A 115,343-nucleotide genomic window follows, 5' to 3' on the forward strand; every position below is an offset into this window, starting at 1 on the left:
CATCTGCTGTGAGCTTTTCATATAATTCGACGAATTGACCGATCGCAGGTTGAGACGTTTTCGGCAATTCCTCAGCGGCCTCCATTTTTTCAATAAATTCATCTGGCTGTATATTCACTCGGTCAATATAATCAACCCCAGAAATGGAGATATTGAGCGGAATCACGTGAATGGAAAGATCATTGATTTTTTCTTGCGGAATGTCCACAGTTGAATCTGTTACAATTTTAATTTGTTTCACTATCGTCTCATCCTTGCTGTCTTAGTCTTTACTTATGATATTACCTTATTTCGTGCATACTTGAAAACAACTGTCATGACGTTTTTAAAATTGTCACATTTTCTTCTTTTTATGAAAAAAATCTTTGCCAAGCTGAGCAGCTGTCATTTCAAAACGACCGCTCACTCCACTTGACAAAGATTTCTATTTACGCATTGTGTTTCAGTGTAGGCTCCTGATAGATCTGCTCATATGTGCTCCACTTGACGTTACGTTTCACATCCTCTCTGAAAGAGTATACAGCTCTCTTTCCTTTAGATACATAGACTTTTTTCAAGAAAGCTTCAAGTCTAAAGGTGAGCATGAAACCATACGTCTCATCTCCCTTTAGTACAGGGACTTCTGTTACCTTGATCTGAGCTCCATCCATCCGTCTAAAACATATTGTTTTGAGCAGCACAAACGATCAATCCTCTTTTCCAATGTTCTTTTACGCCTAAATAAATAGGTGGAATAAATCTTGATCTTTATTCACTTCAACATAATGGAAGCCTTTTTTATTCATCCGTTCAATCAGTGCCGCATAGTCATCTCTTTCTTTCAATTCGATGCCAACAAGCGCCGGGCCTTTGCTTCGGTTATTCTTTTTCATATATTCAAAGCGTGAGATATCATCATTTGGTCCTAATACTTCATCTAAAAATTCCCGAAGCGCTCCTGCTCTTTGCGGAAAATTGACGATGAAATAATGTTGAAGCCCTTCATAGATCATCGACCGTTCTTTGATTTCCTGCATTCTGCCAATGTCATTATTTCCTCCACTGACAATACAGACAACATTTTTCCCTTTAATCTCCTCGCGATGGGCATCCAGCGCTGCGATCGGCAGTGCGCCTGCCGGCTCTGCTACAATCGCACATTGATTATACAGCTCTAAAATGGTTGTACATACTTTTCCTTCAGGTACAAGACTGATTTTATCAACAACGGACTGAAGCGATGTAAACGTCTTTTCGCCAATCCGCTGAACCGCTGCTCCGTCTACAAACTTATCAATTGAATCAAGTGTCACAACCTTGCCCTTTTCATGGGAAGCATGGAGTGAAGCTGCGCCAAGCGGTTCGACTGCAATGATTTCGGTTTCTGGGGCGATATTTTTGATATATGTACCAACTCCAGATAACAGACCTCCACCTCCAACACTTGCAAATAAAAAGTGAGGCTCCACTTCGATATCATTTAATATTTCTACAGCAGTCGTTCCTTGTCCTGCCATCACATCCAAATCATCAAACGGATGGATAAACTCGCGCTTCTCTTCATCTCCGCATTTTACTGCTTCATGATATGAATCATCAAACGTATCTCCGGTTAAAATAATTTCAACATATTCTTTTCCGAAAAGCTCGACTTGAGATACTTTTTGCCTTGGTGTCGTGGCAGGCATAAAGATTTTCCCGTGGATCCCTAAATATTTACAAGAATAGGCAACACCCTGTGCGTGATTTCCTGCACTTGCACAGACAATGCCGTTTTCTAGTTTATCTTTTGGAAGCTGGCTCATTTTATTAAAAGCGCCTCTTAATTTAAAGGAACGAACTACTTGAAGATCCTCTCTTTTTAAGTAGACATTACATTCATATCGTTCAGAAAGTCGCTCATTTTTTTGAAGAGGTGTATGAATCACTACATCCTTCAAATTTTGATGGGCCTTTAAAATGTCTTTCACTTGAATTAGCGTGTTTTCTTTGAGCAACGGTTTCATGTACAAGATCCTTTCTCTTTAACCTTATTTAATTTGTCATTATAACATGAATATTCAAAAAATAAACCAATAGATCATGGATCAAGCATAAATTTCATAAACTTTTTCGTTTTTCTGTACATTTGGTTTTATTGGGTGTTACAATTGAACCAATTAGAACCACAAAGAAAGGAATCACCCGATGACCACACATTCGTTTACGTCTATATATGGAGAGCATCAAGAAATGAAGCGTGCCATTCATCTGGCAAAGCAATTCACAAAACACGAGCAGCCGGTCTTGATAACAGGAGAAATTGGCACAGGCAAAACACTATTTGCCCAGGAAATTGCAAATGCAGCTGCTCCAAACGCTTCACTGACACATCTATATTGCCCCGTCTTAGATGAAGATACCTTACAGAAAGCCTTCACGGAAAAGACCCGTCAAATTCTTTATTTAGACGAAATCGCCGCATTAAGTATTCCTATGCAGCATCAGGTCATTCGTTTTCTAGAAACATCTTTTGCAACAAAAATCATTGCCACTTCGTCTTTATCAATAGAGGCATTGAGGGTGTCATCTACCTTTTTACCTGAGCTGTTTTATCGTTTAAATGTTTTTCATTTGCCCCTGCCGTCATTAGCAGATCGAAAAACAGACATTCCTGTGTTAACAACTGCTTTCTTTCAGGAGCTGAGCATGACGCCTGATATTGATCCAAGTGTTTGGGAAACCTTGCAGGAGTATCCGTTTGAAGGAAACGTACAGGAACTCAAAAATATCGTTCATTATGCTGCAGTCATTCTCGAGGGGCAAACGGTGTTTTTACACCACCTGCCGCCTTTTGTGTTAACACCTCTTTCGCCGGACGTAAAAGGAAAAAAGGAAGAACACCAGCTCACACTAATGGAAAAACAAGAGTTTGTTTTCCTGCTGGAAGCCATTAAGTCTCTCAATGAGAAAGGTGAAGCAGCCAGCAGACGCATCTTGTCTGAATTAAGCAAACAAGGCGACATTCCGCTGACTCCTCAGCAGGTGAGGAGCCGATTAGATGATCTTGAGAAAAAAGCTTACGTGACGAAAGGAAAAGGCAGGGCTGGCACGAAGATTACACTTGAAGGTCTTTCATTCCTGAAGTCACTTGATGGTTATATACCGGTTCAATAAAAGGAGGCTATTCATTGTTTACTGTAAAAGAAGAAATTGCAAACGCCATTACACATGGCATTGGCGTTATTTTATCCATACCAGCCATTGTTTTTCTCGTGTTATTCGCTGTTCAATACGGCACTGTCACAGACATCATCAGCTTTTCGATATTTGGCGCATCCATGCTGCTGCTCTATTTAAGCTCGACCTTGCTTCATAGCATTCGGCACAAAAAAACAAAAGATGTATTTGAAATCCTCGACCACTCGGCTATTTATGTATTGATTGCTGGTACATATACGCCCTTTTTACTAGGACCATTAAAAGGCGCACTAGGCTATACGCTTCTTGCGATTGTATGGGCGCTTGCTGCTGGCGGAATTGTCTTTAAAATCTTTTTCGTCAAACGGTTTATCATTGTGTCCACGCTCGTTTATTTATTAATGGGCTGGATGATTATCATTGCCATCAAACCACTTTACATTGGGTTAACGGGCGCAGGATTTGGCCTCTTACTGTTAGGCGGTCTATTGTATTCAGTCGGAACCATCTTTTATATTTGGCGGAAAATCCCCTATCATCATGCCATTTGGCACAGCTTTGTACTCGGCGGCAGTGCATCGATGTTCTTCTGCATTCTCTTCTATTGTGTGAACATTCCTGCTGCATGAAAAAAACCAGCATCCACTTTCGGATGCTGGTTTTTCTATGCGCGCTTTTGGGCGTAATCACTCATCATGACAGGTGCTTTAATATGAATATCAACATTAACAGGGCGCAGCCTTTTCACGACTTTCCCAGTTAATAGACGATCCGTTCCACTTGTTTCAATCGGTACAAGCGGACAATCACAATCTTCAGCAAGTGCCTCTGCCATGTGACGCTGTGCTTCTGAAAGCAATACGCTCTGCCCAGATAAGATTCTTTCCTTTGCTTCTTCTAATAAGGCATCATCAGATTGATTCTGATGAATAACCGCCATCTTCTTCAGCCATTGTTTTAAAATGGGATATCGAAAAAGATTCGGCTTTGCCATGAAAGCAAATGGCTTCTCAAGGTGACCAATCAATAATGTCGTCGTGACTGGATTCAGTGCCTGTGTGATATAAATAACGGGTCCATCTGGCAGCTTCTTTTGCTGGTGAATGGTCATGACTGATCCTGACTGATCAATACAGCCCCGTGCAAAGCTTTTTGCATGCTCATGAATGAGATGCATTCGTTTCGTATAGGAAATGCGCGGATCAGTTAATTCATGAGCATGCAAATGCCTCATACTTTTAAAAATGGATAGGGCAACATAAATCGTTAAAAACCAATAACGAAACAACCGTACTCCTCCTACTCATTTATCCTTTTTTGTCATATACGACAAATTCATAATTGTAGGGGTTCTTTTCGTCACGATGGCCTTTTTCGCGTGATACAACCGTCCATTCGTTTTCATTGTAATCAGGAAAGTAGCGGTCTCCTTCAAACGCATGGTGAATATGCGTGATATATAGACGATCCGCATATGGCATCATTTCTTCATACAGCTTAGACCCGCCGATGATAAATAACTCTGTCTCGTTCTCTCCGATTGCCAAAATATCAGCAATGGAATGGACAACCTCGCATCCTTCTGCTTCAAAAGAAGAACTTGTTGTCAAAACGATATTTCGGCGGTTAGGCAGCGCTCTTCCAATTGATTCAAACGTTTTTCTGCCCATGACAATCGTATGCCCGCCTGTGACTTTCTTAAAATACGCTAAATCAGCTGGTAAATGCCAAGGCATTTGATTATCTTGACCAATGACTCTGTCTTTTCCTGTCGCCACAATCATTGAAATCATACACTGACTTCTCCTTTGATATGCGGATGTGGATCATAGTTCTCAAGTACAAAATCATCGAACGTGAAATCAAAAATGCTCTTCACATCTCTTGTAATGCGAAGCTGCGGAAGCGTGCGTTCCTCGCGCTCTAGCTGCATTTTCACCTGCGGAAGATGATTCTGATAAATATGAGCATCTCCTAGCGTATGAATAAACTCTCCTGGCTCAAGATTTGTGACTTTGGCAATCATCATCGTGAGAAGGGCATATGAAGCAATATTAAATGGCACGCCTAAAAAGATATCTGCCGATCTTTGATAAAGCTGGCAGGAAAGCTTCCCGTTTGATACGTAAAATTGAAACAGACAATGACATGGAGGCAGCGCCATTTGATCAATTTCACCCGGGTTCCAAGCGCTGACGATCAGTCTTCTTGAATTCGGATTATGCTCGATATCGTGGATCAGCTTTGTGATCTGATCCACAGTCTCACCGTCCCCACTAGCCCAAGATCGCCACTGCGCTCCGTACACACGGCCCAGTTCGCCATTTTCATCTGCCCATTCGTTCCAAATCCGGACGCCATTTTCCTGAAGATATTTGACATTTGTATCACCTTTTAAAAACCACAGTAACTCATGAATAATTGATTTCAGGTGCAATTTCTTTGTTGTTAAAAGCGGAAATCCTTCCTGCAAATCAAATCTCATCTGGTAACCGAACGTGCTGATTGTGCCTGTTCCCGTTCTGTCACCTTTTTCATCCCCGTGCTGTAATACATGACGGCATAACTCTTTGTATTGTTTCATTTTTTTCATCCTTTATTTATGTTCTTGTTGTAGTTTACCTTATTTCTGCTTTTGTTTAAACCAAAAAAACATGCCTGCATGATGAGCAGACATGTTTTTCTTTTTATACTTGATTCACTCGATCCTGCTCTTCGTCCTTAATATCTTGGTGTGAGTGAGCAATACGGCTAGCTGCTGCTGCGGCAAGCGCGGCGACAAGGTCATCAAGGAAGGTATGCACTTCACCTGGACGACCTTCATCTAATTCCCTGATAATACCAAATTTCTCTTTATCTAAATAACCGAAGTTGGTCAAACCGATTGATCCATATACATTGACAATGGAAAGCGGAATAATTTCATCAATACCATATAGCGGCTCGTCTGTTTCTACTAAGTGCTGCAATGGTTCTGGCAATAGCTTTTTTTCAGCCAGCTGATCAAGGGCAAGTCCTGTTAAAACCGCATGGACAATTTCCCTTTTATTCAACACTTTTTCAACATTTTCAATACAGACACTAAGTGGAAGGTTTGGATGATATTTTTCTTGAAGCTTTAGCACAATATGTGCAATATCTTCAATTTTCACTCCACGTTCGTTTAACATTTGTTTTGTAATCTGCACCATTTCGTTCATTGTATACTTTTTCAATTGGCATGACATCTCCTTCTAGTGGCTCATCCAGCTCGGTGGGGTGTTTTTGTCCCAGTAAATATTACCGAGTTCATGATGCGTCTGGAATCCATCTTCTGCTGTATGGTAGTGAAAGTTAAACCAATATCCGCTGTGTGGCGGCTGATCTCTTCTCACATGAAAACGGAGCAAATCTTCTCCAGTCTTTCGGTTGTAGATGTGGAAGATTTTTTCGCCATTTCCGCTTGAAGGCTGATCAGTTAACACAACATCTTGAAATTTTTCGTCATCTTTGAAATTTGTTAAAACATCTGTTAACACTTGTTCAATTTTCGGTTGAATCTCTTCTCTGTACTCGTCTTCAATGACAGGTGTGATTTTACGGCCGAATTTGAGAAAGGATTGATTTTCTGCACTTGATAGAACCTCCTCCTTATATTGCTCAAAGGGGTCTACCTGCTCTTCGTTGTCCTCTTGCGATAGTTCCCAGCTGCGCAATTCATCTGATGTATCATAAACCGCTGTATAAGGCGTTTTATCAGATGAAGAAAGTTCAGATGGCTTGTCTGTCATCAAAGCCGACGGAGGAGAGATTAAACCAAAAGTTGCAATTGTAAAGAGCGCAACAAGCGTTTTTCTCATCCACATCTTCATGATATCTAATTCCTTCCATAAGTTATCATACTGCTATTCTAGCATATAATGAATTTTCAGTCATTCAATTTGGTCACTGATTTGAGACTTTCTTTTTCATAATAAAACGTTTACAATGACAGTAATGACGACTAAAATTTGGGAGGAATGGGTATGCTTGAAGGGTTTTTCATCACAGCTTCCTTGCTGACACTGTTTTATTTTGTCTATATGGAGATTACGGATTAAAAGCCCTTAGAAAGGGCTTTTTCAGATTGTTGACAAAGGGCTAAAATAATCTTGATTTTAGTCCTTTGTCTTCTATTCAGCGTGATAGAAAACCTTTGAAGTCTAGGAAGGACGAGCACTGGAATGGAGCGAATTTGATATTCGTAAGTACCGGAGCGCGGGACTGACAACGAATGCAAGGGTTTGTCTACACGCTGTAAAAGTCCTTAGTGAGGGCTTTTTTCTTTCTCAATATAACCATAATGAAATTGGGCTGTTTTTCGTTTTATGACGTGAAATTGATAGGATTCCGCTGTAAATCGTGTACTTTTCCAATGATCTTTTAAAACCACTCTTTTTCTTGCCACTCTTAACGCCTCTTGCACGGCTATTTCGTGATCAAAGTGATGCTCTGCCGCATGACGTAGCGGCGCTATACTTGTAGATTCTTGAATCGTTTCCTCAAACATCGGATCAAAATAGACAATATCAAATGAACGGTCAGGACACTGCTTTAGCTGCTCGATACTGTCTCCACTGATCACAGATATCCGTTTCATCGCTTCATCTGCTTCTTCTATCCCTGTCTCCCATGTGTTCAGTCCTTCTCGCACTAGTAACGCCGTAATGGGATTCTTTTCTATACCGATGGCCCTTCCATTCCTGCCTATCGCACAGCTTGCAGTAATAGCATCTGACCCTAAGCCAAGTGTGCAATCTAAAAAGGAATCTCCCGGCTTTAGCTGTGCTGCTTCAATTAAAGGATCCTTTTCTCCGCGCAAGAGCCGCTTCACCCTGAACATCGCTGAGCTTGGATGAAAAAAGAACTTTTCACCATTAGGCTGATACCATTCGAATCTTTCTTTCCCGACAACAAGTACATCTCCTCGTTTCATCGCAAGCTGCTTGACGGATTGTTTGCGTCTTTCTACATACTCACCATGTAAATCCTCTGCAAGAGCCTTCGCTGTTTCAATCGTTTGTTCATTTGCTCTAAAGCTTGTTGTAATGAGCATATTGTTCCTCCATCATGATCAAGAAAAAATGCCCTGATCTGATCACAGGGCATTTCAACACTTGTATTAGCAATGTTTTTCGAATGCAGTTAAGACATTTTTCATGATATCTTCCATTTCATGACCTTCAATTTCGTCACGCGGGATAAAATGAACGAGTTCATTTCCTTTTAAAAGGGCCATAGAAGGAGATGATGGCTCTTCACCCGTGAAGTATTCTCTCATTTTTGCCGTTGCTTCCCGATCCTGCCCAGCAAATACTGTGACGATTCTGTCTGGAGCTTTTTCTGCCTTCATCACAGCTTGAGTCGCTGCTGGACGTGCTAATCCGGCAGCACATCCGCATACAGAATTAATGACAACAAATGTTGTTCCTTCAGCTTCTTGCATGGTTTGTTCTACTTCTTCTTCCGTCTTAAGTTCTTGAAATCCTGCACTTGTCAGCTCTTGGCGCATTGGCACAACGAGCTGGCGCATATATTCTTCATATGCCATTGACATAAAAAAGCCCCCTCTAAAAATCCTTATGTTGTGAATAAAGGATACTATAGAGAGAGCCAATTTTCAAATGTTCCATATCAGATTAAATTTTCATGATTCCGCCTGTATTGGCTGATGTCACAAGTTTTGAATATCTAGCAAGATAGCCAGTTTTCACTTTTGGCTCAAAGCCTTTCCAGTTTGCTTTTCTTTTTTCCCATTCTTCCTCTGGAACATCGACGCTTAAAATGCGTTGTTCAATATCAACCACGACATGGTCACCATTTTCAACAAAGGCGAGCGGGCCGCCTTCAGCTGCCTCTGGAGAGACGTGTCCAATGGACAAACCACGAGAAGCGCCGGAAAAACGTCCGTCAGTAATTAAAGCAACCTTTGGCCCAAGTCCCATACCGACAATTTGTGAAGTTGGTGCAAGCATTTCTGGCATACCAGGTCCGCCTTTAGGTCCTTCATAGCGAATAATGACAACATGTCCTGCTTCTACTTTTCTATTAATGATGCCTTCAAGAGCTTCTTCTTGGGATTCAAATACGATCGCAGGTCCTTCGTGACGTGTGATCCCATCTTGTACCCCGCCCGTTTTAATGATGGCTCCATCTGGCGCAAGGTTTCCAAATAAAACGGCTAAGCCGCCCTTTTCAGTAAATGGCTTATCGATTGGATAAATGACGTTATAGTCTTTTACCTCATGTCCTGCAATGTTCTCACCAAGCGTTTTCGCTGTGACGGTCATTGTATCTAAATGAAGTGCGCCTTCTTTTTTGGACAATTCATTTAGCGCAGCTGTGACGCCGCCTGCTTCATGTAAATCCTCAATATAAACATCCGAAGCTGGAGCAAGTTTTGATAAATGAGGCACACGCTCTGCTACTTCATTGATACGTTCAAGTGAATATTCAACACCTGCTTCATTTGCGATCGCCAGTGTGTGAAGAACGGTATTGGTTGAACCACCAAGTGCCATATCTAATGCAAATGCGTTATCAATTGCTTTTTCAGTCACAATATCACGTGGTTTAATATCCTTTTTAATGAGCTCCATCAGTTGTTTTGCTGACTTTTTCGCAAATTCTCTTCGCTCTGGTGATGTCGCCAAAATCGTTCCATTTCCAGGAAGAGCAATTCCAAGCGCCTCTGCTAAACAGTTCATTGAGTTTGCTGTAAACATACCTGAACAAGAACCGCAGGTTGGACAGCCAAACTGTTCTAATTCATTTAATTCCTCTTCGTTAATTTTACCTGACTGGTATGCACCAACGCCTTCAAATACAGAAGAAAGAGAAATCTTTCTGCCATCACTTGTTCTACCCGCTTCCATCGGTCCACCGCTGACAAAGACAGTCGGAATATTGACACGCATCGCTGCCATCATCATCCCTGGTGTAATTTTATCGCAGTTAGGAATACAAACCATTCCATCAAACCAGTGAGCAGATACAACGGTTTCTACAGAGTCAGCAATGATTTCACGGCTTGGTAATGAATATCTCATCCCGATATGACCCATCGCAATTCCATCATCGACCCCAATCGTATTGAATTCAAATGGGACCCCGCCAGCTTCACGAATGGCTTCTTTCACAATTTTCCCGAATTCCTGAAGATGGACATGTCCTGGGACAATATCAATATAGGAATTACATACGGCAATAAATGGCTTGCCGAAGTCCTCATCCTTTACCCCCGCCGCTCTTAGTAAGCTTCGGTGAGGTGCTCTGTCAATTCCTTGTTTAATCATATTACTGCGTAGTTCTGCCATCTGTTTAAAAAGCCTCCTATACTACAAGTCTTGTTGACTGCATGATTTTGAGTTGATTTTATTTTACAAATTTTCTGTTTATTTAGCCACCGATGAATGACTGATGACCAACATGTCTGCTGAAACTAGCGCTCAGCAAGGTTCGTGTCATAAAATCTGACCTCCAATATTCTATATTGGTACTACTATATAGAGTTTTTTCGCATATTTCAACAATATTCAAAATAATTTTTCTAAAAAAATTTTTCTGTCTATCACTTTAAGAAAAACAAGCTGCCTTTCATTGGCAGCTTGCTCATATTTCTCATCATTCTGATGCATTTTTTCTACTTTCTGTCATTTGCTTCCATACAGAGCCTTTCGCTTCTTCTCCGTGCTCAATGCGCTCAATCGCCATTTTCACTTGAAGGCTGACTTCAAATTCAGGGTCTTGCTCAGCTTCTTTTAATGCGTCAAGTGCTGTTTCGTCACCTTCTTCATAGAGGAACATAGCTGCTCGCCAGCGGACAAGTTTACTCGGATCCTTTAATGCTTCGATCATTGCTTCCATAGCGCTAGGATCACCAAGGTCTGAAATACAGTCTCCAGCGGTTCTGCGGACCGTCACAGTTTTGTCTTTAAGTCCCTTATATAATATAGGCAGTATAGCAGGATCTTCAATCATTCCAGCATTCACAACGGCTTGTCTGCGAATGGATGTTTTTGGGTCCTCCATCGCTTTCATTAAAACAGGTATATCCTTTTGCTCTGGCTGCATTTGCTCTAAATGGGCAAAACGCTTTTTCCAATCTTCCTCGCGCAGCATGTCTTCTGTTACATCATATGCCTTTCGGTTCACCTGTCTATCTACGGCTTCTTGCCCTTCTTTGACCGCCTCTGTTAAGCGGGCTAAACACTCGTCATCATAGGCTGCTTGCAGCTCTTCTGTGACTTCCTGGCCGATATCAGCAAAGTCACCAAAACGAACGCCATGTTCTTTCCACACACGTTCAAATACGACATTGTCTGAACTGCTTCTGAGCTTTAAAATGGCTGCTTGGAAGCGTTCAGGCATTCCGAACCGCTCTTCTCTTTCGCCGTCAGTTAATTTGACTTGCATCGGAATCCCATTAAACATTTGGACAAACACTTTGACTTCGCCAAATGTGTCACCGCCTGACTGCGGTCCTTCCTGAAGGCCTTCTGTTTCTTGACCAAAGGCTTCTCTCACCTGTTGTAAAATGCCCTGCCAGTCAAACTTTGCATTACGCTCGACCGCTAAGAAATCTGCGACATGATAAACACCTTTTACACCTTCAATGTTCAAAATGCGCTTGATCATTTCTGGCGCTTCGTCTTTTTGATCCTTTTTGTAGTTGTTGCTTTTACCGCCGGCAAGTGCTTCTGTCAAAATGACCTTCATGGTATTTGGACTTGGCGTCGGTTCTATCGCTGTTATTTTCATCTATACATCCTCCTTACACACATAAAGACCCTACTCATCTGTAAGGCCGCATTCTTCTTTCCACGTCTTGATAAATAAGCTCATCAATTCATGCCGCTCCTCAGCAAGCTGCTTTCCTGCAGAGGTGTTCATCAAGTCTTTTAATTTGAGCAATTTTTCTTCCATATGCTTTAGCACGGAACCCTGCTGCGTGTTATTTGTATAGTGGGGCTCCCCTCTTGCGCCTGCATAAGTAAACACTCTTGCAATACCGCTTGCCCCTATCGCATCGAGTCTATCTGCGTCTTGAACAATGGCCCCTTCTAACGTCATAGGCCTATTCTGCTTATGTCGATGACGAAAAGACATCGTGGTAATGATATCCATGATATAACGAATATCCCGCGTATTAACTTCCCAAGAAAGGAGCTGAAGCTCAAGTTGTTGCGGTGAAAGCTTCCATTCACTCGACAGCTTTTCATCAATGACATCATGAACAATCGCTGCCATTTCGATCATAAAAAGAGAGCCGCCTTCCTGATTAGCAATCTGGCGGGCAAGCTGGCGCACACGATCAATATGAGCCGCATCGTGTCCAGTCGGTTCATATTTCAGCTGATCTGAAACAAAGGAGGCAGCTGCCTCCAATTGTTTTTTCTGCATGACTGTGAGCACCTTATTTGTCCAAAAGAGCGATGATGGAGCTTTCTAATTCTTTTGGTGATGTTTTCGGAGAGAACCGCTCAGTGACTTCTCCGTTTTGATCCACGATAAATTTTGTGAAATTCCATTTCACTGTTTTCGTTCCAAGTACACCTTTTGCATGACTTGTTAAATGTTTGAAAAGCGGATGCGCATTGTCACCATTGACATCTACTTTCGCAAACATAGGGAAGGTTACGCCATAATTCAAAGAACAGAATTCCTGAATCGCTTCTTCCCCTTCTGGCTCCTGGTTCATAAATTGGTTGCACGGAAATCCTAAAATTTCAAGGCCCTTTTCATGATATTGATCATATAGCTCTTGCAATTGTTTGAATTGAGGAGTCAGTCCACATTTGCTTGCTGTGTTGACAATAATGAGTACTTTTCCTTTGTAATCTGCCATTGATTTTTCCTGACCGTTAATGGTCTTGACCTGAATATCATAAATTGACATCTCATAGCCTCCTAGGATTCACTTTTTCCTATCGTAACATGCTTCTTTTATAAAATCGCTTTTTATGCCTCCTGTTAAAAGAGCCCTGTCACACTGCCGTCTTCTAATAAATCCATCTCGAGCGCCGCAGGTTTTTTAGGTAATCCAGGCATTGTCAGAATGCTTCCGGTTAAAGCAACAATAAATCCTGCTCCTACAGATGGTTTTAACTCACGAATCGTAATGGTAAAGCCCTTAGGTCTCCCAATTAAAGCTGGATCATCCGAAAGTGAATATTGCGTTTTTGCCATACAAACCGGTAAATGACCCCAGTCGTTTTTCTCGATGGCTGCCAGCTGCTTTCTTGCTTTTGAAGTGAGTGTGACCCCGTCTGCTCCATAAACCACTTGGGCAACTTTAGATAACTTTTCTTCGATAGAATCATTTTCTTCATACAAATAGGAAAAGTGGTTCTTCTTCTTTTCAATAAGTGTCGCGAGTTCCTCGGCAAGTGCTGTCCCGCCTTCGCCTCCTTCTTCCCATACATTCACAGCTTTGACTGGATGGCCATGTGCGTGGCACCAATCTTCTATCGATTGAATCTCTTCTTTTGTATCAGTGATAAACCTGTTTACTGCGACGATGTATGGAAGACCGAAGGCTTGCACAGTTTCAATATGCTTTTCTAAATTATGTATACCTTCTAATACGGCATGTGCATTCTCTTCTTTGAGTTCAGTTTTCTTCATTCCGCCATGCATCTTTAATGCTCTGACAGTCGCCACAATGACCACTGCACCAGGCTTGAAATCACCAGCTCTTGTTTTAATGTGCAGGAACTTTTCTGCTCCAAGATCTGCTCCGAATCCAGCTTCTGTTACCACATAATCGGCTAATTTCGCCGCCATTTTGGTTGCAATCAAACTATTACATCCATGCGCAATATTGGCAAAAGGACCACCATGTACTAGGGCCGGAGTTCCTTCAATCGTTTGAACAAGATTCGGTTTGAGCGCGTCTTTTAAAAGTAACGTAAGAACACCTTCATATCCAAGTGCTCCAACTGTGACTGGCTCGCCATCTTGATTATAGGCAACAACAATAGAAGAAAGACGTTTTTTTAAATCGGTTAAGTCTTCTGCTAAACAAAGGATGGCCATCATTTCGGAGGCAACTGTGATGTCAAATCCGTCTTCTCTAGGATACCCATTTAACTGACCGCCAAGTCCGACAACGACCTGTCTTAATGCACGATCGTTTAAATCAAGCACTCGCTTCCATACAATGCGGCGCGAGTCGATGCCGAGTTCATTTCCGTGATGGATATGGTTATCAATGAACGCAGATAAGGCATTATGTGCAGAAGTAATGGCATGAAAATCTCCTGTAAAATGAAGATTGATTTCTTCCATTGGCAGCACTTGTGAATATCCTCCACCCGCTGCACCGCCTTTTATGCCCATTGTAGGACCTAATGAAGGCTCGCGCATCGCAATGATTGCTTTTTTCCCAATTTTTTCGAAGGCTTGACCGAGGCCGACTGTTACGGTAGACTTCCCCTCACCTGCTGGCGTTGGATTGATCGATGTGACAAGAATCACATGTCCTTCTTTTTGTTCTTTTAAACGGTCAAAAATAGTCAAAGATATTTTCGCTTTTGTGAAACCATAGCATTCTAATTCTTCGTCATGTATTTGCAGCTTTGCTGCGATGTCTTGAATAGGACTCAGCTTTGCCTTTTGGGCGATGTCAATATCTGATAAATGCTTTGTGATCATAAATAAACGGCCTCCTTTTTTTCCAGAAACAGCTTTGTTTTTGCTCTGTTTTTCATTGTAACATAATTGAAACATTGAAATATCGCCAGAAAGTTCCTATAATGAAGTGAAATTAGCTTTGGTTCAGGGGGTGGCGAGTTGCCTATTAACATACCAGTTCATCTGCCGGCAAAACAAATACTAGAGAGCGAAAACATTTTCGTCATGGATGAGACAAGGGCATTCAAGCAAGATATCCGTCCTTTGAATATCGTGATCTTAAATTTAATGCCAAAAAAAATACAAACTGAAACGCAGCTGCTAAGAATGCTCGGAAATTCTCCTTTGCAAGTGTACTTTACGTTTTTGATTCCAAGTACGCATACACCGAAGAATACGTCGAGAGAGCATCTAGATGAATTTTATACGACCTTTGAATCGATTCGCCATAAGAAATTTGATGGAATGATCATCACCGGCGCACCAATTGAGCATTTAGCTTTTGAAGAAGTGTCCTATTGGAAAGAGCTTCAGGACATCTTGGACTGGAGTAAAACCAATGTGACGTCTACCCTTCATATTTGCTGGGGTGCACAGGCAGGCCTATATCACCATTATGGGATTGAAAAAATCAAGCTCCCCGAGAAAAAATTTGGTGTATTTGAGCATCTTGTGAAAGAGAAAAAAGAAAGATTAGTCAGAGGTTTCGATGAAGTATACTATGTCCCACATTCGAGGCATACAGATATTAATACAGAACAATTAAAAAACACGCCGAATTTGAAAGTATTGAGTATCTCTGAAGAAGCGGGTGTTTGTTTAATTGTTTCAGATGATGATAAACAAGTATTTTTAACTGGACATCCTGAATATGATACGGACACATTGAAGCAGGAATATGAAAGAGATTTGTTGAAGCATGATACAGTCCAAAAACCTGTCCACTATTTTATAGAAGATGGTGACACATTAGTCCCAGTGAATCGCTGGAAAGCCCATGCCACTTTACTGTTTATGAATTGGCTCAATTATTATGTTTATCAAGAAACACCATACGTTTGGGAATAAAATAGACTGTGGTCTGATGATAAATGATCAAAATGTGTTAAAATACAAATGGCTCTGTCTTCCATTATCAATTTAGTCTCGTTGTTTTTTAAAATTAGTTTAATTCTTTCGTAACGAATGATATGCTCTGGCTGTTTATATGTTATCTTTATGTATATGTAGACCTATGAGATTAATAGTTTTCGTACGAAGTTTTGTTGTTGTTGATTACATTTGAGGTGAATATTCTTGAATACCAATAAAAAAATATTAATCTTGACCGCAAATTATGGAAATGGACATATGCAGGTGGCTAAAACACTGTATGATGAATGCAAATCCCAAGGGTTTGAACATGTTGTAGTTTCTAATTTGTATCAAGAATCAAATCCCATTGTGTCAGAAGTGACTCAATATTTATACTTGAAGAGCTTTTCCATTGGGAAACAATTTTATCGCTTGTTTTATTACGGTGTAGATAAAATTTACAATAAACGCAAATTTAACATTTATTTAAAAATGGGAAATAAGCGTCTTGATGAACTCATTCAATTACACAATCCGGATATCATTATTATTACATTCCCGATGATTGTTGTTCCAGAATACCGGAACAAAACAGGCAAAGTCATCCCGACATTTAATGTCATGACAGATTTCTGTCTTCATAAGATTTGGGTACATGAAAACATCGACCGATACTATGTTGCAACCGATTATGTGAAACAAAAATTAGTGGAAATCGGCACACATCCAAGCGATGTCAAAGTGACAGGCATTCCTATTAGACCACAATTTGAAGCAGACGTGCCAAAATCGAAGATTTATAAAAAATATGGATTATCATCAAACAAAAAAGTTCTTCTGATTATGGCTGGTGCTCATGGTGTACTGAAAAATGTCAAGGAATTATGTGAAGCGCTGCTTCTCGACAGTGAAGTACAAATTGTTGTTGTATGCGGAAAGAACGCAGCGCTAAAACAATCACTGAGCGATCTTGAACAAGCACATCCAGATCAATTGAAGGCGCTTGGATATGTGGAACAAATTGATGAATTGTTCAGAGTAACAGATTGTATGATCACAAAACCAGGCGGTATTACTTTAACAGAAGCAACAGCAATCGGTGTCCCGGTCATTCTTTACAAGCCTGTCCCTGGACAAGAAAAGGAAAATGCTCATTTCTTTGAAGATTATGGTGCGGCCATCGTCATCAACAGACATGAAGACATTTTAGAATCTGTGACCAACTTGCTGCAAGATGAAGAAAAGTTAGAAGTCATGAAACAAAACATTAAAAAACTGCACTTAAAGCATTCTTCTCAAACCATTTTGGAAGATATCGTTGAGCAATCAGATCTCATCACGAATAACAAAACGTATGCTCGTGCATTATCATAAAAAGGTGTCCGTCATTGACGGACACCTTTTTCTTTATCCTTGATTTCCATTTGTTGTGTACACTTCTTCAAACGGCTGCACGACAACAAAACCGCTTCCGCTAAATTTCATTTGAATAGACTCTCCGCTTCCTCTGCCAATAAAGGTTTTGAATGAAACATCTGTCACAAATTCAGTTTTTAAATCCCCTGACCATGCAACTGTCGCGTTCGGATCTGTATAGACAGAGTCACCCGGCTGAACAATCAATGTGAGCGGCTCATAATGACTCGTAATCGCAACAAGGCCTGGTCCTTCTAATTTGACATTAAATAAACCGCCTGCAAGCATGCCCGACACTTTTTTCATCAATTTGATATCCCAGCGCACTGACGGTTCAAATGCGAGCAGATCATTCCCATTCACAAAAATGGAATCCCCTTGAGCCAAACGAAGAATTGAGATTTTTTTGCCTTGATCTGCCACATATAATTTCCCATCACCTGTTGCCTTCATGAGTGAAGTGCCTTCTCCTGACAGCATTTTTTTGAACATCTTTGAGACGCCATGTTCAAAAACGCCCTCGCGTTCAAACTTGATTTTGCCTCGGTACGAAACCATGGAACCTGTTTTTGCCCAAATGGTATCAGTCAAATTAATTTCTAAAAGTCTTGATGTTTCAAGTTCGAAGACCCCTTCTCCTTTATCTTCCTGCTGCGTATTCTGAACAAATTCTTCAAGTGTATAACGATTCATGATAGCACCTCTTCCTGTATTTTTTTATATACGGACAAGGTGTGCATAAAGTTTCAGAAAATGGGGACGGTTTATCTATTATTATTATTCGCCAAAAAAAATCAAACATTCTGCTCAAAATTTGGCTTTCACGCTTGACGCTTTACTTTTGATGGTGTATAGTGAAACCATCATTTAACAACTGCAAAGTCGTTAGGTGATGAAAATTTTTTTTAGTATGCCAAAAGGTATGCTACAGTACTAGGAGGAAAAAGCAATATGCAAAACGGTAAAGTAAAATGGTTCAATAATGAAAAAGGTTTCGGCTTCATTGAAGTTGAAGGCGGAGACGATGTATTCGTTCACTTCACAGCTATCGAAGGTGACGGCTACAAGTCTTTAGAAGAAGGACAAGAAGTTTCTTTTGAAATCGTTGAAGGTAATCGTGGACCTCAAGCTGCAAACGTAACAAAAATCTAATCAACTAAATCAATGATGTAAAGACAAAATAAAGAGAGGCCTATGCCTCTCTTATTTGATTTTCAGCTGAATTTCAATCGCTAAAATATTTTGCTTCAGTCGTTGTTCAATTTCAGAGATATCTTTTTCGAGAAAAGGTCTTCCCTTCTTTGCTACATCTACTAGTTGCTCTAGATCGCTGTACACCTCTTGAAATGTTCGATGTAATACCGTTTCGAACTCCTTATTATTCATACCGGCCTTCCCCTTTTCCTCTAATATCCGTCACTTAGTCAAAAAGTAACTCAACCAAAACTTTCTATAGTTATATCGGCTCATTTTTCAGAATATGTTCTTTTTTTACACATTCTATCCGTTTTTTTTCATGAACGGATGTTTGAGCAGGGAAAACCGGTGCGTCCGCTTACTTTTTGAGCAGCGTCTGTCCATATTCTTTTATTTTCTCTCCAACGGTGCATTGCTGTATACAAAAGGAATGGGCATACTTTTTGCCAAATTCTTTCCGAAAATGCTTCTTAATCAAACAATCTGAACAATACGTGTCTTGAAGATCGGTCAATTCTTGTACTGCTGTTTTTTTATCCACATTATTCAGCTCCGTCTGCTTCTAATTTCAATGTACTTTCGATTGGGACGTCTGCAAGAATCTGTCTTGCAAGCTGATCCGCTTCTGCATTTTGTTTCCGATCGATGACTTCATAGGTTGGCGTCAGCTTCAGCTCTTTTAAAGCCGCTTCAATTCGGTCAAGCCATTTGTTATGTACATCATCATAACAAGGCCATTCTCCTTTTAACTGATTCATGACAACAAGTGAATCTCCTCTAATCGTGACAGAATTTCTGCTTGCCCCTAGGTCTTTTAAAGCTTTTACTGCCTCAAATAAAGCCGCATACTCTGCTTCATTATTGGTGCTCCCTTGGAAAGGCTGATTTTTTCTCAATCGATAAGCGTCTTTTCCCAGCTTATAGTAGACGACAACTCCAAGACCAGAGTCGCCTGTTTCTTTATGAAAACTTGCATCAAAATAGACTTGAAGCTGATCAGGTTCAAGCTTTAGTTCTTCATTTAGCTTTTCAAGCTCTTTTATGGACCACATGGCCCCTTTTTCATCTTCAAATGACAGGAGTGACTGTGGTTCTTTTTTGTCGATATGTTTTGCTAAAATCAAGGCCTCTTTTAGCTCCAACCAATCTTCTTGGTAAAAAGCAATGGACCCAATTGATTTCACTTTCATTGTGTAGTGTGCTCTTAATTTCATTGATCACATCGCCTTCCCGTGCTTTTAAGGTAAACATACGTTATGCTATAATCAAAAAGTTACATTTTACAATGAGAAAGGAAGTTCATGTCACTTGTTTAATGAAGGTATTTGGATCTTATTTGCGATCATTAATTTTATCATTGTTCTTCTATTTTATAAAGGATTTGGCAAGATGGGCCTTTTTGTCTGGATTGGCTTTGCGACGGCTGCCGCAAATTTACAAGTTGTCAAAACCGTTGAATTATTTGGCTTAACGGCAACACTTGGAAATATTTTGTACGGCAGTGTGTTCTTTGCAACGGACGTATTAAATGAAAAATATGGACAAAATGAAGCGAGAAAAGCTGTCTGGATTGGCTTTGCCACCCTTTTAACACTAACTGTTGTCATGCAGGAGGCTTTGCTTTTCCATCCCGCTCCATCTGATATCTCACAATCATCGCTGGAAACGATATTTGGCTTTATGCCAAGGGTTGCACTTGGCAGTCTCGCTGCTTATATGATCAGTCAAATGCTAGATGTTTATGTATATTCGTTTATTCGCCGGATATTTCCTTCCGATGGTGCGCTCTGGGTGCGCAACGCCGGAAGTACGATGATTAGCCAGCTTCTTGATACACTGATTTTCACGACCATTGCCTTTCTTGGCACGTATCCATTTCATGTATGGATTGAAATCTTCATCACGACATATGTCATTAAATTTATCGTAGCTGCGATTGCGACACCTTACGCGTATGCAGCGAAAAAAATGGTTCCGCTTGATGAAAGGGTGAAATAATGTGCCAGCTGAAATATACATTGATGGTGCAAGTGCAGGTAATCCAGGTCCCTCTGGCATCGGCATTTTCATTAAATATGATGGAAAGGCTGAATCCTTCTCCATTCCTCTTAGATCAATGAGCAATCACGAAGCAGAATTTTCCGCTCTGATCGAGGGGATGAAAATATGCGCGGAAAAAGGATTGCGTACCGTTTCATTTCGAACAGATTCACAAGTAGTTGACCGCGCAGCCAATGCAGGATTTGCTAAAAATCCAGCCTTTCAGCATTTTATCAAAGAGATGATCGAACTTCAAAGCCAGTTTGATTTATTTTTCATTAAATGGATTCCGAGTAAGGAAAATCAAATAGCGGATCAGCTCGCTAGAAAAGCGATTCACCTTTCTAAAGGATGAATCGCTTTTTTTCGGTTATGCTAATGTGTGTGAGGTGATACTGATTGGATAAAGAAAATAAAGGTCGTGTCACAAATGGGACAACCCCACAAGGTGATGCGCAAACAAAAGATAAACAGCCACTATCTCAGCTGGAAAATAGAGCGAAGAAAAGCAATACAAAAAGATGAACCTGAGAGATCGGCTTTAGCTGATCTCTATTTTACTTAAACGATTCATCATCGGTTCGATTCCTTTGATTTGATGGTACCTCAGCATAGCAGCAGCACGTTCTTGATTGATGTTCATTTTCGTCTCATCAATTGGACAGCTGAGCGGGACATCACATTTGATCTCTGCCAATAGACGAGAAAGCTTCAGATCTTCTAATCCTGCTTGCATTTTCTTTTGCTGTGCAGCCGTTAGTTCATGGACATTTTCTAGCAAACCGTCAATCGTTTCATATGTTTGGATAAATTTTAATGCGGTTTTTTCTCCGATTCCTTTGACACCTGGATAATTATCACTTGCATCACCCATGAGTGCTTTCATATCGATCAGCGCCTTTGGAGAGATTCCCATTTCCTCTTCGAATAAGGCTTTTGTATAATGCTTATAATTGCCAATTCCTTTTTGCATCAAGGCAACAGTGACTTGTTCATTCAAAATTTGCAGCAAATCTTTGTCTCCAGTTAGGACAGTCACCCGTGCTTCTTTTTGGTAGAGCGCAGCAAGAGTACCGATACAATCATCTGCTTCAAAGCCCTTTAAACCAATGTTTACAATTCCCAGTTCTTCTGTAGCTTCTTTTGCTAAATCGAATTGCGGAATGAGCTCGACAGGCGCCTCTCCCCGATTTGCTTTATAATCTTGAAACAATTCGTTTCGGTATGTTTGGCTTCCCATATCCCAGCAGCAAACAATATGCGTTGGCTCAAATGTCTGTACAGCCGTTAATAAGTGCTTCAAATAGCCATTGACTCCATTTGTCGGCACACCGTGATCATTTATCATAAAATTGCGATGTACAGCCGTTGCATAAAACGATCTGAACAAAAGCGCCATTCCATCTACAAGCAGTACGTGTTTATTCATTCTTATAAACTCCCTTTTTCAAAACAATACTCCTATTCTATCACAGAACACAAAACTCGACATAAAAAAGGCGCCTTCTTCTTTTAGAAAAGAAGAGGCACCCTGTTTACTTTTGACCGTATTGCATTTTTTTCGACTCTGCTTCTGCATAGGACGGCATGTCTTTTTGTTTAGGGTCACGCTCATCCTGCTGCTTTGTCTGTTGCTTTTTTTTCATGATCATTCCCCTTTCTCGGTACATTCATTAAGATGACCAAAAAAGAGAAAGTTACTCTTTACTTCTGTTTCCGCTTGACATACTCCCTGACCATATCATTCGTCACATGCTTACGCAGCGGAACAATACCGCCTCGTGCAAGCTCATTCATCTTCGACGTAATGGCATTGATGTCGTCTGTTGTAAATGGCTCGTTTTGCTCACATTTGAATACAGCAGTCTCTATTGCTTGTTCTCTTTTCTGTTCAAGCTCAAGAAAGGACTGAATATGAGCATGCTGCTTTTGTGAGTGAGCGGAAATCTCTTCGTGTACGCTCGTCATTTTCTATCAACTGCTTTCTTTTTTATTTAGTCTACCATGAATCAAATGGTTTTCAACTGGTTCTTCCATTCGTTTGTTTGTTCATATACTTGTTCAATTACCGCCTGTTCTTTGGCATCTGTCGTTAGGCTCGTGATAAATGTTTGTTTTTGTTCACTTAGCTGCTCGAGCGCTTCTGTTTCATATCTTTCAGTAAAGGTCTTCACCATTGTGTCGTACCTGCTCAGTAATTCTTCTTTTTCTTTATCTGCCCATTTCGTGGTTAACTGATGAAGAATATCTCGAATCGCTTCAATGAACGCAGCCTTTCCATTCTGTTCAAAGAAAACTTTCGCTGATTTTTGCTTCTTTAAGAGCGGTTCGAATGGTGTCAGTTCAGATTCGACTTCAATTTGTTTCAGCTCAGCATTTTTCTCTTCTGGCGGCGACAGTGAGAGAGAAAAGTAAGGGTCTTCTGCACATGCCGCCTGCAATCCTTTTTCCCATTCCTCTTGGAAGTATTGATGAATAAACGATTCCATTCGGATATCAAGCGCCTTTAACTCCTGTACAAATTCAAATTCATAATCCTTCAGTGCCTGTTCAAGCGCTTTTTTCAACTGCTGCCTGAAGTCTCCTTGAGATATTCCAGGGTAAAAGGCTGTCTTTAACAGATCATTCGCAAATAGTGATAGGCGCTGGACAATATGATAGAGCTGTTCATGTAAGTCCTTTTTCACACTTTCTGTCACTAGCTTAGATTGTTTGATATGACTCATTTGATCAAGAATCGCTTCATAGGATGTGTCTATCTTTTTCTTTTCCGCTTGCTTCTCATCTTCTGACTGATGCAGTGTCGCATGCAGCTTGTCGACTGTGCTACATAACATGCCGGCTTCAAAATACAAAAGCTCGATCGCATCTTTCGTTAATTCTTCCTCAATAAAATAGTCGAGCTGTTTTCTAAGCTTTGCATATTGATTATAAGCTGTCTCTCCCTTTCCTTCGATTTCTTCCTTACTGGACACATGATGAAGGTTTGGGTTTCGGATGCCTTCTTTTGTGAGCTCATTATTCACATAGTCAAAGACGGTGTCAAGCTCTGCTTGATCCTTTGCGAGGTCAGCTGCATTGATAATAAAGAACATTTTATCCATGCTAAATGAATCTTTTACAAGCCCAAGCTTACGTAAAAATGACCGATCTGCCTTCGAGAAAGAGTGCTGGTAGTAAGTTAAATAAAGAAGAGCATCTGCGTCCTTCATATATTGAAAGGCAATCTCTGTATGGCGCTTATTCATACTGCTGGCGCCTGGCGTATCAACAATAGTCAGCCCTTTATCTGTTAAAGGTGTACTCAAATACACCGTCACTTCCTTCACCACACAAGAAACAGCTTCTTCCGCCACATATGGCCTCAGTTCTTGAAGAGTGACATGAAGCGGCGTTTGCTTCGTAATGTGATGAAGGAAACGTGTATGCGCTTGTAAAAAATGTTCAACAATGATGCGGTGATCTTGTTCAAGCTGTCTTTTTTTCAGCGTTCGTTCGAGCTTGGATGTAAACGTCTCTCCCTTTTCTTCTGAGATCGAAAATCCGAGGATCTGATTGAGCTCCTCTAATATATCCTGTTCTGTTTTGAACACCACTTTTACACTTTCATGCGGGTGATCTTCCGTCGGCCGCGTCAGCTTATTAATCGTTGCCGTTGTTGGCGTGGGAGAGGATGGCAGTACCTTTCTCCCAACAAGGGCATTTGCAAAGGAAGATTTCCCCGAACTAAAAGCCCCAAATAAAGCGAGTGTGAATTCTTTCGCTTGCAGCCGCTTTGTTCGTTTTTCAAAGGACTTTCTTTGAGATTTGAGAGCGTCTAATGGCAATAAAATCTGAGAAAGCTGTTCAAACTGGTCAATTGACTGTGCCGTCGTGACATGCTGTGACTGACGCATTTGATGTTGCTCTGTCTGCTTCTGCGGTTTTTCTTGCTCGCTCTCTTCGGGATGAATGGGCGCGTGATCCTGCTTTAGCTGGTCATGCTGCATCCGCCTCTTTTTCGCATAAAACCAATCTTCTTCGATCTGTTCATCCGTTCCGTTTTGCCATATATCCCATACATGTTGAATATCACGCTTCATTTGTTCATTTTTTCCGATGCACTGCTCAAGCGTTTGGAGTTCTTTTGCAGACTGGTCCCATTTTTCTTGATGTTTTGCTTTATCTTTCATAAGCTGGGCTTTCAGCGACTCAGACATTTGTTCAATCAGTGTCATCGCTTTCTGTTTTGCCTGTCTTCTCAAGGCTTCGCCAGCATCTTTTGCATATTGTAGTACGTATTCATTGGAGAACGTCGCACCATGATGAATCACACTTTCAAGGAGTGCTTCTTGCACAGGTGTTTCAAATGCCATCACTTGATTTAATAACTCTTCACCAAGCTGATGCTTCTTGACTTCTTTTTTAAGCAGCTCAGCAATATGCCAGTCCACTTCAGCTTTCATCCTCGCTTTGACATCTGTTAAGAAGTCGGTTGCCCGTTTTTCTTTTTCTTGCTCAGTTTTATTTTTAGCAAAAAGCAGTCCCACTTTAAAGCCAGGTGCTTTTGATTCAATATAGTCGCTTGCGAGTTCCCTCATTTTAAATGGAGTGAGGTTGGCATTCTTTAAAATGCTCTCGACTTCAGAAGATACTTCATCTTCTAACTGTTTGGCTCCATTTTCAATGAAGTAGTTTTTCGCTTCAAACTCCTTTACTTCTTTTCTTTTTTCTTGAAGCTGTGAATCAAGCTCTTCACCTTGCAGCTCTTCTTTTAACGAGTCAATGTGTTCTTTTAAAACATGCTCAATTTTTTGCTCAGTATAAGCACGAAGTGATGCTTTCGGCAACGTCTGTAATTCTTGTAGTTTTTCGATTAAACGAATCATTTCATTTCTTGGATGCGTCTCATCGGTTACAGATGTAAAGTATAGATGATCTTCTTCAATGCCCTCTTTAAGGAGCATGTCAATCACTTGATTTTTGTAGTCTTCAAATGCAGTCTCATGCTCATCATGCCGGTCCACTTGATTCACGATGAAATAAAGATTTGGTACTTTCTCTTTAATGGAGCGAATAAAACGAATGTTTTCTTCAGAATGAACATGGTTGTAGTGAACAACATAAAAAAGAGCATCTGCTTGATGAAGAATAGAGGCAGCAGACAAAAAGTGTGCATGATCCGTTGAATCAATTCCTGGCGTATCAATCAGTGCCACCTTTTCTTCCAGTCCTCTATAGTCACCGCTAATTTCCACCATCTCAATCTGTTCTCCATCCTTACAGAAACGCTGTACTGCTTCTTTATCATAAGAGCCGCTCATTTTTGCAAAACGGCCATCAGAGGTGTGAAGCTGCACTTCACTTTCTCCTTTCCTCACGACGACCAAGTTTGCACTTGTTGGGATTGGGCTCGTTGGCAAAATGTGATCATGAAGCAGATGATTCACAAGTGATGACTTTCCAGCAGAATAGTGGCCGGTAAATGCGATATACACTTCTTCTTCTGCTTCCTTTTTGATAATCGATGCAAGTTTGGCTGCGCGCTCATGATCATCCCTTTTGAGAAAGCTTTGATATAAAGCTCCTGTAGTTTGAACGAGAGAATCTCGAATAGACAAGTCTTTCATGACGATAAACCCCTTTGTTTTTAGAAAAGTCAGTTATGTATGTGATACCATTTTACACAAAATAAAGAGATTTTTCTTCTGATATGAGGAAATAAAAAAAATCTGCTGCCCGATCAGTCGCAATTGACTGAGATCAGGAAGCAGATTTTTTGGAGACACCTTTTAATACGAAGCCAATTAATAGGCTGTATACACACACCGTACCGAGTAAGAAAATCATTGTCATGTGATCACCGTCCATCCTTCATGATTGAGAATGTTTATCATTAATGAAAGTGTAGCACAATTGATAATGATTTTCAATATTAATTTAGCAAATACTGATTTAACGCTTTCTCCTCTGTTTGAATTCTTACAGCCATCATCCATGCATTTAAACACGTAAACAAAATGGCAGTGACATACGCCTCAAACAATAGAGGGATCAGCAAAAGCTCAATCGCCACGACTACATAGTTAGGGTGTTTCAACCAGCGATACGGCCCTTTTTTTACAATCATTGCGTTTGGCACGACTAAAATCTTCGTATTCCAGTACGTCCCAAGGGAGCATAATGCCCAGTATCGAATGACCTGTGTAGCCATCAGGAAAAGGAGCAGCACAAGAAAATACCGGGACGACCCCTTGTGTAAAAGCCCTGTCTCAACTATAAGTGAGAGAAAAAAGGCCGTATGCATAGCGACCATATAGGGATAATGACTAGCACCAAATTCAATGGCACCCATCGCTTTTACTTTTCTTTCATTTCTTTTGGCCACAAGCATTTCAATGAGCCGCTGACAAACGAAGAAACCGATAACAAGCCAAATGATCATGACAAGACCTCCTCCCATTTCATAAGCAGCAGTTCTGAGGAAAAGCCTGGACCAAGCGCCCCGCAAAGGCCAATATCCCCCGCTTCAGCTGATTGATGTTCAAGGAAATGCTTGATGACATACAAAACTGTGGCAGAGGACATATTTCCGTGTTGTTTGAGTACTTCTTTTGAAGAAAATAGCTGATCCTCTCGTAAAGATAGACTTTCAACATAGGCATCAATCACTTTTTTTCCTCCAGGATGGGCAAGAAAAACGGATAAGTCTTTAGTTGAACATCCAAGCTCCTCTAAAAATCGATCCACCTGCTCTTTTAACCAGCCTGAAATCATAGACGGAATGTCACGGGAGAAAATAACCCGAAAGCCGTCACTTGTAAATTCCCAGCCCATCACATCCTCAGAATCCTTCATCGTGACGGATTGTGTACTTAGTACTTTAGGGACTGTTTTTAAATGAGCATATTCTAGTGCAGCCGTTTCTCCAGCTAAAAGAGCCGCAGCCGTCCCGTCTCCAAATAAGGAGGTGCCGATTAAATTGCTTTTTGATTGATCTTGCGGCTGAAAGGTTAAACTGCACAGCTCACAGGCAACGACGAGCACCTTTGCTTCTGGATATGCCCTTATGTATTCATAAGCCCGAGACAGCCCTGCCGCACCACCCCCGCACCCTAGCCCCCAGATCGGTACTCGTTTCGTATAAGGAGAAAAAGGAAGTACGTTCATCAGCTTTGCATCAAGACTTGGGGTCGATAAGCCGGTACTTGAAATAAAAAACAGTGCATCGATCTCTTCAACCGGGATCGGCTTTTTCAGAAACGCCTGCTCTTGAAGACAATGTATGATTGCTTCTTTTGCATGAGCCAGTGCCTTCTCCAAATAGATATTGTTTTTCTCTTCAAAAGAGTGGTGCGTCTGATACCATTCAATGGGCTGTACAAATTGCCTGCTCTGAATTTCTCCATTCTGAAAAGCTCTCAGCAGCCGATCAATATCTTTAAACGATCGTTTAAATTGAGACCTAGCAAATTCAGCAGTTGTTTTCTGATCCACGTGATGCTTGGGGAGACTCGTTCCAACTGAAAGAATGTACGCCATCGGCTTCACCTCTTTTTTCGGTTAATATCCCCTATCGAAAAAAGGATATACATGCCAAATCGTCACAATTCAGTCAAAACATTTTCCTCCGTCTAACTTTTTGTCTTGACGACAATTGATAAATATTGGATAATATAGTTGAAAACATGATGTAGTTTTCCTCCTTCACAGGTTCGTTCCAAGCCAAGCGAACCTGCTTTTTTTATGCAAAAAAAACACCTCTAAAAGAGAAGTGCAGACCGTAGACAAACCCCACCTTTAATTCAAGTAAAAGTGGGGTTTTCACATAATTATAAAGGGTTACGCTGGACATTCAGCATCTACCGTGTCTACATTTAGTTTTCCGATTTTCTCTGTCACCTGTTTTACGAGTGAATCTAACATACGAGTATCATGAACATTGCCACCTGTGACCAGTGATCCAAAAATAAATCCTTTTGAATCACAAGCTGTATGAAAGGAAGAAGCAAATGACTTTTCACGTTCACCTTTTACATAGTAGCCAATCTCTGATTCAGTTGTACTGACTTTGATCTCTTTTGTTTCTTCTTTATTTTGTAGGGGTAAGAGCTTTTCTCCATGTTTTTCGCGATTGATAGCCTCTATCTCCAATATCCACATGAGCATCCTTTTTTTCAATGAAATCGTCTTTATACAACACTTTCATACGGAATCTCCCTTCGCTTCGCATTAATGGTTAAATCTGATGCTATCTTAGCGTATAAATATCAACGTTTCGATCATTATTCAGAATTATTTCATTTAAACATGAATGGATCACCTTTTTTTCTGATCAATACAAATCAATAACCATAAAATGCTAATTTATTTGATTATTATATATAAAAAGGTGTTTTTTTCCTGTATACTTAATCAATATGAACACCATGAAAAACAGTGAAAAAAGATAGAATCTACTACATGATTCGGCACAAAATTTAATTGACTGGAGTGATTGTAATGAAAAATGTGTCCAAAAAACAGACACCCTACAACACGATACTTCTCTCGAAGATAATTGGTTTAGTGCTTCTTACACTGTTTCTCTTTTTTATCTGGGATATGTCTAAACCCCATTTGCAGGCGACACATGGGCAAGCAAAAATTGTTGCCAACAGTGACTTCCGAGACACAAGCATCAGTCTGAAAGCAAAAGATCATTCTACAAGAACATTGGATACACATTTTAAGACCAATCCAAACCAACAGACAACGAATAAAACGGTCTTTTTAACATTTGATGATGGTCCTTCTGCTACATCAAATCAGCTGTTAAATGTATTAAAAGCACATCACGTGAAGGCGACATTCTTCATGCTTGGACCACAAATCCAAGCACACCAAGCAGCTGTGAAAAGACTTTATCAAGAAGGACATCAATTAGGGCTTCATGGCATGACGCATGATATAAACCGCTTTTATCAGAACAGTGAGTCTCCCGCAAATGAAATGAGAGAAGCTCAGCGCATTCTTGCTTCTGTTACAGGCGTTTACACCCGTCTTGTGAGAACACCCTATGGCAGTGTTCCAAATTTAACATATCATCAAAAAGTACGTTTAAACCAAAATGGCTTTATTTACTGGGATTGGACGATTGATAGCCTTGACTGGAGATATAAAAACTCACAATATGTTCCAGAGGTATTGAATCAACTGCAAATGTTTGAGAAAAATAAACCATGGGAACCAAAAGTTATTTTAATGCATGATCAACCCTCTACCACAAACTATTTAGATAGCCTGATTACACAGCTAAAAGCAAGGGGCTATACATTTGCAGTCATTAACGAAACAATGCTGCCGGTACAACATTAATAGCGCTAATCACAACAAGCCCGTATCCAAAAGATGCGGGTTTTCAACGTGTAGACAAACCCTCACACGCTCCGCTCCTTCCTAGGACTTCAAAGGTTTTCTATCAAGCTGAAAAGAAGACAAATAGCTAAAATAGAGATCATTTTAGCCCTTTGTCAACAATCTGAACACCTCTCCAAGAGAGGTGTTTACATAACAGATTGCTTAGGTTCTTCTATCAGATCCTGCCCTGTTTCTTTTTTAAATGGAATCATGTGATAAATAATATGAAGCAAAATAGCGGTAATGCTACCGGCCACGATTCCGTTACTTGTTAATAATTTCATTGATTCTGGCAAATGCTCAAACATTTGCGGCACGACGGTGACACCTAAGCCGATCCCAACTGAGCAAGCAACAATTAGTAGGTTTTCCTGTTTGGCAAAATCTACGCGCGAGAGCATTTTAATACCGTAGGCAATGACCATCCCAAACATGGCGACCATTGCGCCGCCAAGAACTGACTTTGGAATAATCGTCGTAAATGCAGCAATTTTAGGAAAAAGTCCAAATAACATGAGCAATGCTCCTGTCACAACGATGACTTGATTTTTCTTGACTCCTGTCAACTGGATCAACCCCACGTTTTGCGAGTAGGCTGTGTAAGGAAAGGCATTGAAGATACCGCCTAATAAAACAGCAATCCCCTCTGCGCGATAGCCTTTCGCTAAATCCTTCTCTTTTAATGACCGGTTTGTTAAATCACCTAATGCGAAATAAACACCTGTTGATTCGACTAATGACACAATGGCTACTAACGTCATGGTCATGATGGGTGCAAATTCAAAGGTAGGCATGCCGAAATAAAATGGTTCAATCATGCGGAAAACTTGAGCGTTCGCCACCTCAGCTGTTTCCACTTTCCCCATAAATGCAGCGACTGCTGTCCCAAGGAGAATACCGATTAAAATAGCGATCGCCTTCATAAAACCTTTTGTGAATCGATAGAGCAGCACAATGATAAACAGCACAAGGAAAGCGAGGCCTAGATTTTCAAAAGAACCATAATCTGCACTTCCTTCTCCACCTGCCATATTGTTCATCGCTACCGGAATAAGGGTAATGCCAATAATGGTGACGACAGACCCTGTCACAACAGGCGGGAAAAATTTCACAAGCTTCCCAAAGAAAAAGGAAAGAAGAATGATGATACATCCAGAAGCGATAATACTTCCATAGATAGACGAAATTCCATATTTAGAGCCAATCGCAATCATAGGAGAAACCGCAGTAAATGTACAGCCTAATACAACAGGCAGACCGATACCAAAGAAACGGTTTTTCCAAACTTGAAGGAGCGTGGCAGCCCCGCACATGAAAATATCTGCCGAGATTAAGTAAGTCAGCTGTGCAGGGGTGAGGCCGAGCGCATCTCCCACAATGAGCGGCACAAGAACGGCACCTGCATACATCGCCAGCACATGCTGAATCCCTAGCGAGAGCGTTTTGGCTTTTTTAGCGGCACTCATGATTGTACCTCCCGTACAAACGTGACTTTCCCTTCCTCAAGTGATTCAATACGTGCAAGGGACTCGACGCGGTAGCCCATTTGAACAAGCGCATTCCTTCCGGGCTGAAATGACTTTTCAATGACAATGCCAAATCCGGCTACTTTCGCCTTCGCCTGCTTTGCGATTGCGGCAAGCCCTTTAGCGGCTTCACCGTTCGCTAAAAAGTCATCAATGATTAATACACAATCTTTTTCACTGAGATGCGTATTTGAAACAGCGATCGTGCTTTCTACTTTTTTCGTAAAAGAGTACACACTCGCTGTTAATAGGTTATCTGTTAGTGTTAGTGATTGACGTTTTCGAGCAAAGACAACTGGTACTTGAAGAGCTAGTCCAGCCATCACAGCAGGTGCAATGCCAGAAGATTCGATTGTGACAATTTTTGTAATACCATCATGCTTGAATAATCTAGCAAACTCTTGCCCGATCTCATGCATTAACACAGGATCAATTTGATGATTTAAAAAGGCATCTACCTTTAACACTTGATTTGACAGAACGATTCCTTCGTTCTCAATTTTTTGACGTAACAATTCCATCATTCTTCCTCCCAGCATATTGGCAAACATTTTCATTTTTTGCATAAAAAAAGCATTGCTGTCCATGAGGAGCAAGCAATGCGAAAACGATCCACGGATCTTCAGCTCAAACAAGAGCTGTTTCATTTTGCTCACTCATAGTCGGACTGTATCGGTGTCCGGTAGAAACTTGCGTGCCATCATCACGCGATTATATGAGTGTTATAGTGTTCAAATTATAACAAGATTTCAGACGCTTGGAAAGCACTTTTCCAGAAAAATACCGAACTTAAATAATAGATCAGATCAAAACGTTCGTTTTTAGAATATTCAAGCATCAAAAAAGCACCCTTCTGAGCAAAGGGTGCCTTTTATTTAAGATAAATACAATTTCGTATATTTATCTGTTAAATAATCGATTAAATATTGCACATTTAATTCCTCACCAGTCGCATCTTGAATGATTTCAGATGGTTTTTTGCGTTTTCCATGCTGGTGAACATGTTCTGTGAGCCATTCTTTTATCGGTGCAAAAGACCCGTTTTGAATCAGCTCATCAAAATTCGGTAAATCTTTGATCATTTGGTGCTTTAGTTGCGCCGCATACATATAACCAAGCGCATATGAAGGGAAATATCCAAAGCTTCCATCAGACCAGTGAACATCCTGCAAAATGCCGAGTGCATCATTAGGAGGCGTAATGCCAAGATACGCTTTATATTTTTCATTCCACAGTGCAGGCAGGTCTTCAACTGCTACTTCTTCATTAAAAATCGCTTTTTCAATTTCATAGCGGATGATAATGTGAAGCGGATACGTCAGTTCATCTGCCTCAATTCGAATGTAAGTCGGCTTCGATTCATTCACTGCATGCACAAAGTCTTCTAAAGAGACATCTTTAAATTGCTCAGGAGACGCTTCTTGCAGCTTATGATAATACGTTTTCCAGAAATCTTCATGTCTGCCGATAAAATTCTCAAAGAAAAGAGACTGTGATTCATGGATCCCCATTGATGTGCCATCACATAATAGCGTTCCGCTCAGTGCCTCATCAATGTTTTGCTCGTAGATGGCATGACCACACTCATGAATCGTGCCAAAGATCGCCATCCGAAAATCATGCTCATCATAACGGGTCGTCACACGAACGTCCCCTCTGCTCAATGTCACAGCAAACGGATGAACCGTTGTATCCAGACGTCCTGCGTCAAAGTCATACCCCAATTCTTTTAAGAAGAAGAGACTCAGTTCCTTTTGTTTGTCGATCGGAAAACTTTTCGATAAAAATGAAGTATCCGGCTTATGAGGAGAGGCTTCGATTTTTTTCACGAGAGGAACAATGGCATCACGAAGTGCACCAAACTTTTGATCGAGCTGTTCAACTGTCATATCTGGCTCATAGTTATTGAGCAGCACATCGTATGGCGTTTGTTTCACGCCCCAATATTGAATAAAGCGCTTGTTAAAATCAATGAGCTGTTTTAAGTATGGTGCAAAGAGTGAAAAGTCTGATTTCTCCCTTGCTTCTACCCAGACATGCTCTGCTTTTGATTGCAAAATCGAGTATTCTTTAAATTCTTCTTTCGGAATTTTGCTGTTTTCATCATACTCTTTTTGTGATAATTCGAGCGCCTTTTGTGTATCTTTTGACAGCTCATCTCGATGTTTGTTTAATGCGTGAAGAAGATCTCTCATTTCATCAGAAGTCTTCATATTAAAAATATCACTTGATAATTGACCGATGGTTTCAGCTCTGAAATCGGCGCTTTTTTTAGGCGCCTGTGTTCTAGAGTCCCAATAAAGTAAATGGAGCGCCTCCGTATAATGGGCGATTTTTCCTAGTAATTGATAAAACGCTTTCTCTTTTGCTTCAAGACTCATACGTTTGTTCCCCCAATCAATAAAATATGTATGTACGTTTCAAGGCTACTTCAAGGAATGTTCTTTTGTCAATGAAAAAGGAGGATACTCAGATGGTATCCTCCTCTTTTCCTCGTTCGGGCGTTATTTAGATGATTGGCTTGACTGGCAGAACGGATTCAATTTTACTTTGAAGCTCTGTATCTTCCTTACGGTCAAAATAAATATGAATGGTTCCTGCATCTTGGCTTGTCCGAATCAGCCTTCCAATACCTTGTCGCAAGCGCAGCAGCATATACGGAAGGTCAACTTCAGCACGAGCATCCTTTGCTTCATTCCGTTTTGCCTCAAATACCGGATCATGAGGCGGGTAAGGAAGTCCCCAGATGATCACATTTGTTAGTGATTGTCCTGGAATATCCAGCCCTTCCCAAAGGTGAACAGAGCATAACACGGATGTCTCATCTGCTTGGAACTTTTGAACAATCGTGCTGATTTCCTCGTCTCCCTCAAAATACACGTGGAAAGGCAGTGATTCATCCGATGCCTCAAGCTGCTTTCTAAAGAAATGAAGTTCATCAAATGAAGGGAACAAAATCAGAGATCGTCCTCCGTTTTCTTTCAGCTGAGTGATCACTTGCTGTCCTTTTGCCTCTTGCTCTTGAAGCTGCTGAATCCCGTGGAAATAAATCTTCATTTGCTCATCGTAATCATACGGAGAAGCGACACTCATTGATAAATAATCTTTGATCCCAAGACTTTCAGCTAAATAATCAAAGGATTGATTTTCAGACAATGTAGCAGAAGAGAAAATGTATGGTCTTTTTTGCGAGAATACTTTTTCACCAAGCACCTCTGCGACTGTCTTTGGCATCACAACAAATGTCGTATCTAACTCCTGCTTTTCAAGCCAGCTAATCGCATTTTTTTGATATAGCGACAGAGAATACGCCATTTGTTCAATGTACTCTTCCACAACAGACAATTCGTATTGATCGATTGTATACATCTCTGATTCAAACACGAGTGCTTCTCCGATTTTTTCAAGCAAATCACACAATTCACTTGCAGACCGCTTCACTTCATCCACACGTCCAATTTCAAGTCGATGCGAGCCCTTGATTTCTTTGGCATGTGTTTTTAAGAGATAGAAGAACTCATCGTTTGTGGCAAGTGCATCTTCAACGAGCTCGGCAAACTCTTCACGTATATCGTTTTGCAACAGGCGCTCTAAAAATGTTTCGAGCATTGATTGCTTCACTCGGTACGTCAGTGCTTTTTGTGCGGCAAATTCAAGAAGGTGCCCTTCATCAAATACGACGGAGCTATGTTCTGGAAGCAGCGGAAGCTGGCCCTCGCGTTTGCGGGATTCCTTCGTCCACACATGCTCCATGTAAAAATCATGAGAACAGATGATGAGATCGGTTGCTTTCCGGTAATGATCTCTTGATAAATTCAGACCGCAGCGATGACGCATATCGCACGTCAAGCAGTCTTGAAACGAGTCATAGCCAATGCGTGACCATTCATCATTTGATAGTTCTGGATACTCTTTTCGATCACCATACGGATAAAAGTTTTGCATGCCATGTGATTCATGAACAAATGAAGGAAGCGATTCATAAATATCGAGCCACTTCTCATCATCTTCACGCTGCATGGTTTTCTCTAGTTTCTTTAAGCATAAATATTGGTCATGCGATTTACTTAATCTCGCATCTATTTGAATATCAAGGTGATTGGCAATTTTATAGATATCACCCTCTTGTTTCACCAGCTGTTCAATTAACGTTTCGTCTGCACATGCAATAATCGCAGGTTTCCCTGTATACCTTGCATATGTGACCGCAAATAATAGATAGACGATGGTTTTGCCTGTGCCTACCCCAGCTTCGGCAAACATCACACTTTTTTCTTTAAAGGCTCTTTCTAGTTGAAAAGCCATAAATATTTGTTCATCTCGAAGATCAAAGCCCTTTTCTGGCAAAATGTCATAGAACACATCACCAATCCAGTTGCCCAGTTCTTCGTAAAAATTATGTTCTTTTGATAATGAAAAAGGCAAACGAGATGCTGTCACCTGCTTCAACCCCCAACTTTTGAATCATTCAGACATTCAATAGTAACATTTATGCTGGGGAATGACAATCTTTTTTACGACCGCAAACGATGTTGATAGGTTTCTTTCATTAAAAATGCATGCTCTGAACGCTCTATGTAAGCCTGAGCAAGCGCTAAATCTTCGATGGCTGCTGTCAACTGAGCAGATTGTCCACCTTCTTGCCCTTCAATTTTTTGAGCAGTCGAAGCAAGTGCTTTTTGGATTAACTGAAATTGATCATATTGTATCATGGAGACACCTCTTTTTTTAAAATCAAGTTCAGTTTATTCCGTCCCGTGAAGGTTTATACCTTTCTGCGATAAAAAAAGCCACACCTTCTGTAGGTGTGACCATTTTTTTATGATTCAGTTGTCTGTTTTCTAGGCGGGCGTTTTCCCCAATATTGGTAATAGTCTGTTTTAATAAAACCATTAAACAGTTTTCTCTTTTTCGTTGCTTTTCTGCCGAAGCACTCTTCGAACTTTTCGTGTGACGTTAAGATGTAAATGGACCAAGTATCTAGGCTCTTAAATGCTTCGCCCATTCCTTGATACATTTTTTCAACAGCTGGTTTATCACTGAGTCGTTCTCCGTAAGGCGGATTTCCGACAATCACACCATACTCTTCTTTCGTTTGAAAGTCTTTCACTTGCATTTGTTTAAATTGAATCAATTCACTTAGACCAGCTTCTTCAGCATTCATTTGTGCAATGTCTACCATCCGATGGTCGATATCACTTGCAATAATGTGGAGCGGCTGATCATAGTTTGCTTTTTCTTCCACTTCGTGACGCGCTTTGTTCCAAACGTCTTCACCAATCCATTCCCATGACTCGGACGCAAATTCCCGGTTAAATCCTGGGGCAATGTTTTGTCCTATCATGGCCGCTTCAATAGCGATTGTTCCTGACCCGCAGAAAGGGTCAACAAACGGACGGTCAGGTGTCCAGTTTGTTAATAGCACGAGTGCAGCCGCAAGGGTTTCTTTAATAGGTGCTCCGCCTTGATCCATGCGGTACCCTCGTTTATGAAGACCCACACCAGATGTATCAAGCGTGAGCACAGCTTTATCTTTTAAAAGGGCAACCTCAATTTTATACTCAGGTCCTGTTTCTTCAAGCCATTCAGACTGTATGTTGTAAGAGGAAATGAGCTTTTGCGCGATCGCCTTTTTGACGATACGCTGACAATCCGGCACACTGGCAAGCTGTGATTTCACAGATTTACCGATGACAGGGAACGTGCTGTTTTTCGGTAAAAAAGCGGACCAGTCAATCGCCTTCGTCCGTTCAAACAGCTCATCGAATGTTTTTGCCGAAAATTCAGCTACTTGTACCTTAATCCGGTCTGCTGTACGCAGCCAAAGGTTCGCACGGCAAATCGCAAGAGCATCCCCCTCGAAAATCACTTTTCCATTGTCTACTGTGCAGTCATAGCCAAGGTCTCTTACTTCTTTTGCAACAATCGCTTCAATTCCCATTGGAGCTGTTGCGATGAGTGTATAGGTTTTCATTGTTTTATCACCTGTTTTCTCGTCCTTTTATGTATTCAAGATAAAAGCTCTCCATATGTTGAAATAGGAGAGCTTTGTTTTCATCATGTTTATAATAACGGATATAACGTTCTGTAAGCCATGTTTTGTTCCATCGTACTGCAAACGGCAAATGCCTCGTACTCAGGTGGTAATCATCTATCTACAGAATACTCTGTCCTTCTCTCCGTTTGGTTCCTTTGAGAAAGTTCCCCTACCAAGTTTGGGTTTCTCGCTCGAGGGGTTTACCGCGTTCCACTCTCACCATTTCTAGTGAGACTTCGTCACTGTGGCACTTTCAAGGATACTTTGCCATATCCTAAAAGGACGTAGGCATTTTTCCTGCCGTCAGCCTTTCCCAGGCTGCCCTGGCTTATTTTTTCGCCAGGCACGAACACTACGGGCATCTCAGCACCGTGCGAGCATGGACTTTCCTCTGCAATGTCTAAAAGCATTGCAGCGATTACCCGAACGTTAATCAATAATCGTTATTATAAACGACAATGACATCAGGCACAAGCTTTTTTCAGCAAGGCTCAATCATAAAGTTTGCTGCCGAAAACGTGTTTCTCAAGGTTAGATAGTCTTTTTAAAATATCAAAGTTTGTTGTATTAGACTGTGCAGGCTGTCTTTTTCCTTGCTCAACGGCTTCTTCAAGCTGTTTAGACAAATGGAGGTTTTCTTGTTGAAGCTTTTCGATTTCTTGGTTGAATGTCTCATAGTCTTTAATGACCATATCTAAAAATTTATCGACTTCTTCTTGTTTGTATCCTCTGACACCTGTTTTAAATTCTTTTTCTAAAATTTCTTTCGCAGAAAGCTTTACTTTATCAGCAAGCATCTTTTTCACCTCATATCGTGAATTCATAGTATATTTTTTCAGAAATACGTGACGTTGTCAAATTTTCTCTTGCTTTTAGTCAAAAAACGGATCTTCTGCCTCAACTTGCGCTCTCAAATCATCCATTGTGATGTACATAATGGGGTAATCGGTATAGGTTTCCGCTTCTTTGATCATGTACTTTGGCGAGCCATCATGCTCAGGATCATAAAGGACGAGAAGGCCATCTGTTTTTTCAATAAAAAAACGGTTCTTTTGTTTAAATTGTGCCGGACTTTCATACGGTCTATGCGTGACACTTTCTACAAAATCGGCCTGTGCAAGAATCCCTTCATACAACTCTTTGTTTTGTTCATTCCAGCGCTCTTCCTGTTCATAAAATGGTGTAATGACGGCCAGTTTTAACGCTGGATACTCCTCTTGAAGCTCAAATACCACTTCGGCAGTCCAGATTTCTGCCCCAAGCTGGCCTGATATGAGAACCCATTCCAGGCCTTCTTCAATCAGGGCTGTCAGCCTTTTTTGAAGCTCCGCTTTTATGTATTGAAGTGCAGGCTCGTCTTGTTTGAATATCCCAAGCTCAAATGGCTTGTACCCTGTGACAGCAATAATTTTCATTTTTTCACCTGCTTTTAAAAAAAGGGACTTCTAAAAGTCCCATTTCACTTTATCTGTTACAGCAAGGTCCACCGCAGTTAAAGTGTTGATGTGTTGCCGGGTCCACCTGAGAAAACGTATGCGGGAAGTAGTGAACATGTTTGAAATTTTGATGGTGAACATTTGTCACATGCTGCGGATGGATATGCGGCACAATTGTTGTTGAATCGCTGTGTGTACAGCAATGATTCGTCGGATGAACAATTGGCTGTGTAACATTCGGCTGGCAATGATGATGATGATGGTACATGTAGCATTCCCCTCTCCTTAATTTTCTTACATTAACAATGTATGAATTAAGAGGTGTACATGTACTAATGCATTAACCTATTTTAAAAGTTTGCAAGAAAAACATCCTTATAGTTTGAAAACACAAAAGCGACCAAAATGACAACAAGAAAAAACAAGTAGAAAAGACCCTTATACATGCTCTACGCTCCTCATTCAATATCTAACGTTATTTTACAGGATTCGTGACTTTTCTACAATAAAAGTGCTAAACAATTTTTATTTTCGGCCGAGAGCCGAACGTTGTCATGTTTTGCGCTTTCCCGGGCAATAATGTTCATTGCCCAGCTTTTCTCAAGAGACGTTTTTTTCGCTTCTCAAGTTCTTCCGTGTCTCGCTGACTTAACGATGAGAAAGATAATAACGATTCAGTGATGGATAGAGCTGACCTTGCATTTTTTTGACGATGCTCTTTACACTTCGCAAGCTCTATACCCGCTTTTAATGCTAAATGGACATCGCTTGATTTAAATAATTTTTCCCATATTTGAACCGCTTCATCCCACTCGTTTTGTCGTTTATATTGTAAGGAAAGATCATAAGACGCCTGATTCGCATGCTCAAAATCAGCATCCGTTAATTTTTGCAAATGCTTCGTTGCTTCCTGTACATCACGATGAGCAAGATGCCACCTGGCGAGCGCATACTTCTCATTGTGTTCCTTTACCGCATCCTCAGATAGTATTTTTTTGGATAGATGAATGTAGAGGCTGATTAACGATAAGACGTCTAGTTCATTATGAGTCAAGATCCCTTCAATCAGCTTCGGATTTTGTTCCTTTAAAAAATGAAAATAAATCATCGGTGCCAAAAACCCCGGCGTGTCGTTTTCACGATGCACGTGCAGCTCTTCTTTTTCCACAACGGATAGCGCCATTCGTTCATATTTATGCTTCCACAATCGTCTAGATCCGTGCAGAAGATCAAAATGTCCGAATTCAGGAAGTGCAGGGATTTGATCTCGTAAGAGCGTATGTCTCGTTTTCACTTGCGGCCAGTCGAACGATTTACCATTATATGTAACCAATGATTCTACGTTTACTTCATCGAGAAAGCTTTTGTACAGAGCCGCTTCATTTCCTGGATTGGTGAGCAGGTGCTGTTTCACCACCACTTTGTCGGAAAAGACACGTGCATGTCCAAGCAAGAAAATCATATTTCCCGTACCGCCAGATAATCCTGTTGTTTCTGTATCAAAGAAAAACAGCTCGTGCGACTCGTACCCTTTAGCCGATAGCGAATGCTGGATGCCGCTTTCGTTCCATGCCTCGATGATCTTCGGCAGTTCCGCAAACGCATAGCGCCCATGCTGATCTTCTAATGAATAGGTGACTTCCCGAATCAGACAAAAGGAACCCTCAAAGTGATAAGGAGATACACCTAATGTTTCCCATTCTTTTAAAAATGGGATATTTTCTGAAGTCACAGGCTGTGGTTGTCCTTCTAAAGTTTTCTGCCGGTTTTCATGTGTCTGATTGTGCGATAGGTGCTTCTTCATTCTGTTTAATTTCCCTTTTAAAGACATGAGCAGGTGTCCCCCTCCTTTCCCTTAAAATACGGACATCAATTCAACGATGCTGCTTTTTCCGCTCACCTCTTTCATTTCCATGCCAATGCAGGATGGACAGCCATTTTCACAGCGGCACCGCTCAATCAGCTGAATGGCTGCGCCTGCTATTTCATCGAAACGAGCTTGTACTTCCTTGCTTAAGCCGATTCCGCCAGGGTAGTGGTCATATAAAAAGACCGTCGGTTTTCCGGTATGTGCCGCTTTAATTTGTGAAACAACATGAATATCAGAACGGTCACACATCACAAAAGCAGGTACAATGTGCTGAAGAACATTTGCGATGCCAAGCAGCAGCTGTTCAAGTGTTTTCTCTTCAAATCTCCGCTCTGCTTCATGTAATTCAAACCAAGCAGCACTCGTATGAATTTCTTCTTCCGGCAAGTGAATCGGTCCAGAGCCGATATTTTCACCGGTACTTAGCCGGATTTTTTTAAAAATCGTCGGCATTGCGTTGACAGTCACATCACCGTAGTGAACAGATACGGCTTCCTTCTCTGTCGTCTGATCGATTTCAAGCACCTTAAGTTGAACAGCTAAATTCGCATCCGTATAATATTCTACATCTACTTGTTTCACATAAGCCTTCAGATGCTCGTAATCTAGCTTTTCCACTTGATACTGAACCCCTTCGTGTAAATAAATGGCTTCATCATGAAGCAGCGTCATCGCACTGAATCGATCCATCTCTCCAATAATCCGAACATTCGCCACATCTGATTGATCCACAATCACCACATTTTCCTGGCTTGCAGACCGGAGGCTGATGCCATGCGCTGGGAACGATTGATCTGACCAATAATACCGGTTCCCGCTAAAATGAAGAACACCTTCCTCATGTAAGTATTGCAAAATCTCTTCTACCTCCATGCCGCCAAACTGTTCATCCTCCCGAAACGGAAGCTCGTAGGATGCACATTTTAGATGATCCACTAAGATAATGAGGTTTTCAGGGTTGATTCTGGCAGCTTCAGGCGGCCTGTTAAAGAAATATTCAGGGTGTCTGACAATATATTGATCAAGAGGTGAGGAGCTTGCCACCATAATTATGAGTGCTTCCTCATGACGCCTTCCAGCTCGTCCTGCCTGCTGCCATGTACTCGCTACACTGCCAGGATACCCTGTCATGATACAGACCTTTAGCTGACCTATATCCACTCCTAATTCTAGTGCGTTTGTGCTGACGACACCTAGAATGTCTCCTTCTCTCAATCCTTTTTCAATCACTCGCCGCTCTTTTGGTAAATAGCCTCCGCGATATCCACGAATCGATTTTGGACCGATCTCTTTTTTCACTAGCTCTTGAATATGGCTTAAAATCACTTCAACTCTTACTCTGCTTCTAGCAAAAACAATCGTTTGGATTTTTTCTTTCAAAAAAGTTTTTGCCAATTGATTGACAACAGTGGCGGCACTTTGTCTAATATTTAATGGTTTATTCACAACTGGCGGGTTGTAAAACACAAAATTCTTTTTACCGCTAGGTGCCCCGTTTCGTTCAATCAGATGCCCCTTGCTCCCCGTTAGCTGCTGCGCTAGCTCTTTTGGATTCGCAATCGTTGCGGAAGTACAAATAAAAACCGGTTCACTTCCATAAAATGCACAAATTCGTTTTAACCTGCGAATCACATTGGCCACATGACTGCCAAATACACCTCGATATGTATGAAGCTCATCAATGACAATATACTTCAAATTCTCAAACAAGCTGACCCATTTCGTATGATGAGGCAAAATGGCTGAATGCAGCATATCCGGGTTTGTGATGACAATATGTCCTGCTTGTCTGACTCGCTGCCGAATGGCCGGAGAGGTGTCTCCGTCATATGTTTCACTATGAATCGGAACATCCATCTCGTGGATGATCTCGTTAAGTTCACTTTTTTGATCTTGTGCGAGCGCTTTTGTTGGGAATAAATAAAGGGAGCGGCTTGTCTGATCTTCTGCGATCGACTGAAGGACAGGCAGATTGTAGCAAAGCGTTTTACCTGAAGCTGTTGGTGTGACGGTTACCACATGATCTCCATCCATCACACGTTCAAAGGCTTCCTTTTGATGAATGTAGAGTTCGCTCACGCCTCGTTTCTCAAGCGCCTTTTTCAGCCTGTCGTTCACCCTTTCAGGAACCGGAGAGGTCTGTGCAGGCTTCGCATCAATTTCATGCCAATGTTCTACCTGTTCGTCTTTCTTTAATTCTTCTATGAGTTCGTTCATTGTTTTCTTTTTCATATCGCATCACCTCTCTTACATAGTGTACCGAATATTTGTTTGCATGACTAGGCGGCAATTTTTTGATGCGCAGCCTATGAGCAAATACTTTGAAGTGTTGTAACAGTATCTATTACACTTCTATAGTGAAATGATTTTATCAAGGAAGAAGATGATGAGAGTGAAAAACGAATTTAAGCCTTTATTTGAACCATTTACGTTTCCAGGAGGTGCGTCTATTGATGGCCGGTTAGTCGTTGCGCCAATGACACACTTCGGTTCTCACGAGGATGGCACCATTTCTAAAGAGGAAATTGATTTCATTACAGCTAGATCAAGTGATATGGGCATGGTGATCACAGCATGTGCAAACGTGACTCCAGATGGTAAGGCATTTGAAGGACAGCCTTCTATTGCAAGAGATGAAGATATACCTGGCCTGAAAAAACTTGCTTCTGCGATTCAGGCAAAGGGAACAAAAGCCATCATTCAAATTCATCACGGCGGCTCTCAGGCTCTCCCTCACTTAGTTCCAAACGGTGATGTGGTTGCGCCAAGTGATGTGTTTAAAGATGGAAAGCAGATTGCACGCGCTTTAAAAGAAGAGGAAATTGTCCATATCATTGACTCTTTTAAAGAAGCGGCAAGACGAGCGGTTCAAGCAGGGTTTGACGGCGTGGAAATCCACGGTGCAAATGGTTATCTATTACAGCAATTTTACTCTCCGCATAGCAATCAGCGGACAGATCAGTGGGGAGGAAATGAAGAAAAGCGTCTAGCCTTCCCTATCGCTATTGTGGATGCAGTCAAAGAGGCAATCGAAAAGCATGCAACAAAACCGTTTATCTTTGGATATCGATTATCCCCAGAAGAACCAGAAACACCTGGTTTAACAATGACAGAGACGTTTACCTTAGTGGATGTTCTCAAAACAAAAAACCTCGATTATTTGCATATCTCTTTAATGGAGATTGACTCTAAAGCAAGACGTGGTGCAGATACTCATAAGACACGTATGGAGCTGCTAAAAGAACGCTGCGGCGATACCCTTCCACTCATCGGTGTGGGCAGCGTCATTACAGCCGAAGATGCACTAAGTGCTTATAATCAAGGAATTCCGCTTATCGCTGTCGCACGAGAGCTGATCGTCGACCCAGATTGGGCAAAGAAGATTAAAGAAGGCAGAGAAAGCGAGATTGAAACTGTCATTAAACGCAGCCAAAAAGATAAGTATTTGATTCCAGAAGGATTGTGGTCTGTCATGGAAGCGAGTCAAGGCTGGGTTCCGATGGAAGATTAATGTCATCAAAAAAACTACCCTCATACGATTGGGTAGTTTTTTTTGTGTCCTGATTATTTTAGTTTAACGGTAAAAAGCTTAGAAGTCTGTTTTTCCACAGGTCCCTTTGGTTCTTTATCAAGATGCTCGATCAAGTCACCATTCATAATGACAATCGGAGTCACTGTACTTGCCGCTTTCTCTTCAATCAGTTCTAAATCACACGTAATGAGAGGGTCACCGATCTTCACTTTATCCCCTTCTTTTATGTGCGCTTCAAATCCTTCACCATTTAATCCCACTGTTTCAAGCCCGATATGAATCAGAAGCTCAAGCCCTGAGAGTGTTCGAATGCCAATTGCATGTTTTGTATGGAAGAGCTGGATGATTTCACCCTCTACTGGTGAAACAATCGTGCCACTTTTTGGTTTTACTGCTACGCCGTCTCCCATCATCTTTTGAGAAAAAACAGGGTCTGGTACATCCGTCATATCCATTAACTCTCCATCAGCTGGAGAATAAATGATTTCTTCCTTTACATCATCTTGGTTTTTTCCGAAACCGAATAATTTTTTCAGCAATGTCAATTGCTCCCTTCAAGCTTTGCTTCTAGTTCTATTCCGCGTATGAAACGCTGCGCTCATACACCTTGCTTCATTCAACACTATTTAATCATAATTTTTTCCTCTCATCAATTGATAACCGCCTGAGCCCTTTCTGCATAGGCTGTAGATGAGAGGTGATTCAAATGAAACATGAAGGCGAAAAGAAACATGAATTGCTGGCAAATGAAGATATTCTCAATGAAGCGATTGAACAATTTTTCGCATCCTCCCCGTTTCACGAGATAATAAATAGTGCGGAGGCGCTCATGACCACATCACATTCACTTGCATCGATTACGACCGATGTGACAGAGGATGAGCAGTTTGTGTATATCGAGATCCAATTTCCCGACCATTTTGTCGAAGGGGATATCGCGCTAGAAGTAAAAGCCCAATATTTACACTTATCCGTGCAGGAAACAATCAAAACGGATACAACTTCCTCGTATTCGAGCTTTACCAAAACCATTTTAATGCCGGCAAAAATAGATGAAACGAACATGAAGAGCGTGTGGAAAGATCAAACGCTTCGTGTGACGGCACCAAAGCAAACTACCCAATAGGTCCATCTATTGGGTTTTAACTATGCTTTAAAAATGCTTGTAAATCCTTTCGCTAATGAACCTACTTGATTCATCGTACTCATCATTTGCCCAGCTGTATCAAACATTTTGTTAAAGTCGTATTGTCCATTCGTTTTTTTGAATTGTGACAGCACACTTTTAAATTGAGATGATTGCTGTTTTTGCGGTCTTGGCAAAGGATAAGGGTTCATAGGCTGCTGCATGGGCATCATGCCTGGTGGCGGCATCTGGGGTTGATTGATCGCTTCAGGCGGATGAAAAGGCGGCACATTTTCTTGGTATCCATAAGGCGGCTGATAGACAGCAGATGGTGCCTGGCTCATTCCACCTTGATGTGGCGGCATGAAATATTCTGGAGGCTGCGGAGGCTGCTGCATATCTGGATACGGAAAAGGCCCTCGATTGAATGGATTGAATTCATAAGGCTGCTGGTTTGAATAAGGGATCATATATCTCGCTCCTCTCGCTCTCAACACATAGTGATGTCACTCATATATTATGATCAAGAACAGAAGATGTGCCTAAAGCAGCCATAAGAAAAACGCAGCATATGTCTTCAGCTGCGCTTGTTGATTTCTTCTATTAAAAGGTTCAGTGTGTAAATCACTGACTCAACTAAATTTTTCACACGGGGTGCATGCTGTTTGCCAAAATAAGATTGCAGGACAACCTCTTTTCCATTTTCTTTGACGGCTTCAAGCTGTTCTTGGTGTAAATATCTAGGTTTGACCAGATGAATAAACGAGATCGCAGCAGTGAGCCACTCTTCCATTTTCTGATCAAATGTCTCAACGGCCGGCTGAATGTCCGTGTGAAAATCATATACGGGGTATTCCTCTTCAGACTTTCCCTTTTGGTACTGCTCATACGCCTCTTCGATCCATATTCTCAGATCTTGTGTATGTTCAAGTAATGTTTGATTATCCAAAATGTTCACCTCTATGAACCATCCTATCAAACGTTTACTTATTGCTCAAATAGAAAAGCTATCCGGCGTGATATGCCGGTCTTGCCGCCAGTTTATACTCAGCCGCGTGAATCTTCACTTCACAGTCCTTTACTTCTGATTCAAGCCGGTCTATCATTTGTTCTTGCTCCTCTATGGCTGCACGTTTTGTTTGGTTCACAGCAAGAGACAGTTCTTCTTCCACCGCATCAATTTTCCGCTCGATTTCCTCTAATAACTGCATAATGGATTCTTTTGATACAAATTCGCTCATCATCAGATTCCTCCTTTATCGTCTCTCGTTACATTCTCTTTTCTTTCACACCCTCCTTCACACATGACAAAACTAGAAGCAAATCGCCAATCTAAGTGTAGATGAGCGCTATTTCTTCCTTTTCGACATATGCTTGTCCTTCTTTGTATGATTGCGTCCGATTGTGTAAATTCTAAGGACAAAGGAGGTAGATTTCATGAAAAAGCAGCCAGCACCAAAAGAGCAAAAGCCAAAAGGGAAAGAAAACAGTACAGATCAGCTTGATAAAAAGCTCGGCGGTCCTAATCGACCATCCACGTAAAAAAAGCAGGTACCCCCTGCTTTTTATTTATGCAAAAAATAGTGCTCTAATGAGAAAAGAAAACGAAGCTGTCTTTTTTTATGAAAATACCAGTCGGTCAGCTCAATTTGTTTTGGTAACGTTTCTGCCTCAAATAAGGATGGGCTCAATTTCTTTTGAAACCAATCGTCCCTTTGATCGTCTAATGAATGTGTCATCACCGGATAAACTGTTCGAAGAAAAGGTGTTGACCTCCTAGCGATCCCTAAAAACGGCTCAAAATCAAACCGTGATCCGGTATGCGGAACGGTATGCAAAAAATGATAAAAATCCGAAAATAAATCGGCTCGAAATAATAGTTTCGCTAGTTTTTTTCCTAATGTAATACGCTCCTTTACGCGGGAAAACTTCCGTATGGTTAACCCGTACAAATGCCCGTCCACCGTTGGAAAAACAACGGTTTGGAAATGTCCCCACTCGCTGAACAGATATTGAATCGAGTGAAAAACATTCTTTTTCAGAAGAGGATTTTGTATAATAGGAGATTGTATAGTATATTGTTCATTTATGATGAGTGCATAAAGCAGGCGCTCTGTGTCACCCTTTAGCCAAAAACGTTCCCACTCAGTGCTCATAAAACGAGAAACAGAAAAATATGGAAGCAGATGGAACAAGGGTTTGCTGCACCGCTTAGACCATTCATACAAAAGAAGCTGAGGGTAAGCATCCGAAAAGATCAGCCAATTCGCTCTTTCATATGCTGTGAAAAAAAGGTGCCCCTGCTGATCTGTTAAACCTGGATGGAAGAGCTCACCCTTAAGATCCGTCATAGACCATCCAGCATTTCTCGAGACAAAGGAAGCAAGCAGCGACCATTTCATCTCTGGATGGCGGTCATAAAAGCGTTTGTAAGCATTTGTCCTCGTCAGGTTGTCTTTATTTTTTGCTTTCGTTTCACGCAATATATACTGAGTGATGATGTGCTCTTCTTGTGACAACATAGTAATCTCTCCAATACAAAATGCATTAAAAGGAGGCTGAAACTTGATGATTCGGTATCCAAACGGAAAATCGTATCAGCCCATTCAACAAATTGGGACAAAAAAAAGAATCAGCGGCGAATCCTCTTATAGTAACCGCGGGATGACGCTTGAGGCTGACTTAAATGAAACCAACCAGTACTATTTGGTCAACGGGATCGCAGTCATTCATAAAAAGCCTACCCCCGTTCAGATTGTGAATGTGGATTATCCAAAAAGAAGCGCTGCTGTTATCAAAGAAGCCTATTTTAAACAATCATCCACAACAGACTATAATGGAGTGTACAAAGGGCGCTATATCGATTTTGAAGCAAAGGAAACCAAAAGCACCACCTCGTTTCCACTCAAAAATTTTCACGATCATCAAATTGAGCATATGAAACAGGTAGAAAAGCAAGGCGGTATTTGTTTCGTTATTATATCCGCATTTGGCTCCGTTTATTATTTGTCCGCTTCAGATCTCTTTTTCTTCTGGGAGCGGCAGCAGCAAAACGGCCGGAAATCCATTAGCAAAGACGAATTAATGGAAGCTGGCCACTTAATGACACTTGGATATTCGCCAAGAATTGATTATATTAAAGTAGTGGAGACACTTCATTTTTCGGATGAAAGTGAGTAGCAATGACGTTCGAAAAAGGTTTAACACGAAAGGTTGAGATGTGATGTCTGATCAATTTACAAGTCGTGAACAGCGACGTAAAGCAAGTCAAGAAAACAATAAGAAGCAAAAGAACAAAAAAGGCAAAAAGAAAGCAGGTCTATTTAAAAAAATATTTTTATCTTTACTCGTGATCGGTCTTCTTTGTGTAGTTGCCGGAATCACAACTTTTGCCGTTTTTGCATCAAGCGCTCCTTCTATTGATGATAGTAAGCTCAAAACACCGTATTCTTCAAAGCTTTATGACAAAGACAAGAAAGTGTTTGCAGAAGTTGGTGCGGAAAAAAGAACGTATGTCTCGATTAAAGATATACCCGATGTGGTAAAAGAAGCATTTATTGCAACTGAAGATGCACGTTTTTATAAACACCACGGGATTGATCCAATCCGTATCGGCGGTGCCCTTGTCGCAAACGTCGAGGACGGCTTTGGAGCTGAAGGTGGAAGTACGATTACACAGCAAGTTGTGAAAAACTCTCTACTTAACAATCAAAAAACGTTAAAACGTAAAGTACAGGAAGTATGGCTCTCGATTCAGCTTGAGCAAAAATACTCTAAAGATGAAATTTTAGAAATGTATTTAAACCGTATTTTCTTCTCGCCTTATGCTTATGGTGTTGGGAAAGCGGCAGAACAATTTTTCGGCGTGACAGATTTAAATAAACTAACCGTTGCACAGGCTGCCACACTTGCAGGTATGCCGCAAAGTCCTTCTGCCTATAACCCAGTGAAACATCCTGAAGCAGCGGAAAAACGCCGTAATATCGTTTTAAGCCTCATGAAAAAACAAGGCTACATTTCAGAAAAAGACTATGACGTTGCAAAAGCAACCCCTGTCAGCAAGACAGTCGTTTCAGCTGATAAATATAAGAGCCAGAACTCAAGTAAGTACTCTGCTTATATTGAAGAAGTCATGGAAGAAGTACAGAAAAAAGCCAAAGTGGATGTATCAACAGATGGATTAAAAATCTATACTTCACTCGATCGAAAAGCACAGGATCACCTAGATGATATTATCAATGGGGATTCAGTTGGTTTTACGAAAGGTATGCAGGCGGGTGTCACCCTGCTTGATACGAAAAATGGCGAAATCCGAGCTATTGGCGGTGGACGTGATGTACCAGCCGGCGGCTTTAACTATGCGACAGATGCAAAACGTCAGCCAGGTTCAACAATCAAACCAATTTTAGATTACGGTCCTGTCATTGAAAACAAAAAATGGTCTACGTATCAGCAAATTGATGATGCGCCATATACGTACTCAGATGGTACACCGATTAATAACTTTGACAGAAGACATTTAGGGAAAATGTCCATGAGAAGTGCTTTGGCACAATCACGTAACATCCCTGCCTTAAAAGCTTTCCAAGAAGCTGGCACAGACAATGCCGTTCAATTCGCAAATAACTTAGGTATGGACTTACCGTCTGACATTCCAGAGTCATACTCAATCGGTGGATTTGACGATGGTGTCTCCTCCCTGAAGATGGCTGGAGCATTTAGTGCATTCGGTAATAACGGGTACTATAATGAACCGCATGCTGTCACGTCTGTTGAGTTTAATGACGGAACAAAGCTTGACCTTACGCCAGATTCTAAAGCGGCAATGAGTGATTACACAGCATTTATGATCACTGATATGCTGAAAACAGCTGTACAATCTGGAACAGGTACACTTGCACAAGTACCGAACGTTCAAGTAGCTGGTAAAACAGGTACAACCAACTTTACACAAGATGATATGAATAAATACAATATCCCTTCTGGCGGTGCGAAAGATTCGTGGTTTGTTGGTTATACGCCGCAATATACAGCAGCCGTTTGGACTGGAATTGGTAACTCAAAAGATGCGGACGGCAAAATATGGCTCACAAATTATGAACAGCGTGTTGCCAAACTCGTCTTCCAGCGATTAATTTCTCAAATTGATGATGGAAGCGGCTCATTTGAAAAACCAGACAGTGTCGTTGAAGCTACGGTTGAAAAAGGATCGGATCCAGCGAAATTAGCCGGACCAAATACACCGAGCGATAAGAAGACAACAGAATACTTTGTCAAAGGAACGGTTCCGACAAAAGTGTCTGACACATATGAGAAAAAAGAAGCCGATAAGCCTTCTGACTTAAAAGCGGTGTATGATGAAGAGAAAAAATCCATCACACTGTCTTGGGGCTATGATGACGACGCAGATGCTACATTTAATGTGAAACAAGCAGTTGATAATGGCGGCTATAAAGAGATTCAAAACAGTTCTTCTAAAGAAGCGGTCATCTCTGATGTGAAGCCTGGCTCTACTTATAAATTCCAAGTGACAGCCACTGTAGAGGATGTCACAAGTAAAGCAGCTTCTACCTTCCTCACCATCCAGGATGATGAAGATGAGGAAGAAAAAGCAGATGATGAGAATAAAGAAGAAGAAGAACCGCAGCAGCCTGACGACGAGCAGACAGACCAGACTGACGATAACAAAAATCAACCCCCAGGCACTGACGAGCAAAAGCCAGATGATAAAAAAGATCAAGATCAAGATAAGGATCAGGATCAAGGCGGAAATACGGAAAATGGAAATAATGGTTCTTCCGATGATGGCTCAGACAGTACAAATGGGAACTCACAAACTGACAATAAAGATAAAAAGAAAGATGATGCGAAAACAAACTCTCAAAGCTCAAATTCGCAATCAAATTCTCCTAGTCGAAAAGAAAATGAATAATGAAAAAGCACTTGCCCATATGGCAAGTGCTTTTTTTAACGGTTTTGTCTGATCTTTTTAAGTGCTTCATGTTTTCCATACTGCTTTTTTAGTTCCGTGTATAGCTCGTCCAGTTGAATAAAGCAATGATATTGAGTTGGTTTTAGCAAAATGAACTCTAAACGTTCTGTCCAATTAATTGGAGCTACAGGAAAAGTCTCTTGCTTGATATGTTCCCATTCAAGCGTTTGAAGTCTCTCCCCTTTGATCCAGTAAAACATCGCAATCATACTGACAATACCTTGCAGCATATCATCTTCTTCACACCGGGACTTTCTTGTTTGAAAACGAGGAAGCATTTTTTCTTTTAATTCATTCCACAGTTCGAACTTCACAGGAACAAATTCTTCTGTTTTCTGCCATGGAAGCTCATCTGTTAAAAGTTCTGATGATAGATCATATGCGAGTGGATTATCTCTAAGTATGTCTACTCGATCGCCTTTCATCTCTACCTTTTTCCCTTTTAGCTTTTCGACATATGAGGTAAAAACAGCTGCCCCGCTCATGCCAGCTTCACCAATCCTTTTTTCAGCCTCTTCTGCCCTTCTCTACACATATCAAGAAGCGGACAGGACTCGCACTGCGGCCGCTGCGCCTTGCAGTGATATCTGCCAAAAAAGATTAGGCGGTGATGCGTCACAGACCAATCTTCTTCTGGCACCTTTTTCATTAAGGTTTGCTCTACTTCAAGAACAGAATCCTTCCACCGGCAAATCCCAAGACGCTTACTAACTCGTTCTACGTGTGTATCGACAGCAATGGCCGGCACTCCAAAAGCGACAGATACGACGACATTTGCTGTTTTCCGGCCCACCCCAGGAAGCTTCACAAGCTCGTCCCGATCCTTTGGTACTTCACCGCCATATTCTTCAATCAGCATTTTACTCAACTTTTGAATGTTTTTAGCTTTATTGCGATAAAGGCCAATCGAACGAATATCTTGCTGCAATTCTTCAAGCGGTACACTTAAATAGTCTTCTGGTGTTTGATATTTTTGAAATAACGTTTTGGTGACTTTGTTGACAAGCACGTCTGTACACTGCGCAGAGAGTGCCACAGCGATCACAAGTTCAAATGGATTGGAATGAACAAGCTCACACTCAGCCTCTGGAAACATATCTCCTATAATATCTAAACATTCATTGATTTGTTTTTTTGATAACATGACTTCTCCTTTATTGGTTATTGTTCCAGCCAATTATAAAAAGGAACTTGTCGTTTATATGTTGACGTCTCTTCTTTTGAAGGTGGCGCTTTTTGCTGAGAACGGAAATGCTGGCTATGCTCTTTTGCTTCTTCCGCTGTTTTCAGCCCTTTCTTTTTCCACTCAAACAGAATTCGGTCGATATAACGGAAATTTAATTTTCCTGATAAAACCGCTTCTCTTAACGCTAGGCGAATCATTTCAGCATCATGATGGTCTTGATCCATCCAGATCGAGAGTGTTTCTCCTTCAAGAGGAGACAGCGGTCTGCCAAATTCATCTTCAAATAGAGCATATAAAGACTTTTCAGCCTGCACATGAAGTTTTTGACCTTCCTTTGCTTGTTTTGCTTCTAAAAAGTCATACAGTACGCCCCATAAAGGCTCAACTGAGTAGCGGTCATGCTGAATACCAGACCCGTCCTCAAACGGCTGAATCGAAATAAATCCCTTTTGAATTAAATGCTGAACCATATACGCACACTCTTCAGCTGAAATGGTCATGCCATGGGACAGCTCTTCAAATGTTTGAAAGAAAACACCTTGTTCTTCATTCATTTTAATCTTGAGCATCACCATCATTTGTGATTCATTCAGTCCTAACTGCTCATAATGAGCAATCAGCAAATTAGGCAAACTGGTCGAACCCATTTGCTGCATATTAATAAATTGCTGCCTATTCATCGGATACACCTCTTCAGTTTAAGTATATCACGTTTTATTTCACGTGCCCCTTCAAAAAACGTTTGAAAAAGCCTCCATATGTTGGAGGCTTTCACGTCTTAAGGATATAAACGGTTTAATAATCTTGGGAAAGGAATGGTTTCACGCACATGCGGCGCTCCACTAATCCAAGCAACTGTACGTTCAAGTCCAAGACCAAAACCTGAATGCGGTACAGAACCATATTGTCTTAATTCTGTGTACCATTTGTAAGTTTCTTGATCTAGCCCATGTTCTTTCAATCTTGCTTCAAGCAGCTCTAGATCATGCACACGCTCAGAACCGCCAATGATCTCTCCGTAGCCTTCTGGTGCAATCAAGTCTGCACAAAGGACGACATCATCACGATCCGGTGCAGGCTGCATGTAAAATGGTTTTAATGATGTTGGGTAATGAGTGATAAACACTGGTTTATCGTAGCTTTCAGCGATCGCTGTTTCGTGAGGCGCACCGAAGTCATCTCCCCATTCAATATCGTCAAAGCCTTTTTCCTGCAAGAATTTAATCGCTTCATCGTAAGTGATGCGCGGGAATGGTGCTTTGATGTTTTCTAATTTTGCTGTATCACGGCCAAGTGTATGCAGTTCAACTTTACAGTTTTCAAGTACACTTTGAACAACATGAGTCACATAATGTTCTTGATACTCAAGGTTTTCATTAAATTCGACAAAAGCCATCTCAGGCTCGATCATCCAAAACTCAATTAAATGACGTTTTGTTTTAGATTTTTCAGCTCTAAATGTTGGGCCAAATGAGAATACTTTTCCGAGTGCCATTGCCGCAGCTTCCATGTAAAGCTGTCCACTTTGAGAAAGGTACGCATCTTCATCAAAATATTTCGTCGCAAACAGCTCCGTTGTGCCCTCAGGTGCACTTCCAGTTAAAATTGGCGGATCTACTTTCACGAAACCTTCTTGATGGAAGAATTCATATGTAGCACGAATAATTTCGTTACGAATTTTCATAATGGCATGCTGCTTTTTAGAACGAAGCCATAAATGACGGTGATCCATTAAGAATTCTGTTCCATGCTCTTTTGGTGTAATTGGATAGTCAGTTGCTTCGTGAATCACTTCAATGGATTTCACTTGCAATTCAAAACCAAGAGGTGAACGCTCGTCTTTTGTCACTTGTCCTGTCACATAGACAGATGTTTCTTGAGTGACTGATTTCGCAAGCTTAAAGACTTCCTCTTCCACTTCTGCTTTTACTACGACTCCTTGAATAAAGCCTGTCCCGTCACGCAGCTGCAAGAATGCAATTTTACCGCTTGAACGTTTATTGGCAATCCATGCGCCGATGGTTACATCTTCATCGACATGTTTGAACACTTGATTAATCGTTGTTTTCAACATAATTCCCTCCAAAGCCAGAAAGAAGCTCACCTTTTCGACAGGTGTGAATCTTTTTTCATACATTTTATTATAACCGTTCTAAATCAGCATGGTCAACGCAAGACAGGAGAAACTACGGCGTTACATTTTTTTCCACATGTCCTGTCGAGAAGTCGACATAGCTGAAGCTGTATTGATTGTTCTCATTTAAGTACGTCACTTCCCAAAGGAGTACGTCACCTTCTCTTGCTAATTGAACGTCCTTTAGCTTAGATACAGTGTTCTCCTTTTGAACGGCTTGTACTGCTTGATTTGAGGTAATGCCTTCTTTTGCTTTTTTTGCGATCACTTTTTCTTTATTGCTGGCAGGTACCCAAACATAGGTTGTTTCATTTTGTTTGTTTTTCCCTTCAACAATAAATTGTTTTTCTTTCCCGACAAAGGTTTCCACTTGCTCCACTTGTACGATGTTTGCTTGTTTTTTTGCTCGTTCAATCGCCGCCTCATGACCTTGTTCTTTTTGTCCCATGGCAATCTGATAAATCCACGTAAAACTGATGATGCCAATGAGCAAAACGAGAGCCACAACGGATGAAATGATCCAGACTATTTTTTTCATGTCAAGCTTCCCCTATGTGCGATATATCGTAAATATCGCTTGATTTTGATCTTCTTGATCTAATGCTAATCCAAACATGAGATCTTCTCTTTTAAGCGTTCTGTTCAATAAGTCAACAATTTTATACAGGTCCTCTGAATGCTTAATTTGAACAGTTGAAAGTACCTCTATTTTACTTTCCACTTCTAATTCCTCCTCGGTACGTAAATATTGTTAGTCATACTTTTCGGCGCGGGAACCGATACTATTTTTACAACGGAACACAAAAAGCCGTTACGATAAATTAACTCCAAACCCACACCAGCTAAAGGCCGCTTATGACAGCGGCTTTTCGTTGTTGAGCTTCTCTATATACGCCTCAAGTGATTCTTTTGACATCTCGTGGACTGGCGCATGAGGGAGTGATTCTAAAAATAGCTTTCCATATGAAGCGGTTTTCACTCGGCGGTCTAGAATGAGCAATGTACCTATGTCTTTTTCAGAGCGCAGCAAGCGTCCTGCACCTTGTTTAAAGGTTAGCACAGCTTCTGGGAGAGCAACGGCTTTAAACGGGTTCTTCCCCTGTTTTTTAGCGGCATCACATTTTGCTTCAATGAGCGGTGAATCAGGCGGCCTGAACGGGAGACGTGCCATAATGACTGTTGTCAGCTCTGATCCAGGAAAATCGACACCTTCCCAAAAACTACCCGTACCAAGTAAAATCGCATGTTTTGCTAATTTGAACATTTTCGTTAATTTAACAGGGCTCCCGCCCGTCAGACCTTGAGCAAAAAGGGCGGCTTGCATCCCTTCTGTTTTCAGCTCTTCATACACTGCTTTTAACATCTCATGTGAATTAAACAACACCAATATCTTCGCTTGATGCTGCTTTTCCATCACCTTAATGTACCGTGCTGCTTGCTCTACATAGTCGCGCTCATCACGGTTCGTAATCGGCGGCATATCAGCTGGTACAATCACCTTGAGCTGTTTTTCAAGTTCAAACGGTGACTCAATCTGTACAAGATGCGGATAAAAATCCTGCAGACCAAATCGTTCTAAGCAATAATCAAAGCGCCCATTGATTGTGAGTGTTCCTGATGTGAGAACAACACTTTTTTTGTTCATAAAAAATCGGTCCGCTAAAAGCTCTCCAGTATCTAGCGGCTGTGCATGCATAAAGACAGCATTTTTGGCACCCTTTGCATCAATCTCAATCCAAACCGTTTCATCATTTTTCGGTTCAAAAATAAACCGGTACAGCGTACTGCAAAATGTATGCATAAACGACATCACTTGATCGTATTCCTCTGCTTCAAAGGCAAAGTGTTCTGTCAGCTGATCACTTTTTTGAAGAAGCTCGCTTTTTTGCTGCTCATACAACTTTTCACAAGCAATTAACAAGGAACAAAGCTTACTTGCCGTCTCTTTAATCCGTTTCCACTGCGCATGCTTCGAATGATGACGTACTCTATGAATGAGACGATTGATGTCTGCTTTTGGTTTTGTCCTTTTGACAAAAGAATGAACGGTACTAAAGAAGGCGTCACTTTCCATTTGAAGCTGATGAAGATACTCATCCATTTCGATAAAGGTGTCCGTCTGTAAACCTGCACCGTGAAATCTCTTTTTCAGCTTGTTTAAAAGACCGCCCTGTAAGGAGCCAAGCTGCGTTAATTTCGCATGAAGCTGGATATACGACGCACTATCTCCTAGTGTTTCATTGGCTGTTTTCTCAAATTGATGAGCCTCGTCAATCACATATACGTCTGCATGCTGAAAGATAGACGATGCTTCCGTTTGTGATAAGAGCAGGCGATGATTTGTTAAAATTAAATTGGCTGTTTTGGCTCTTTTTTTGGCGCGTTCATAAAAGCAGTATTCTTTAAAGCGGCGCTTTTTCGATGTAAACGGCATGTGCACACACGAAATACGGTCTTTTATATTGGCAGCTCCTGAAGGTAAATTCAGTTCAGATAAATCACCCGTTTCTGTGACAAGAAGCCACATTAATATTTGTGCCTTCGTTAAGACCACATCATAGTTATCATCTTCCTCATGCAGCACATGCTCAAACTTATCTAAGCAAATATAATGCGCCCGTCCTTTGAATACACAGGCAGCTGGCTCAAACGGAAGCAATTGATTTAAAATCGGCACATCGCGCTGAAGCATTTGCTGCTGCAAAAGAATGGAATATGTACTAATAATGACAGGTTTTCCTGATTTCTTTGCCTCTAGTGCAGCTGGTATGAGGTATGCCAGCGTTTTTCCAATACCTGGTGCCGCTTCAATTAAAGCATAGGCCCTTTCATGAAACACATCTCTCACTTTATTCATCATCGTGAGCTGGCCTTCTCTTACTTCATAGCCTTCCACTGTTTGGGGAAGCTTCTTTTTGATCTCCTCAAACAGCTGTTCATCGTCTTCCCCTACTGAATCTGTCGTATCCGTTTCAGGATTGGTGACATCTTTTACAGCAAAAGAGCCCACTTCTACCAAAGAATCTTCACGGCTAGCACGACTCGTTTCAAGCTGCTGTATTAAAAGTCCTATATCGCTTAAGAGATAAGAGGATAATCTGCGCAGCTGCTTTAGCACATTTGGCGGTGTATGTGTTAATTGATGTAATAAGGTTAAAAATAACATGGCAGTAACTTCCGCATCACTATCCGCCCGGTGCGGGTGGTCATGTGGAAGCATGAGCTCTTCACTTAATTCAGTGAGCTTATAACCTTCAAGCTCTGGATAAAGAATTCTAGAAATCTCAACTGTATCAATCGCTAGCACATCCAGCTCATTTTTCCCGCATGCTTTTAGTTCATCATTTAAAAAATTCAAGTCAAAATGAACATTGTGCGCAACAAAATAAGCGCCTTGAATAAGATCATACACCTCTTGGGCAATGTCCTCAAAAAACACTGCATCGTTAACCATGTGCTGCTGAATACCTGTCAGCTGTTCAATAAATCCAGGGATCGCTTTTCCCGGGTTCACATATTTTGAATACCGTTCGACAATTTGTCCATTTTCAATGACCACCGCAGCAATTTGAATGATTTTATCACCCTTTTTGGGTGAATTTCCGGTGGTTTCAATATCAACGACAACAAACCTTTGATCGGCCATAAAATGGACACCTCAATTCCTCGTTTCACTCGAAGTGAAACACGCTCTGGGCAAAATAGCTGAAACAGAACAGCTTCTTTTCTTAAAACTGTTCTGTTTCCTTGCAGCATGCGTTATAAAATCGTTCTCGCAGGCTCTTGCCCAATCATTTGTTCAATTTGATTTTGTTTATTTAATACGACCACTTTTGGTGTATGTGTCTTTGCTTCTTCTTCTGAGAGCATTCCATAAGCGATAATAATCACTTCATCCCCCGGCTGAACCAATCTTGCTGCCGCGCCATTTAAACAAATGACACCGCTCTTTCTTTCACCAGGAATAATATATGTTTCAAGTCTCGCGCCATTGTGATTATTGACAATCTGTACTTTCTCATTTGCCATCATGCCTGCCGCATCAAGTAAATCTTCGTCAATGGTGATACTTCCTACATAATGTAAGTTTGCTTCTGTTACCGTCGCTTTATGAAGTTTAGAGGTCATAAAGGTTCTATACATGTTTTTCACCGCTTTCAGGAACATGGAATATCACATTATCAATCAGTCTTGCCCGTGAGAATTTCACCGCAATCGCAATGATGACCTGACCTGCCAACTGCTGAAGCGGCTCAAGCTCTGGATAGGAGTAGATCTCAATATAATCGATTTCCCCGCTCGTTTGAAGAATTTCCTCTTCTACCAACTGATAAATACGACTGACGTCACGTTCACCTTTTTCAACCGCTGACTGTCCTTTTTTCAATGCGCGGTACAAAGCAGGTGCTTCTTGTCTTTCTTTTTCAGATAAGTACACATTTCTTGAACTTTTCGCTAAACCGTTTTCTTCTCTAACTGTCGGCACAGATACAAGGTGAAGATCAAAGAAGAAATCCTTGATCATCGCATCGATCACAGCGACTTGCTGTGCATCCTTTAGACCAAAGTATACATTTGTTGGTGCTACAAGATGAAATAGCTTTGTAAGCACAGTAACAACGCCGTCGAAATGTCCTGGACGTTTTTTCCCGCATAAGACATCAGTCCGCTTTTGAACCGTCATCGTGATAGATGGCTCATTTGGATACATTTCTTTCACATCAGGTGTAAATAAAATATCCACACCTGCTTCTTCTGCAAGGCGCTGATCTCTTTCCATATCCCTTGGATAGGATTCAAAGTCTTCGTTCGGTCCAAATTGCAAAGGATTGACAAAAATACTCATTACCACAATGTCATTTTGATCCCTTGCTTCTTTCGCGAGCGTCAGATGTCCTTCATGAAGAAAGCCCATCGTTGGGACAAAGCCAATGGAATGCTGTTTTTCTCGATGCTGCTTGATCAATTCCTTCAGCTCGTGAATATGGGTGACAACGTTCATTTTTTCATACCCCCATATAAACCATCAAGGACTTCTTCTTTGATATGAAATGTATGCTTGTCTTCTGGAAATGTGTGTGCTTTTACTTCTTTCGTATATTGAATAAGCGCTTCTTCTAGTACAGTATCAATTTGCGCGTATTGTTTCACAAACTTAGGTGTTCTAGACACCCCGTATCCTACCACATCATGGTAAACGAGAACTTGTCCGTCTGCCTCAGCTCCTGCACCAATCCCGATGACAGGAATTTTCAGCATGTCGGTAATTCGTTTTGTCAGTTCACCAGGTACGCATTCAAGCACAAGTGCAATCGCACCAGCTTCCTCACATTTTAAGCTGTCTTCAATCAATTTCTGCGCACTTTCGTGGTCTTTTCCTTGCACTTTATATCCGCCAAGTACTCCAACTGACTGAGGTGTGAGGCCTAAATGACTGACGACAGGAATCCCGCCTCTTGTGAGAGCTTGAATGGATTCAAATACGCCATCTCCGCCTTCTAGCTTTAAGGCATCCGCACCGCTTTCTTGCATGATGCGTGCTGCGTTTTTCAATGTTTCTGCTAATGAATAATGGTAAGACATAAATGGCATATCCGTCACAATAAATGTGTCTTTTGCGCCTCTTTTCACTGCTTTTGTGTGATGAATCATGTCATCGATTGTGACTTGTACTGTCGAATCGAGTCCAAGTACAACCATCCCAAGTGAATCACCAACTAAGATCATGTCGACTTCCGCTTTTTCTGCTTGCTTTGCAGATGGATAGTCGTATGCTGTCAGCATCACAATCGGTTCGTTTTGTTCTTTCATTTTGAAAAAATCTAGCTTTGTCTTCATTTGTTCCTCCTCATTCTGGAGAGGAGATGGCTTGCCTCACATCACATGTTTTGATCTCTCATGCGCGGCGAATCATCCCTCTGTCCAAGTCCCTTAGGATCAAGGCAGAAATTTATCAAATTTTTGTTTCTACAGGTACAGCTCTTTTTCAGATACTGCCCACACGAAGTATATCAAAAATGTGCCGGGTGTTCCACTTAAGTTGACTTTATCTCGATGTCTGCGGAGTAGATTTTTTGAATACCTTCCTCCGTTTCAAGCAATAAAACACCTTCTTCATTGATTCCGAGCGCTTTTCCAGTGTATTGCCCATTGACGGTGCGGGCAACAATATGCTGACCGATCGTCATCGCAAACGATTCCCATAATTGTTTAATCGGTGTAAATCCATGCTTCATATAATCGTCATACCTTTTTTCAAAGGTGGACATGATCTGTTGTATGAGGGCAGCACGGTCCACTTTTTCATTCAGTTCCATTCGCAGGCTCGTGGCGACATCCTTTAGTTCATCCGGAAAGTCATCAGCCGTTTGGTTCACATTAATGCCCGGGCCAATAATCACCGCATGAACCTGGTCCGCCTCTGCTTTTAATTCAGTCAGAATGCCAACGACCTTTTTCCCGTTTAACAAAATATCGTTTGGCCATTTAATGGATGGACTGAGTCCTGTTTGCTCTGCAATGGCTTCTGCGATGGCTACAGATGCTAAAAGTGTCATCTGCGGCGCTTTGTGCAGCGGAATTTCAGGCCGTAGAACGAGACTCATCCAGATGCCTGTCCCATTTGGTGAATGCCACGTTCTTTGAAGGCGGCCTTTCCCATTTGTCTGATGATCACTGACAACGAGCGTACCGTGGGGCGCACCTTCATTTACAAGATCATGGGCAATCAGCTGTGTGGAGGCGACTTCTTTCTGAAAATAAATGTGCCTGCCAAAGCTCTCTGTTTCTAGACCAAACAGAATTTCATCCTCACTAATTTTGTCCGGTTTACGAAGCAGGCGGTACCCCTTTCTTCTGACGGCTTCTACCTCATAGCCCTCTTTTCTGAGGCCCTCTATATGCTTCCAGACAGCCGTTCGAGAACAGCCAAGCTCATCACATATTTGCTGACTTGAGACAAAGTCCTCACTTGATGCTGTAAATAGTTCGATTAATCGTTTTCTAATTGCTGATCGCATGCTGTAAGCCACTCCTCTATGGCTTCTTTTCGGTTTTCCAAATGATTTTGCAGAACGGCTTTTTTCACCAAATCGAGCTCTTCTGCGATCCATTTTCCTGATGTCTTTTGCCGAAAGGCCATTAAATCTTTTCCTGAAACAGCGAGGTCTTGAAGCGTTTTAATCGGCAGGGCATCATAAGAACGCTTCGCTGCCTCAAGCTCGTCAAAGAAAATGCGACGCTCGTGTTTTAGCTGTGAGATCTTCAAGCTAGATAAGAGCACGTGTTCACCAGCCTCAAACATCTTCTCCGCATCCCAGTCACAATCGACGTATTGGCTAATCGCCACCGCGTCTTTCAAAAGCTTTGTTGACAGCTTCCATTCTTTTAAGAAGAGCACAGCCTCCGCTTCATCTAAGCCAAGCAAATGGATAACAGCCCCCCATACTTCTTCTAGTCCATCCAGTAAATAATACGGAAATGATTGAAAGGATTCTTGCAGACCATCCTTTTTGAGACCCGGCAATTCTTCATACAATTTGGTAGAAATGAGCACCTTAATCGCCCGCTCACAATAACGGCCTTTTAAAAGCTTCTCCATTTCAATCTTTTTGCGTTCAACTGATATGTTGGCAAGCAGGTGCTTATCTTTTTTCATCGCTTCAGCCGTTTCTGCAGCGAGCTCAAAGCCAAGCTGGCTTAAAAAACGGACCGCTCTCATCATACGAAGCGCGTCTTCCTGAAAGCGGCACGCAGGATCTCCTACGGTTTGAATTCGTTTCCGCTCAATATCCTGTTTGCCCCCTACATGGTCAATGATCTCCCCATTTATATCCATGGCCATCGCATTGATCGTTAAATCTCTTCTTAAAAGATCTTCCTTCAATGATGTGATAAACGCCACTTCTTTCGGTCTGCGAAAATCTTCATATTCTGATTCAGTTCGAAACGTCGTCACCTCATAGCTGACCCCATCATGTAACACGATGACAGTGCCATGCTCTTTGCCAACATCAACTGTTTTTTCAAATAAGGATTCGACCGTATCAGGCGTTGCATCTGTTGCTATATCGATGTCGCCGATTTCCCTGCCTAAAAGGACATCTCTCACTGCTCCGCCGACAAAGTAAGCCTGATGCCCATGTTCGTGCAGTGTATGTAAAATAGGGATCGCATGTGTGAATGGTTCATTCATGTTCATCATCACCTTCGATCAATTCTAGGTAAAGCTTTTCATATTCACTCACAATTTTTTCAGAAGAGAAATGGCCCTGAACACTAGACTGAGCCGACGCAGACACTTGTTCATGAAGCGCTTTGTCTTTGAGTATAGAGACTGCGTGTTTAGCTGCCGCGTCTATATCGCCGAGCGGGACAAGGAAACCTGTTTCTCCATGTGTAATGACCTCTGGAATCCCGCCAACATCAGTCCCAATACATGGGACACCGCATGCCATCGCCTCAAGAAGCACAAGTCCGAAGCTCTCTTTCTCAGAAAGAAGCAGCTTCAAATCACTGATGGAATACAGCTCTTCTACTTTCTCTTGCTTTCCTAAAAATAACACGCGGTCTGTCAGCCCCAGTTTTTTCACGAGTTCGCATACGACCGATTTTTCAGGACCATCACCGATGAGCAGCAGCTTTGCCTGCACCTGTTCTGAGATCTTTTTAAACACATGAACGACATCATGCACCCGTTTGACCTTTCGAAAATTTGATACATGGATGACGACCTTATCGTCCGGTAAAAGACCATAATGTGTCTTTAGCACTTCGTGATCTTCGCGCAAATACACCCGTTCATCGACAAAATTATGGATCGTCTCGATCTTTTTATTTGGTTTGATGAGGTCGTACGTCTGCGCAGCTAATGAATGCGACACCGCCGTTACCCGGTCTGATGATTCGATCGCAAATCGAATGACTTCCTTTAGTGATGGATCATAGCCTAATACCGTAATATCCGTCCCGTGAAGCGTCGTGACGACTTTCACAGAGTGTCCCGTCATCTGCTTCGCTAAGAACGCACAGACGGCGTGCGGAACCGCATAATGCGCGTGAATAATATCAAGCTTCTCTCGTTTTGCGACTTCTGCCAATTTACTTGCTAATGCAAGGTCATAAGGCGGATATTGAAAAACAGCATATTGATTGACATCCACCTCATGAAAATAAATATTCGGATACACTTTATTGAGCCTAAACGGAATACTTGAGGTAATGAAATGAACATCGTGCCCTTTTTCAGCTAAACGTTTTCCAAGTTCCGTAGCAATAATGCCCGAGCCGCCGACACTTGGATAACAAGTGATTCCGACCTTCAGTTTTTTCATAATTACCCCCCAAGTAAGTCGTCATCTATCAAAAGTGGTTTCTTTGTGATAAACCCTTCTGCATAAGCTTTATTGACTTCCCTTCCATACATAGACTCTCTCATTTTGACAAAATCAATATAACCGTTCACAAGAGGTGTCTCAACTGAATTCGCCGATTTAACAAATTGACTTTTATACGCCTGCAAGCTATCAATTTTTTGGTGCATTTCCTCAGAAATATCAATCACAAAATCTGGACGATGATGGCCGTTAATCATGTAATAATACATCTGACTTATTTTATGCGCTGGCTGCTTGTATGAATCTTCAAATTTATGTATACCTGCCGAAAAAGCAGCCTCTTCTACAAGTGAGCCCGCATGACCATGATCTGGATGCCGATCTTGGTGATGCGGAGCAAAAATCAGTTTTGGCTTGTATGTTCGAATCACGCCTGCAATGTCCTTCATCGCTTCGTCATTTAGATAAAGTCCTCTGTCTGGCAGTGTGAGCTGGATTCGCGTTGGCACACCTAAAATGGCGGCAGCAGCTTTTGCTTCCTCTTTACGGCTCTCTACCGTTCCATTCGAAGATAATTCGGCCTGGGTCAAGTCGCAAATCCCGACACGCGCCCCTTTTTTTACGTATTTTGCAATCGTTCCGCCCATACCGATCTCAACATCATCGCTGTGGGCACCGAATGCAAGGATATCAAGTCGTTTCATTTGTTCCTCCGTTTTTTGCTACATCTCGAAAATCAAACGTGCCTTTATTTAAATTCCTGACTAAAATTTCAGCGGTCCCCATATTGGTGGCTAGTGGAATGGTATACACATCACAAAGCCGAATGAGTGCAGATACATCCGGTTCATGCGGCTGCGCGGTAAGCGGGTCTCTAAAAAAGAGCACAAGATCCATTGCATTATCAGCAATTAAAGCACCAATCTGCTGATCTCCTCCAAGTGGTCCTGACTGGAAACGATGAATGGGAAGCCCCGTCGCTTCTTTCACTCTCAAACCTGTTGTCCCTGTTGCGTAAAGTGTATGATCTGCCAATATATCACGGTACGCAATGGCAAATTGGATCATGTCACTTTTTTTCTTATCGTGAGCGATTAAAGCAATGTTCATCAGGAATCCACTCCTTATTAGTCGATGATATTTTCTAAACCATAGACGAGCTGATCAATGTGCATGACCTGTTCAACTGAAAGCTTCACACCTGACATAAATGATGCACGGTTATAAGAATCATGGCGAATTGTGAGCGTCTGTCCGTCCATTCCAAACAGTACTTCTTGATGTGCAATCATACCCGGAAGTCTTACGCTGTGCAGACGGATACCGTCATAATCTGCGCCTCGTGCACCTTCGATTAATTCTTTCTCTTCTGGATGTCCCTGCTTTTTGCTTTCTCTGACTTCTGCAATCATTTCAGCTGTTTTAAGCCCTGTACCGCTCGGAGCATCTAGTTTTTTATCATGGTGAAGCTCAATGATTTCAACGTCAGGAAAGTAATTCGCTGCCATTTTGGCAAACTTCATCATTAAGACCGCACCGACAGCAAAGTTTGGCGCAATAATACAGCCTATGCCCTTTTCTTCTGTTAATTGCTGTAGCTCTTTCAGGTCAGCTTCAGAAAATCCAGTGGTTCCTACGACTGGACGGACGCCATGTTCAAGGGCCTTTTTTGTATGTACTTTCCCGATTTCTGGTGTCGTCAAATCAATTAATACATCAGGTGCTGTCTCTGAAAGACACACATCAATATCTGTGTAAATTGGCGCCTCAGATGTCGTATGAATCACATCAGATAATTTTTTTCCTTCGTGCGCGTGATCAAGGGCTGCCACAAGCTCAAAATGGCTCGTTTCTTCTGCCAGCTTCACAGCCTCTATCCCCATTCTTCCTCTTGCTCCAGCGATTACTACTTTGATGGTTTGGTTCGTCATCGTCTCTACTTCCCTTCTTTTTTTGTCCAGCGGTCTTTGTCTCTTGTATTGAATTTATGCATCACACGATCGTGTGCTTCCTCTAGTGATATATCTAGTGAATTAGCGAGGCATGTTAACACAAACAAAACATCGCCAATTTCTTCTTCCATGCTTTTTTCTGTTTCCGTTGTTTTTTTCGGCTTTTCTCCATAGTAATGGTTAACCTCTCTTGCTAGCTCGCCTAATTCTTCTGTCAGACGGGCCATCATGGCAAGCGGGCTGAAATAGCCTTCTTTAAATTGTCCTATGTAATCATCTACTTCTTGCTGCACGTGACGCAGCGTTTTTTCATTCGTCATGAAGCTCATCCTCCTATCCATCTCTTACATGTTAGCGAAATCATAAATATTTGACAAATGTTTAAGACTCAGTTTGCTTGTTTCTCTCCCATACCATATAATATTATCGCTGTCTAAGCAAAAAAAGGAGTGGTCTCTTGCTAAAAGAAATTCGTCTTAAAAATATCGTATTTATTTTAATAGGATCTGCGATTTTTTCTTTCGGTCTTGTTCATTTTAATATGCAGAACAATTTGGCGGAAGGCGGATTTACAGGTATTACACTGCTTTTATATTTTCTATTCCACATTGATCCATCCATTTCAAACCTTGTCTTAAACATTCCGATCTTTTTTATCGGCTGGAAAATGCTCGGCAGAACCATGTTTACTTATACAATTGTAGGAACCGTCAGTCTTTCTGTCTTTCTTGCCATCTTCCAGCGCTTTCAAATACATATGCCTCTCCAGCACGATTTGGCGCTAGCCGCGCTCTTTGCTGGTGTGTTTATCGGAACAGGCCTCGGGATCATCTTTAAGTTCGGCGGTACAACCGGCGGCGTGGACATCATCGCAAGACTCATCAACAAGCATTATCAGGTGGCCATGGGACGAACAATGTTCATCTTCGACGCATGTGTCATTACGATTTCTCTTACTTATTTAAATTACAAAGAAGCCATGTATACACTCGTCGCAGTGTTTGTTGCCGCAAAGGTCATTGACTTCATGCAAGAAGGCGCTTACGCAGCCAAAGGCGCCATGATTATCTCTGAAAAAGATGACATCATTCAAAAGAAAATCACAGAGGAAATGGAGCGCGGTGTGACCATTTTAAAAGGGGTTGGTTCCTATACAAAACAGGAGCGCAACGTCCTTTATTGCGTCGTCCCGAAAAACGAGCTTGTCCATCTCAAAAGCGTCGTGACCTCAGTCGATCCTCATGCATTTGTATCTGTCAGTGACGTGCATGATGTGCTTGGTGAAGGCTTCACATTAGATGAACACAAAAAGCCGCTTAATCCGCATTAAAAAAAGAAGCCCAAAAATGGTGCTTCTTTTTTTATGATTTCGGATAATCAGCCTGACGCTTTTGCTTCTTCTCTTTTTCAGCACGGTATTTCCGAAACCCAACATACGTTAACGTTAATAAAATGATACTCCCTGTTGTTAAAATGACCCATAAAAGCGATGGATCAGCTTCATCTTGATCGACGTGAGCAAACACACTCGATAAATCCTCTTCGAGCTTCGTGAGACGCTCAAGCTTTGTTCCACTTGATGCTTTTAAAAATTCACCTTGCTCAATCACTTCCATATGCTGCTTAATCGTTTGCAGCTTTTCAGGCGAAATATCAATGGTTAAACTAGGGTATATCATATCGTATAAAGAAACCAGCTCATTCCAAGTTTCATAAAACGTCGTCGACTCCGGATCCTTCACTTCTTTTTTCAAAGTAGGAAAAGACCCCATAATGGGCTTCTCCAGCGAACCCCAAAGAGGCTCAGAGTCTGACTGGATCGCATCAAGCAGCATTCTAAACTGAGAGGCATAACGAAGCTTTTCGCGCTCATTCAATTCTTCCTGCGGCAGCCCTTTTATAATATCTTGATAGCCAAGTGTAATTTGCCGAATCTGCGTATTTGTCAGAGTACCACGCCAATTCTCAGCTTTAAATGTCTTTTCAACATACAATGCGACCTGTAACGCCTCATCATATTTAGCTTGTCTCGTTAATTGAAAGATTGAATCTGATAGTTCCGTTAATTCTTGCAGCACGTTAGCGGCTGTTTCCTCGCCTTTGGCAACAGATGGCTGTAATACGAGAAAAAATAATAGAATCATCGCGATTGGCTTTCGTTTCATGCAAGTCCCTCCTAGCCCTTCTCCATACAGCGTATGAAGAAAAGGACAAGGTTAGACCAATATTGTTAAGGGAGTTCAAGCTTGACCGATTTTTTCGATAGGACGAGATAATACGAAACAAGAAGAACGGCAATACTTAACCAAAACGTGACATAGCCGATCTCGTTTGAATAGGCAGACAGCATAGAATAACGCGGCATCATACCAAATACATAATCAATCACATCGTTATGTAAAATCCATATGCCGGCTATCACCAAATGACGCATTTTAAAACGATAATACGGTGCAAACAATACAGCTTGAACCGCCATCGCAAAGTGAGACCCAATCAGCATGTATCCTTCCCACGGAAAGTCATCAACAGATAAAAGCACAAAGATATTCATTCCTACAGCCCATAACCCGTACTTAATCAAGGTCACAAGGGCAAGTGCTTCAAAATAAGGAGCGTTTCGTTTCATCAAAAACGCAAGTAGTACAAATAAAAAGAAAAAGCTTGCCGTTGGGCTGTCTGGAACAAAAGCTAAAAAGATAGCCGGCGTCTCTACAAGCTGAGGAATATACCAATAGTAGCCGTACACAGTGCCAAGGAAATTGATCATCAGGACTAGCACAAGCATGTAGCGCGTGGCTAGCAGATATTGAATCCATCTCATACGTCTCTTCACTCACGATCTGTTAAAATCAGAAAAAAGCTGACAGCGCCAGCTTTTTCTCTTTTGAGTATATCCTTGTACTTGCTTTTAAACAACTGAATTATTTAGATTTGACTTCAGATAAATATTTAGAAAGCTTTTCAAGTTCTTCATCGCTACCTTTAAAGATACCCTTAGGCATGTTGCCTTTTCCTTCAACAGCGATTTTAGCTATCTCCTCAGGTGCAAGACCGTTGTCAACAAGTGACGGTCCGGCTGCTCCGCCCTGCATGTTATCCCCGTGACAGGAGATACATGTCTGCTCCTGATAAATTTTATACTCTTCCGCTGAGGTATCAATCTCTGCTTCTTTCTTAATTTCACCTTGCTTCGCCGCTGCTTCCCAATCATGAGTAGCAACAGACTCCCACGTTAAATATGTTGCTGCGCCGACTGCAAGGATCATCATCCCCACTGCAACCGGTCTTCTATACGGTCTGCGTTCAGGACCAGAATCAAGAAATGGTGCGAGCAAAAGTGCACCAAACGCAATTCCAGGCATAATCATCGCGCCAACTACTGTATAGCCTCCTGCAGCAAATTCATATTTTAATAACTGGTACAAGAATAGGAAATACCAGTCTGGCAGCGGAATATAGCCGGTATCTGTTGGATCAGCCATCCGCTCAAGCGGAGGTGCATGAACAACAGTTAGGACAAGAAATCCAATTAAAAAAACGGCACCTACAAGCCATTCCTTTAAAAGAAAGTTCGGCCAAAAGGCTTCTGTTTTTCCCGGATATTCGGAATAGTCTTTAGGTATGTTAGGTTTTCTTTCTGCCGGAATTCTGGAGTCTCCGACAAACTTCATCCCTTTTCCCCTATGCAAAGTCATCCCCTCCTCATTGAACATTCATCAAACGCAACTTTTTTTATAGCGGTCCAGAAATTCCTTGCTTACGAATCATAATAAAGTGGGCAGCCATCAGCCCAAATAATGCCGCTGGCAAGAAAAAGACATGGATAGCGAAAAATCTCGTCAGCGTTTGTGCCCCTACAATGTCAGGATGACCTGCAAGCAGCGTTTTGATCTCTTTTCCAATGAATGGTGTGGCTTCTGCAATTTGAAGACCAACCTTCGTCGCAAATAGCGCCTTCATATCCCATGGCAAGAGATATCCTGTAAAACCAAGTCCAAGCATCACAAAGAAAATGAGCACACCAACAATCCAGTTCAGCTCTCTAGGCTTTTTATACGCCCCTTGGAAAAAGACCCTTAGCGTATGTAAAAACATCATGACAATGACTAGACTCGCACCCCAGTGGTGCATCCCTCTGACAATCTGACCAAATGCCACTTCATTTTGCAAATAATAGACAGATTCCCAGGCATTTTTAATATCCGGCACATAATACATCGTTAAAAACATGCCCGAAAGGACTTGAATGACTGTCACAAAAAACGTTAAACCGCCAAAACAGTACACAAAAGCGGAGAAATGATGTGCTGGATTGACATGCTCTGGCACCTCATGATCCGCAATATCTCTCCATATTGGTGTAATGTCTAGCCGCTCATCTACCCAATCATAAATCTTGTTAAGCATCGTTACCCTTCCCCTTTCGGCACAGCTTTTCCAAGATAGAGGTATCCGTCCTTCACTTGCTGCTTATAATGGTCAAGCGGTGCAAGCGGTGGAGTTCCGGGTACGTTTGTACCATCCTTGTCGTACAGCCCATAGTGGCATGGGCAGAAAAATTTGTTTGGATTTTTCGGATCACTGTTCCAGTTCACTGTACATCCTAAATGTTTACAGATTGGCGATAAAGCGACAATTTCATCCCCTTCTTTGTACACCCATGCTGACCTAGATTCCTTTGACTCATACCATGCATCTACTTGATCAATTTTAAAGTCAAAGCGCTTCGGTTCCTTCGTCAGTTCATCTACACTGACAACTTGAACCATATCCTGATCCTCTGTTCCTTTTAGCACAGGGTCAAGCGCAAAGCGAACCATAGGCATGAGCATTCCAGCGGCCATAAATCCCCCCACGCCGGTCAACGTGTAATTCAAAAATTGACGCCTGGACACTCCATGTCTCTTCTCGCTCATTTTTTTCTCCCCCCCTCAGGTCGTCAGCTACTTTATAACTGAATTAGAAAAAATTTCATAAAACTAGGACACCCTCATAATATATCAATCTATTCACAAGGTCAACAGCCTAAAAAGCTATGTACAATGCAAATGTAAGGGTTTTTATGAAGGGTTCCACTTTTGTAACAAAAAGTTCAAAATTTGTTCTACACTGTCTTGAACGATTTTTTGCTTTAATTCTACCTTTAAATGCTCGAGCGGAACCGGCTTTAACAAAAATAGCGCTTCACTAACCGCCGCATGCTCTTTCCATTGATGATCAGATGAGATCAACACGACATGCTGAAAATGATCTTCTAGCGACTGCTTCATCGTAAAGATGTCTTCTAGTTTTCGATCATTGATCTCTACATATGTATGTGGTGGAAAAAGAAAGACCCGCCCTTTCAGCTGCCTTTCAAGTTCCTCTGCTACAAGAATGGTAAACTCACCTAAAGATACAGTTTGTTTGATTTGATTCGCATCTATTCCAACTATTGGAATGATAGCGGTATCAATGTAATCTTTAGATTGCAAAAAGCGATCCGCATCCTCCGCTTGAAACTTCATCAATTTCCCCTCTTTCATGACATAAGCCCTGCCTGTATAGGGCAAGGCTTATTCGTTCAGTTTATGACAATAGGCTTAATTCTTTTGCTAACTTATTAAATGTTTCTTGATCATGACGGTCAAGTGCCTCATCTATCTCTTTCATAAGCCGTTCTTTTTGGAACGTTGCGATCGAGTGTTCAAGCACTTTCTCCGCAAGATCCTTATCTTTTTCGTTCTCATAAAGATCCTTTGGAATATGAGGATTTGTTTCAAGCACAGCTGCATATTCCGGCGAACGATAAGCAGAACGGAAATTCAATTGAATAAACAAATCTTGCTGTTTATTCAAACGAATATCATGAAATGACTTTTCAGCATCTGTCGTCATGATGTTTTCTTTATAAAATCTAAAGGGAACTTCATCCACACAGTGTGTTGACATAATGATTCCCCTTGGGCAAAATTCTGCTTGCTCTACAAAATGAACCTTTTCCATCAAAGAGTCGTGACTCATTAAATAATTTAATATCCAAACACACTCTCTTCGTTTTAGCTGATAATGGTTTAAAAACCACCGGATGAATTCCTTCTTTTCATTGACAGAAACAGGGGTCTGCATGTTATTCCCTCCTCTATCGTAAATTAAATTGCTATACATGAATTATTCAACAAACCAGTTCTTCATTCCTGCAAACTATAAGGAAATTTCGTCTTCAATTCTTAAAATCGTTTCTTCGATTTCTTCATTCGTGCCATCTTTCTGAAGAACTTTGCGTAATAGCGGCAATGCTTCTTTTTGTCTGCCTTCTTCTAAAAGGAACGAAGCGTATTCATATAAAAAGTCACGCTCCTCATCAAAATCAGGCAGAGCCAGCTTGAAGTAATCGGCTGCTTCTTTGTATTCCTCTCGTCCAACAGAAGCAGATGCAGCATACCAATTCCATTTTGGATCATCTTCCCCAAAGCTTTTAACCTCTTTAATGACATCCAGGATTTCATCAAAAAGCTCTTCATTTAAATAGATCGCGAGCAATGTTTGAACCGCTTCAATATATCCCGGATCAAGAGCAAGTGCTTCTTGAAGCAGCTTTTTCGCATCTTCTGAATCCCCATTTTTCAAGTCAATCTTTGCACCATATAAATATAATTCTTTGTTATACTCATCAATTTTAATACCCTCTTTTACTACCTCTAAAGCCTCCTGATATAGTCCTTCTTCCTCATAACTTTTCGCTAAAGGCATATAAAGAGACGAATAAGACGGATCAATATCTTTTAGTTCTGAAAGCTGCTGAATGGCTGTTTTCGTTCTGCCGGCCCTCATCGCTGTAAATCCGTAGCCAAAAAGTGTATTCGGGTCTGTTTGATCTTTTACTGCCTTTTCGTACCATTCAAGCGCATCTTCAAATTCTCCAGCGGTGCTGAGTGATTCAGCGAGTCTCTGGTAAACATTGACGCCGCCAACCTCATGTTGTTGATCTGCGACTTTGTAGAAATAGTCGGCGGCTTTCTTTGAAAGACCTTGTGAAAAATACAATTCACCTAACGCAAAATCAATGATGGCTTCATTTGGAAGCAGTTCTTTCGCTTTTAAGAGTTTTTGTTCACTGACTTCAAATAGTCCTTGCATTTGATACAAATCTGCCATTAACAATAAACTCTCTGGATACGCATCATCATCTTCAGGAATCGTCTCTAATACCGAAATCGCCTTTTCTTCTTCATCAGAGTCAATCAGTAGCTCTGCATAAAAACATGTTAACCCTGTTTCCTCTGGATATAAATCATGTAAATCACTGATGAGATTCCGCGCTTTATCGATATCTCCCCAATCATAATATAACTGAGCTGCCTGCGCCTTTTCTTCATCATGCAAATGCTTTTCTGCCTGAGCAAGTGTTTGGAGTCCTTTTTCAGTCTCACCCGCCTCAACTAATTTTATGGCTTCTTGTAATGAACTATTCAAATCAAACCGTTCCTTTCTGTTTCCAAAAACCTAAACTATTGTTACTTCATATCATAATCGACAGGTACTCATCCAGCAAATATGTTGCTCTTTTAAAATGAACCCATTTTTTTGTTTTAAAGACTGTTTTTCATTTCATCCTTTACGAAACGGAAGTTTTGTAAACTGCAAGCACCTGAAATTCATTTTTTTATCGGATAAAATGATTTTTTTCCAGGTTTCATCTTGAGACAAGCTATGCTATATTTCTTACAAATATGCATAAGGAAAGAAAAAGCCTGAGGACATCCTCAGACTGTTTTGGTTAAGTATTCAATGTGTTCAAAGAAATTCGGGTATGATACACGAACAGCATCTGTATCTTCAATCTCAACAGCTTGCTTTGTGATGCAAGCAGCAACCCCCAGCATCATACCGATTCGGTGATCTCCGTAGCTTGACACGATAGCGCCGCCTTTAAGTGTGGTTTTACCATGAATCTTCATACCATCATCAGTTGCTTCAATTTCAGCACCGAGTTTTTTAAGTTCTGACACGACGGTATCAATTCGATTGGTCTCTTTTACTTTTAACTCAGCAGCATCTTTAATAATCGTTGTTCCTTCTGCTTGTGTCGCTAGAAGCGCTATAATCGGGATTTCGTCGATGAGTCTTGAAATCATGTCACCAGAAATTTCAATTCCTTTTAATGAAGAGGTTGAAATCGTTAAATCACCATACGGTTCTCCGTCTTTTGCATCTACTTCTTTGATCTCAAGATTCGCACCCATTTGTTTCAGTACATCGATAATACCCGTTCTTGTTTTGTTTAGCCCGACATTTTTTAACACAATCCGGCTGTTAGGAACAATAGATCCAGCAACAAGGAAAAATGCAGCTGAAGAGATGTCTCCAGGAACAAATATATCTGTTGCTTTTAATGTTTGACCGCCTTCAATGGAAACACTTTGTTCATCTTCGTCTAGTTTTACACCAAACATAGAGAGCATTCTTTCTGTATGATCTCTTGATTTATGCGGTTCAGTTAATGTTGTTGTTCCCTCTGCTTGAAGCCCCGCTAAAAGGACAGCGGACTTAATTTGGGCACTTGCCACCGGAGACTCATATGAGATACCTTTTAAATGACCGCCACGAATAGACAGTGGCGTATACTCGCCGTTTGCTCTGCCATCTATTTTCGCTCCCAGTTGTTTAAGTGGACCTGTTACTCGTTGCATTGGTCTTTTAGCAATACTCTCATCACCGATCAGTGTACTGTGAAACTCACAACCAGCTAATATTCCCATCATTAATCGAATGGTTGTACCAGAATTCCCAACATCGAGGACGTCAGACGGCTCCTTGAGCTCTTTCAGTCCCTTACCGTGGATCACAACATCTGTCCCTTTTTGTTCAATTTCAACGCCCATCTTTCTAAAGCAATCAATCGTACTTAAACAATCGGCTCCAGGAAGAAAGTTTTTCACCACTGTAGTCCCATCAGCAATTGCACCAAACATCACTGATCTATGAGAAATGGATTTATCACCTGGAATATGAATGACTCCATTCATAGGAGCATTTTTATGAATTTTCATGTTTGTCACCTCAGTCAGCATAAAATGTATCGTAATTCGCTCTATTTTTTATACAGATCTCTGCACGCTTACGGTCGTCATCTGTTTGAAAACTAATGCGCAAAATCCCATTAATGTCTTCTCGCGTTTCAATAATACGGATATTCGTAATACTGATGTTTTCATTTGCTAAATGCCCTGTAATCTCCGAAATGACCCCAGGGTGATCTGGAACATCCACATAAAGGTCATAAAAAGCAGGAATGGCACCTTTTTTCCTTAGAGGAAGTCCATCGCGATATTCCTTTGCCTCTTGAAAATAAGAGAACAAGCCTTCAGCGTCTTCTTGCTGTACAAAGGTCTCAATGCGGTCGATCTCTTTTTTCCATTCATGGAACCGGTCTAAAATCTTGTTTTTGTTGTGCAGAAGGATATCTCGCCACATTGCAGGATTGCTTGAAGCAATACGTGTAATGTCACGAAAGCCTCCAGCAGCAAACCGTTTGACAAGTGGGAATTGTTCTTCAAAATGATGTGCTTGATGCACAAGGCTGGCTGCAACAATATGAGGGAAATGACTAATCACACTTGTTACACCATCATGTTCTTCTGGAGTCATCTCAATGAAATGAGCATTTGTCCCCTTTAACAAGTCCTTCAAACGATCAACAGCCTGGCGATTTGTTTCCTTTGCCGGCGTTAAAATGTAGAATGCATTTTCAAATAAAAAGTCTTTCGCTGCAATGACTCCTGACTTATGAGAGCCTGCCATCGGATGTCCACCAATAAATTGGTAGTGCTTAGGAAGCGTTTTTTCAGCAAAATGGACGACCTTTTGCTTTGTGCTGCCAACATCGGTAATTGTGAGCTCTCTCTCAATTCCAGAGTTTGCAATATCACGAAGCATCTTGACTGTTTGCTGAACTGGTGTTGCCAATATAATAGTCGCAGATTCATCCAAACCTGCCGCAAATGAATCAGCTGCTAAATCAATGATACCCAGCTTTGTTGCCGCAACCATTTGTTCTTTGGACACATCGTATCCTACAATTTTTTTATGGGGATACTCTTTTTTAATCGACAGTGCGATGGAACCTCCAATTAAACCAAGTCCAGCGATTAATATTGTTTCGTTTGCATCATTCATGTTCATCACCTGTTTTTTCACGAAAATTAAAAAAGCCATTTCAACAGCTTATATGTATATGAGGTTGGTACAATGAAAGCCATATCCTGCCTTAGGATATGACTTTATGGTTATGCTACGCACGAATGCCTTGCATTAAATCGGCAAGTGTACTTAGAATTTCTGCATTTTGCTCCATTGTTCCGACCGTAATACGTAAAGAAGTCGGAAAACCAAGTGCTTTACCAGAACGAACAATGTAGCCTTTTTTCAATAATGCATTGAATAATTCATCTGCATCTCTCTTAAAATCAATCAGCACGAAGTTTGTTTGAGACGGATAAATAAAAAGTCCAAAACGGTCAGCAAATTCTTGATATTGCTTGAGACCTGCTTCATTTTTCTGTCTGCAAGATTGAATGAAATCCTGATCTTTTATCGCTGCACGTGCAGCTGCCTGAGCGATACGACTCGTATTAAACGGCTCTCTCGCTGGTTCAATCGCAGTAATCAACTCTTCTGACGCAATGCCATAGCCTACTCGAAGTGCAGCCAGTCCATACGCTTTTGAAAACGTTCGGAGTACGATGACATTTTGATAGGAATGTAATAAAGATAAGCTGTTCGGAAAGTCTTCCGCACGAACGTATTCGACATATGCTTCATCTAGTACAACAAGCACATGAGCTGGTACTTGGTCTAAAAACGCCACAAGCTCAGATTCTGACAAATGATTTCCCGTCGGGTTATTCGGGTTGCATACCCAGACGACCTTCGTGTTCTCATCAATCGCATCCAGCATGCCCTTCAGATCGTGAGCTCCTCCGTCTAAAAGCGGCACCTCTCGAATCTCTGCCTGCTCAATGACGGCATTGTGACGGTATTGCGGAAAAGATGGAGCTGGGATGACGGTATTTGTATGTTGGTCAAGGAATGCCCTAGCAATAATTTGCACAAGTTCATCTGAGCCATTCCCGAATATTAATTGTTTTTCATTTACTTGAAGAAACTCAGCAAGCTCCGTTCTTAAACTTGCGCTGTATCCATCTGGATAGATCGCTAAATGTTCGAGCTCAGCTTGTATCGCCTCTCTTGCATGTAAGGAACATCCAAAAGGGTTTTCATTTGAAGCCAATTTCACAATCTTGTCTAATTGATATTCTTTTTTGACCTCTTCAATTGGTTTCCCAGGCTGATACGGTTTTAGTTGTTTTAATTGATCTTTGATTTGCAAAAGTTTCACCTCATTTGAATGAATAGAGGGGACTAAATGTTTTTGCATAGGTTTCAAATTCTCTTAAAGCTTCTTGACGTGTATCACTTGCTAACAATTGATCTTGAAGTTCTTCAATTTTTTTCACAAGTGCACTGCCTACAACGACACCGTCACTCAGTTTATTCATTGAGTCTACCTGCTCTCTTGTTGAGATGCCAAAACCGACCGCAACCGGTATGTGACTCAGCTGTTTCACTTGTTGAATAAAATCAGTAATCGATTCGTCAAAGGTTTGTCTGACACCTGTTACACCAAGAGATGAAACACAATACACAAAACCTTCTGCCTGCTCTACAATGTTTACTAATCGTTCCTTGCTGGTTGGTGCAACGAGCGAAATATATGAAATGTCATAAGTTTGACAGTTCTTTTGCAGCTCACTGCTCTCTTCAAACGGCAAGTCGGGTGTTAAGAGTCCCGAAATATGATTTTTGCGCAGTAAAGCGAAAAAGTATTCTGTGTCTAATTGTAACACAGGATTATAATACGTAAATAGAATTACAGGAATTTTTACACCATTTTTTTTCATCTTCCCTGCTAATTCTATCGCTTTTACGATATTCATGCCATGATTTAGAGCTCTTTTGGAGGCTCTTTGAATGACAGGACCGTCCGCTAGCGGGTCGGAATAAGGGACACCTAGTTCAATCGCATGTGCACCGGCTGCTTGAAGGGACACAGCTAAATCAATCGTGACTTCTTCTGACGGATCTCCTGCCGTGATAAATGGGATGAATAACTTCTCGCCTTGCTCTAATTGAAATGTGATCATTTGGTTTTGCCCTCACTTTCAAGCACATTCATTAATGTATGCACATCCTTATCTCCTCTTCCTGACAGGCAGACAAGGACGATTTCATCTTCATTCATCGTCCTGCTCATCTCAAACGCCTTGGCTAAAGCATGTGCTGATTCAATCGCTGGCAGGATTCCTTCCTTTTCCGTCAGCAGCTTTAGCGCATCCAGTGCTTCTTGATCTGTAGCACTCACATATTGAACCCGGCCGCTCGCATGTAAATATGCGTGCTCTGGCCCGATCCCAGGATAATCTAAACCAGCTGAAATGGAATAGGGCTCAATAATTTGGCCAAATTCGTCTTGGATTAAATATGTCAAAGATCCATGAATGACCCCTTTTGTCCCCTTCGTAATGGTTGCTGCATGAAGCGGCGTATCGATTCCTTTTCCAGCGGCTTCTACACCAATAATATCAATCTCTTCATCTAAAAACGCTCGGTACATTCCAATGGCATTACTTCCGCCGCCGACACAAGCAATGACTTTATGTGGGAGCCTGCCTTCTTTTTTAAGTATCTGCTCTTTTGCTTCATCACCAATCATCCGTTGGAACTCACTGACGATTTGGGGATACGGGTGAGGTCCTACAACTGAGCCGATCATATAGAAATGATCACTGCAGTGCTGGACCCAGTAACGAATCGCTTCGTTGGTTGCATCTTTTAATGTGCCGTTCCCGCTTGTGACAGGTATAACCTCAGCGCCAAGGAGCTTCATTCGGAATACATTGAGTGATTGTCTTTCCACATCCTCTTTTCCCATAAATACTGTGCAGGATAATCCAAATTTTGCGGCCACCGTTGCAGCTGCTACTCCGTGCTGTCCTGCGCCTGTTTCCGCAATGATGTTCGATTTCCCCATTTTTTTTGCGAGCAGGGCCTGCCCAAGTGCATTGTTGATTTTATGAGCGCCTGTATGGTTTAAATCTTCTCTTTTTAAATAGATTTTTGCGCCGCCGAGGTATGCTGACAATTGATCAGCATATGTCAGCGCAGTCGGTCTGCCTGAATAGTTTTGCAAAAGGGAAAGATACTCTTGCTCAAAAGCAGGGTCTTCTTTTAATTCGTTAAATGCTTGTTCGATTTCTTCGAGCGGCTGCATGAGCGTCTCAGGAACAAATTTCCCTCCAAATTCTCCATATCTGCCAAGCTCATTTGGATATGCGTACATCGTTTAACATCCTTTCTTCGAGCGCTTTGATCTTAGCGCTGCTTTTATTCCCGTTTTCTTCTATGCCGCTTGAAAGATCGATCGCTTTTGGGCCATAGGCAAGCAGCTCTGGCAGCGTTTCTGGTGTTATTCCGCCTGCAATGATGCATGTTTTCTCCAGTCGTTTTGCCTGCTGAATGTATACAGGTACCGCTTCCCATGTAAAAGCTGTGCCAGAACCACCTCTCATCCCTTTTACTTTCGCATCAATGAGGAAGCCATCGACAAACGGCGCAAATGCCGTCATTTTATCGAGTGTTTCTTTTACATCGGGCTCGTGGTGAAAGACTTTCCACACAATCGCTCCTGTTTGTTGTTTTATTTCTTTTGCATCCTCTCGTGTTTCATCTCCATGCAGCTGCACGATATCTAAAGGAATATGCTTTGTGATGTCACACACTTTTTGGATGTTTTCATTTACAAATACACCCGTAATCTCTTTCTCACACTGCGACTCGGTGAGCCATTGTTTCACTTGTTCTGGATCGACTTGTCTTTTACTTGGAGCAAAAATAAACCCGATCGCATCTGCTTGAGATTGCGCAATGCATTCTACATCTTCTAGTGAGACCGCTCCGCAATATTTTAAAAAAGGCTTCATCGTGATCATTCACCAAACAACGTCTGGACGGCTTTTTCTTGTGAGGGTTTTCTCATTAATGATTCACCTACAAGGACAGCACTCGCTCCATGTTTTTTAACAAAGGTCAGATCATCAAATGTCTGAATACCGCTTTCACTTACTAGTAAGACATCCTTTGGAACAAGTGGTGCAATCTCTTTTGTTTGCTCAACTGTTGTTTTAAATGTTTTTAAATTTCGGTTATTCACGCCAATGATTTCAGGGGTGAATAGGTTTAAGATTTGTTCCAGTGTATCTGCTGCATGAACTTCGACAAGAATATCTAGTCCTTTTTCCTTCGCTTCAACATAGAGTTCATGCAGCTGTTTCGGTTCAAGCACTTCTCCAATTAATAAAATGGCATCTGCACCGATACGTCTTGACTCTTCTACCTGTATGGAATCGATGATAAAGTCTTTTCTTAAAATTGGACGTCCGACGTGTTCTTTAATTAAGGAAAGATACTCGTTCTTCCCTTGAAAAAATGGTTCATCTGTTAAGACTGATAAGCAATCAGCATTCGATTTTTCGTATGCTTTTGCTGTTTGCAGAGGATCAAAATTCGGCTGAATGATTCCTTTGGAAGGAGATGCCTTTTTCACCTCAGCAATGAGCCCAATCGAACGGTGAGGATTCATCAGTGCTTCTTTAAATGATCGTCTTTCATAGTGTCCATCATCAGGTAACTCCAACGTTTGGATATGTTCTTTTTTGCGTGCAATGATTTGATTAAGCATAGATCTCTTCCTCTTTCGTTTTTTGTCTTAAACGAGCCAATTGTTCTTTGGCTGCTCCGTTTTTTATCGTTTCTAATGCTTTTAATGTTCCTGCCATGAGGCTTTCAGACTTGCCTGCGATATATAAAGCCGCTCCGGCATTCAGAGCTGTAATATGAAGCGGCGCCCCTTCTGTTTGATGATTCAATATATTCTGAATCAATTTTGCGCTCTCTTCCGGTGATTGGACCTGAATATCTGATAAGTATCCTTTTTCCAGTCCAAAGTCTTCTGGGTTTAGCGTATATTCTGTCATGGCACCTTTTTTGAGTTCAATCACATATGAATTTGCTGTAATCGTTAATTCATCCAGCCCGTCTTCCCCGCATACAAACAAGACATGCTCTGGCTCTAATGGGGCAAGGGCTTCCGCCATTAATTTCGCCTTTTCCTTTGCATACACACCGATGATTTGCTTTTTGGCTTGCATCGGGTGGCAAAGCGGTCCTAATAGATTAAATACCGTCCGGAAGCCAAGCTGCTTGCGGACTGCTGCTACTTGTTTCATAGATGAATGGTACAGTGGTGCAAATAAAAAGCCCATGTTTTTGTCTTGTATTTGTCTTCTCGTTTCTTCTGGAGTGGATTGAATGTGAATGCCAAGACACTCTAGCACGTCGGCACTTCCGCTTTTAGAAGAGACTGAACGATTTCCGTGTTTTGCGATTTTAGCACCAGCGGCGGAAGCCACAATGGCAGCTGCAGTTGATATATTAAATGTAGAGAGTCCATCGCCTCCTGTACCGCATGTGTCAACGACATCGAGCGATCTTTCCGCTGGTGCTGCCTTTTGCCGCATGGCCCTCACGAAGCCTGTCATTTCTTCAGCGGTTTCTCCTCTGTGCGCTAAAATCGATAGACTTGCAGCGACTTCAGCATCTGTTAAAGATCCGCTCAACATATCATGCATTAGCCTATGGGCTTCATTTTCTGATAGGAAGCCTCCGTTAACAAGAGCTGAAAGTCGCTGATTCATCCTGCACACTCTCCTTTTCTGAGAAAATATGTTCAGCAAGCTGAATGGCCTTCAGAAGCGCTCCTGCCTTGTTACAAGTCTCTTCCCATTCATTTTCTGGAACAGAATCTGCGACAATGCCAGCGCCTGCTTGTATGGAAGCGGTCTGATCTTTGATGCTCATGGTGCGAATGGTAATACAAGAGTCGATATTGCCGTCGAACCCAATATAGGCAATACAGCCGCCATACGTTTCCCTTGGCTCAGGCTCCATTTCATTTAATAATTGCATCGCTCTTATTTTCGGTGCCCCTGTTAATGTGCCTGCAGGAAAAGCGGACATGAGCGCATCGACTGGGTGTGTATCCTGCTTTAGCTTCCCTGTCACAATGGAGATGATGTGCATGACATGTGAAAAGTTCACAACTTTTGTAAAGGTCGGTACAGACACACTACCGTATTCTGCTACGCGGCCGACATCATTTCTGGCTAGATCTACTAACATGTAATGTTCTGCTTTTTCTTTCTCATCCTCTAACAGCTCTCTTGCAAGCGCAGCGTCCTCTTCTTTTGTTTTTCCTCGTTTTCTTGTGCCTGCAATGGGGTGAATTTCTAAGTGCCCATTTTTGGCATGGATTAATCGTTCTGGCGAGCTTCCGACTAAATCGCGGTCTTTTAATTTCATAAAATACATGTATGGAGATGGATTCACAATGCGAAGCACGCGGTATAATTCAAATGAACTCACTGACACTGGGATATCAAAGCGCTGTGAGAGGACGCCTTGAAAAATATCACCTGCTCGAATGTATTCTTTGATTTTTTCTACGTCCTTTAAAAATTGCGCTTTTTCATAGGTTGACGTCACATGTTCAAAGGACGGTGATTCGTTCATATTCCCTGATAAAATCAGTTCTTTCATATCAATCTTTGTATGGAGCTTGTGAATCATCTGTTCAAGCCGCTTTTGATTTTCTTTATAAGCTTGTATTTTTTCGTCTTCTGTTTCATTTCCGGTCAGCTGGGTGTATTGGATAAAATGAACATGATTAGTTTCATGATCAAAGGCAATCATCGTTTGGCAGACAAATAGAGTACAATTGTCTGTCGTTGATGCGCTTAGGTGTGGCCTGACAGAAGGTTCAATACTTGGAATAAGATCGTAACTTAAGTACCCAACTGCCCCGCCTGTAAATGGGATGTCAACATCTGGTGTCTTGATTTGGTATTGCTCTTTCATCCAGTCTAGTAAGTCTTTCAGTTCTTGCTTTTTCATGACTTCCTGCCCTGCAGCGTCACGTGCAATATATTGGTTTTGGTCATCGTGTAAGGTTAAAAAAGGATGTAATCCGATGAAGGAATATCTCGACCAGCTAGAAGACTCGTCTCTGCTTTCTAGCAGATACACAATATCTTGCTTGAGTTTTTCGACAATTTGAATCGGTGAGAGCGTATCAACTATAATGGTTTCAACAATCGGGATTGTTTTGTGGGACTCGCTGTCCCTTAAAAATTGGGTCAGGTTTGATTGGGAATTCATAAGCACACTCCTTAAATGGGATTAAGGAGAATGAGGGGACATATAGAGGGTTTGTATGAGTATACGAAATAAGCCTAAAAGAGGGTTGCTCTTTTAGGCAGTATGATGAAATAGACGTATCGTATCTCTGCTCAACTCTACTCATCTCAACTACCCTAGTCTCATTCTCATCTTCTCTAAGCTTGCAATGCCGTTTACACCTGTGTGTAAACTTCGGCTGTTCATATCGTATTATAATTCCTTGTTTTTTGTCAACTGTAAATCAGGGCGAAGCGTCACAGCTTCTTCCAAGTACACATGCTGCACATCTTCCTGCTTTGTGTCTGTTTGGACCGTCATTAAAACGCGAATGCAATGCTTTAGACCGCCTTGAATGTCCAGCTCCTGCATACAAGTAACAGGCACATACGTCCATCCTTCAAACTGACGAAGGGCTTTTGCCGGAAAAACGGAGTGAATATCTTGTGTAGCTGAAATTAAGATCTGCACGACACGTTCTGGATCTACTTGATTTCTTGAAATAATCGCTTCTAGCAGCTGTTTCGTTTTGTTTAACACTTCTGTTTCTGTATCTTCTGTCACAGTTGTAGCCCCACGTATCCCGCGAAACATCATAGACATCCCTCCTCCCGTTTCCATTCTTCGAGCCAGTGATGCAGCTCATCTTTTGTGAAAGACTGCAAGACAGCGTCTCCAACCTGTTTTAATAAAACAAATTGAACGGTTCCGCCTCTTGCCTTTTTATCACCAATCATTCGGTCAACAAATGTTTTCGTGGAAATGTTTTGAGTGACTTGTACCGGGAATCCGAGTTCTTTCATCCAATTTTTTAGTTCCATCCGATTGAGGCTGAGTCCCAGCTTCTTTTCGCTCACATATAGCGCAAACTGCATGCCGATTGCAATAGCATCTCCGTGCGTGATAACGCCGTATCCATACTCTGCTTCAATGGCGTGCCCAAGTGTATGACCTAAATTCAAAAATGCACGCACGCCTTGTTCTCTTTCGTCTTTTTGAACAATCGACGCTTTGACTTGAATCCCTTGATACAGCATATGTGCCAGCTCGCTCTTTGAACATTCCGCCAAAGAACGAATGGACATCAGTTCTGATAAAAAGTCTTCACTTGAAATGAGGGCATGTTTGATGACCTCAGCAAAGCCTGACCTCATTTCAATTTGAGATAGTGTCTCAAGCATACTCGTATCATAGATCACAGCTTTCGGCTGATGAAATGCACCGATTAAATTTTTACCGAGCGGGTGGTTAATCCCTGTTTTCCCGCCAACTGCACTGTCATGTGCCAGCAGCGTCGTCGGCACTTGAATAAAATCAATGCCTCTCATATAACTAGCAGCAACAAAGCCAGCCAAATCCCCAATTACGCCTCCTCCCAGCGCAATGATGCACGAGGAGCGATCCAGCTGAAACTGAATGGCCTTCGTATGAATATGCTCAAACTCAGCAAAAGATTTCGACTGCTCTCCGCTTGGCACAACCACTTTATGCACAGACCACTTCTGCTTAAGTAATCGAACCATTTCATCACCGTAAATGGCATCAACAGCTGTATCTGTAACGATTAGGAGCTTCGTATAGGAATGCCCCGTGGAAGTCATCAAGTCGACGATATTGCGTTTAATCCCATCACCGATGTATACAGGATAAGTGGCTGAAGACGTCTTAACTTCCAGTGTTTTCATTAAAATTCCCTCTGAAGCTGGCGCATTTTTTCAACATTTTCTTTAATGCGGTCGATTTGATCAAGACCAAACTGCTCAACAACAGCATTGGCAATTTCCCAAGCCACGACTGCTTCTGCGACAACACTTGCGGCAGGAACAGCACAGCTGTCAGAACGTTCAATACTTGCGGAGAAAGGTTCTTTTGTTTCAATGTCAACGCTTTGAAGCGGTTTATAAAGCGTTGGGATTGGTTTCATGACCCCTCTTACGACAATTGGCATACCAGTTGACATTCCGCCTTCAAGACCGCCTAAGCGATTTGTTTTTCTCGTATAGCCTTTTTCTTCATCCCAGATGATTTCATCATGGACCTCACTGCCATTTTTAGAAGCCGCCTCGAAGCCGATACCGAATTCAACCCCTTTAAAAGCGTTGATACTCAGAACAGCACCTGCAAGCTTGCTGTCTAATTTGCGGTCATAGTGAACATAGCTTCCGACTCCAACCGGCATTCCTTCAACGATAACTTCAACAATTCCGCCAATTGAATCACCGTTTTTCTTCGCTTCATCAATGGCATCCATCATTTTTTGACCTGCTTCACTGTCGTAGCAGCGAACAGGCGACTCTTCCGTTACCTTTTGCAAATCTTCAATCGATTTATATGTCGTATGAGCTGCTTTCACTCCGCCAATTTCAAGAACGTGGCCAGCTACCTTGATTCCTAGATGAGCCAAGATTTGTTTGGCGACTGCGCCTGCTGCTACGCGAACGGTTGTCTCGCGGGCTGATGAACGCTCTAATACGTTTCGCATATCACGATGTCCATATTTAATCGCACCATTTAAATCCGCATGTCCTGGTCTAGGGCGTGAAATTTGACGCTTCATTTCACTCTCTTCTTCTTCTGTGATCGGCTCTGCCCCCATCACCTTTGTCCAATGCTTCCAGTCGTTGTTTTCAACGACAAGTGCAATAGGAGAACCTAATGTTTTCCCGTGGCGAACACCACTTAACACTTTCGCTTGGTCTTTTTCAATCTGCATTCTTCGCCCGCGGCCGTGACCTTTTTGTCTTCTAGCCAATTCATAATTGATGTCATCCTGCTCTATGTAAAGTCCCGCTGGAACGCCTTCAATAATTGTGGTCAATTGTGGACCATGTGATTCACCTGCTGTTAAGTATCTCATGACTTGATCTCCCTTCATCGCATTAACGCTTTTAAGTAAAACTATGATAACACACTTACTACTAAAAAGTCAGCTACAACCCCTTCTTTTGATAAAAGAAAGTATCAGCAGATGTCAGTCCAAACTTTTCTGGGTGAAAAATTTGTTCAGTAGAACCCACAAATAATACGCCATTTGGTTTTAAACTGCTGCTCATTTTCAAGTAAATCTCTTCTTTTGCCTCTTCTGTAAAGTAAATGAGGACATTTCGGCACACGATAAGATCAAGCTGTTTTTCATAAGGATCTGCTAAAAGGTTGTGCTTCTTAAATTGAATGTGCTTTCGCACATCATCCTTCACAGTGTAAAATGAAGAATCTTCTTTTGTGAAATATTTTTGCTTGATTTGATCTGGTACCTCTTGCAATGATCGTTCATGATATCTTCCTTTTTGAGCTGATTGCAGAACTTTATCATCAATATCAGTTGCAATAATTTGGAAGTCCTTCACGAGCGGATGGCTTGATAGAAGCATTGAGAGTGTATACGGCTCCTCTCCTGTCGAACATGCTGCACTCCATATTTTTAGGGTGCCGCTGTTTTTCGAAAGCAGCGGAAGAATTTTTTGGTCAAGCACTTCCCAGCGCTGATAGTTTCGGTAAAATTCTGACACATTGATCGTCATTCGATCCATCGTCTCATCTAATAGTGCTCTATCCTTTTCAAGGGCAACCGCGAATGCTTCAAAATCTCTATATCCTTTTTTATCATAAAGTGACGTTAATCTTCGTTTCATTTGTGCTTCTTTATATAAATTCAGATCCACCCCGGTTAGTTTTTTCCATTTTCCGACAAATACTTGATATTGATCCATCAAAGTCCTCTCCTGTCTCATCTATCTTTGTCCTAGTATAGCTGTTTTTATCGAAAATTTGTATCTTCTCATGCGAAATTTCGTGTAGAAATATTCATATAAAAAAAGCCAAGGTGCTCATTTGATGAACACCTTGGCTTGAACCTTAATAAATCCAGCTTGAGATGGTTTGATCCCAGCTTGTGAGTTCTTCTTGTTTGAAGAATAAGTTGATTTCTCTTTCAGCACTTTCTGGTGAGTCTGAGCCATGGATAATGTTTTTTCCAACCGTCAATCCATAGTCTCCTCTTATTGTGCCTGGAAGTGCTTCCTTCGGGTTTGTTTTGCCGATAATCTGTCTTGTTACATCTACTACCTGTTCACCTTGCCATACCATTGCAAATACTGGTCCTGACGTAATAAAGTCAACCAATTCCCCGAAAAATGGTTTTTCTTTATGCTCTCCGTAATGTGTTTCTGCTACTTCTTTTGGAATACTCATTAGTTTTGCACCAACAAGCTGAAGCCCCTTTTTTTCGAATCTTGACACAATTTCACCGATTAATTGTCTTTCCACACCATCAGGTTTGACCATAAGAAATGTTTTGTCCATATACGTTCTCCACCCCGTCGTTATGTATGTATAGGCTTACATTGTTACAAAGTGATCGTATCATTTTTTTTTATAATAATCAATTTTTGACAAAAAATTTCACAAAAAAACCAATCAACAACATGTTGATTAGAATTTTCGTTTTCCAATATATTTGGCAATGGAGGCGAGTGACGTTTTTGCTCGTCCTCGAGGAAGTTTGTCCAGCTGTTCAAATGCCTTCTTCAAATACATTTCACTCACTCGAATCGAGCGGTCGATCGCATCTGTTTGTTTGAGATGTTCAATCACAGGCTTCAGCTGCATTTCCGTTGTTTCACTATTAATCAGCTTTAATTGGCCTTCGAGTGCCTGGTTCTTCAGTGCATATAAGACCGGGAGTGTGACATTTCCTTGTAAAAGGTCTCCCCCAACAGGCTTACCAAGCTCTTCTTCAGTTGATGTGAAATCAAGCACATCATCAATGATCTGATAGGACATACCGACATAATAGCCAAACCAGTAAAGGGCTTTATGTGTTTTCTCATCTGTACCTGCTGCTATCGCACCTAACTGGCAGCTGCCTGCAATGAGCAAGGCTGTTTTTCGTTTGATTCTTCTTAAGTATGTACGCAGGTTTTGATCCATATTGTATTTGTCTTTCACTTGCTCGATTTCACCAAGACAGAGCTCGACGACCATCTTTGACAAAATTTCATGCGCCATTGGGTGATTGATCTTTGTCATATACTCAAGCGATCTTGCAAACATATAATCTCCTGTGTACATGGCAATTCGATTGTCCCATTTTGCCTTAATCGTTGGCTTGCCTCTTCTCAGCTCAGCATCATCAATGACATCATCATGAACGAGCGATGCCATATGAATCAGCTCAAGAGCAACGGCAACATATTTAATTTTATTAATGTCATAGTCGCCAAACATGCCTGAAAGGAGAACAAAAACGGGGCGGATTCGTTTTCCGCCCGCTTGCAGCAAATGAAGACCTGCTTCACTTAATAATGCATAATCAGAGCGAACTGTTTGTTCAAGCTCTTTTTCAATAATATCGATATCATGATTTAAAAAAGAGATCATTGCTTTTAGTTTCATTATTTTCACCCAAATATCGTTTATTCAAAGCTTCTTTCCGATATGTGTTGCTGCTACACCGCCTGTAAATGGATGATACGAGACATCAGACAGACCCGCCTCTTCGAAAAGAGCCGCCAGTTCTTTCATGCCAGGGAACGCTTTGGCTGATTCTTGAAGCCATGAATACTCCTGATAGCTTTTGGCAAACAGTTTACCAAAGAGCGGCATGATGTATTTGAAATAGACATAGTAACCTTGTTTAAACCCAATCATTTCAGGCTGTGATGTCTCAAGACAGACAACCATTCCACCAGGCTTCACGACTCTTGTCATTTCCTTTAGCACCGTTAAGTAATCAGGGACGTTTCGTAGGCCAAAACCGATCGTGACATAATCAAATGTGTTATCCTCAAAAGGAAGCTCCATCGCATTGCCGTGAAGCAGTTCAATTTGATTATAGCCCCCAGTTTTCACCTTCGTTTCTCCAACACTCAGCATATTTTTACTAAAATCAAGGCCTTTGACTTCGCCTTTTTCGCCTACAGCATCAGCAAGCGCAATGGTCCAATCGGCTGTTCCGCAGCATACGTCTAATGCTTTGGCTCCTTTTTGAACATTCATGAGTTTCATTGTTTTATCGCGCCATTTTTTATGCTGCTTAAAGCTGATGACAGAGTTCATTTGATCATAATTTTTATAAATTTTTTCAAATACACCGTGTACTCGCTGTTCTTTTGATTGCTGCATGACTTACCCTTCTTCCACTTTCTGATGGTACGCAGGCTCATTTTTCATATGATCCAAGCGATTTAATAGCTCTTTTTGAACGACCGGAGATGAAACAAGATGCTCCTTGATCGATCGTTTGGCCTTTTCATAGCCTTCCTTCTCAAAGTTGTCAAAACATGTATAGGCGTCCGTATAGCTATCGTTCAAAAAAAGTTTTAAATGTTTGTCATCTTCTGCTTGTTTCATGAAACGCTTATAAACAAGGAAACGACTTGCAATCTCATTCCAATGCGTTAATTGAAAATGCTCAGAAACCCTTTGGAATAACGCAGACTCAACAGTTGCTACACTTTTGTAAAAGTGCGCTGCATCTTGAATGGATCGATCATACAGTCTAATTTTATGTTCATTGATCTCTTTGATCGCCGTTGCGAGCGTGCGAATCATGTAGATGTCTTTCATGTCAGAGAGAAGAGAATAATAGAGACCGCTGAAATAGTCTCCTGCTAGGATGGTCAGCTGACGATTTTTGAATTCGTCTTGTTTGATGGCTGCAGCAGTTGTGACTTCGTCATGGGTATCAAGGGCAATTTGTACAAGCATCGCCGTTAAAATATAATTTTCTTTTTTCTCTGCATCAATTTGAGCTTCATCAAACATTGCATGAAAAAGAAGGAGCTTATCTTCATCGATGAGTGGCGCACGTAAATGCTTCGCCAAATAAGGATGAGAAAGCTTTTTATTTAATTTTATATTTAGATTAGATAAAATTCCGTAGATGTCTTGCAAAGATATCACCCTTGTCCCAAAAATTACAGTTTCATATGTAGCCCTGCACATTGTATAGAGATTTATTATACCATATCAGCTCTCACTTTTATGCTATCAAGTGCATTCAAGTGCTTATTTCTTTGCTTCGCTTTGAATTTCACCGAAGCTTGTTTGAATGACAGCATCGCCTCTTACTTTGATCGCTGACGTATGCTCAGTAAATTGTGCAATGATGACTTCACCTTTATCGAGCTTTTCGGAATGGTGAAATCTTGTATCAGAGCCTCTAGTTAAGCCGATGACATTTACACCATTATCAATGGCTTTAATCACTACAAAATCAGATGCTTTATTTTCACTCAATCTGTTCACCTTCCATCTATTGAATTAGTCGTTTTTAATAAAGGAAAGCACTTCTGCTCTTGCCGCCGTATCATTTGCAAATGTACCGCGTACTGCTGATGTCACGGTTTTAGCACCTGGCTTTTTCACTCCGCGCATCGTCATACACATATGTTCTGCTTCAACGACAATCATCACGCCATGCGGATTGAGTGTTTCCACCATACTATCTGCAATGGTTGATGTAATGCGTTCCTGAAGCTGCGGGCGTTTGGCAACAGCCTCTACAGCTCTTGCAAGTTTGCTAAGTCCCGTTACTTTTCCGCCGCGCGGAATATAAGCGACATGGGCTTTTCCGTAAAAAGGTACAAGGTGGTGTTCACACATTGAATGGAAAGCAATATCTTTTACAAGAACGAGTTCTTCGTGGTCTTCACCAAAAATGGTTTTAAAATGTTCTTTTGGATCTTCATTTAATCCCGAGAACACTTCTTCATACATTTTTGCTACTCGTTTTGGGGTATCAAGAAGTCCTTCACGATCTGGATCTTCTCCGATGGCTTTTAATATATCGCGTACTGCGTGTTCAATTAGTTCTTTATTTATTTCACTCATGTATTATATCCTCCAAAGGCGATTACATTTCAATCAGATTCTAGCACACTTCAGATCCTAAAAGCAAAGGAGAGCGTTCTAAACGAACCTTTTGATTCAAAAGGAAAAGCCCCTTATGAAAGGGGCTTTTCTAGACCAGTGTGAAACTGTATATGTATAACTCCTGCAATAGGATCATTACACATAACGATTATTTACCTGCCACCGCGTCTTTAAGTGCTTTACCTGGTTTGAAAGCAGGTACTTTGCTTGCAGGGATTTCGATCTCTGCACCAGTTTGTGGGTTACGTCCTTTACGAGCTGAACGCTCACGTACTTCAAAGTTACCAAAACCGATAAGTTGGATTTTGTCACCATTTTTAAGTGCATCTAAAATTGTATCAAAAACAGAATCAACTGCTTTTGTCGCGTCTTTTTTAGATAACTCGCTTGCTTCAGCAACCGCGTTAATAAGTTCTGTCTTGTTCATGCCTTTCACCTCCTCCCAAAAATATGCATTCAGTAGATTGTTATCATTTCTTCACAATTCATCTTCTTTCTATACACTTTTTTCGAAAAAAAGAGCGTCTAGAAAGCGTTATACATGGCTATTCATTAGAAAACAACTCTTTGAAGGAATGTTTGTCCAACAAAGTGAAGATTTTCTGTAAGTAGATTAACACATATGAAATACCATATCAAGCATTTTAAAGGGAAGAATCCTTATTCGTCAAGGATTAAGGGCACTTTTGCGAACGAATATTCCTAATTTCAGCCTGAATCTGACTAATCTTTATACATTTGTCTTTTTATGACTCATTCAATACGCAAAAAAAGACCCCTGTCAATGAGAGGTCTCACATGCTATAGGATAATGGCGATCAAACCGCCTGATCCTTCGTTGATGATTCTTTCAAGCGTTTCTTTCAGCTTATACCTTGCATTTTCTGGCATCAGCGACAGCTTTGCTTGAATACCTTCTCTGACAAGGGAGCTGAGTGAGCGCCCAAATATATCAGAATTCCAAATCGAAAGCGGATCATCTTCAAAGTCTTGCATTAAGTAGCGGACGAGCTCTTCACTTTGTTTCTCTGTTCCAATAATCGGTGCAAATTCACTCTCTACATCTACCTTAATCATATGAATAGATGGCGCAACCGCCTTTAATCTCACGCCGAATCTCGAGCCCTGCCTAATGATTTCTGGCTCATCTAAACTCATATCTGACAAGGCCGGGGCCGCAATCCCGTATCCCGTCTGCTTCACCATTTTTAATGCGTCTGATACTTGATCATATTCTGTCTTCGCATGCGCAAAATCTTGCATGAGCTCTAGAAGATGGTCTTTCCCTCTAATTTCCACACCAACCACTTCTTTTAGAATATGATCATATAGATCATCTGGGGCGTACAGGTCAATCTCCGCAATCCCCTGACCCATTTCAATCCCTGCTAAGCCCGCTCTTTCAATAAAGTCAAATTCGCTAAATTGACCAACGACACGGTCAACATCTCTTAATCTTTTAATATCCTTTACGGTTTCCTTCACTGAATCCTGATAACTTTCTCTCAGCCAATGATCTTCTTTCAGCACCATGACCCAGCTTGGCAAGTTCACATTCACCTCTAGGACTGGGAATTCATATAATGCTTCACGAAGCACACTAAGGACGTCTTGCTCTCTCATACTTTCTACACTCATGGCGAGTACTGGAATATCATATTTTTGGCTGAGTTCCTGCCGCAGCGCTTCAGTTTCAGGGTGATATGGCCTCACAGAGTTGATCACCATAATAAACGGCTTTCCAACCTCTTTGAGCTCATCAATCACACGTTCTTCAGATTCAATATAATCATGTCTTGGGATTTCTCCAATGGAACCATCTGTTGTAATCACAACACCGATGGTTGAATGCTCTTGAATGACCTTGCGTGTGCCAATTTCCGCTGCTTCATGGAACGGGATTGGCTCTTCATACCACGGCGTGTTGATCATTCTTGGACCATTTTCATCTTCATACCCGCGCGCACCAGGGACTGTGTATCCGACACAATCAACAAGCCTGATGTTGACATCAAGACCGTCACTCACATGGATCGATGCCGCTTGATTCGGTACAAATTTTGGCTCAGTGGTCATAATGGTTTTTCCTGCTGCACTTTGCGGCAATTCATCCTGTGCTCTTGCACGATCTGCCTCATTATTGATATTCGGGAGCACCACGAGCTCCATAAACTTTTTAATAAACGTAGATTTCCCTGTACGAACAGCGCCAACGACTCCTAAATATATATCGCCTCCTGTTCGTTCAGCGATATCCTTGAAAATATCGACTTTTTCCAAGTGATCCCCTCCCGGACTTGCTATCCTCGTTTTCAAATAAAATACTCTATTCTTCAATCAAACTGTGCTTGAAAGGTGTCTGGACAATATATGTGTATGACGTTGTCCTATTTAAATATGACACCTTTTTTGTTTTGAGAGTATGTTTAGCCATAAAAAAACCTTTCTCCTCATTTATATGCAGAGGAAAAAGGTTCATTCTTGTTTATGACGTCTTTTTTTCTAAAAAGTCAGGCTCACCTTTTTTGTTGATGGTATATGGGACAGAAAACGCGGGTACAAACGGGGTTTCCTGCCAATAGACATCTTGAATGTTTTCACCTGTTTTGAGCTTTTGTTTCGTATTCTTCAAAATATGAGCAAAATCACTTCGGTAGTCCACATAGATTTCGCCATTTGATGAAATCAGTAACGGGAGGGAATTCCCCGTCACCGGACTCATGACCGTAGGCGGCGATTTTAAGCCTAGCTTTTTTTCATTTAACGTATATAAATTGCTTGATACTACTTTGCCATATGGCGGATATGTATGTTCATCTTGATATATTTTGATTCTAAGCCGTAATTCACTGATGGTTTGCGTCATTTTGACATCAATCAGTTTCACCGTTGGTTTTTTTTCGACGTCTGTGAGGACATACATATATTCGCCCCCGCCTTCAAAAGATGTAGACGGTACATCGTGTAAATATCTTGGTGACAAGCGCTTAAAGTCGATGACGTACTTCTGATAAACCGGCGTGTCTGCTTCTTTCGTTTCAATCGGCAAAAGGCCATTTGTTGCTTTTTGAAATTCCTCAATCGCTGTCTGAACGCTTTGCAGCTGTTCTTCATATGGCACACGGTTTTCAGTTTTGCGATTTTCTGGATACAGACATCCTGTTAGTAAAATAAGTGCTAACAACGTGACACTGACTTTTGCTTTGATCATCACATTCTTCCTTTTTCTTTATTCATTGACCGGCCCGCTAAATACAACTAAAAACACAATGATACCTGATATAAGCATCAAGCTGTATGCGACGGTCGAGGCTGTTATTTTAAGAAACCGGCTTTTCAGCTTAAATCGACTGAAATAAATGGTTACTACGGCTAAAAACATGAGCCCCATTGAACCAAGCGCAAACCACATCTTGATTAAAGCAAAACTCATCGTGCCTGTCCCCCTTCAAAACGAACAAATTGTAAGCGTTTATATTTCATTCTAAACCAAAAATAAGGTAAATATCAATCATTTTTCCAATCATTCAGAAAAAAGCGCATAAAAAAACTGAAGCAAAGAGGGGGACTCTGCTTCAGTCATTAAATCGACTATTTTTCCTCATTCTGTAGAGGCAAAGCTCTATTCAAACTTCATTGCTATGTTATGCAAGTCTTCCCCTTCTTGCATCCTCTACATGCCTAAGTTCAGTCTTCCATTTATTTTGTTTGGTTTTCAAACATGTTCACAAGGTCTTCCATTTCATGTGTTTTCACACGTGCCATCAATGATTCTACAGCATCGTCGACCTTTTTCCCTTCAAATAAGACGTGGTAAAGCGCCTCTGTAATCGGCATGCTGACCTTGTATTCTTTGGAGAGCTGATAAGCGCCTTTTGTTGTACGTACGCCTTCAACAACCATCCCCATTTTTTCAAGCACTTCTTCAAGCTTATACCCTTTACCAAGCAGATTTCCGCAGCGCCAGTTACGCGAATGAACACTTGTACATGTCACGATCAAATCTCCCACGCCTGTTAATCCGGCAAATGTCAGAGGATTTCCTCCCATTTTTGTACCGAGACGTGCGATTTCAGCGAGTCCTCTAGTGATGAGCGCCGCTTTCGCATTGTCACCATATCCAAGTCCGTCTGTGATCCCTGCCGCAAGAGCAATGATATTTTTCAGTGCTCCGCCAATTTCTACACCAATCACATCAGGGTTTGTGTATACTCTAAAGTTGTTGTTCATGAACAAATCTTGAACAAATTGAGCCGCTTCAATATTTTCTGATGAGACAGTGACAGTTGTCGGATGACGCAAGCCTACTTCTTCGGCATGGCTCGGCCCTGATAAGACAACAACAGCTTCTCTTTTCTCATCTGGGACTTCTTGTTCAATCATTTGAGATATTCTCAGAAGTGTATCTGGTTCAATCCCTTTACTTACATGAACAAACGGCACTTTCGATATGATCAGCTCATTTGCCTGCTTTAATACTTCACGAATGGCCTTTGTTGGCACAGCGACAATAATAGCGTCTGTCCCCTCTAACGCCTGCTTCATGTCTGTCGTCGCCTTGATAGACGCTGGCAGTGCGACATTTGGCAAGTAATCATGATTTTCATGTTTCTCATTGATTTGATCAATAAGCTCTTGTCTATGTCCCCACATGTGTACATCATGATGATTATCAGCTAATACAAGCGCAAGAGCTGTTCCCCAGCTACCTGCTCCAAGTACTGAAATTTTCTTCATTCTGCTCACCCTTTTTATTTTCTCGCTCTCGCAAATATTTTAATCGGTGTTCCTTCAAAACCAAACGCATCTCGAATGCGGTTTTCTAGGAAACGTTCATAAGAAAAGTGCATAAGCTCTGGATCATTTACAAACACCACAAAGGACGGAGGCTTAATAGCCACCTGTGTCGCATAGTAAATTTTCAGACGCTGTCCATTATGAGTCGGTGTTGGATTCATTGCCACTGCATCCATGATGATATCGTTCAAAATATTCGTTTGAACGCGCATCGCATGATTTTCACTAGCTGTAATAATGGATGGCATTAACGTATGAATTCTCTTTTTCGTGAGAGCAGACATAAACAAGACAGGTGCATAATCCAGGAATTGAAAATGCTCGCGAATGTTTTGCTCAAATTCCTTCATTGTACGCTCATCTTTTTCAACAGCGTCCCATTTGTTCACAACGATCACAACAGCTTTACCAGCTTCGTGTGCATAGCCTGCAATACGTTTATCCTGCTCAATAATGCCTTCTTCACCGTCTAGAACAACAGCGACAACATCAGAACGATCAATGGCTTTTAATGCACGAAGCACACTGTATTTCTCTGTTGTTTCATATACTTTTCCTTTTTTCCTCATACCTGCTGTATCGACAATGACAAAGTCACGCTGATTGTACGTAAACATCGTATCCACAGCATCTCTTGTTGTACCAGCGATGTTGCTCACAATGACCCGGTCTTCTCCAAGCATTGCATTCACTAAAGAAGATTTCCCTACATTCGGGCGGCCGATTAAGCAGAACTGAACAACTTCTTCCGCATACTGTGTATCCGGTAAATTTTTGAAGTGTTCTGCGACAGCATCAAGCAGATCACCTAGACCTAATCCGTGCGTTCCAGAAATCGGATACGGTTCGCCAAACCCTAGTGCATAAAAGTCATACACGTCACTTCTCATTTCAGGGTTGTCCAGTTTATTGACAGCAAGTACAACTGGCTTTTTCGTGCGATATAAAATTTTTGCGACTTCTTCGTCCGCAGATGTGACACCATCTCGGCCATTCACCATAAAGATAATGACATCCGCTTCATCCATTGCGATTTCTGCCTGATGGCGAATTTGCGCTAAAAATGGCTCATCTCCAATATCAATTCCACCAGTATCTATTAAGTTAAAGTCATAATTTAACCATTCAGCAGAGCTATAGATTCGATCTCTTGTTACACCAGGTGTGTCTTCTACAATCGATATTCTTTCGCCTGCGATTCGATTAAAAATTGTAGATTTTCCAACGTTGGGCCTTCCAACAATGGCTACGACAGGTTTACCCATAGTACCCTTCCTTTCAATCCAGCCGCGATTCAATATGTTCATCATCATGTTTCAACCGGGATTTAAAATTTTCATTCAGTTTTATGAAATAAACCCTTCAAACATGAAGGGTTCAACTTATATATTATATCAATTTTTAATCAGACCACAATGAATAACTTAAAAATGTTTGACAATCAAGTAAAGATCTTCTCCAATTCCGTGTGCAATTCCATCTAAAATGGCCTCTAAATTCATGGCGTACATGTCGAGTTCTTCTTTATTTTCACAGAAAAAAACGGCTGTTCCGCCCATGACCCGCTTTTTATTTGTTGTAGCCACAGCGAGTATAAATTGTTCAATGGTGTTCGCCATGCTCTATTACCTCACTTTCTTTTTTATGAACTCTGTCGGCATTCTGATGGCATTTTCTAAAATAGGCACTTCTTCCAATACACGGACAGCCAAATCTTCACGATACCATTGCGGTAAAATGAACACGCCAAGTGTGCCGTTATTTAGATCACGTTTTGCGAGCGGACAGAGCGATGGTTCACCAGAGTCGCGATACACACCAAGTACGTTGGATAAATCAAATAAAATGGCTTGCCGCTGCCCAAGATTGGCAATCGTTGTGGCTGAGTTGAAATTTTTCGGCGTCAAAATAAAGCCCATCCCATGCTCTAAAATGAGCTTTTGCTTTTCGGGCAGTCCGATATTCATGATGTAAATATCATTCACATAAAGCCCTGCCCCATCAAAGCGAAGCTCTCCTTTTTGTATATTGACAATATCCTTTAATTGGCTGCCAGACATTAATAGCTTTGCCAAGAAAAAACAAAGAATACCGACCACTGTCCCTATAACGAGCGAGAAGAAAATACAGGCTGTGGTCGTAATCAGTGCCGTGAGAATCGCAATATAATTCCGGCTTTCAAAGGCAATGGCAATGCCTTCTATATATGTACTGCCTCTTGAGACTAGCTCATATGAATCCATTTGAGTTAACGTATTTCTTTCCATATTGCGGACGTCTCGGAATTGTGTGGCCGCCAGCGTGAGAAAGGTAATCGCCGTAAATTCCTCCTGAATGAGTGCAGGCATAATGATCGCACCAAGTCCTGAAGCGATAAAACCAAGCGCAATATGAATCACTTGTCCATGAATATACGTGGGGTATTGCCGGTAATCTGTTCTTAACATATAAAGTCTGGCCGCCATCCCAAAGATGACACCAATAATCACAGGAAACGTATAATCCGTCATGTTGATTTTGCAGCCCCTTTTACTGGTTTTCTTGATGAACGGGCGTTCAAGAGCTTTTCAAGCTGATCGACACCTAATAGGAAGATGGACCCTTGAACAACAAGGGACAGAAAAGAGAGATCTCCTATGACAATCGGTGATGTCAGGCGGTGAATCGTCAGCGCATAAAGGGCTTCGCCAAGACATACAGACATCATCCATAGGGTGACTCGTTCTGTGAAATGATGTCCATATGTCAAAGACATCAAGATCAGCAAGGCAAATACGACCCAATCCACTTTTATTAGCGTGAACCAAACCGGGTCATATAATGCAAAAATCATAAAAAAGGCATATGCGCTCACCATAGAGCCTAATTGCATGATTCTCATCATTTGATGGCCAGACCGGAATATAACGAAACCTGCACATGCATATAAAAAGGTCATCAAGTACCCCGCATTGAGGCTCATATCAAACATGGATACCATGAAATGACTACATATAATATGGACGAGGACACAAACGCCTAGCATACTGCGCCATGAGCTTTTTTCCATAATAAATGTCACCATAATCCAAACGAACCATATGGACCAATAATAGTACAAAGCCTCCAACGTCTCATCACCTCAATTACATTATGGGAAAATCCCCAATTTTTAAACGTAAGGGATCGCTTTGGACATTGTATGAAATAAACAAGAGGTGACACTCTAATAATTGAGGAGGGATGCATGATGGGAAAAGATAGACAGGAAAAACGATTAAAGGCATCAAAAAGAGTGGAATCTGACCGTGATCAATCCATTCATCATAAAGGGGCAACAGCATTAGAAGGTCCAGATAGCGCACGAAGAAGAAATCAATAAAAAAAGGCATGTGATGACCACATGCCTTAGATGTTTAAGGGCTAAACTTGATTTTAGTCCTTTTTCTTCTTTGATCTTAAACTATAGTACGTTGTGTCGATGCCTCTTTCTTTGAGCCAATGACTTGTTTCCCCGGAAATGACAACCTGGGTTTTTCTCAGTTCTTCAATGGTCTTCACGCCAAGCACTGTCATCATCATCTTCACATCTTCTTGAAGATCTATGATATCAGCGATGAGGCCGCTCTCCCCTCCGCCAGTCAGTGATTTTAAGAAAAAGCCAGCTAGACCAGCAGCGGATGCGCCAAGAGCAATTGATTTTGTTACATCAAGGGCGTCTTGTATACCTCCGGAGGCTAAAACCGTTTGATCTGGAAAACTTGTATGTACTTCAGCAAGACTCGCTGCTGTTGGAATCCCCCACTGGTCAAAATAATGAAGCGCTTTTTGGCGGCGAAGATTTTCGATCTTTGAAAAGTTCGTACCACCAAATCCTCCTACATCAACGGCCGCAACTCCAGCATGAAATAACTTTTTTGCCGTTTCCTTGCTCATGCCAAATCCGACTTCTTTTACGACAACAGGCACACCAACTGATTCAGCGATGGCTGCGATGCGCTCAAGCGCCCCCCTGAAATCACGGTCTCCTTCAGGCATGACGATCTCTTGGATCACATTTAAATGAATCTGGAGCAAATTGGCCTCCAGCATCTCGACTGCTTCCTCCGCTTGCTTAATCGATGCTTCACTGCCTAAGTTCGCAAACACAATTCCATCAGGATTGACTTTTCGAACAACTTCATACGTACGTCTTTCTTCTTTATCTTTCAGTGCAGCCATTTGTGATCCAACTGCCACCGGAATATTCGTTTCCTTCGCTGCGATCGATAAAGAGCGGTTGATCTCATAGGTCGACTTTCCGCCCCCGCCAGTCATTGCATTGATAAAAATTGGCGAACCGAAAGTCAGTCCGCCAATTGTCGTATGTGTATCAATTTGTGATGTCGCAAGATCTGGTAGACCGACGTGAACGAAGGAAACATCTTTTAAACCTGTTGCTGCATGCTGTCCAGTGGACAAGGCATGTTCAATATGCTGCTTCTTTCTTTCTGCTCTCGTCAATTTTGATCACCAAATTATTTTAATTTATTAAGCTTATCGCCGATCAGGTCACCAAGCTGGAATCCGCTCGTGTTTTCTTCTTTCGCCTGATATTGACGATAATTCTCTTCGATTTGTTTTTCAGGATTTTCTTCTAAATCACGGATGCTTAATGAAATGCGCTCTTCATCTTCATTCACATCAAGCACTTTCACTTTCACAGTCTGCCCTTCTTCAAGGACTTCTTGCGGTGTACCGATATGTTTATGAGAGATTTGGGAAATATGCACAAGTCCTTCGACGCCTGGCAGAATTTCAACAAATGCACCAAAGCTCACAAGACGTTGAACAGTTCCTTCAAGCACATCACCTTGTTTTACCTTTTCACCAATCTGGCTCCAAGGTCCTGGTAATGTTTCTTTAATAGATAGTGAGATACGTTCGTTATCACGATCAACAGCAAGTACTTTGACCTGGACTTCCTGGCCTTCTTCCACTACGTCAGATGGCTTTTCAACATGCGCATGGGATAGTTGAGAAATGTGAACCAATCCATCAATGCCGCCAATGTCTACAAATGCACCAAAATCAGTAAGGCGCTGCACTTTACCATCAATCACACTGCCTACTTCAAGCTTTTGCAGGAAGTCTTGCTTTTTGTCTAATTGCTCTTGCTCCACTACTGCACGGTGCGAGAGAATCACACGATTTTTTTCGCGGTCAAGTTCGACCACGACAAGTGAGAGTGTTTTACCTTTGTAGTCTGAGAAGTCCTCTACATAGTGCGCTTCTACAAGAGATGCAGGAATAAATCCACGCACACCAATATCTACGACAAGACCACCTTTTACAACGTCTTTTACTTCAGCTTCAAATACTTCTTTTGTCTCAAACTTTTTCTCTAGGTCTTCCCAAGCGCGGTCTGCATCAACAGCACGTTTCGATAAAATCAAAGCATCGTCTTCGACTTTTGTTACTTTAAGCTCTAACTCGTCGCCATCTTTCACGACATCTGATGCTTTTTCAACGTGAAGACTTGATAATTCACTGATTGGGATGATCCCAGGCTGTTTCACATTGACGATATCTACATTGACATGCTTGTCCTCAACTTTAGAAACAATCCCTTTCACTACATCTCCAACCTCTGGTACCTGAACATCGATTTGATTCATTTCCTCTGTCATTTCGATAACCTCCTTGGTCCAAACCTACACAGCTTAGTTAAAACGACTGGGCGAATATGTGTCTTAAGCATGATGATTACCAGCCGAATATGTATTAAAGAAACATTCAAATCAATATAATTGCTTGAATGATCAATAAAAATAGTATTAGTATAAACTTCTAATAAAAGACCTTGTTTGTCAAGAGATAAACCTCTAACTTATTAAAGTTTTCTAAAATTTCTTACTGTTTCTCCACGCGGTCTGCTGCATCTAAAATTTTACCTGCTACCTCTTGAATGGAAAGAGAAGTTGTGTCAATTTCAATGGCGTCATCCGCTTTCTTAAGTGGCGAAACTTCGCGCTCAGAATCAAGTTTGTCACGTCTTGCAATCTCTTCGATCAGCTGATCGTAATTGACATCGTAGCCTTTTTTCTGATTCTCTTCAAAACGGCGTTTTGCTCTTTCTTCTACTGATGCAAGCAAGAAAATTTTCACTTCGGCATCTGGAAGAACGTGCGTACCTATGTCTCTTCCGTCCATAACGACACCGCCTTTTTGACCAAGCTCTTGCTGCCTGCGGACCATTTCTTCCCGAACAGCTCTGTGCTTTGCGACAACCGATACTTGGTTGCTCACGCGGTCTGTGCGAATATCCTCTGTGACATCGGTATTGTCTAGATGAACTTTTTGACCCTCGTCCGTTGAGACCAGATCAATCACAGTTTTTTTTAGTAATGCATCAAGTGCTGTTTCGTCCTCAAGGTCTACACCATGATTAAGTGCCGCAAGTGTAATCGCGCGGTACATGGCACCTGTATCGATATAGATATATGATTTTTTTGCTGCGACAATTTTTGCCACAGTGCTTTTTCCTGCTGCAGCAGGACCGTCAATTGCGATAGATAATTTCTTTTTCATAATACCTCTCCTTGATTGAATCTCCCTTATGAATTGTAACACGATCACCGCTCAAACGGGGGAATTTTCTATCAATCCTTCTGCTTAAACGTTTCGATCCAATCTTCAATGCTCATGTTATTTACACCCTCGTATTGCACGACTTTTGACAAAAAGAGTTCTCCTTTTGTCAAATGAAGTGTGATCTGAACGGCTAATAATAAGACAAGCTGAATGAGCACCGCTTTCAATAACCATCTTTCCATTGTCTTCATACAAAAAGCCTCCACGCTAGATTCTTTCACCTCTAGTATGGAAGCTTTTAACATCCTTTATTCTTATGCTTTTTTTACCCGTGTTAAAAGCTGCTGCTGGAAGCAGTACTTCATAATGTGCTGCTGGTGGTCATTTGTAATCTCAGAAAACTCCATGATCGCTCTTGTTTTGCCAGTCTGCTCATCTTGATATACTCGATTCATCTCTGCAACCGCTTTAATTTTCACAGGCTCTTTCAGCGGAAGTTCAAACTCTGTGACCACTTCTCCGTATTCTTTCAATGAGACACCTTCAGGAACAGCAATTGCTAAGCCGCCAGCACTCATATTGACAATAAACGTGTCAAAGGCTTCTTCATCCGTTTGCGTGATCGCCGCTTTGACCATTGTATCGACTCTCAGGTATTCTCTGCGCTGAAGCCGAATCATTTCTTCTTTTGGCGGAATGGAAATGACAATCATCGGAATATCTTCTTTCCTCTTTCCGATGACTTCGCTTGTACATTTGTATGGAATTTGATTTTCATCGAAAAAGAAAACGGTGATTTCTGTTTGCTGGTTTAAATAGATCGTGCGGCCCGTTTCTTTATCAGCTGGATAATTAATGCAAATATCATCGTTATTATTTTCCAAAACTTTCGATTTTGCAATTTTCACTTCTTTGTTCTCATTGACGTATTCAATTGTGATTGCATCCCCTATTTGTAACATTCCTCATCACTCTTTTCATCTGTGAAATCATATCCTCTCCTATATTAAACCATGTATAAAACAAAAGGAAAAGGCTTAGTCGCCTTTTCCTCGCTTCCTTTTCTATAGGTCTTTATATATAGGTTCTGCGTTTTTTAGTTTATCTACTCGTTCTTCTTTTCCAGTATCCGCATTAATGAACATTCGGTACGTATCGTTCTTAATAGTTCCGAGGAACTCATAGCACAAAACTTCCTCTGACATATCATTTTGAACAATCGCTACATGAGAATCTTCGATTTTTACATGCTGATTCAATGTTTTCTTCGCTTCTTTTTGTGAGATTTTAGGTGCTTTTATGTCTCTTGTTTTATGATTCGTTAAATAGTCTTTCGCTGAAAATCCAACCACCTCACCATCATCTAATGCGACCTTCATGCGTATACTATCTGGATAAAGCAGTACATTTTTTTGAAGAGGTACATAGGTAAATACACCGATATTATCAAATTGCGCGCTTTCATCTAAATGGAACGACTCTGCATCAAATCCTTGCTTCTTTAAGAAGCTGAGTGCTTTTTCTGATGCATCATTTAAACTGATTTTCTGTTTTTTTACGTCTCGATTTTGAAGAAGGTAGACTGGGTGCCCTCCTTTTTCAGTCAAGTCTAAATAGAAATTCGCTTTACTATCAGGATCTGACATCGATAAGCTGTACACATCTCGATTGGTTTTGCTTCCGCTTTTTCTGACCTTAAAATGTTGATTATGATCAGGTGCGAATTGCTGGGCAATGCGTATCGCTTCTTTCTTTGAGATCTTTTTCCCTTTTAAATGATTGTAGCCATGTGTTTCTGATTCTGTCGACACATTTGTCGGACCGAGATTGACATCCGCAAATGCATCTGCATTTCTCTCGACTGTTTTCAACCCGTCAATGATGGTGTTATCATTCTTTCGGTCGCCATCAGCAAGCGCCATTTCAACATCCATCCATTTTAAATTTTTATTGAGGACAAGGTGCTGTACTTGTCTCAGTTCGTTTTGGATATCAGCCGCTTGATGATATAAAGACGTAATGGTTTTGTGCGTATTTTTGTTTAATGGTTCATCTGATAAGGATTTGACTGATGATTTGTAGCTAAAGTCTCCGACATTCGCCAAAAATTCTTCTGTTTTGTTAAAAGGCATTAATGTGAGCGGAAGCTGACTCACATTGTTATGTGCTTCTGATGACATTCTCCATACATCTGCAAGTGCTGGTGAAATCGACGTTTGGCTGTTCATCGCAAGCGTTGCCCCAAGTTTGTCGTGCAGCTGATCCACTTGGTACGTTAAATCGTGGAAAGCCCTTTGATAGTTGTTCTCTGCGTGCAGCAGCACTGCGTCTTTTTCTTGATGCTCTTTATAGCCCCAATAACCTGTTGAGATGACAGCAATTCCTAAAATGGCAATCAATATTCCTCTGATCATTTATTTACACCTCTTTTTATTCGCAGAAAATATGTTTCCCGATTCGTTTAATTTGTGGTCTTCCCCAAATCCATGGACTGGTTGCTGTATCAGGATTAAAGTAATAGACGGCGCTCTCAGACGGGTCCCAGCCGTTAATGGCATCAAACACAGCCTTTTTAGCAGTGTCATTTGGCGACATATAAAATTGACCATCCGCCACAGCTGTAAATGCAAGCGGTTCAAAAATAACACCTGCGATCGTATTTGGAAAAGTCGGGTTGTTCAATCGATTTAAGATAACGGCAGCGATCGCCACCTGACCTTCATACGGCTCGCCTCTTGCTTCGCTATAAACAGCTTGTGATAAGAGCTGAATATCATTACTAGAAAAACCACCTGGCATGTTGGCTGCCGTTTGTTTCGGTGTTTGGTTTGCTTGCTGATTGCCTGACTGATTCCCAGTCTTTCCAGATGTCCCGCTTCCTCCGCTTTGACTTTTTTGATTCTCTTTTGCCCCTTGAGCTGTCTTTTTTTGTGAGCTTCTTTTCGCAGAAGCTTTTGTTTGCTGATCAAGAGGTTTCCCGCCATAATGGGTAAACTCATTCCCCTTTTGCAGCTGCTGCTGAACAAAGTCTTTATAGTATTTTGTCTTTTGAACTAATAGGCTTTTTGTTTGTTTACCTACAAGTCCATCGACCTTCTTTACACCATATTGGCTTTGAAAGTTGCGAACGGCCCAGTACGTCCCCCAGCCATATACACCATCAATTTTGCCATTGTAAAAGCCATTATATTGGAGCCGTGCTTGCAGCTCGACTACATCTTCTCCTGTTGCACCTCGCTGGATGACTTGACTGGTGAAGGCTTCACTTTTTTCAGCTGACATCAGTGAAGCTGCGAGTAGAACAATTGAGAAGATAAGGACGATTTGTTTCATGAAACGAGCTTTGTCCATATTTGATCCTCCTGTACTTTTGATGTTTGAATATATATTTCTTCCGATCCCTATTTTTATACATTCATCACAGGAGTGAATTGGATGAAAAGACAAAAAAAACGCCCTATCAACTGATAGGACGTTTTCCACATTAAATTTGCACCATTTTCACTGAACGGGCCTTTTTTGCTTTCCGCAGGCCAAACCACCATAAAAAAATCATGAATGGCAGCATAATATATCCCCAATTTCTCATACCAAGAAGAATAAAATCATATAAGCCGTGAAAAAGTACTGGCAGCGTTAAAGATAGGATCAACCATTTCACTTGCTCTTTTTTTGCAGAGAAACGGGCTTTCCCAATATAAAACCCCATCACAACACCGAATAAAGCATGACTTGAGACGGGTAATAAAGCACGGGTAAACGCATATTCAACCCCATGTCCGACCAAGTAAAGAATATTTTCTAATGTTGCAAAACCAAGTGAGACACTTGTTCCATACACAATCCCATCATAGTGTTCGTCAAACTGGGCATGCGCATAGACGCTGACCATTAAAATAAACCATTTTAATGATTCCTCTAAAAAGCCCGCCGTCACAAATGAAATCAAGATAGGGTTCGTTGCGATATTTTCCTCTTGAAGGACATATTGAATAAACATGGTTGGAAACACAAGTATGACACCTAGCATAAAAGATCTGATGACCATGTGAACCGGCTCATTGTCGTACTGATCTTTCAAATAAAAATAACTTAAAAGTGCGATGCCGGGAGCTAAACCTGCTGAGATGATTGCGATCATAACCAGACCTCTTTCCCTACATTATCCTTCATTATCGTACCATGATTTACCCTTTTTTTATATGACTCGAGCCCATTTTTATGAAAATATTCTTCTATATAATCCCATTTTATATCAAAAAGAACCGAATCCCTTGTAAGGATCCAGTTCTTTTTTTATCCGTTCATTCTTTTGTTGATTTCTTCTGCAATAAGCCCCCCATGAAACCTTCCATTTTCAATGAAAATTTCATTGGCATTATTTCCAGCTGCAATGACTCCTGCAATGAAAATACCTTCTACGTTTGTCTCCATCGTCTGTTCATCAAATGCTGGACGGCCTGATTCTTGATCAATTGTCACACCCATTTTTTCTAAGAAAGAATGATCTGGATGATAGCCTGTCATGGCAAAAACATAATCACTTTTCACTCGCTCCGTTTGATCTTGCTGGTTTGTAAAAATCACCTCTTCTTCTGTGATTTCCTTCACCTGCGCTCCAAACTCCATTCGGATGGTTCCATTCCGCACAAGCGCTTCAAACTCTGGTAAAATCCAAGGTTTGATGCTAGACGAATATTCAGTTCCTCGATACAGCACAGTGACTCTGCTTCCGCATTTCACAAGTTCTAGCGCTGCATCGACACTTGAGTTTTTCCCGCCGATCACCGTCACATCTTTATCAAAGTAAGGGTGTCCTTCTTTAAAATAATGATACACATGAGGAAGGTCTTCTCCTTTGACGTTCATATAGTTTGGATGATCATAGTAACCAGTAGCAATCACGACGTAATCACATGAATAGTCGTCTTTTGATGTGCTCACGGTAAAACAGCCATCTTTTTTCGTCACAGCGGTTACTTTTTCAAAGGCATGCACACGCAGGCTTTTTCGTCTGACTACTTCTCGGTAATAAGAAAGCGCCTGGATACGAACGGGCTTGCGATTTTCAGTAATAAAAGCGACATCACCAATCTCAAGCTTTTCACTTGTACTGAAAAAGGTTTGATGTGTTGGGTAATGATAAATACTGTTGACGACATTCCCCTTTTCAATGACAAGTGCATCAATTCCGATTTGCTTGAACGCGATGGCAGCTGATAGCCCGCATGGGCCGCCTCCTATTATGATCGCTTTTTCTTGTTTCATTTGTTCCACTCCTGTCGTTTCAATACAATAACAACTGCTAGCTGTTTGATGATTTGTTCCATTCCATAAAAAAATCTCCTATTTAAGGATAGGAGATTTTAAGGCGCGATGCAAATAAGCCGCTTAAATCCAGCCTCTGAATCGAGAAGCTTCAGCCATTTTACGTACGCCGACCATATATGCAGCAAGACGCATATCGATGCGGCGGTTTTGCGCCATTTCATAAATATTATTAAATGATTTCACCATCATATCTTCTAAACGAGTTTCGACTTCCTCTTCAGTCCAGTAGAACCCTTGGTTATTCTGCACCCATTCAAAGTAAGAAACCGTTACACCACCCGCACTCGCAAGTACGTCTGGGACAAGCAGTACTCCACGATCTGAAAGAATTTTTGTTCCTTCAAGTGTCGTTGGACCATTTGCTGCTTCTACGACAATTTTGGCTTTAATGTTTGCCGCGTTATCTTCAGTGATTTGGTTCTCAATGGCTGCAGGTACTAAGATATCACAATCAAGCTCAAGCAGCTCTTGGTTTGTAATGGTATCGTTAAATAATTTAGTCACGGTTCCAAAGCTGTCACGCCGGTCTAGCAAGTAGTCAATATCAAGACCATCTTCATCGTATAATCCGCCATAAGCATCTGAAATCCCTACGATTTTTGCTCCGGCATCATACATGAATTTAGCCAAGTAGCTTCCTGCATTTCCGAATCCCTGTACGACAACACGAGCCCCGTTGATGTCAATTCCTTTTTTCTTCGCCGCTTCTTTGATGCAGATCGTCACACCTTTTGCTGTTGCAGTATCACGTCCGTGTGACCCTCCAAGAACAATTGGTTTTCCTGTAATAAATCCTGGCGAGTTAAATTCATCAATTCTAGAATATTCGTCCATCATCCAAGCCATAATTTGAGAGTTTGTAAACACATCTGGTGCTGGTACATCTTTTGTTGGACCAACGATTTGACTGATTGCGCGAACATAGCCGCGGCTTAGTTTTTCAAGCTCTCTAAATGACATTTCTCTTGGATCACAGATAATACCGCCTTTTCCTCCGCCATAAGGAAGATCCACAATACCACATTTTAAACTCATCCAAATTGAAAGCGCTTTTACTTCTTTTTCAGTAACGTTTGGGTGGAAACGAATGCCGCCTTTTGTCGGTCCGACAGCATCATTGTGCTGTGCGCGGTAACCAGTGAAAATTTTCACTGATCCATCATCCATCCGTACTGGAATTTTGACCGTTAATAGACGAATTGGCTCCTTCAGCAATTCATACACTTCTTGCGGATACCCTAATTTGTCTAGCGCTTTATGTATGACGGTTTGAGTTGACTTTAAAACATCTAGCTTATCTTCTGCGTTATGAGCGGCGTTTTGATCGGCTGCCATTAAAATAAACCCCCTAGAAATCTTTCATGATCTACTGCTCCCTTTCAAGCAATAGTATACACCTTCGTACTGGTAAAGCAAAGGTAAAAAACGTTTTTTATCAAAATAAAATATCAGTGTTTATAAATATAAAAAAGGATATAAAAAATACTGTTGTTTCATCACAACAGTATTAAATATAATAGAAAAAAGTGATTAAAAATACATTTGAATCGTTTTCACTGCATCATCTTGCATGATCACTTTTCCATATTCTTTTAGCCGATGAATCGTTAATGTCGTAGGAGAACCAAACTCCGCTAAAATGGAAATGACTGTATCAGCAGACAGTTCTTCAAAATCATCTAGGCTGAGAAAATATTGACCTTCATAATGGTAAACTGTACCCCCTAAAAGTCCAATACGACTTAAACTATGGGACAGTTGAATCACATCTTCAAACGAGGCAAATTGATAGAGCACATGATTACTCTCGTCGAGCTTGACTTGCATCTCAATGTAATCTTCATCAAACTCATCATCATCAGCATCTTCCTGCTGACTCTTTGTGACAATGACGACCATCCCCTGCGCCTGAAGAGAAAATACTTCAACAGCAATCGGTCCACTCGCTTCAAAACCGAGCTCCTGATTCGCCTCGTTCATCATGTCTTTAAACAGCTGATGGACTTTGAACGAATCTTTCCAAAGGTCTTCTTTCGTAAGACCCCGGTCTGTCAGGTCATCTAGTGTGAGAAAAATTTTGATTTTATTATAATTCAGACGCTCCAGTCGCATAACGTTCCCTCCTGCCTCTTCTAAACACACATCATACTGTAGTATATGAGATGATGAGTCATAGGTTCTTAATTTTGTATTCAGTTTACACTGTGTCAAGACGGAAGACAAGCATGAAGCTATGCTTACGGTGACTTTTATGGAAAATATTGAGGGTGCAGCCAGTCATCGCGTTTTTACAGGCATTAAATAGATCAGATGGGTTTCTGGTTCTGCCCCGAGACGCATTGGAATCTTTGTTGTTCCATAGCCATTACTAATGAGAAAAAACGCGCCTTTGACCTGACCTGTTCTTCCTTTTTCATACGGACCAAATTTCCCGATTCGGATCTGACCTCCATGCGTATGACCGCTCAGAACAAGGTCGATTCCCTCTTCATCACTCATCAAATGATGTACATCTGGGTTGTGTGATAAGAGAATATTCACCTCATCTTTCACAAACTCAGGTCGTATCGCTTCATAATCCGCCTTTTCAAGCCGAATATCATCGATACCTCCAACTTTGATTGGCTGGCCTTCGAAATCCCACACAGCCGTTTCATTTTGCAGAGTCGTGACATCATATGCATGAAGTATCTCTTTAAACTTTTGCTGGTGCAGCTCATGATCATTATTTCCCCAAACAAAATAAACGGGCGCAATTCTTGATAAACGTTTCACATTTTCTTCAATCCTGGCGTAGGGTACACCTTTTTCTGCTAAGTCCCCGCCTACCATAATGACATCTGGTTCTTCTTGTGTGACTTCTGCTAATAATGAGTCACTAATAAGACGCCGGTGTGTATCAGAAATAAAGAAAATCACTGCTGGTCGATCTGATTGAAGTGCCTCTATTGTAAAGTAATGCTTTTTGATGTTGTTTTGTTTTGCCGTTTTCACCATTTTTGCCGTTACACACACACCTGTTGTAACAGCCGCAATGGCGGCAGTAAATCCGATGGCATATTTCATCATAAATGGCTCCCTTGCATTTGTTTCGTTCATAAGACGCTTGAATGAAAAAAGACGTTTCAACTATTAAAACGTCTTTTTACACATTTATTTACTTTCATAATAGAGATTAATGTCATATTGCTTCTGCATATAGTGAAAAACCGCTTCACGCTCTTTCCACTGGTCTGATTGCGGCCATAAGTCTGTGCTTTTTTGTATAATCTCACATCTAAGCCGATGATATTCATCCTCAGCCTTTTCCTCTTTTTTCTTATAGTAATAAGATGCGTAAAAAGCAAACACCTCAGCCATTATCCAAAATAGAAAGATCTCATGACCAAGCAGTGTTGCAATCATCGCTTCCGGCTGAAGAGAGCCTCCCTTATTTGCCGTTATTACAAAATAAAACAAAAGAATCGCCAGCGACAATAGGGCTGTCCATTGCCATCTTTTGCACTGCTTAGCAAAGCCCTCATATTTGTGCTTTCTTTTGATCAACGTTTCCATCATTTTCTGTGTCGGCTGATCCATATAGCGGCTGATTACGTGCAATGTCATCACATACACCCTGTCCCTTTTTTCTACATATGTATGTGCTTTTTCATTCGATCATGTCAGGTAATTAGTTTTCCAATGGAATGTTGAGTACTTGACCACTGTATACACTGCTCCCATTTAAATGATTATAGGCTTTAATTTTCTCTTCACCCGATCGGTTTTTGTAATATTTCATCGAGATTCGATACAGGTTTTCCTCTGGGCCCACAGTGTGCTGTACGACACGAACCGGCTTTTTTTCCTGCTTCTTTTTCTCTTCGGCTTCTTTTCGTTTTTTCTCTTCTTGTTGTTTTTGCAGTGCGAGCTGCTGCTGTTCACGCTTTTTCGCAGCTGCGGCTTTTTCACGCTCTTCTTTCTCTTTAGCAGCTTTTTCTTTTTTCTTCTGCTCTGCTTTTTCTTTTGATCGCTGCTTTTCTTTTTCTTCATCTTTCTTTTTCTTCTCTTCATCAGACGCATCCGCTTTATCATCGCTAGCGTCATTTTTTGTTTCGACAAGTGCTGACGGAACTGGGTCTGTGTCAGCACTTGAGGTTTTATCGATGTATACACCTTGATTGTTATTATCGTTGATTTCCTTTGATGTGTAATAGATCAATAGAAAGAAAACAGTGATGACGATGATAGGAAAGATAATAGCCAATGTCGTAAACAAAGGATTGCGCACTTTTTTCGTGCGCTGCTTCTTATATTCATGAAAGTCTTCTCGTGTAGGAAAGTGAGAGTCATCAGAAGGATGTACTTTTTCTTCAAGAATTTCCTCTACATCGTCGTCATGGTTGTTTGTCAGCTGCTCCTTCTTTCTCTGCATTCTCGACATTTCTTCCATGTTCATCCCTCCCCTTATATTTCAAACGAATTTGACAAGCAAAGACTAAGTCAATGACAAAATGAGTCATGACAGGAACAAATAAATTCCCCGTCCACTCGTATAAAAGTCCTAAAAAAATACTAATGGAAACCACGAGGATAAACAAGAGTATTTTTGATAAATAGCGAAAGTGAAGAAGCGCAAACACGATGCTGGCAATCTCCAGCCCAAATTGCTGTTGAACGATTCCGCGAAATAGTATTTCCTCTGAAAAGGCGATAAGTAGTGCTAACCAAACAATATGCGGGATGCTTCGGTTTTTGAACATCTTTTCATTTAAACCGCCATCATCATACATATGAGCGGGAAACACCTTCATGACAATCGCATCCACAATGATGACGAGCAAAGCACCGCCAATTCCATATGTCAGAATGCGCATATCATGAATCTGCCAAAGTGCTGTAAAATCCGTCCATTGATCGAACATAAATATGCCTAGTAAAAAAGAAACGATAAGCATGAGGAGCTGCGTGAAATACAGCTGTTCTACGACTTGTCGATCGGTTAATTTTTCAATGATTCGACGATGTTGTTCAATCAATGCTGCGCCTCTTTTGTCAGATGAAACATACGATCCAGCACGGTCTTCCAGTGTTTCATTTCATTCAGCTCCAATGATTGATCTTTTTTTTCATAATCAGACAGGTCAAGTCCGCAAGAAGAGCAGCAATGATCAGAGGACGCGTGCTCTGTTTGATTAAGCTGTTCGTGAAAGTATGATAACAGAGATTGTCTAAAGCAGTCATGACCCATGATCCGCTCTTTAAATTGCCACACTTTTCTCAGCTTTTCTGTTTGTCTGTCCTGCAATTTTTCTTTTAGATTCATGAGGATTGCCGGGCGCTGTTCGGACTCATGCATCATGTAATAATGCGTCAGCATTCTTGCACGGGTCTCCTGAAGCCCTGTTTCCATTAATCGTTCACGTAATTTTTTTTCATCATTTGTCTGCATTTGTGTGAGCTGTGCTAAGTAGAAATCAATTTCTGAATCGTCAAATCCTTCTGCTTGGATCAAGTGTTGCTGAATATCTGCATCCTCTTCTGTATATAAAAGAATGCTCACACTGTTTTTCCCGTCCCTTCCCGCTCTTCCAATCTCTTGCATAAATGCTTCAATCGATTGCGGCGGGCTCATATGAATGACAAATCGGATATCCGCTTTATCAATTCCCATGCCAAAAGCACTCGTGCAGCAAATGAGATCAAGCTGACCGCTGATAAATTGCTGCTGAATGAGCATACGGTCTCCTGCATCCATTCCGCCATGATAAAACTCAACACGCTGATTGGTTTTTTGTTTCATCCAGAGTGCAAGCTCTTCTGTCATTTGCCGGGTCGGGCAATAAATAAGACCTGGTCCTTGCAGGAAGTCCGCAAGCTCAATGGCCCGTTTCTCTTTTGCTTCTTTCGATTCGTGCGCTTCTTTGACGAAGGCAATGTTCGGGCGGTTGACGGAATGAATATGAAAGTCAGGATGCTGTAATCTTAGCGTTTGCACTGTATCTTTTAGCGTTTGTTTCGTTGCTGTAGCTGTAAGAGCTAAAGCAACAGGATGACCTAACGCTTCTCTCCATTCTCCCAGCTTTGAATATTCAGGACGGAAATCATGCCCCCATTCTGATATACAATGCGCTTCATCGACGACAAACAGACCAATATGCATCGACTTGAGCTGTTCTAGCAGCACTTCTGACATTAATGCCTCAGGTGCGACGAATAAAAATTTATATGATGGCAAATGCCGAATGATATGTCGTCTCTCCTGAAAAGACAATGTGCTGTTAAGCGCCGCCACTCGTTTTTCTCCGCGCATTTTCATTCGTTCGACTTGATCCTCCATAAGCGATAAAAGAGGCGAAATAATCAGAACTAATCCTTCTGTCATATAACCAGGAATTTGATAGCAAAGTGACTTCCCTCCGCCAGTAGGCAGCATGGCAACCGTATCTTTTTGATGCAGTACACTTTGAATAATGTCCTCTTGACCCACTTTAAATGTGTCGTGACCAAAGTATCGCATGAGCGTCTGATGAAGCTTATCCATTTGCTTTCACCATCCTTGTCAGTGCCAATCGTATTTGAAAATAAGTAAATGGATGCTCGAGTTTTTCTTTAATCAGCTTCATTTTATTTGTTTGAAGCTCCCTGGCTACAGTAAGGATCGCCCGCTGCTCTTCTATACTCACATACGGATCTATTGAAAAGCTTGGCTCATGTATCGACAGCTCCACGATATGATCTTCGATCGTTGCCTTTTTTAGTGAACGAATGTGAGCAATCTGTTCAATATCAAATCCTTTTTGGACAAGCTCAAGTGTTTTATGGGTAGAAGTTGTTAACACGCGTTTGAATTCAAGGTCACCTACGAGCTGCTGCAAAATCGGTGCCTCACCTTTTTGGGCAGATTGAATAAAATAATGGAGTACATTCCAAAAAAGCAGGTACACATACCACACATCTTCTTTCATCCACTCCGCCATTTGCTGATACGTACGCCCGATTCGTTCATTTGAGGTCAATGAATAAACAAAAATCAGTGCCTCTTGATCGCTTAAACAAACAAGGAGCTTTTCTAGTTCATGATGCAGATCTTCTGAAAGCTTGCTTTTCTGCTGATGCTGTTTCAAGAAAGATTTCGTCCAGCTTTGAACCGAGACATCTCTTTGTATTGGAACATATTGATGCGATCCAGCCATATAGTGAGAAAGCACTTGTACAAGTAAAGAGAGCCTCATCCATAGCATCTTTGCTTTATCGTGATATTTGGCACCATGAAAATAAGCGGGCATCGGTTTTTCAGAAAAATGCTGGTTTAGCATTCGCTGCCCTGCTTCAGTGATGCTGAATGTCTCATCGTTTTTTCTAATGTAGTGCTTCTCTTCAAGCTTTAAAGCAGAACGATTCAGCTGATCCCTCGTAAACCCCGGGTAACA

General features: G+C 41.3%; 127 protein-coding genes, 1 other RNA gene, 1 pseudogene and 1 riboswitch (2 of these 130 running past the window's edge). Of the genes and pseudogenes, 16 read left to right on the forward strand and 113 right to left on the reverse strand.

The window, feature by feature from the left end:
- The 3 genes from C6Y03_RS08690 to ilvA form a co-directional block, all read right to left on the reverse strand.
- Window positions 1–241: the start of a DegV family protein gene (locus C6Y03_RS08690; RefSeq protein ID WP_106031075.1), read on the reverse strand. It extends 602 nt beyond the left edge of the window; 241 of the gene's 843 nt are visible here — the first part of the coding sequence; its start codon is at window positions 239–241; its stop codon lies beyond the left edge, outside the window.
- A 187-nt stretch (window positions 242–428) separates the two neighbouring features.
- Window positions 429–680 (reverse strand): YpmP family protein, encoded by a 252-nt coding sequence (locus tag C6Y03_RS08695; RefSeq protein ID WP_034660976.1) that lies wholly within the window; start codon window positions 678–680, stop codon window positions 429–431.
- Window positions 681–716: 36 nt separating this feature from the next.
- Window positions 717–1,985, reverse strand: a complete 1,269-nt coding sequence (gene ilvA / locus C6Y03_RS08700; protein WP_106031146.1) for a threonine ammonia-lyase IlvA — start codon at window positions 1,983–1,985, stop codon at window positions 717–719.
- 181 nt (window positions 1,986–2,166) lie between these two features.
- Here ilvA and C6Y03_RS08705 point away from each other — a divergent pair, with 181 nt between their 5' ends.
- Together C6Y03_RS08705 and trhA are read left to right on the forward strand one after the other, a co-directional pair.
- Window positions 2,167–3,135 (forward strand): sigma 54-interacting transcriptional regulator, encoded by a 969-nt coding sequence (locus C6Y03_RS08705; RefSeq protein WP_106031074.1) that lies wholly within the window; start codon window positions 2,167–2,169, stop codon window positions 3,133–3,135.
- 14 nt (window positions 3,136–3,149) lie between these two features.
- Window positions 3,150–3,788 (forward strand): PAQR family membrane homeostasis protein TrhA, encoded by a 639-nt coding sequence (gene trhA, locus C6Y03_RS08710; RefSeq protein WP_095285302.1) that lies wholly within the window; start codon window positions 3,150–3,152, stop codon window positions 3,786–3,788.
- 35 nt (window positions 3,789–3,823) lie between these two features.
- Here trhA and C6Y03_RS08715 read toward each other — a convergent pair whose 3' ends face one another.
- The 12 genes from C6Y03_RS08715 to C6Y03_RS08775 all read right to left on the reverse strand — a co-directional run bounded on the left by C6Y03_RS08715 (window position 3,824) and on the right by C6Y03_RS08775 (window position 14,832).
- Entirely contained in the window at window positions 3,824–4,447 is a 624-nt protein-coding gene (locus tag C6Y03_RS08715; protein ID WP_106039187.1) for a lysophospholipid acyltransferase family protein, read from the reverse strand.
- Window positions 4,448–4,466: 19 nt separating this feature from the next.
- Window positions 4,467–4,952 carry a type 3 dihydrofolate reductase gene (gene folA, locus C6Y03_RS08720; protein ID WP_060596580.1) on the reverse strand — a complete coding sequence of 162 codons (486 nt, stop codon included), beginning with the start codon at window positions 4,950–4,952 and terminating at the stop codon, window positions 4,467–4,469.
- A complete protein-coding gene (locus C6Y03_RS08725) occupies window positions 4,949–5,743 on the reverse strand; it encodes a thymidylate synthase (RefSeq protein WP_064497497.1) in 795 nt (264 codons plus the stop codon). The genes folA and C6Y03_RS08725 overlap by 4 nt, the downstream gene beginning before the upstream one ends.
- A 103-nt stretch (window positions 5,744–5,846) precedes the next feature.
- Window positions 5,847–6,374, reverse strand: a complete 528-nt coding sequence (locus C6Y03_RS08730; protein ID WP_034660983.1) for a phosphatidylglycerophosphatase A family protein — start codon at window positions 6,372–6,374, stop codon at window positions 5,847–5,849.
- 18 nt (window positions 6,375–6,392) lie between these two features.
- Entirely contained in the window at window positions 6,393–7,010 is a 618-nt protein-coding gene (locus tag C6Y03_RS08735) for a YpjP family protein (protein ID WP_106039188.1), read from the reverse strand.
- A 434-nt stretch (window positions 7,011–7,444) separates the two neighbouring features.
- The gene (locus C6Y03_RS08745; RefSeq protein ID WP_106039190.1) at window positions 7,445–8,233 is read right to left on the reverse strand and encodes a class I SAM-dependent methyltransferase; all 789 of its coding nucleotides are present in this window, start codon (window positions 8,231–8,233) and stop codon (window positions 7,445–7,447) included.
- Window positions 8,234–8,299: 66 nt separating this feature from the next.
- Window positions 8,300–8,734 (reverse strand): BrxA/BrxB family bacilliredoxin, encoded by a 435-nt coding sequence (locus C6Y03_RS08750; RefSeq protein WP_034660988.1) that lies wholly within the window; start codon window positions 8,732–8,734, stop codon window positions 8,300–8,302.
- Between the two features lie 82 nt (window positions 8,735–8,816).
- The gene (gene ilvD / locus C6Y03_RS08755; RefSeq protein WP_012010311.1) at window positions 8,817–10,493 is read right to left on the reverse strand and encodes a dihydroxy-acid dehydratase; all 1,677 of its coding nucleotides are present in this window, start codon (window positions 10,491–10,493) and stop codon (window positions 8,817–8,819) included.
- A 307-nt stretch (window positions 10,494–10,800) separates the two neighbouring features.
- The gene (locus tag C6Y03_RS08760; protein ID WP_106039191.1) at window positions 10,801–11,937 is read right to left on the reverse strand and encodes a conserved virulence factor C family protein; all 1,137 of its coding nucleotides are present in this window, start codon (window positions 11,935–11,937) and stop codon (window positions 10,801–10,803) included.
- Window positions 11,938–11,967: 30 nt separating this feature from the next.
- Entirely contained in the window at window positions 11,968–12,579 is a 612-nt protein-coding gene (locus C6Y03_RS08765; RefSeq protein ID WP_066030751.1) for an HD domain-containing protein, read from the reverse strand.
- A 13-nt stretch (window positions 12,580–12,592) separates the two neighbouring features.
- Window positions 12,593–13,075 (reverse strand): glutathione peroxidase, encoded by a 483-nt coding sequence (locus C6Y03_RS08770; protein ID WP_003216059.1) that lies wholly within the window; start codon window positions 13,073–13,075, stop codon window positions 12,593–12,595.
- A 74-nt stretch (window positions 13,076–13,149) separates the two neighbouring features.
- Window positions 13,150–14,832 (reverse strand): formate--tetrahydrofolate ligase, encoded by a 1,683-nt coding sequence (locus C6Y03_RS08775; protein ID WP_106039277.1) that lies wholly within the window; start codon window positions 14,830–14,832, stop codon window positions 13,150–13,152.
- Between the two features lie 138 nt (window positions 14,833–14,970).
- Here C6Y03_RS08775 and metA point away from each other — a divergent pair, with 138 nt between their 5' ends.
- Entirely contained in the window at window positions 14,971–15,879 is a 909-nt protein-coding gene (gene metA, locus C6Y03_RS08780; protein WP_034660994.1) for a homoserine O-acetyltransferase MetA, read from the forward strand.
- 228 nt (window positions 15,880–16,107) lie between these two features.
- The gene (locus C6Y03_RS08785; RefSeq protein WP_095285307.1) at window positions 16,108–17,259 is read left to right on the forward strand and encodes a diglucosyl diacylglycerol synthase; all 1,152 of its coding nucleotides are present in this window, start codon (window positions 16,108–16,110) and stop codon (window positions 17,257–17,259) included.
- A gap of 33 nt (window positions 17,260–17,292) precedes the next feature.
- Here the strand turns inward: C6Y03_RS08785 and C6Y03_RS08790 are convergent, their stop codons facing one another.
- Window positions 17,293–17,994, reverse strand: coding sequence for an AIM24 family protein (locus C6Y03_RS08790; RefSeq protein ID WP_034660996.1), 702 nt, complete (start codon window positions 17,992–17,994; stop codon window positions 17,293–17,295).
- A 258-nt stretch (window positions 17,995–18,252) separates the two neighbouring features.
- Here C6Y03_RS08790 and cspD point away from each other — a divergent pair, with 258 nt between their 5' ends.
- Window positions 18,253–18,453 (forward strand): cold-shock protein CspD, encoded by a 201-nt coding sequence (gene cspD, locus C6Y03_RS08795; RefSeq protein WP_003215784.1) that lies wholly within the window; start codon window positions 18,253–18,255, stop codon window positions 18,451–18,453.
- Window positions 18,454–18,504: 51 nt separating this feature from the next.
- On the opposite strand, the gene C6Y03_RS08800 is transcribed toward cspD, so the two are convergent.
- From C6Y03_RS08800 to C6Y03_RS08810, 3 genes are all read right to left on the reverse strand, one after another.
- Window positions 18,505–18,687, reverse strand: a complete 183-nt coding sequence (locus C6Y03_RS08800; protein ID WP_003215507.1) for a hypothetical protein — start codon at window positions 18,685–18,687, stop codon at window positions 18,505–18,507.
- Window positions 18,688–18,856: 169 nt separating this feature from the next.
- Window positions 18,857–19,039 (reverse strand): zinc-finger domain-containing protein, encoded by a 183-nt coding sequence (locus C6Y03_RS08805; RefSeq protein WP_003215998.1) that lies wholly within the window; start codon window positions 19,037–19,039, stop codon window positions 18,857–18,859.
- A 1-nt stretch (window position 19,040) separates the two neighbouring features.
- On the reverse strand, window positions 19,041–19,712 hold the full coding sequence (locus C6Y03_RS08810) for a ribonuclease H family protein (RefSeq protein ID WP_106039192.1): 672 nt from the start codon (window positions 19,710–19,712) through the stop codon (window positions 19,041–19,043).
- A gap of 94 nt (window positions 19,713–19,806) precedes the next feature.
- Between C6Y03_RS08810 and C6Y03_RS08815 the strand changes: the two genes are divergently transcribed.
- Genes C6Y03_RS08815 through C6Y03_RS08825 form a run of 3 tightly spaced genes read left to right on the forward strand, consistent with a single transcriptional unit; the run spans window position 19,807 to window position 21,063 of the window.
- A complete protein-coding gene (locus tag C6Y03_RS08815) occupies window positions 19,807–20,496 on the forward strand; it encodes a queuosine precursor transporter (protein ID WP_060596706.1) in 690 nt (229 codons plus the stop codon).
- 1 nt (window position 20,497) lies between these two features.
- Entirely contained in the window at window positions 20,498–20,893 is a 396-nt protein-coding gene (locus C6Y03_RS08820; RefSeq protein WP_034660999.1) for a reverse transcriptase-like protein, read from the forward strand.
- 44 nt (window positions 20,894–20,937) lie between these two features.
- Window positions 20,938–21,063, forward strand: coding sequence for a hypothetical protein (locus C6Y03_RS08825; protein WP_003215584.1), 126 nt, complete (start codon window positions 20,938–20,940; stop codon window positions 21,061–21,063).
- Window positions 21,064–21,079: 16 nt separating this feature from the next.
- On the opposite strand, the gene C6Y03_RS08830 is transcribed toward C6Y03_RS08825, so the two are convergent.
- The 7 genes and pseudogenes from C6Y03_RS08830 to C6Y03_RS08860 all read right to left on the reverse strand — a co-directional run.
- Window positions 21,080–21,967: a 5'-3' exonuclease gene (locus C6Y03_RS08830; RefSeq protein ID WP_060596707.1), complete on the reverse strand. Its 888-nt coding sequence runs from the start codon at window positions 21,965–21,967 to the stop codon at window positions 21,080–21,082.
- 275 nt (window positions 21,968–22,242) lie between these two features.
- On the reverse strand, window positions 22,243–22,506 hold the full coding sequence (locus C6Y03_RS08835) for a YpbS family protein (RefSeq protein ID WP_034661003.1): 264 nt from the start codon (window positions 22,504–22,506) through the stop codon (window positions 22,243–22,245).
- A gap of 41 nt (window positions 22,507–22,547) precedes the next feature.
- On the reverse strand, window positions 22,548–26,147 hold the full coding sequence (dynA, locus tag C6Y03_RS08840; protein WP_106039193.1) for a dynamin GTPase: 3,600 nt from the start codon (window positions 26,145–26,147) through the stop codon (window positions 22,548–22,550).
- Between the two features lie 133 nt (window positions 26,148–26,280).
- Window positions 26,281–26,388: a Fur-regulated basic protein FbpC gene (gene fbpC / locus C6Y03_RS08845; RefSeq protein WP_306172627.1), complete on the reverse strand. Its 108-nt coding sequence runs from the start codon at window positions 26,386–26,388 to the stop codon at window positions 26,281–26,283.
- 64 nt (window positions 26,389–26,452) lie between these two features.
- Window positions 26,453–26,962, reverse strand: coding sequence for an isoprenylcysteine carboxyl methyltransferase family protein (locus tag C6Y03_RS08850; protein WP_106039194.1), 510 nt, complete (start codon window positions 26,960–26,962; stop codon window positions 26,453–26,455).
- On the reverse strand, window positions 26,959–28,059 hold the full coding sequence (locus C6Y03_RS08855; protein WP_106039195.1) for a type III polyketide synthase: 1,101 nt from the start codon (window positions 28,057–28,059) through the stop codon (window positions 26,959–26,961). The genes C6Y03_RS08850 and C6Y03_RS08855 overlap by 4 nt, the downstream gene beginning before the upstream one ends.
- Window positions 28,060–28,374: 315 nt before the next feature.
- Window positions 28,375–28,656: pseudogene (locus tag C6Y03_RS08860) on the reverse strand (IS5/IS1182 family transposase); the annotation flags it as partial.
- 363 nt (window positions 28,657–29,019) lie between these two features.
- Here C6Y03_RS08860 and C6Y03_RS08865 point away from each other — a divergent pair.
- Window positions 29,020–29,874: a polysaccharide deacetylase family protein gene (locus C6Y03_RS08865; protein ID WP_106039196.1), complete on the forward strand. Its 855-nt coding sequence runs from the start codon at window positions 29,020–29,022 to the stop codon at window positions 29,872–29,874.
- 188 nt (window positions 29,875–30,062) lie between these two features.
- Here C6Y03_RS08865 and pbuX read toward each other — a convergent pair whose 3' ends face one another.
- The 12 genes from pbuX to C6Y03_RS08925 all read right to left on the reverse strand — a co-directional run bounded on the left by pbuX (window position 30,063) and on the right by C6Y03_RS08925 (window position 43,017).
- Window positions 30,063–31,382 (reverse strand): xanthine permease PbuX, encoded by a 1,320-nt coding sequence (gene pbuX, locus C6Y03_RS08870; protein WP_106039197.1) that lies wholly within the window; start codon window positions 31,380–31,382, stop codon window positions 30,063–30,065.
- On the reverse strand, window positions 31,379–31,963 hold the full coding sequence (gene xpt / locus C6Y03_RS08875; protein WP_034661972.1) for a xanthine phosphoribosyltransferase: 585 nt from the start codon (window positions 31,961–31,963) through the stop codon (window positions 31,379–31,381). The genes pbuX and xpt overlap by 4 nt, the downstream gene beginning before the upstream one ends.
- A 118-nt stretch (window positions 31,964–32,081) precedes the next feature.
- Window positions 32,082–32,181, reverse strand: a riboswitch (purine riboswitch).
- Window positions 32,182–32,317: 136 nt separating this feature from the next.
- Window positions 32,318–33,823, reverse strand: coding sequence for a carboxypeptidase M32 (locus tag C6Y03_RS08880; protein ID WP_034661008.1), 1,506 nt, complete (start codon window positions 33,821–33,823; stop codon window positions 32,318–32,320).
- Between the two features lie 127 nt (window positions 33,824–33,950).
- Window positions 33,951–35,882, reverse strand: coding sequence for an ATP-dependent DNA helicase (locus C6Y03_RS08885; RefSeq protein WP_034661009.1), 1,932 nt, complete (start codon window positions 35,880–35,882; stop codon window positions 33,951–33,953).
- A 74-nt stretch (window positions 35,883–35,956) separates the two neighbouring features.
- Window positions 35,957–36,154: a hypothetical protein gene (locus tag C6Y03_RS08890; protein ID WP_034661010.1), complete on the reverse strand. Its 198-nt coding sequence runs from the start codon at window positions 36,152–36,154 to the stop codon at window positions 35,957–35,959.
- 107 nt (window positions 36,155–36,261) lie between these two features.
- Window positions 36,262–37,416 carry a THUMP domain-containing class I SAM-dependent RNA methyltransferase gene (locus C6Y03_RS08895; protein ID WP_060596713.1) on the reverse strand — a complete coding sequence of 385 codons (1,155 nt, stop codon included), beginning with the start codon at window positions 37,414–37,416 and terminating at the stop codon, window positions 36,262–36,264.
- A gap of 109 nt (window positions 37,417–37,525) precedes the next feature.
- Window positions 37,526–37,909: RNase P RNA component class B (gene rnpB, locus C6Y03_RS08900), an RNA gene on the reverse strand.
- A gap of 61 nt (window positions 37,910–37,970) precedes the next feature.
- A complete protein-coding gene (gene gpsB / locus C6Y03_RS08905) occupies window positions 37,971–38,276 on the reverse strand; it encodes a cell division regulator GpsB (RefSeq protein ID WP_012010336.1) in 306 nt (101 codons plus the stop codon).
- Window positions 38,277–38,351: 75 nt separating this feature from the next.
- A complete protein-coding gene (locus C6Y03_RS08910; RefSeq protein ID WP_170938393.1) occupies window positions 38,352–38,894 on the reverse strand; it encodes an SLOG family protein in 543 nt (180 codons plus the stop codon).
- Window positions 38,895–38,943: 49 nt separating this feature from the next.
- Window positions 38,944–39,183 carry a spore coat protein CotD gene (gene cotD, locus C6Y03_RS08915; protein WP_034661015.1) on the reverse strand — a complete coding sequence of 80 codons (240 nt, stop codon included), beginning with the start codon at window positions 39,181–39,183 and terminating at the stop codon, window positions 38,944–38,946.
- A gap of 315 nt (window positions 39,184–39,498) precedes the next feature.
- Window positions 39,499–40,746 carry a ribonuclease H-like domain-containing protein gene (locus C6Y03_RS08920; RefSeq protein WP_106039198.1) on the reverse strand — a complete coding sequence of 416 codons (1,248 nt, stop codon included), beginning with the start codon at window positions 40,744–40,746 and terminating at the stop codon, window positions 39,499–39,501.
- Between the two features lie 24 nt (window positions 40,747–40,770).
- On the reverse strand, window positions 40,771–43,017 hold the full coding sequence (locus tag C6Y03_RS08925) for a DEAD/DEAH box helicase (protein ID WP_106039199.1): 2,247 nt from the start codon (window positions 43,015–43,017) through the stop codon (window positions 40,771–40,773).
- Between the two features lie 160 nt (window positions 43,018–43,177).
- Here C6Y03_RS08925 and C6Y03_RS08930 point away from each other — a divergent pair, with 160 nt between their 5' ends.
- Window positions 43,178–44,296, forward strand: coding sequence for an NADH-dependent flavin oxidoreductase (locus C6Y03_RS08930; protein ID WP_223250492.1), 1,119 nt, complete (start codon window positions 43,178–43,180; stop codon window positions 44,294–44,296).
- Window positions 44,297–44,349: 53 nt separating this feature from the next.
- Here the strand turns inward: C6Y03_RS08930 and C6Y03_RS08935 are convergent, their stop codons facing one another.
- On the reverse strand, window positions 44,350–44,856 hold the full coding sequence (locus C6Y03_RS08935) for a PTS sugar transporter subunit IIA (RefSeq protein ID WP_060596718.1): 507 nt from the start codon (window positions 44,854–44,856) through the stop codon (window positions 44,350–44,352).
- A 167-nt stretch (window positions 44,857–45,023) separates the two neighbouring features.
- Here C6Y03_RS08935 and C6Y03_RS08940 point away from each other — a divergent pair, with 167 nt between their 5' ends.
- Entirely contained in the window at window positions 45,024–45,443 is a 420-nt protein-coding gene (locus C6Y03_RS08940; RefSeq protein ID WP_060596719.1) for an Hsp20/alpha crystallin family protein, read from the forward strand.
- Between the two features lie 20 nt (window positions 45,444–45,463).
- On the opposite strand, the gene C6Y03_RS08945 is transcribed toward C6Y03_RS08940, so the two are convergent.
- The 3 genes from C6Y03_RS08945 to C6Y03_RS08955 form a co-directional block, all read right to left on the reverse strand.
- Window positions 45,464–45,913 carry a YppG family protein gene (locus tag C6Y03_RS08945; RefSeq protein WP_106036819.1) on the reverse strand — a complete coding sequence of 150 codons (450 nt, stop codon included), beginning with the start codon at window positions 45,911–45,913 and terminating at the stop codon, window positions 45,464–45,466.
- A gap of 107 nt (window positions 45,914–46,020) precedes the next feature.
- On the reverse strand, window positions 46,021–46,392 hold the full coding sequence (locus C6Y03_RS08950; protein WP_106039200.1) for a YppE family protein: 372 nt from the start codon (window positions 46,390–46,392) through the stop codon (window positions 46,021–46,023).
- Between the two features lie 58 nt (window positions 46,393–46,450).
- Window positions 46,451–46,684, reverse strand: coding sequence for a DUF5446 family protein (locus C6Y03_RS08955; RefSeq protein WP_223250487.1), 234 nt, complete (start codon window positions 46,682–46,684; stop codon window positions 46,451–46,453).
- Between the two features lie 196 nt (window positions 46,685–46,880).
- Here C6Y03_RS08955 and sspM point away from each other — a divergent pair, with 196 nt between their 5' ends.
- Window positions 46,881–46,985, forward strand: coding sequence for an acid-soluble spore protein SspM (sspM, locus tag C6Y03_RS08960; RefSeq protein ID WP_012010346.1), 105 nt, complete (start codon window positions 46,881–46,883; stop codon window positions 46,983–46,985).
- Between the two features lie 23 nt (window positions 46,986–47,008).
- Here sspM and C6Y03_RS08965 read toward each other — a convergent pair whose 3' ends face one another.
- Window positions 47,009–47,965, reverse strand: a complete 957-nt coding sequence (locus tag C6Y03_RS08965; RefSeq protein WP_106039201.1) for a DUF2515 domain-containing protein — start codon at window positions 47,963–47,965, stop codon at window positions 47,009–47,011.
- Window positions 47,966–48,011: 46 nt separating this feature from the next.
- Between C6Y03_RS08965 and recU the strand changes: the two genes are divergently transcribed.
- Together recU and C6Y03_RS08975 are read left to right on the forward strand one after the other, a co-directional pair.
- Entirely contained in the window at window positions 48,012–48,623 is a 612-nt protein-coding gene (gene recU / locus C6Y03_RS08970) for a Holliday junction resolvase RecU (protein ID WP_060596723.1), read from the forward strand.
- A gap of 43 nt (window positions 48,624–48,666) precedes the next feature.
- On the forward strand, window positions 48,667–51,375 hold the full coding sequence (locus C6Y03_RS08975) for a PBP1A family penicillin-binding protein (protein ID WP_106039202.1): 2,709 nt from the start codon (window positions 48,667–48,669) through the stop codon (window positions 51,373–51,375).
- A gap of 35 nt (window positions 51,376–51,410) precedes the next feature.
- On the opposite strand, the gene C6Y03_RS08980 is transcribed toward C6Y03_RS08975, so the two are convergent.
- The 17 genes from C6Y03_RS08980 to C6Y03_RS09060 form a co-directional block, all read right to left on the reverse strand.
- Window positions 51,411–51,920: a YpoC family protein gene (locus tag C6Y03_RS08980; RefSeq protein ID WP_106039203.1), complete on the reverse strand. Its 510-nt coding sequence runs from the start codon at window positions 51,918–51,920 to the stop codon at window positions 51,411–51,413.
- The gene (gene nth, locus C6Y03_RS08985) at window positions 51,917–52,579 is read right to left on the reverse strand and encodes an endonuclease III (RefSeq protein WP_034661035.1); all 663 of its coding nucleotides are present in this window, start codon (window positions 52,577–52,579) and stop codon (window positions 51,917–51,919) included. The genes C6Y03_RS08980 and nth overlap by 4 nt, the downstream gene beginning before the upstream one ends.
- A 17-nt stretch (window positions 52,580–52,596) precedes the next feature.
- Window positions 52,597–53,301: a DnaD domain-containing protein gene (locus tag C6Y03_RS08990; protein ID WP_034661036.1), complete on the reverse strand. Its 705-nt coding sequence runs from the start codon at window positions 53,299–53,301 to the stop codon at window positions 52,597–52,599.
- A 98-nt stretch (window positions 53,302–53,399) separates the two neighbouring features.
- On the reverse strand, window positions 53,400–54,692 hold the full coding sequence (gene asnS, locus C6Y03_RS08995; protein WP_095285348.1) for an asparagine--tRNA ligase: 1,293 nt from the start codon (window positions 54,690–54,692) through the stop codon (window positions 53,400–53,402).
- A 115-nt stretch (window positions 54,693–54,807) separates the two neighbouring features.
- Entirely contained in the window at window positions 54,808–55,293 is a 486-nt protein-coding gene (tseB, locus tag C6Y03_RS09000; protein ID WP_060596725.1) for a cell wall elongation/penicillin-binding protein regulator TseB, read from the reverse strand.
- Between the two features lie 12 nt (window positions 55,294–55,305).
- On the reverse strand, window positions 55,306–55,476 hold the full coding sequence (locus tag C6Y03_RS09005; protein WP_008344594.1) for a YpmA family protein: 171 nt from the start codon (window positions 55,474–55,476) through the stop codon (window positions 55,306–55,308).
- A gap of 132 nt (window positions 55,477–55,608) precedes the next feature.
- On the reverse strand, window positions 55,609–58,401 hold the full coding sequence (gene dinG, locus C6Y03_RS09010; protein WP_106039204.1) for an ATP-dependent DNA helicase DinG: 2,793 nt from the start codon (window positions 58,399–58,401) through the stop codon (window positions 55,609–55,611).
- Between the two features lie 113 nt (window positions 58,402–58,514).
- The gene (gene panD, locus C6Y03_RS09015; protein WP_024422780.1) at window positions 58,515–58,898 is read right to left on the reverse strand and encodes an aspartate 1-decarboxylase; all 384 of its coding nucleotides are present in this window, start codon (window positions 58,896–58,898) and stop codon (window positions 58,515–58,517) included.
- Complete coding sequence (gene panC, locus C6Y03_RS09020; RefSeq protein WP_060596727.1) at window positions 58,891–59,757, reverse strand: pantoate--beta-alanine ligase; 867 nt, start codon at window positions 59,755–59,757, stop codon at window positions 58,891–58,893. Before panC ends, panD begins: the two co-directional genes overlap by 8 nt.
- Window positions 59,754–60,593: a 3-methyl-2-oxobutanoate hydroxymethyltransferase gene (gene panB, locus C6Y03_RS09025; protein WP_034661045.1), complete on the reverse strand. Its 840-nt coding sequence runs from the start codon at window positions 60,591–60,593 to the stop codon at window positions 59,754–59,756. Before panB ends, panC begins: the two co-directional genes overlap by 4 nt.
- Before the next feature lie 197 nt (window positions 60,594–60,790).
- Window positions 60,791–61,774 (reverse strand): biotin--[acetyl-CoA-carboxylase] ligase, encoded by a 984-nt coding sequence (locus C6Y03_RS09030; RefSeq protein ID WP_034661046.1) that lies wholly within the window; start codon window positions 61,772–61,774, stop codon window positions 60,791–60,793.
- Window positions 61,747–62,949 carry a CCA tRNA nucleotidyltransferase gene (locus tag C6Y03_RS09035; RefSeq protein WP_106039205.1) on the reverse strand — a complete coding sequence of 401 codons (1,203 nt, stop codon included), beginning with the start codon at window positions 62,947–62,949 and terminating at the stop codon, window positions 61,747–61,749. The genes C6Y03_RS09030 and C6Y03_RS09035 overlap by 28 nt, the downstream gene beginning before the upstream one ends.
- Window positions 62,942–64,087, reverse strand: a complete 1,146-nt coding sequence (gene bshA / locus C6Y03_RS09040; RefSeq protein ID WP_106039206.1) for an N-acetyl-alpha-D-glucosaminyl L-malate synthase BshA — start codon at window positions 64,085–64,087, stop codon at window positions 62,942–62,944. Before bshA ends, C6Y03_RS09035 begins: the two co-directional genes overlap by 8 nt.
- Window positions 64,088–64,089: 2 nt before the next feature.
- A complete protein-coding gene (bshB1, locus tag C6Y03_RS09045) occupies window positions 64,090–64,794 on the reverse strand; it encodes a bacillithiol biosynthesis deacetylase BshB1 (RefSeq protein WP_106039207.1) in 705 nt (234 codons plus the stop codon).
- Complete coding sequence (gene mgsA, locus C6Y03_RS09050) at window positions 64,781–65,200, reverse strand: methylglyoxal synthase (protein ID WP_012010363.1); 420 nt, start codon at window positions 65,198–65,200, stop codon at window positions 64,781–64,783. The genes bshB1 and mgsA overlap by 14 nt, the downstream gene beginning before the upstream one ends.
- Before the next feature lie 17 nt (window positions 65,201–65,217).
- Window positions 65,218–66,021, reverse strand: a complete 804-nt coding sequence (gene dapB / locus C6Y03_RS09055) for a 4-hydroxy-tetrahydrodipicolinate reductase (protein ID WP_058014826.1) — start codon at window positions 66,019–66,021, stop codon at window positions 65,218–65,220.
- A gap of 5 nt (window positions 66,022–66,026) precedes the next feature.
- Entirely contained in the window at window positions 66,027–66,362 is a 336-nt protein-coding gene (locus C6Y03_RS09060) for a nucleotide pyrophosphohydrolase (RefSeq protein WP_003215805.1), read from the reverse strand.
- Between the two features lie 137 nt (window positions 66,363–66,499).
- On the opposite strand from C6Y03_RS09060, the gene C6Y03_RS09065 reads away from it, so the two are divergent.
- Complete coding sequence (locus C6Y03_RS09065) at window positions 66,500–67,372, forward strand: YitT family protein (RefSeq protein WP_003215598.1); 873 nt, start codon at window positions 66,500–66,502, stop codon at window positions 67,370–67,372.
- 31 nt (window positions 67,373–67,403) lie between these two features.
- Here the strand turns inward: C6Y03_RS09065 and ypjB are convergent, their stop codons facing one another.
- The 36 genes from ypjB to C6Y03_RS09250 form a co-directional block, all read right to left on the reverse strand.
- Window positions 67,404–68,207: a sporulation protein YpjB gene (ypjB, locus tag C6Y03_RS09070; RefSeq protein ID WP_066030732.1), complete on the reverse strand. Its 804-nt coding sequence runs from the start codon at window positions 68,205–68,207 to the stop codon at window positions 67,404–67,406.
- Window positions 68,208–68,272: 65 nt separating this feature from the next.
- On the reverse strand, window positions 68,273–68,866 hold the full coding sequence (gene lhaT, locus C6Y03_RS09075; RefSeq protein WP_106031059.1) for a lipoprotein heptaprenylglyceryl N-acetyltransferase LhaT: 594 nt from the start codon (window positions 68,864–68,866) through the stop codon (window positions 68,273–68,275).
- A gap of 100 nt (window positions 68,867–68,966) precedes the next feature.
- Entirely contained in the window at window positions 68,967–69,734 is a 768-nt protein-coding gene (locus tag C6Y03_RS09080) for a menaquinol-cytochrome c reductase cytochrome b/c subunit (RefSeq protein ID WP_003215888.1), read from the reverse strand.
- A gap of 43 nt (window positions 69,735–69,777) precedes the next feature.
- Entirely contained in the window at window positions 69,778–70,452 is a 675-nt protein-coding gene (gene qcrB, locus C6Y03_RS09085; RefSeq protein WP_003215804.1) for a menaquinol-cytochrome c reductase cytochrome b subunit, read from the reverse strand.
- Window positions 70,453–70,454: 2 nt separating this feature from the next.
- Complete coding sequence (locus C6Y03_RS09090) at window positions 70,455–70,961, reverse strand: ubiquinol-cytochrome c reductase iron-sulfur subunit (protein WP_007500911.1); 507 nt, start codon at window positions 70,959–70,961, stop codon at window positions 70,455–70,457.
- Window positions 70,962–71,105: 144 nt separating this feature from the next.
- Window positions 71,106–71,552 carry a YpiF family protein gene (locus C6Y03_RS09095; protein ID WP_034661055.1) on the reverse strand — a complete coding sequence of 149 codons (447 nt, stop codon included), beginning with the start codon at window positions 71,550–71,552 and terminating at the stop codon, window positions 71,106–71,108.
- A gap of 61 nt (window positions 71,553–71,613) precedes the next feature.
- On the reverse strand, window positions 71,614–72,153 hold the full coding sequence (locus C6Y03_RS09100; RefSeq protein ID WP_008344562.1) for a ReoY family proteolytic degradation factor: 540 nt from the start codon (window positions 72,151–72,153) through the stop codon (window positions 71,614–71,616).
- A 75-nt stretch (window positions 72,154–72,228) separates the two neighbouring features.
- Entirely contained in the window at window positions 72,229–73,500 is a 1,272-nt protein-coding gene (locus tag C6Y03_RS09105; protein WP_106031058.1) for a tetratricopeptide repeat protein, read from the reverse strand.
- A 290-nt stretch (window positions 73,501–73,790) separates the two neighbouring features.
- Window positions 73,791–75,077, reverse strand: a complete 1,287-nt coding sequence (gene aroA / locus C6Y03_RS09110) for a 3-phosphoshikimate 1-carboxyvinyltransferase (RefSeq protein WP_060596737.1) — start codon at window positions 75,075–75,077, stop codon at window positions 73,791–73,793.
- 10 nt (window positions 75,078–75,087) lie between these two features.
- Complete coding sequence (locus tag C6Y03_RS09115) at window positions 75,088–76,203, reverse strand: prephenate dehydrogenase (protein WP_034661976.1); 1,116 nt, start codon at window positions 76,201–76,203, stop codon at window positions 75,088–75,090.
- 115 nt (window positions 76,204–76,318) lie between these two features.
- Entirely contained in the window at window positions 76,319–77,416 is a 1,098-nt protein-coding gene (hisC, locus tag C6Y03_RS09120; RefSeq protein ID WP_034661979.1) for a histidinol-phosphate transaminase, read from the reverse strand.
- Window positions 77,417–77,426: 10 nt separating this feature from the next.
- The gene (gene trpA, locus C6Y03_RS09125; RefSeq protein ID WP_095285333.1) at window positions 77,427–78,230 is read right to left on the reverse strand and encodes a tryptophan synthase subunit alpha; all 804 of its coding nucleotides are present in this window, start codon (window positions 78,228–78,230) and stop codon (window positions 77,427–77,429) included.
- On the reverse strand, window positions 78,227–79,426 hold the full coding sequence (gene trpB / locus C6Y03_RS09130; protein ID WP_034661059.1) for a tryptophan synthase subunit beta: 1,200 nt from the start codon (window positions 79,424–79,426) through the stop codon (window positions 78,227–78,229). The genes trpA and trpB overlap by 4 nt, the downstream gene beginning before the upstream one ends.
- Window positions 79,407–80,066: a phosphoribosylanthranilate isomerase gene (locus tag C6Y03_RS09135; RefSeq protein ID WP_106036827.1), complete on the reverse strand. Its 660-nt coding sequence runs from the start codon at window positions 80,064–80,066 to the stop codon at window positions 79,407–79,409. Before C6Y03_RS09135 ends, trpB begins: the two co-directional genes overlap by 20 nt.
- A 5-nt stretch (window positions 80,067–80,071) precedes the next feature.
- On the reverse strand, window positions 80,072–80,824 hold the full coding sequence (gene trpC / locus C6Y03_RS09140; protein WP_106036828.1) for an indole-3-glycerol phosphate synthase TrpC: 753 nt from the start codon (window positions 80,822–80,824) through the stop codon (window positions 80,072–80,074).
- Window positions 80,817–81,839 carry an anthranilate phosphoribosyltransferase gene (gene trpD, locus C6Y03_RS09145; RefSeq protein WP_106039208.1) on the reverse strand — a complete coding sequence of 341 codons (1,023 nt, stop codon included), beginning with the start codon at window positions 81,837–81,839 and terminating at the stop codon, window positions 80,817–80,819. The genes trpC and trpD overlap by 8 nt, the downstream gene beginning before the upstream one ends.
- Window positions 81,811–83,358 (reverse strand): anthranilate synthase component I, encoded by a 1,548-nt coding sequence (trpE, locus tag C6Y03_RS09150; RefSeq protein ID WP_106039209.1) that lies wholly within the window; start codon window positions 83,356–83,358, stop codon window positions 81,811–81,813. Before trpE ends, trpD begins: the two co-directional genes overlap by 29 nt.
- Before the next feature lie 231 nt (window positions 83,359–83,589).
- On the reverse strand, window positions 83,590–83,973 hold the full coding sequence (gene aroH, locus C6Y03_RS09155; RefSeq protein ID WP_034661065.1) for a chorismate mutase: 384 nt from the start codon (window positions 83,971–83,973) through the stop codon (window positions 83,590–83,592).
- Entirely contained in the window at window positions 83,970–85,061 is a 1,092-nt protein-coding gene (gene aroB, locus C6Y03_RS09160; RefSeq protein ID WP_060596744.1) for a 3-dehydroquinate synthase, read from the reverse strand. The genes aroH and aroB overlap by 4 nt, the downstream gene beginning before the upstream one ends.
- Window positions 85,061–86,233, reverse strand: a complete 1,173-nt coding sequence (gene aroC / locus C6Y03_RS09165; RefSeq protein ID WP_060596745.1) for a chorismate synthase — start codon at window positions 86,231–86,233, stop codon at window positions 85,061–85,063. The genes aroB and aroC overlap by 1 nt, the downstream gene beginning before the upstream one ends.
- 73 nt (window positions 86,234–86,306) lie before the next feature.
- Window positions 86,307–87,086: a CheR family methyltransferase gene (locus C6Y03_RS09170; RefSeq protein WP_060596746.1), complete on the reverse strand. Its 780-nt coding sequence runs from the start codon at window positions 87,084–87,086 to the stop codon at window positions 86,307–86,309.
- Between the two features lie 145 nt (window positions 87,087–87,231).
- Window positions 87,232–87,678, reverse strand: coding sequence for a nucleoside-diphosphate kinase (gene ndk, locus C6Y03_RS09175; protein ID WP_034661072.1), 447 nt, complete (start codon window positions 87,676–87,678; stop codon window positions 87,232–87,234).
- Between the two features lie 129 nt (window positions 87,679–87,807).
- Window positions 87,808–88,770: a heptaprenyl diphosphate synthase component II gene (hepT, locus tag C6Y03_RS09180; protein ID WP_034661075.1), complete on the reverse strand. Its 963-nt coding sequence runs from the start codon at window positions 88,768–88,770 to the stop codon at window positions 87,808–87,810.
- A gap of 24 nt (window positions 88,771–88,794) precedes the next feature.
- Window positions 88,795–89,499: a demethylmenaquinone methyltransferase gene (locus C6Y03_RS09185; protein ID WP_034661076.1), complete on the reverse strand. Its 705-nt coding sequence runs from the start codon at window positions 89,497–89,499 to the stop codon at window positions 88,795–88,797.
- A gap of 3 nt (window positions 89,500–89,502) precedes the next feature.
- Complete coding sequence (locus C6Y03_RS09190) at window positions 89,503–90,270, reverse strand: heptaprenyl diphosphate synthase component 1 (protein ID WP_060596747.1); 768 nt, start codon at window positions 90,268–90,270, stop codon at window positions 89,503–89,505.
- Between the two features lie 114 nt (window positions 90,271–90,384).
- Window positions 90,385–90,615 carry a trp RNA-binding attenuation protein MtrB gene (gene mtrB, locus C6Y03_RS09195; RefSeq protein ID WP_008344541.1) on the reverse strand — a complete coding sequence of 77 codons (231 nt, stop codon included), beginning with the start codon at window positions 90,613–90,615 and terminating at the stop codon, window positions 90,385–90,387.
- A 24-nt stretch (window positions 90,616–90,639) separates the two neighbouring features.
- Window positions 90,640–91,209 (reverse strand): GTP cyclohydrolase I FolE, encoded by a 570-nt coding sequence (gene folE, locus C6Y03_RS09200; protein ID WP_034661079.1) that lies wholly within the window; start codon window positions 91,207–91,209, stop codon window positions 90,640–90,642.
- A 190-nt stretch (window positions 91,210–91,399) separates the two neighbouring features.
- On the reverse strand, window positions 91,400–91,678 hold the full coding sequence (hbs, locus tag C6Y03_RS09205) for a non-specific DNA-binding protein Hbs (RefSeq protein ID WP_003215863.1): 279 nt from the start codon (window positions 91,676–91,678) through the stop codon (window positions 91,400–91,402).
- 374 nt (window positions 91,679–92,052) lie between these two features.
- Window positions 92,053–93,531, reverse strand: coding sequence for a stage IV sporulation protein A (gene spoIVA / locus C6Y03_RS09215; RefSeq protein WP_008344534.1), 1,479 nt, complete (start codon window positions 93,529–93,531; stop codon window positions 92,053–92,055).
- Window positions 93,532–93,736: 205 nt separating this feature from the next.
- Window positions 93,737–94,462: a hypothetical protein gene (locus C6Y03_RS09220; RefSeq protein ID WP_106039210.1), complete on the reverse strand. Its 726-nt coding sequence runs from the start codon at window positions 94,460–94,462 to the stop codon at window positions 93,737–93,739.
- Window positions 94,463–94,480: 18 nt separating this feature from the next.
- Window positions 94,481–94,684, reverse strand: coding sequence for a DUF2768 domain-containing protein (locus tag C6Y03_RS09225; protein ID WP_034318888.1), 204 nt, complete (start codon window positions 94,682–94,684; stop codon window positions 94,481–94,483).
- A 266-nt stretch (window positions 94,685–94,950) separates the two neighbouring features.
- Window positions 94,951–95,988, reverse strand: a complete 1,038-nt coding sequence (locus tag C6Y03_RS09230) for an NAD(P)H-dependent glycerol-3-phosphate dehydrogenase (protein WP_106031054.1) — start codon at window positions 95,986–95,988, stop codon at window positions 94,951–94,953.
- A 14-nt stretch (window positions 95,989–96,002) separates the two neighbouring features.
- Window positions 96,003–97,313 carry a ribosome biogenesis GTPase Der gene (der, locus tag C6Y03_RS09235; protein ID WP_034661082.1) on the reverse strand — a complete coding sequence of 437 codons (1,311 nt, stop codon included), beginning with the start codon at window positions 97,311–97,313 and terminating at the stop codon, window positions 96,003–96,005.
- 159 nt (window positions 97,314–97,472) lie between these two features.
- Window positions 97,473–97,667, reverse strand: coding sequence for a capping complex subunit for YIEGIA (locus C6Y03_RS09240; RefSeq protein WP_106039211.1), 195 nt, complete (start codon window positions 97,665–97,667; stop codon window positions 97,473–97,475).
- Window positions 97,668–97,673: 6 nt separating this feature from the next.
- On the reverse strand, window positions 97,674–98,558 hold the full coding sequence (locus C6Y03_RS09245; protein ID WP_034661083.1) for a YIEGIA family protein: 885 nt from the start codon (window positions 98,556–98,558) through the stop codon (window positions 97,674–97,676).
- Window positions 98,555–99,157 carry a YphA family membrane protein gene (locus tag C6Y03_RS09250; RefSeq protein WP_223251089.1) on the reverse strand — a complete coding sequence of 201 codons (603 nt, stop codon included), beginning with the start codon at window positions 99,155–99,157 and terminating at the stop codon, window positions 98,555–98,557. Before C6Y03_RS09250 ends, C6Y03_RS09245 begins: the two co-directional genes overlap by 4 nt.
- Window positions 99,158–99,277: 120 nt before the next feature.
- Between C6Y03_RS09250 and C6Y03_RS09255 the strand changes: the two genes are divergently transcribed.
- On the forward strand, window positions 99,278–99,409 hold the full coding sequence (locus tag C6Y03_RS09255; protein ID WP_066030721.1) for a YpzI family protein: 132 nt from the start codon (window positions 99,278–99,280) through the stop codon (window positions 99,407–99,409).
- Between the two features lie 53 nt (window positions 99,410–99,462).
- Here C6Y03_RS09255 and fni read toward each other — a convergent pair whose 3' ends face one another.
- The 17 genes from fni to C6Y03_RS09340 all read right to left on the reverse strand — a co-directional run.
- Entirely contained in the window at window positions 99,463–100,530 is a 1,068-nt protein-coding gene (gene fni / locus C6Y03_RS09260) for a type 2 isopentenyl-diphosphate Delta-isomerase (protein ID WP_060596749.1), read from the reverse strand.
- Window positions 100,531–100,544: 14 nt separating this feature from the next.
- Window positions 100,545–101,696, reverse strand: a complete 1,152-nt coding sequence (gene rpsA / locus C6Y03_RS09265) for a 30S ribosomal protein S1 (RefSeq protein ID WP_034661087.1) — start codon at window positions 101,694–101,696, stop codon at window positions 100,545–100,547.
- A 223-nt stretch (window positions 101,697–101,919) separates the two neighbouring features.
- A complete protein-coding gene (gene cmk, locus C6Y03_RS09270; RefSeq protein WP_034661088.1) occupies window positions 101,920–102,597 on the reverse strand; it encodes a (d)CMP kinase in 678 nt (225 codons plus the stop codon).
- 71 nt (window positions 102,598–102,668) lie between these two features.
- A complete protein-coding gene (locus C6Y03_RS09275) occupies window positions 102,669–102,851 on the reverse strand; it encodes a YpfB family protein (protein WP_034661090.1) in 183 nt (60 codons plus the stop codon).
- 63 nt (window positions 102,852–102,914) lie between these two features.
- Window positions 102,915–103,562, reverse strand: a complete 648-nt coding sequence (locus C6Y03_RS09280) for a flagellar brake protein (protein ID WP_060596750.1) — start codon at window positions 103,560–103,562, stop codon at window positions 102,915–102,917.
- Between the two features lie 102 nt (window positions 103,563–103,664).
- Complete coding sequence (gene ypeB / locus C6Y03_RS09285) at window positions 103,665–105,014, reverse strand: germination protein YpeB (protein WP_106039213.1); 1,350 nt, start codon at window positions 105,012–105,014, stop codon at window positions 103,665–103,667.
- Window positions 105,015–105,030: 16 nt separating this feature from the next.
- Window positions 105,031–105,951: a spore cortex-lytic enzyme gene (sleB, locus tag C6Y03_RS09290; protein WP_060596751.1), complete on the reverse strand. Its 921-nt coding sequence runs from the start codon at window positions 105,949–105,951 to the stop codon at window positions 105,031–105,033.
- 133 nt (window positions 105,952–106,084) lie between these two features.
- Window positions 106,085–106,741 carry a glutamic-type intramembrane protease PrsW gene (prsW, locus tag C6Y03_RS09295; protein ID WP_106039214.1) on the reverse strand — a complete coding sequence of 219 codons (657 nt, stop codon included), beginning with the start codon at window positions 106,739–106,741 and terminating at the stop codon, window positions 106,085–106,087.
- 155 nt (window positions 106,742–106,896) lie between these two features.
- Window positions 106,897–107,868: a YpdA family putative bacillithiol disulfide reductase gene (locus tag C6Y03_RS09300; RefSeq protein WP_034661101.1), complete on the reverse strand. Its 972-nt coding sequence runs from the start codon at window positions 107,866–107,868 to the stop codon at window positions 106,897–106,899.
- Between the two features lie 123 nt (window positions 107,869–107,991).
- Entirely contained in the window at window positions 107,992–109,266 is a 1,275-nt protein-coding gene (locus C6Y03_RS09305; protein WP_007500982.1) for a Glu/Leu/Phe/Val family dehydrogenase, read from the reverse strand.
- 195 nt (window positions 109,267–109,461) lie between these two features.
- Window positions 109,462–110,043, reverse strand: a complete 582-nt coding sequence (locus C6Y03_RS09310; RefSeq protein WP_034661102.1) for a genetic competence negative regulator — start codon at window positions 110,041–110,043, stop codon at window positions 109,462–109,464.
- A 165-nt stretch (window positions 110,044–110,208) separates the two neighbouring features.
- Window positions 110,209–110,997, reverse strand: a complete 789-nt coding sequence (locus C6Y03_RS09315) for a metallophosphoesterase (protein ID WP_106039278.1) — start codon at window positions 110,995–110,997, stop codon at window positions 110,209–110,211.
- An 87-nt stretch (window positions 110,998–111,084) separates the two neighbouring features.
- The gene (locus tag C6Y03_RS09320) at window positions 111,085–111,537 is read right to left on the reverse strand and encodes a DUF2663 family protein (protein WP_060596753.1); all 453 of its coding nucleotides are present in this window, start codon (window positions 111,535–111,537) and stop codon (window positions 111,085–111,087) included.
- 64 nt (window positions 111,538–111,601) lie between these two features.
- Entirely contained in the window at window positions 111,602–112,363 is a 762-nt protein-coding gene (locus tag C6Y03_RS09325) for a LysM peptidoglycan-binding domain-containing protein (RefSeq protein WP_106039215.1), read from the reverse strand.
- A complete protein-coding gene (locus tag C6Y03_RS09330) occupies window positions 112,308–112,949 on the reverse strand; it encodes a CPBP family intramembrane glutamic endopeptidase (RefSeq protein WP_106039216.1) in 642 nt (213 codons plus the stop codon). The genes C6Y03_RS09325 and C6Y03_RS09330 overlap by 56 nt, the downstream gene beginning before the upstream one ends.
- Window positions 112,946–114,454, reverse strand: coding sequence for a RecQ family ATP-dependent DNA helicase (locus C6Y03_RS09335; protein WP_106039217.1), 1,509 nt, complete (start codon window positions 114,452–114,454; stop codon window positions 112,946–112,948). Before C6Y03_RS09335 ends, C6Y03_RS09330 begins: the two co-directional genes overlap by 4 nt.
- A protein-coding gene (locus C6Y03_RS09340) for a YpbB family protein (RefSeq protein WP_060596756.1) crosses the window boundary here: on the reverse strand, window positions 114,447–115,343 show its 3' portion. 156 nt of this gene lie beyond the right edge of the window; the window shows 897 of its 1,053 coding nt (coding positions 157–1,053); its start codon lies beyond the right edge, outside the window; the stop codon is at window positions 114,447–114,449. Before C6Y03_RS09340 ends, C6Y03_RS09335 begins: the two co-directional genes overlap by 8 nt.

It is taken from the genome of Bacillus sp. LNXM65 (assembly GCF_002998575.1).
GTDB lineage: Bacteria > Bacillota > Bacilli > Bacillales > Bacillaceae > Bacillus.

Bases quoted from the DNA above. Each gene is read 5' to 3' on its own strand.
- ilvA (WP_106031146.1), bottom strand. From the start codon at position 1,985: ATGAAACCGTTGCTCAAAGAAAACACGCTAATTCAAGTGAAAGACATT.
- C6Y03_RS08705 (WP_106031074.1), top strand. From the start codon at position 2,167: ATGACCACACATTCGTTTACGTCTATATATGGAGAGCATCAAGAAATG.
- folA (WP_060596580.1), bottom strand. From the start codon at position 4,952: ATGATTTCAATGATTGTGGCGACAGGAAAAGACAGAGTCATTGGTCAA.
- C6Y03_RS08725 (WP_064497497.1), bottom strand. From the start codon at position 5,743: ATGAAACAATACAAAGAGTTATGCCGTCATGTATTACAGCACGGGGAT.
- C6Y03_RS08735 (WP_106039188.1), bottom strand. From the start codon at position 7,010: ATGAAGATGTGGATGAGAAAAACGCTTGTTGCGCTCTTTACAATTGCA.
- C6Y03_RS08745 (WP_106039190.1), bottom strand. From the start codon at position 8,233: ATGCTCATTACAACAAGCTTTAGAGCAAATGAACAAACGATTGAAACA.
- C6Y03_RS08750 (WP_034660988.1), bottom strand. From the start codon at position 8,734: ATGTCAATGGCATATGAAGAATATATGCGCCAGCTCGTTGTGCCAATG.
- ilvD (WP_012010311.1), bottom strand. From the start codon at position 10,493: ATGGCAGAACTACGCAGTAATATGATTAAACAAGGAATTGACAGAGCA.
- C6Y03_RS08760 (WP_106039191.1), bottom strand. From the start codon at position 11,937: ATGAAAATAACAGCGATAGAACCGACGCCAAGTCCAAATACCATGAAG.
- C6Y03_RS08765 (WP_066030751.1), bottom strand. From the start codon at position 12,579: ATGCAGAAAAAACAATTGGAGGCAGCTGCCTCCTTTGTTTCAGATCAG.
- C6Y03_RS08770 (WP_003216059.1), bottom strand. From the start codon at position 13,075: ATGTCAATTTATGATATTCAGGTCAAGACCATTAACGGTCAGGAAAAA.
- C6Y03_RS08775 (WP_106039277.1), bottom strand. From the start codon at position 14,832: ATGATCACAAAGCATTTATCAGATATTGACATCGCCCAAAAGGCAAAG.
- C6Y03_RS08790 (WP_034660996.1), bottom strand. From the start codon at position 17,994: ATGAATCGTTATACACTTGAAGAATTTGTTCAGAATACGCAGCAGGAA.
- cspD (WP_003215784.1), top strand. From the start codon at position 18,253: ATGCAAAACGGTAAAGTAAAATGGTTCAATAATGAAAAAGGTTTCGGC.
- C6Y03_RS08800 (WP_003215507.1), bottom strand. From the start codon at position 18,687: ATGAATAATAAGGAGTTCGAAACGGTATTACATCGAACATTTCAAGAG.
- C6Y03_RS08810 (WP_106039192.1), bottom strand. From the start codon at position 19,712: ATGAAATTAAGAGCACACTACACAATGAAAGTGAAATCAATTGGGTCC.
- C6Y03_RS08830 (WP_060596707.1), bottom strand. From the start codon at position 21,967: ATGAATAAACACGTACTGCTTGTAGATGGAATGGCGCTTTTGTTCAGA.
- C6Y03_RS08835 (WP_034661003.1), bottom strand. From the start codon at position 22,506: ATGACGAGCGTACACGAAGAGATTTCCGCTCACTCACAAAAGCAGCAT.
- dynA (WP_106039193.1), bottom strand. From the start codon at position 26,147: ATGAAAGACTTGTCTATTCGAGATTCTCTCGTTCAAACTACAGGAGCT.
- fbpC (WP_306172627.1), bottom strand. From the start codon at position 26,388: ATGGACGGTGATCACATGACAATGATTTTCTTACTCGGTACGGTGTGT.
- C6Y03_RS08850 (WP_106039194.1), bottom strand. From the start codon at position 26,962: ATGATCATTTGGCTTGTTATCGGTTTCTTCGTTTGTCAGCGGCTCATT.
- C6Y03_RS08855 (WP_106039195.1), bottom strand. From the start codon at position 28,059: ATGGCGTACATTCTTTCAGTTGGAACGAGTCTCCCCAAGCATCACGTG.
- C6Y03_RS08865 (WP_106039196.1), top strand. From the start codon at position 29,020: ATGAAAAATGTGTCCAAAAAACAGACACCCTACAACACGATACTTCTC.
- pbuX (WP_106039197.1), bottom strand. From the start codon at position 31,382: ATGAGTGCCGCTAAAAAAGCCAAAACGCTCTCGCTAGGGATTCAGCAT.
- xpt (WP_034661972.1), bottom strand. From the start codon at position 31,963: ATGGAATTGTTACGTCAAAAAATTGAGAACGAAGGAATCGTTCTGTCA.
- C6Y03_RS08880 (WP_034661008.1), bottom strand. From the start codon at position 33,823: ATGAGTCTTGAAGCAAAAGAGAAAGCGTTTTATCAATTACTAGGAAAA.
- C6Y03_RS08890 (WP_034661010.1), bottom strand. From the start codon at position 36,154: ATGATACAATATGATCAATTTCAGTTAATCCAAAAAGCACTTGCTTCG.
- C6Y03_RS08895 (WP_060596713.1), bottom strand. From the start codon at position 37,416: ATGAAAACCTATACACTCATCGCAACAGCTCCAATGGGAATTGAAGCG.
- gpsB (WP_012010336.1), bottom strand. From the start codon at position 38,276: ATGCTTGCTGATAAAGTAAAGCTTTCTGCGAAAGAAATTTTAGAAAAA.
- C6Y03_RS08910 (WP_170938393.1), bottom strand. From the start codon at position 38,894: ATGAAAATTATTGCTGTCACAGGGTACAAGCCATTTGAGCTTGGGATA.
- cotD (WP_034661015.1), bottom strand. From the start codon at position 39,183: ATGTACCATCATCATCATCATTGCCAGCCGAATGTTACACAGCCAATT.
- C6Y03_RS08920 (WP_106039198.1), bottom strand. From the start codon at position 40,746: ATGTCTTTAAAAGGGAAATTAAACAGAATGAAGAAGCACCTATCGCAC.
- C6Y03_RS08925 (WP_106039199.1), bottom strand. From the start codon at position 43,017: ATGAAAAAGAAAACAATGAACGAACTCATAGAAGAATTAAAGAAAGAC.
- C6Y03_RS08940 (WP_060596719.1), top strand. From the start codon at position 45,024: ATGAAACATGAAGGCGAAAAGAAACATGAATTGCTGGCAAATGAAGAT.
- C6Y03_RS08945 (WP_106036819.1), bottom strand. From the start codon at position 45,913: ATGATCCCTTATTCAAACCAGCAGCCTTATGAATTCAATCCATTCAAT.
- C6Y03_RS08955 (WP_223250487.1), bottom strand. From the start codon at position 46,684: ATGAGCGAATTTGTATCAAAAGAATCCATTATGCAGTTATTAGAGGAA.
- sspM (WP_012010346.1), top strand. From the start codon at position 46,881: ATGAAAAAGCAGCCAGCACCAAAAGAGCAAAAGCCAAAAGGGAAAGAA.
- C6Y03_RS08965 (WP_106039201.1), bottom strand. From the start codon at position 47,965: ATGTTGTCACAAGAAGAGCACATCATCACTCAGTATATATTGCGTGAA.
- recU (WP_060596723.1), top strand. From the start codon at position 48,012: ATGATTCGGTATCCAAACGGAAAATCGTATCAGCCCATTCAACAAATT.
- C6Y03_RS08975 (WP_106039202.1), top strand. From the start codon at position 48,667: ATGTCTGATCAATTTACAAGTCGTGAACAGCGACGTAAAGCAAGTCAA.
- C6Y03_RS08980 (WP_106039203.1), bottom strand. From the start codon at position 51,920: ATGAGCGGGGCAGCTGTTTTTACCTCATATGTCGAAAAGCTAAAAGGG.
- nth (WP_034661035.1), bottom strand. From the start codon at position 52,579: ATGTTATCAAAAAAACAAATCAATGAATGTTTAGATATTATAGGAGAT.
- C6Y03_RS08990 (WP_034661036.1), bottom strand. From the start codon at position 53,301: ATGAATAGGCAGCAATTTATTAATATGCAGCAAATGGGTTCGACCAGT.
- tseB (WP_060596725.1), bottom strand. From the start codon at position 55,293: ATGAAAAAAATAGTCTGGATCATTTCATCCGTTGTGGCTCTCGTTTTG.
- dinG (WP_106039204.1), bottom strand. From the start codon at position 58,401: ATGGCCGATCAAAGGTTTGTTGTCGTTGATATTGAAACCACCGGAAAT.
- panD (WP_024422780.1), bottom strand. From the start codon at position 58,898: ATGTATAGAACCTTTATGACCTCTAAACTTCATAAAGCGACGGTAACA.
- panC (WP_060596727.1), bottom strand. From the start codon at position 59,757: ATGAACGTTGTCACCCATATTCACGAGCTGAAGGAATTGATCAAGCAG.
- panB (WP_034661045.1), bottom strand. From the start codon at position 60,593: ATGAAGACAAAGCTAGATTTTTTCAAAATGAAAGAACAAAACGAACCG.
- C6Y03_RS09030 (WP_034661046.1), bottom strand. From the start codon at position 61,774: ATGCGATCAGCAATTAGAAAACGATTAATCGAACTATTTACAGCATCA.
- C6Y03_RS09035 (WP_106039205.1), bottom strand. From the start codon at position 62,949: ATGAATGAACCATTCACACATGCGATCCCTATTTTACATACACTGCAC.
- bshA (WP_106039206.1), bottom strand. From the start codon at position 64,087: ATGAAAAAACTGAAGGTCGGAATCACTTGTTATCCAAGTGTCGGCGGC.
- bshB1 (WP_106039207.1), bottom strand. From the start codon at position 64,794: ATGAAACGACTTGATATCCTTGCATTCGGTGCCCACAGCGATGATGTT.
- mgsA (WP_012010363.1), bottom strand. From the start codon at position 65,200: ATGAACATTGCTTTAATCGCTCACGATAAGAAAAAAAGTGACATGATC.
- dapB (WP_058014826.1), bottom strand. From the start codon at position 66,021: ATGACGAACCAAACCATCAAAGTAGTAATCGCTGGAGCAAGAGGAAGA.
- C6Y03_RS09060 (WP_003215805.1), bottom strand. From the start codon at position 66,362: ATGACGAATGAAAAAACGCTGCGTCACGTGCAGCAAGAAGTAGATGAT.
- ypjB (WP_066030732.1), bottom strand. From the start codon at position 68,207: ATGAAACGAAAGCCAATCGCGATGATTCTATTATTTTTTCTCGTATTA.
- lhaT (WP_106031059.1), bottom strand. From the start codon at position 68,866: ATGAGATGGATTCAATATCTGCTAGCCACGCGCTACATGCTTGTGCTA.
- qcrB (WP_003215804.1), bottom strand. From the start codon at position 70,452: ATGCTTAACAAGATTTATGATTGGGTAGATGAGCGGCTAGACATTACA.
- C6Y03_RS09090 (WP_007500911.1), bottom strand. From the start codon at position 70,961: ATGAGCGAGAAGAGACATGGAGTGTCCAGGCGTCAATTTTTGAATTAC.
- C6Y03_RS09095 (WP_034661055.1), bottom strand. From the start codon at position 71,552: ATGAAGTTTCAAGCGGAGGATGCGGATCGCTTTTTGCAATCTAAAGAT.
- C6Y03_RS09100 (WP_008344562.1), bottom strand. From the start codon at position 72,153: ATGCAGACCCCTGTTTCTGTCAATGAAAAGAAGGAATTCATCCGGTGG.
- aroA (WP_060596737.1), bottom strand. From the start codon at position 75,077: ATGAAAATTCATAAAAATGCTCCTATGAATGGAGTCATTCATATTCCA.
- C6Y03_RS09115 (WP_034661976.1), bottom strand. From the start codon at position 76,203: ATGAATGATGCAAACGAAACAATATTAATCGCTGGACTTGGTTTAATT.
- trpA (WP_095285333.1), bottom strand. From the start codon at position 78,230: ATGATCACATTTCAATTAGAGCAAGGCGAGAAGTTATTCATCCCATTT.
- trpB (WP_034661059.1), bottom strand. From the start codon at position 79,426: ATGTACGCATATCCAAATGAGCTTGGCAGATATGGAGAATTTGGAGGG.
- C6Y03_RS09135 (WP_106036827.1), bottom strand. From the start codon at position 80,066: ATGAAGCCTTTTTTAAAATATTGCGGAGCGGTCTCACTAGAAGATGTA.
- trpC (WP_106036828.1), bottom strand. From the start codon at position 80,824: ATGCTTAATCAAATCATTGCACGCAAAAAAGAACATATCCAAACGTTG.
- trpD (WP_106039208.1), bottom strand. From the start codon at position 81,839: ATGAATCAGCGACTTTCAGCTCTTGTTAACGGAGGCTTCCTATCAGAA.
- trpE (WP_106039209.1), bottom strand. From the start codon at position 83,358: ATGAATTCCCAATCAAACCTGACCCAATTTTTAAGGGACAGCGAGTCC.
- aroH (WP_034661065.1), bottom strand. From the start codon at position 83,973: ATGATGTTTCGCGGGATACGTGGGGCTACAACTGTGACAGAAGATACA.
- aroB (WP_060596744.1), bottom strand. From the start codon at position 85,061: ATGAAAACACTGGAAGTTAAGACGTCTTCAGCCACTTATCCTGTATAC.
- aroC (WP_060596745.1), bottom strand. From the start codon at position 86,233: ATGAGATACTTAACAGCAGGTGAATCACATGGTCCACAATTGACCACA.
- C6Y03_RS09170 (WP_060596746.1), bottom strand. From the start codon at position 87,086: ATGGATCAATATCAAGTATTTGTCGGAAAATGGAAAAAACTAACCGGG.
- ndk (WP_034661072.1), bottom strand. From the start codon at position 87,678: ATGGACAAAACATTTCTTATGGTCAAACCTGATGGTGTGGAAAGACAA.
- hepT (WP_034661075.1), bottom strand. From the start codon at position 88,770: ATGAAACTAAAAGCAATGATCTCTTTTTTAAATCATGATATCGATATT.
- C6Y03_RS09185 (WP_034661076.1), bottom strand. From the start codon at position 89,499: ATGCAGCAATCAAAAGAACAGCGAGTACACGGTGTATTTGAAAAAATT.
- folE (WP_034661079.1), bottom strand. From the start codon at position 91,209: ATGAGTGAAATAAATAAAGAACTAATTGAACACGCAGTACGCGATATA.
- hbs (WP_003215863.1), bottom strand. From the start codon at position 91,678: ATGAACAAGACAGAACTTATTAACGCGGTTGCTGAAGCAAGCGAGTTA.
- C6Y03_RS09220 (WP_106039210.1), bottom strand. From the start codon at position 94,462: ATGATCAAAGCAAAAGTCAGTGTCACGTTGTTAGCACTTATTTTACTA.
- C6Y03_RS09225 (WP_034318888.1), bottom strand. From the start codon at position 94,684: ATGAGTTTTGCTTTAATCAAGATGTGGTTTGCGCTTGGTTCAATGGGG.
- C6Y03_RS09230 (WP_106031054.1), bottom strand. From the start codon at position 95,988: ATGAAGAAAATTTCAGTACTTGGAGCAGGTAGCTGGGGAACAGCTCTT.
- der (WP_034661082.1), bottom strand. From the start codon at position 97,313: ATGGGTAAACCTGTCGTAGCCATTGTTGGAAGGCCCAACGTTGGAAAA.
- C6Y03_RS09240 (WP_106039211.1), bottom strand. From the start codon at position 97,667: ATGGCGAACACCATTGAACAATTTATACTCGCTGTGGCTACAACAAAT.
- C6Y03_RS09245 (WP_034661083.1), bottom strand. From the start codon at position 98,558: ATGACGGATTATACGTTTCCTGTGATTATTGGTGTCATCTTTGGGATG.
- C6Y03_RS09255 (WP_066030721.1), top strand. From the start codon at position 99,278: ATGGGAAAAGATAGACAGGAAAAACGATTAAAGGCATCAAAAAGAGTG.
- rpsA (WP_034661087.1), bottom strand. From the start codon at position 101,696: ATGACAGAGGAAATGAATCAAATCGATGTTCAGGTACCAGAGGTTGGA.
- cmk (WP_034661088.1), bottom strand. From the start codon at position 102,597: ATGAAAAAGAAATTATCTATCGCAATTGACGGTCCTGCTGCAGCAGGA.
- C6Y03_RS09275 (WP_034661090.1), bottom strand. From the start codon at position 102,851: ATGAAGACAATGGAAAGATGGTTATTGAAAGCGGTGCTCATTCAGCTT.
- C6Y03_RS09280 (WP_060596750.1), bottom strand. From the start codon at position 103,562: ATGTTACAAATAGGGGATGCAATCACAATTGAATACGTCAATGAGAAC.
- ypeB (WP_106039213.1), bottom strand. From the start codon at position 105,014: ATGATCAGAGGAATATTGATTGCCATTTTAGGAATTGCTGTCATCTCA.
- sleB (WP_060596751.1), bottom strand. From the start codon at position 105,951: ATGGACAAAGCTCGTTTCATGAAACAAATCGTCCTTATCTTCTCAATT.
- prsW (WP_106039214.1), bottom strand. From the start codon at position 106,741: ATGATCGCAATCATCTCAGCAGGTTTAGCTCCCGGCATCGCACTTTTA.
- C6Y03_RS09300 (WP_034661101.1), bottom strand. From the start codon at position 107,868: ATGAAACAAGAAAAAGCGATCATAATAGGAGGCGGCCCATGCGGGCTA.
- C6Y03_RS09305 (WP_007500982.1), bottom strand. From the start codon at position 109,266: ATGGCAGCCGATCAAAACGCCGCTCATAACGCAGAAGATAAGCTAGAT.
- C6Y03_RS09310 (WP_034661102.1), bottom strand. From the start codon at position 110,043: ATGCGACTGGAGCGTCTGAATTATAATAAAATCAAAATTTTTCTCACA.
- C6Y03_RS09315 (WP_106039278.1), bottom strand. From the start codon at position 110,997: ATGAAATATGCCATCGGATTTACTGCCGCCATTGCGGCTGTTACAACA.
- C6Y03_RS09320 (WP_060596753.1), bottom strand. From the start codon at position 111,537: ATGACATTGCACGTAATCAGCCGCTATATGGATCAGCCGACACAGAAA.
- C6Y03_RS09325 (WP_106039215.1), bottom strand. From the start codon at position 112,363: ATGGAAGAAATGTCGAGAATGCAGAGAAAGAAGGAGCAGCTGACAAAC.
- C6Y03_RS09335 (WP_106039217.1), bottom strand. From the start codon at position 114,454: ATGGATAAGCTTCATCAGACGCTCATGCGATACTTTGGTCACGACACA.